The organism is Saccharothrix isguenensis (assembly GCF_052936305.1).
Map to the genome: position 1 here is coordinate 5,042,975 of NZ_CP193626.1, position 115,343 is coordinate 5,158,317.

Consider the following 115,343-nt stretch of genomic DNA (forward strand, 5'->3'; position numbering starts at 1 on the left):
CGATGCGGTGCTGGTAGAAGGCCACGAACCGGTCGCGTAGGGCGTGCTCGACGACTAGGCGGGCGTAGTCTCCGACGACGGTGAAGAATTCGTAGTCGAGCACTCCGTGCAGGTAGAGGGTGCGTACGCGCTCAAACCGCAGTCGGTTGCCCTCTGCGACCTCGTCGACCAGGTCGGTGCCAGCCAGCATCGTGTGCTGGTGAGCCAGAGCCGCCTCAGGCGTGAGCATGTGGGTGATGCCCAGCCCGTAGGGCGTGAAGTACTGGGTAGGTTCGTCGGGCGTGCGCAACTCCTCCAGCGTGCGGGTGATCACGGACCGGCTCCTTCATCGCCAGTTGCCGACCGAGATGGACGGGCTGACCGGGAGGTCAGCTGTGCAGAATGCCATAGGCAGAAGGTGTCCCGCTTGCTTGATCGGACAGGATGGTCCGCAGGTGCCGCGCCTTGGATCTCGGTTGGGCTCGCGCATGGTGCGGGTGAAAATGGCGGGTGACAGCCGCACGGGTGAAGCGCGTTCGAGAATCGGAGTGGGACGGGTGATCAGTGATATCGGCGAGCGTCCGGATGGTCGCGAGACCACGCCAGCAACGCTGCCTTCACACGGTCCGGCTCCGCAACGGCACCTGGCAGGACAACGAACTGAGCCTGGAGATGATCAGCCTGGCACTCGACGTCGCGTGCCTGGGCAGCGCCCACATCATCGGTGTGTCGACCATGATCCTTACCGACATGGCCGAGGACGCGGTCCGGTACCGCCATGACCTTCTGCGTCAGGCAGTGGTGGTGCACGCGTCCGCGCAACGGGTGCACGGCCTCGATTAGCAGCCGAGCATCGGTGTTTGGGTGGAAGCAACGAAGTCTAGGTAGCATCCTCCAAGCCTTCGAGCACGGAGGTTGAGACTAACCGCTTGGAAGGGACAGGTCTCTTCTCTACGGCGGCAACGACGGCTGTCACGGTCGGTGTCGCACCAGGGTGCGGACAAGCCGACGCGCGAGGCGCGCGCTACATCGATGGCGGATGTCCGGTGCGATGATGAGCAATCTGCCGAAGGAGCGAACTTGCCCGAGAGTCGTCACAAGTACCTGTACGAACGCCTGGGGGACCACGACTTCCAGTTGCTGGTCAATGCCCTACTGACTGCCCACTTCCAGGATTACGTGCCACTGCCGCTACGCCAGTCCGATGGCGGCCGGGATGGCCTGCTGCCGTTGCCTCCGAGTGAAACCTCTCCGGCTTCCACGCTTGTCTACCAGGTGAAATGGTCGGCGGAAGGGATGCATAAGGACCCTGTCGCCTGGCTGGATACCGTGGTGACCAGAGAGGAGGACAATCTCCGGCGTCTTGCCCGTGAGGGTGCTCGTCGGTATGTACTTGTGACGAACGTGCCAAGCACCGCGATCCCGAAGCGGGGCACATACGATCGTCTCGATGCGAAACTGCGGCAGCACGCGGAGAACTTCGGGTTCGAGCAGATGAGTTGCCTGTGGCGCGAGTCGCTCGACGGCATGCTCGACGGCACGTCCAACGAGATCAAATGGCAATACGTCGACATGCTCGCGGGACTGGATCTCGTCCGCTACATCGTCGCAGAGGAGGCGATGGGGCGTAGGGACCATGGCCTGAGGGCATTGGTGCGTAAGGTCGCGGCCGCACAGTGGGACGAGGACGAGCGTGTCAAGTTCAGCCAGGTGGACATCGACCGTGAGAAGGTCGCGGACCTGTTCATCGACGTCACCGCCGACGTCATCCATTGCGCAGACCGCAAGAGAAGTAATGGTGTACCGCCGGAACCGGTGGGAGGTGCCGCTGCTTATCTGTTAACTTCGACTTCCGAATGCGTACTGGTCCGTGGCGCACCAGGTCAGGGCAAGTCGACGTTGTCGCAGTTCGTTTCCCAGGTGCACCGGTCGGCATTCGTGCATTCACGGCAGCGGCCAGCGGACCTGCCGTCCGTCGAACTGCCTTTGTTCCCCCTGAGGCTTGGGCTGACCGAATGCGGGATGCGGCCCGGCAACCGACAGCGGCCGCGCGAACGGGCGCGGACGCGTGGCTGAAGATGGCGGCCCAATGCGAAGGCGCCGCAGGCGCCACGCTGGACTTGGACTACCTCGACCTGACGCAGCCGCTGGTGGCCCAGCGCATACTCGATACCGGTCTTCTCCCGTCTTCCGGTAGTGGGTTCGAGGCAGACCTCATCCGTGCCGTAGTCGACGGCCTGTGCCCGGAGGTCAACTCCACACGTTCGCTACCGGCCCAGATCGCGGTCGCGTTCAGCATCCAGGCGTTTCTTACCGACTCCACGGCTGGCTTCTCCAGCGACAATGCAAACGCTGATCGCCGCCGCAGGGAGGCCATCCTGCGGTTACGCAAGACCCATTCACCGTTCGCCGACATCGCTGCACTGCGCCGGTTCAAAGCTGGCGAGAAAGACAGTACGTTTCCTTGGTCGAACACAGCATCAGCGCTGTTCGACCAGGCTGGTCGTTGCTGGCTGGCCTCCCTGATCGCCATCATCGGTGCAGCCTCGCCCCACAAACTCGCATACACCCGTCGTGAGACGACAACACCGTTCGGACCCGACGCACACCCGACAACTCTGCTCGCCCACAGTCGTACCAACCGTGCCAACGGACACTGGTGGCGCGACCAACTTGATCGCATCGACACCACCCGTACCAGCGTGAAGCCGAACGCGGACGAGGACCTGTTCCGCGCCGAATGGGTGCTAACCCTATGGTGCGTCGCAACGGAATCCGTGCTCTCGTCATTGTTCGCGCAGTGGCAATCGGTCTTCACCGAACTCTCCCCGCTCCGACGCTACGTCGTCACCGACGCCGCCCACCGCATCGGAATCCACGGTTGGCTCAAACCACTCACTTCTGTCGAGCGCCCATCGAACAAGATCGTCGCACGCCTACTTGACGTGCGTGAACCGCAGCGCCAGACGCCTCTCGTGAGGAAAACCTCGGTACGCCGACCCACCGTGCAGCCACCGACTCTGCTCGATACCGCGCGCAACGGCAGATGGTTCACCGTCGACAATATCGGCAGCTACCGGTGATGTCCGGGGCGCTACCTTTTGAGAGTCGGGTCGCGCCACCACGCCCACACCAGTGCGAAATTCTGGAGCAGGCAATAGGCGAAGTGGGGAACCCGGCTTGAACGTTGTAGCCGTCGATCAGGCTACCCTCTGTCGACAGGGGCCCGTCAGGGCGATTGCGTAGTCAGACAGCAATGCGCTGAGCTGGGAGTTTGGGATGTGAAGGGCCTTCGTGGAGGCGATGACGGCGGGTGGGATCGCATCGGTGATCATGGAGTTGCGACGCTTCACGACTCCGAGGAAGACCTCACCCGCCGATGGCATCATCTCTCATCACCGCACTGACCGTCACGACACCCTCCTTCGACGGCCCAGCCGCGCCTGTCACCGATGGTGAGCACGGTGGTCTGCTGGACGCCTTGGCGAAGATCCCGGATCCGCGTGACCCGCGTGACCCGCGACCCACTGCCTGCACTGCTCACGGTCGCGGTCTGCGCGGTCCTGGCCAGGGCGTCGTCGTTCGCGGCGATCGGCGACTGCCTGCGGGATCTCGACGGACATGCCCGTGACCGGCTCGGTTTCGATCGCATCCCTTCCGGCACAACGATGTGGCGGCTGTTGACCCGCCTCGACGCCGACCTGTTGGCCACCGTCCTCGGCGGCTGGCTCACCACCCGCGCCCGGCGATCGTCACCGGTCCGTCCACGCCGACACCGCCACGTCATCGCCGTGGACGGCAAGACCCTGCGCGGCACCCGATCAGACGACGGCCGACAGGTCCATCTGCTCTCCGCGCTGGACACCGACACCGGCATCGTCCTGGCCCAGGTCACCGTGGACGCGAAATCGAGCGAGATCCCCGCGTTCACACCGCTTCTCGACTCCGTCCACAAGGTCGTGGGCTCCTTGGCGGGCGTGGTGTTCGTCGCCGACGCCCTGCACACCCAGGCCGGCCACGCCCGGCAGGTCGCCGCCCACTGAACCCATCTGATGACCGCGGTCAAGGGCAACCAGCCAACGTTGCTCGCCCAACTCAATCCCTGCCCTGGCCCGAAATCCCCGTCGGCGACCGCACCCGCGACCGTGGTCACGGACGCCGCGAGACCCGCACCGTCAAAGCCGTCACCCCACACACCCCCGGCGGCATCGCGTTCCCCCACGCCGAGCAGGCCGTCCGAATCACCCGCAGCCGCACCACCAGCGCGAAAACAAGCCGCGAAACGGTCTACCTCACCGTGTCCCTGTCCGCCGGCGACGCCCTGCCGGCCGACCTGCAGGACTGGATCCGCCACGAACGGCTCATCGAGAACCAGGTCCATCACGTCCGCGACGTGACGTTCCGTGAAGACTCCCACCAAGCCCGGACCGGCACCGGCCCCGCCGTCATCGCGACCCTGCGCAACACCGCAATCGGCTGGCACCGCACCAACGGCGACACCAACATCGCCCGCGCCCTCCGACGCGCCAACCGCCGATCACACGACCTGATCACCGCCATGACCAGCAGCTACCCCACAACGCAATGACCCTGAGCTGCCGCCGGGCACGAGCGGCGCGATGACCCGGTCACTCACGGTGACTACCCCACATCGCGGGCTTCGGCTCCGGGAACGACTCGAACCCCCGACCGCAGGCTGCGATCAGGAGTCGGTACTGCGATGCTGTGCGGCGGGAAGAGTCCCACGTTTGAATGTCCGAGGAGCGACTTGTGCACTATCCACCCAGCTGCCTTTGTTCATCCCGTAAGTCAGAGCCCGTCTAGTGCTCGGTCCTGCATCTCAACTGGCGAGTGCAGGACCGAGCACCCTAAAAATGCAATAAACCAAGTCGGTCGTACCAGAGGACCAGCGAAACTATGGCTAGGAGGGAGGTCCGCTGCCAGGCCAAATCATGATCACAACTGCAATTACAAGGGCCGCACCAATTACCATCCCCCATAGTACGTATGTGAGTCGATCCGGGGGTCGTACACGGGTCGCGTTTAAGGCAAGTTCGGATGCTTCGTTCATTGCCGCGATATTCGCGGCCAGTCCGTTCGAGGCGTTCGACAAGCTATCCACTGTAGTGCGAATCTGGGACAACCGGCCCGAGTCGGGTATCGTTGATTTGTCGAATCTGCGCCAAACGCTGAGTAGTTGCTCGAAACTCTCATGCGAATTGGCGATTTTCGTGGCGGATTGATCCAACAATGGAACGTGATCCGGAAGGTAGTTCAATGGCTGCGTAGCTCGATGCAGGGAGTCAATGTAGTCGGGCAGTAGCGCCAAACGATCGGCGGCCTTGTAAAGCATATATATGTAGTCGGGAAGATTACTCAGCCTTTCAGATGACCTATGCAGCATCGGAACACTATCTTGAAGATGTTGCAGACCTCGTGACGAGTCGCGGAGCAGATGGGCCGAATCCGGCAAATGCCGCAGAAGGTCGGCAGATTCCGCAAGCGACGCTATCGAATTCAGGTCCAACTGTGGTTGATCGAAGGTCTGAGAAACCAGAACCTTCAGCATATCGACAGTCTGTCGACCCAGGGATTCCACCCTATCGATGGCCTCCAGCAACTCCATCTTAGTTGCATCGATGACTCCTGTGACTGCCCGCGCAATCGCGCTTTCCAGTTCATCTTCGGTTAAGGCAGCAAGATCCTTCGACAATTCCCCCTCGTGATCAGACTTCCATTTGACTAGCTCCTCCGTGGAAAATTTTTCGCCGGTCGGTTTCCGGTCCACAAGTTTGTGATGAAAGACGCACAGCAGGAGAAGGTTCGAAAAAGCTTTGCGTTGCAGTGGCGTCTTTCGCTCGTCCCATCTCGGGCCGCTTTTCTTCGCTGCGGTAATGTGGGCGATTTCAACCTGCACAATGGGAACATTACCTGCCATCTTAACTGCCCGAACTGAACAGTTGGGCGCATAACAGTAATTGCGCCCCAATGCAAATAGAGCCTTCACGGTGACCGAGCTATAAGAGCGATCACCGCTATTTCCGACAGAGGCACTCAAAGCCATGAGAGATAGACTATCGCAGGCCACCGACAACTCGGGTGTGTCAGTGTAATCGCAGAACTGCGTAGTCCCCTGCAGGCGAGGGTGCCCGCCCGTACCCGATCCGGATGTGAGCCGAGGCGCACATGCACAACGCCGTGCGCCGGTTGCCCGACATGCCCGGCACGGCTGAGCTTCGACGACTACATGGTCAACGAGCAGCAGCAGCTGATGGGCCGGTCGATGACGGAGATCGGAGTGTCGAGCGCCAGCACGCTGGCTCGCCGAGGATGATGGACGTGTGAGCGCACGAAGAACAGCACGGCTGCTGCCTAACTGGACGCAGCGGATGTGGCAGATGCGGATTGGACGATGGTGGTGGACCGTCGTCGTCATCATGGTGCCGGTCGTAGTAATCACAGCTGGGGCGGTGATCTTGCTACTGACTTTCGTCGATATAGTCGACACTAAGGATCGTATCGAGATACTTAAGATGTGGTTCACAATTGGCGCTGGCACAGGCGGAATTGTTGCCTTGATCTTAGCGCGCAGAAGGCAATGGTCAACAGAACAGGCACATCAGCTTGCTGAGAATACAGCTGGTGACGTTAGACACGACGCAACCGAGCGAAGAATAACCGATTTATATACGAAGGCCGTTGAACTACTGGGGGGAGATAGCGCAGCGGTTCGACTCGGAGGGCTTTACGCTTTGGAGCGTCTGGCACAGGACAATCCCCGACATCGGCAAACAATTATAAATGTGGTTTGCGCCTACTTGCGCCTACCTTACAAGGTGACTATAGAAACTCAGGCACCTACAGGTGATTACGATTACAGAACTGCACTTGGTGACGCAGATAGAGAGCAATTGCAGGAGCGCGAAGTACGCCTTGCTGCGCAACGCGTTATCGCCGACCATATGCGGCCAGGTACGAATCAGGAAGCTTTCCTTGAGACTTACTGGGAAGGCATCCGCCTAGACCTGTCAAGGGCTCATCTGATTGATTTCCAGCTGGATCACTGCAAGTTTGGCGCATCGATCTTCAAGCGAGCCGTATTTCATGGACACACCGTGTTTCAGGAAACTCGATTTGGTGACGACGCAAACTTCAAGGAAAGTACCTTCGTTGGCTCGGCCAACTTTGCTAGGGCAACCTTCAATGGAATGCTATTCCTCACGGGGTCCCATTGGTCTGGCGGCGAGGCGGTCTTCCATGGTGCACACTTCCTAAAGGAAGCATACTTTGACCAGGCGACTTTCAATGACGGTTTTACTGAGTTCGACGGCGCAACCTTCGACTCTAATGCAATATTCAGTTCAGCCGACTTTGAAACTGACGCCACATTCCGAGGTGCGACATTTTCTCGACAAGCGACTTTCGCTGGCTCAAACTTCAAGTACCCACTATGTCTGGACGGGGCAACTTTTAGTGGTTCCACCTCGTTCGTTTACGTCAAGTTCCTTTCTGAAGTCTCGTTTACAGGGGCGCAATTTCCTGGTGGGGCTACGCCGCCGGAGCTCGTGGAACAATGTCACAAGCAAAAGCTTGAAGCTTCGGACGGTTCGCTGGACTAAGGGCTGTCCCGCAATCCCACGAGGCTGAGGGTCATGCTGTGTCCGGGTCGGTGCCGATGGCACCGGCCGAACGAAGCGAACGCCCGAGGTCTCCGGTGAGGATGCAGGGGTGTCGCCGCCACCACCACAGGTCGGGGCCGGGCAGCCTGTGGAACTGACCGAGTACTTGGCCGTCGTCGTCGATGGTCACGGCCTTGTACCGGTCGTCCAGAGCTTTGATCCGCGTCGTCCAGAGCTGGACGACGTGTTCGTCCAGCAGGAGCCAAGCCTCGTGCAGCCAGTTTCGGCAGTAGAGGTCGTTGGTGTACTCGTAGATGTCGTCGCCGTAGCCGCGCTCGATAACGCTCACCAGGGCAGCCCACGCGTTCATCCTTTCAGCGACCGTGAATGCCGTCCGCCAGCCGCGTTGGTGCAACAGCTTAATCGTGGGGCGCTAATCTCGCTGTGGATTTAGAGTACAATCGGCAGTATTTATTGATGCGAAAGTGATCACTTGCCTTTAGGTTGATTACCGTGGTCGAGGTCTGGGGTGGGCACCGGTTGTCGCCTGCGGAGCGTGAGGTGCTGCGGTTGCGGGTGGTGGCGGCGTTGGAGTCCGGGAAGGTCGGGGGTTATCGGCAGACGGCGGAGGTGTTCGGGGTCTCGGAACGGTCGGTGGGCACCTGGTGGCGCGCCTACCGGCGGGACGGTCGTGACGGCCTGGCGACCCGCACGGGACGTCCCGGCCCTGCCGAGCTGATCGGTGCGGAGGACCGGGGCACGTTGTTCGCGGCGATGGCCGACTACACGCCCGAGGCGCTGTTGATCGGTGGGCCGCTGTGGACGCGCCGGGCGGTGGTCGAGCTGATCCGGCTGGTCGTCGGGGTCGACATGACAGAACAGGGCGTCGGGTTGTGGCTGCGCCGCCACGGCTTCACCCCACAACGCCCGGCCCGCCGCGCCTACGAGCAGCAGCCCGCCGCGGTGCGGGCCTGGCTCGGTGAGCAGTACCCGGCGATCGAGACCAAGGCGAAGGCCGAGGGTGCCGCGATCGCGTGGGTCGACCAGTGCGGACTGCGCTCGGACGCCGCACCACCCGGCCGGTCCTGGGCGCCGAAGGGGCGCACGCCGATCGTGCGGGTGACCGGGAAACGGCTGCGGGTCAATGTCATGTCTGCGGTCGCTTCGCGTGGCGCGTTGTGGTTCACCGTGTTCACCGAACGCTTCACCGCGCCGGTGTTCACCGCGTTCCTCGACCGCCTCGCCCGCCAGGCGGGCCGGAAGGTGCACGTCATCGCCGACCGGCACCCGGTTCACCGGAGCAAGGCCGTCCGCGCCTGGCTCGAGGACAACGCCGACCGGGTCGAGCTGCATCTGATGCCCGGCTACAGCCCCGAGTTGAACCCCGACGAGCTGCTCAACGCCGACCTGAAACGCAACGTCAACGCCTCACGGGCCCACAACGTCGACCGCCTCGCCCACGAGACCCGCCGGTTCCTGCGCCGCCGCCAGCGACAGCCGCACCTCGTCCGCGGCTACTTCCGGGCCCCGCACGTCCGCTACGCCGACATGTAGGAAACCGAATACTCTCATCTCAATACGTGCGGCAGTGCCAGGAAAACGCAGAGGTCGCGGTGTGGGCGCGTGATGAGGTGCGCTCGATCCGCGAGGAGCAGAGGGAAGGTAGTCATGGCCGTGACGCCGGTTGATGACGGTGACCGGGTGAGGGTGGGGAGCAGCGCTTTTCGAGCGGCACAGGTTTCGACGCGGGCAAGAAGGTCAACGGCCGCAAGCACCACATCGTCGTGTACACCGTCGGGTTCCTCTTGGCGGTGCTGGTCACCCCCGCCTCCACACAGGATCGGGTCGCAGCCTGCTGCGGCGTATGCGTGACACCGCCGGCAGGCGGGTCGCCCTGGTGTGGACAGACGGCGCCTACACCGGCATGCTGCTCGACTGGGCTCGATCCACCCTCCCTCTGGGGTGGAAATCGTAAAACGTCCCGACCTGCCCACTTCACGGTGCTGCCCCGACGTTGGGTGGTGGAAAGAACCCTGGCCTGGATCACCGGACACCGCCGCTGCGCCCGCGACTACGAACGACTACGCCACCATCACGAGGCCATGGCCCGCTGGTCCATGATCCACATCACCAGCTGCCGACTCATCCAAGCCCGGTGACGCCACCGCCCCACCAGCGACGATGACCTTTCGAGCGCACAGGTTAGAACGAACCTCCGGTGTTCAGCCGTATACGATGTTCACATCGGCTGGAAGGTCGTTCATGTTCCGATACTTTTTACGCCTATTCAGGCTGAGCTGCCGGAGGGGGAGGACCGCTAGCGAGGTCAGGTCGCGAACTGGGCAGTCAAGTAGAGACAGCACTTCGAGATTCCGCATCTTCATCAACGGACGCAGGTCCGAAGCCTGGGTCCGGTTCAGCACCAAGTGGGTAAGCTTCGGGGTTACGTGCGCCAGTTGTCCTGTTAGGTGGCTCGCTCCGCAGCCAGAAATGTTCAATATCCTTAACCGCGTCAGGCTGCCTAGCGGACGCAGGTCTTGCAGGTTCACTGCATCCACCAAGGACAAGGCGACGCATCGTTGCAGCCAGCTCAACGGCGTGAAATCGCGAACCTTGTTCAGCCGGTCGAGGTTCAATACGGATAGCGTGGCTAAGTGCGCAGCGAAGTCGATGTCGAACCATCGGCCGGATGGTGCCAGCTCCAAAGTAAGTGTTCGCAGGTCGGGCAGCTGCCTGAGAACATCGAGGTTCTGGTATTGGTGGGCTCCGCGAATCGCCACGGAGTGTGCTCCACGTAGGTTGCGCAGTGGTGCAAGGTCTAGTATGGACGGGAGGACCGAGGCGTTAATCGACCTGGGCGATTTCATTTCGTCCAAGAAGGACAGGCTCGATATGCCCTCTGTGCGGCCAAGGCAGAGATCGATCCTGCCGAGGTGGGGCAATCCTTTCAGGTACGGGACGTGACGCGCACCATAGACGGTGGTTGTTTTCCGAGGAGGTAACACCGTGAGCACTTCGCGGGCGAAGCGCTCGGCATCATAGTATTCCCATACGTTTACGAGCGACTGCCCCGTGCGTTCGTCCGCAGTTCGCGCTAGTCGGCGGAGAAGAATGTCGATCGAGTTGTGGTTGCCGCACAAGGCTGCCGCACGAATAGTAGCGTCGACCTGCTCGGGTGACAAGCCCTTCATTTCCATCGGCAGGTGGTCCAACAGGCCCGGGCCGAGCCGGGCGAGGTTCATCGCCTCACCCCAGTTGTTCGGCGGCACCAGTTTGGTGCGGACCACCAAGTCGAGCTCTCGGTGCATCTCAACAGGAATCTCGCCTGCCGTTTCCAAGAAACCTGTCGCTAGCACGTGGAGGTATCGGTTCCCGGTAGGCGACGTCTGGGCCTGGTCCAGCACTCCACGCAACAACCGTTGCAACTGTGGTCGGTTGGCATGACCCGCAGCCATCATCACGGTCTCCCGCCAGTCCGGCTGGAGCACATGACCCAAGAGGGTGTCGATCTGGTCGTCGTCGACGGCTTCCGCCGCCGCCAAGTACTCCTGGAACGTTCGGTGGATGAAGTCGACCCGCCCTTCAACCGGCTCGCGCAGGACTCCGCTGCGATCCAAGAGGTCGGTCATCGCGTGCGTGGGTTCGACGGTGGTACCCACGACGGACGGCAGCTTCCGTGCGACGTGTCGGACCGCTTGCTCCTTCTCCAAGTCAACGCGACTGCCCAGGGTTAGCCGCCACGCGAGGTCGCGCAATAAGATGAGCCGCTGCCGAGCCGTGATTCTTCCGCGGATGCCCCTCTCCTCATCCCGCAAGCCGAGCAGCATGTCCAACGCGGCCTGGTAGAGGGCCATACGGTCCTGCGGGAGTTGGGCCGCTCGTTCCAGGTTGAGCGCGCAGAGCACGGCGCACAGCAACGGCGTGCCAGCCAGCATCCGCAGGTGTGGTCGCGTCTCGAACTGCGCCACCAGTCGCAGTTCCACCTCGGCTAGGTCGTGAGGCTCGACCCGCCTGCTCTGGCTGGCAGCCTCGTGCCACCGCGCGATGAACGCGGCTATCTCGGCAAGGTTCATCGGTTCGAGCCGGATGTTGCGGAACCCTTCGTCGTCCAGCCAGTCCTCGGCCACACCCGACGGGCGGGAGGTCACCACGACGCGTAGTCGCGGGTACGCAGTCATCAAATCGGTTAGCCAACCGCGCACTGCCGGCCGGTGTTCCGCCGAAACTTCGTCCACACCGTCGATCAGCAGGAGACAACGCCCGTCGAGCAGTTGCCGGCGGATCCAGCCTTCGGGCGGGCGGCCAAGTAAGCTTCCCACTTCGTGGTCAATTAGTGCGTCCACGCCAGGCAAGTTCTGCCCCGTGTAGCGCCGTAGGCGGACCGGAAGCGGCAGACTGCCATTCCACGACGTGAGGTCGTTGACGAAGTGGCCGCGGGCCGCCGTTACTGCCAGCCAGTCCACCAGAGTCGACTTGCCTGAGCCAGCTTCGCCGCGGACGAGTATGCGAGAAGAATCGGCGAGCGCCGTCTCCACGCGCACGCTTGGCGGTTCGTCCGCCGATACCACATCGCGGGTCGCGCTGAGACTAAGGTAGGCCAAGCTGAGTGAGAGCTGGATCCGCTGCCTGCTAGGGATACCCAACAGCTCCAGCCGGTCCAGTTTTCCCGCGAGGACGTTAAGGTAATGGGCCCGGTAGTCGGCGTCCCGGTCCTCGGGCGTGCCGCTGCACAGGACAGTGCGTGGCGTCAGGACGAGTAAATCGGTGAGTTGAGTCGACAATGCGGTCAGCCGGCCAAGGATGTCGGTCAGTGCCCGTTCCGGGTAGATCGCGAGATGCTGCACGACCTGGATAAAGTAACGACACGACTGGTTGAGCGTAAAATCGTAGAGCTTCGTGCCCGCTTCGGACAGACCCGCTGTCCGCGGCTGGTCGGGGATACTGGCACGCACCATGGCCGACAACCGCTCCGGGTCCATGTCGGCGGCCAACAGAGTGGCATCCGACAGATCCATCTCGCTCAGCGCGTCGCACACGGCGTCGAGAGCGGCGTTAACTTCATTGTCGGGTAAGTGGTCGGTCCTAGCCTCGACCAACGGACCGAGTTGTTCGGCGGTTTGCTGGGCGATGTCCTTCAGGACCAGTTCCAGGCGGTTGCGTTGCAAGGGAGTTCTGAGTTCGGCGGCCGCCAGGTCGGCGAGGCTGCTGGTTCGATCATGTGCGCTCCGGCGGTTGCGCAGCCACGCAGTTGCAGCCTGCTTGGCCACCGCTCCGCCGATCTTCAGTGCCACACTCTCCAACCCGAACGCGCTCATGCATTGGTAATCGGCCAGCCCGCCCTAGACGTTTCAGTGCGCGACTCAAGCCGGAGCTTGCTAGCACCGTTCAGCTTCAGGCCGAACGTCGGTTGCGAGACGTTACGGATCACCATCAATATTCGTGAATATCGCTCGTATTCGTTGAGTCAGGTTCCTTCGGCCTCCGGCAGCTTGTGCCGCTCGAAAAGTCATCGTCGCTGGTAGAGCGAGAGCGCCGTCGTCTTTGGGAGCATGGCCGGGTGATCGTGTCCCTGCTGTACAGGACGACCCGGAGGTTATTGTCCGTCCCGGCGGTGCTGCTACGCAGCCAAGCGGCGAAGGACGCCGACCTGCTCGTGCTGCGCCACGAGAACGCCGTACTCCGTCGGCAACTCGCGAGTCCAGTCCGCTACGAGCCCGCGGACCGGCTCTGGTTCGCCGCCCTGTCCGGCTTGGTGGATCGTCGACGTTGGTCAGAGATCTTTCCGGTCACCCCGGGCACCCTGCTCGCCTGGCACCGCAAACTCATGGCCCGCAGGTGGGACCACTCCACGCGCCGACGCACCGGACGCCCACCAACCCGAGCGGCGGTAAGAACGCTCGTGCTGCGGCTCGCCAGGGAGTACCCGCGGTGGGGTCACCGCCGGGTCCAGGGCGAACTGGCCCGACTCGGTCACCGCATCGCCCACTCGACGATCTGGCAGGTCCTGCACGACGCGGGCATCGACCCGGCACCACGCCGTAATGGCCCGACCTGGCGACAGTTCCTCACCGCCCAGGCCCAGGGCATCATCGCGGCCGACTTCCTCCACCTCGACACCATGCTCGGCACACGCCTGTACGCACTCGCGTTCCTCGAACACGGCACCCGACGCCTGCACATCACCGGCGTCACCGCTCACCCGACCCAGGCATGGACCACGCAGCAGGCCAGGAACCTCGCCGCCGACCTCGGACACCGGACGGAATCCCTGCGCTTCCTGATCCGCGACCGCGACGGCAAGTACAGCCAGGCGTTCGACGCCGTCTTCCAGGCCGACGACCTGCACGTGATCAAGAGCGCGCCACAGGCGCCCCGGATGAACGCCCACTGCGAACGGGCCATCGGCACCATCCGACGCGAACTCCTCGACCACATCCCGATCACCGGCGAAGCCCACCCACGACAAGTCCTCAAGACCTACGAAGACCACTACAACCGACACCGACCCCACCAAACCCACAACCAACTACCACCCAAAACCCAGCAACACCCCGCCGCAGCACACGACCCCGCCGCCCACAGACCGCACCGCACCCGCATCCTCGGCGGACTCATCAACGAATACAGACACGCCGCCTGACCAGCAGCGACGACTCTTCGAGCGGCACAGGTCGCGTCCACCGGCGCGAACAGCGACGGCACCAGGTTTCTTCCCCGCGCGAGCGGGGGTGGTCCCGCACGTCGGCGGCCGGTCGGCCAACGCCGACGATCTTCCCCGCGCAAGCGGGGTGGTCCTCGAGCACGTGCTGGCCGCGACGTTCGCCGTGGAGTCTTCCCCGCGCGAGCGGGGGTGGGCCCTCGCGCCACGCCTGGCCGCCGCCGCCACGCACGTTTTCCCCGCGCGAGCGGGGGTGGTCCGGTCAGCGTCCGCCCCGGTCCGAACGGCACGGTGTCTTCCCCGCACGAGAAATGGCCGATCCGGGATCCGCAGAGGGATGGGTTGTCCGGCCGTCACCCGACGGCCGGACAACCACCACGCCCTACAGCTTTCCCGATACTCCGAGCACCGCCCGCAACGGGTGCTCCTCCACCTCCTGGTGCGCCGTGACCGCCAGTGGGTGTCGGATGCCGGTCATGGCCTGCAACGCCGTGGCCACCTCCGTCAGGCTCGCCTTGACGTAGGTGTAGGTCGCGCCGTGCGTGTTGGAGACGGGTCCGACGTGCCCGGCGTAGGCGCGCGCCACGGCGAATCCGAAGTTGCGCTCGACCCACGTCAGTGTGGTGTGCCGCAGCCAGTGGGTGCTGATCATCCGGGTGTGGACCGTGTCCACGTGCTTGCCGATCCTTCCCCACAGCGTCTCGTAGCGCTTGCGGGTCAACGGATCGCCGTCGAGGTAGCGCAGCACCGGGCTGTCCTGCTCCCGCGCCCCGCGTCGATGGGCGTGATGCAGAAGGCTCGCCATCAGCGGTGGGGACACCGGCTGCCACCGGAAGGTCGCTCCCTTCTCCCGCAGCAGCACCAGACACCGCTCCGCGTCGAGATCGCGCAACCGCAGTCCGAGCGCACCGCCGCGGCGGGCCGCGGTCTCGATGTGGAACCGCAACAGCAACGCGTCCAACTCCGGGTCGTTGCCCGTGGTGGAGGCGATCTCCTGGATCTTCGCCACCAGGGCAGGGTCCAGGCTGTGGCGACGCGACCGCACCCGTTTCGGTTTCCCCACCCGCAGCATCACGTTCTGCCGGACGGTCAGGATCTCCTCCTCCACCGCATACCGGTACAGGCACAACAACGCGTTGTAGGTGTGCTCGGCCGCGCCCTGGCCGCCGTTGCCCGACCTGCGCACCACCACCCCGGCCCTGACGGACTCGAACAATCCCTGGACGTCGGAGACGGTGATCTCGTCCAACCGCCGCCCGCCCCACACGGCGACGATCTTGCGCCAATAGGTGCCGTACACCCGCCGCGACGGCGCCGGAACCGCACCCGACACCACCGGCACGAACTCCGCGAACGTCGGCACCCGCCCCACCGGCACCGCGCCGCCACCGCCCGCCTCGGCACGCCCGGCAACCAACGCATCGAGATCCACCAAATCCTCGACGCGCAGATTCATCCGCGCCAACAGCTGCGTGGCCATCGCCACGTCGGCCGGATCGGGAACGGACTCACCCACGACACCCACCTCCCGACCCCGCGGAGCCGGCGGGCCGCGACACCGCTTTTCCACCGTCAACCGACCGAACCGACGGACCAACGTCGGAATCACCGACGTGAGTTTCCGCGGCGCGGGCGGCGTCGATCAGCCGACGCGGATCAGGCAAGGCCATATCCAACTTCTCCTGGCCGAAGATCAGCAGCGCCGACCATTCCGGCACCGCCCGCACCAGCACCAGCTCGCGTTCACCAAAACAACACCAACGGCGGACGGCGACCGGGATGTGCAGGAACCGCCGGGTGCTCAACGCGTACTCGCCGCTACGAATGCCGCGCACCACGATGGTCCCCGCGTGCACGGAGATGTCGATCCGCGTTCCCGCTTCCCAGCCGAGAACGTCGAACACCATGCTGCACGTCAACCGGCCCTTGTGGTCGAGCACCGTCGTGCAATACCGGCGCAAATGCCGCAGCCGGATCGGCGGGAGTTCACCCGGACCGGGCGCGGGAGTACGCCGCAGATCCAATTCCCGAATGCCCATGGGCTCGGCCGGCGGTATGCCCGCGCCGGCCTGGGATGGCCGTGCATTCACCGTCGACGGGCTGCCGTCGGGCGCGGAGCGGGGGTCGCGGCCGGGCACGAGCGGCGCGATGACCCGGTCACTCATCGTGACCACCCCGCACCGGGTGACCCGACCCCGGGAACGACTCGAACCCCTGACCGCAGGCTGCGATCAGGGGTCGGTACTGCGATGCTGTGCGGTGGGAAGAGTCCCACGTTTGAGTGTCCGAGGGGGGACTTGAACCCCCACCCCCTTTCGGGGACTAGCACCTCAAGCTAGCGCGTCTGCCATTCCGCCACCCGGACTCCCCGGCTCACGCCGTGGTGTGTGCATAGGTTACATGATCGTTCTCGGTGGCCAAAATCGGGGGGTCGGAGACGCCTTGACCTGCGGACTAGCTGCTGTTCGGGTCCCCGACCTTCGACTGTGGCCGCACGGTCTGCTGTGGCTGTCCGGTCTTGGACCACTGCTCCGCAGACCGTGACCGGCTGAGAGGAGAACGCGGAGGGCCGGCGCCGGATCGAGGAGCGGGGAGGGTGGTCAGGGCAAGGCCCGTGCGTCGATGGCGAACCGAGCGGTCCGCCACTGCTGGGCAGGGCCGCTCAGGCCACGTCGAGGACGGTTCTCAGCCAGCCTTCTTCGCGCCCGTCGAAGGCCTCGTACACCTCGACGGCGTTGGTGGGCCGTTCGCGCCGCGTGACGAACGCGTTGAGGTCCACCGTGCCGCTGACCACGAGGTCCGTGCCGCAGATCGCGCTGCCCGTGATGCGCACGATCGCGTCGCTCGGCTCCAGGACCTTCGGGTCGGGCACCTCGTCCAAGCGGACGTCGCCGGTGCCGTGCCACACCACACCACAGCCTTCACCGTGTTCGCCTCCTCGTCGTCGCCGTGCCTTCGCCCGTGTCCGGATCCGGCTCAAGCGCCGGAGTCGGCGGTGGTGATGGTGAGCTGGTCGTCGTCCGCGTCGACCCGGACGTGCGTGCCGGCCTTGAGGCTCCCGTCGAGCAGCATGCGGGCGAGCCGGTTGTCCAGCTGTTGCTGGATCGTCCGGCGCAACGGTCGTGCGCCGAACTCCGGCTGGTGGCCTCGTCGGGCGAGCCAGGCCACCGCGTCGGGTGTCACGTCGAGGTCGACGTTCTGGGCGTGGGCACGGCGTTTGGTGTGTTCCAGCATGAGTTCGGTGATGCGGTGGAGCTGCTCGGCCTCCAGCCGCCGGAAGACGATGATCTCGTCGATCCGGTTGAGGAACTCCGGGCGGAACGTTTCGCGCAGCCTGCGCATCAGGCGTTCGCGCAGTGGCTGCTCGGTGTCGTGCTCGTCGACCGGGGTGAAGCCGAGGGCTCCTTGGGTGCTGGAGGTGACCAGTTCGGAGCCGATGTTGCTGGTCATGATGATCACGGTGTTGGTGAAGTCGACCGTGCGCCCGCGGGCGTCGGTGAGCCTGCCGTCGTCCAGCACCTGCAACAGGATGTTGAACACGTCGGTGTGGGCTTTTTCGATCTCGTCCAGCAGCACCACGGAGTAGGGGCGGCGGCGGACGGCCTCGGTGAGCTGGCCGGCTTCCTCGTGGCCCACGTACCCGGGCGGGGCGCCGACCAGCCTGCTGACGGTGTGCCGCTCTCCGTACTCGCTCATGTCGAGGCGGATCATGTGGCTCTCGTGGCCGAACAGCGCTTCGGCCAGGGTGCGCGCCAGTTCCGTCTTCCCGACGCCGGTCGGCCCGAGGAACAGGAAGCTGCCCGAGGGGCGATCCGGCTCCGCCAGTCCGGCCCGTGAACGGCGCACCGCCTCGGCCACCGCCTGGACCGCCTCGTCCTGGCCGACGACCCTGCCGTGCAGGTGTTCTTCCAGGCGCAGCAGCCGCTCGCGCTCCTCCTCGGCGAGCTGGCTGACCGGGATGCCGGTGAGGCGTGCGACGACCCCGGCGATGTCCTCGGCCGTCACCTCCGGGACGTCGTGCGGGTGGCCGTCGGATCGGGCCTGGTCCAGCTCGTGGCGCAGTTCGGCGATGGTGTCGCGCAGCCGGGCGGCCCGCTCGTAGTCCTCCTCGCCGACGGCCTGGTCCCGGTCGCGCATGACCTGCTCCAGCCGGGTCTGGAGGTCGCGCGCCTTGGCCGGACCGCGGCCGGTGCGCAGGCGGATCCGCGCTCCCGCCTGGTCGATCAGGTCGATCGCCTTGTCCGGGAGGAACCGATCCGTGACGTAGCGGTCACTCAGCGTCGCCGCAGCCTCCAGTGCCTGGTCGGTGAACCGGATCTGGTGGTGCGCCTCGTAGCGGTCACGCAGGCCGTGCAGGATCGCGACGGTGTCCTCGACGCCGGGTTCCGGCACCAGGATGGGCTGGAAACGACGTTCCAGCGCCGGGTCGGACTCGATGTCGCGGCGGTACTCGTCCAACGTGGTCGCGCCGACGATGTGCAGTTCGCCTCGGGCCAGCGGGGGTTTGAGCATGTTCCCCGCGCCCATCGCGCCCTCCGCCGCGCCGGCGCCCACGACGGTGTGCAGCTCGTCGATGAACACGACCAGCTCGTCCTGGTGCGCCCGGATCTCGTCCAGCAGCCGGGTCATCCGCTCCTCGAAGTCACCGCGGTAGCGCGTGCCCGCCACCATCGCGGCCAGGTCGAGTTGGACGACGCGGCGGCGGGCCAGGGAGTCGGGCACGTCGCCGGCGGCGATGCGCAGCGCCAGGCCTTCCACGATGGCGGTCTTGCCGACACCGGCCTCGCCGATCAGCACCGGGTTGTTCTTCGTCCGGCGGGACAGCACCTCGATGGTCTGCTCGATCTCCTGGTCGCGCCCGATCACCGGGTCGAGGCTGCCCGAGCGGGCCAGTTCGGTGAGGTCGTTGCCGAACTGCTCCAGCGTCGCGGTGGCCGACGGGCGGTCGCTGCGGGCGCCTCGGTCACGTGGGGGTGCGTCACGGCCCGCCAGCGTCTCCGGGGTCACCCTCGCCTCGCGGAGGATCCGGCCCGCGCCGGACTCCGGGTTGGCCGCCAGCGCCAGCAGCAGGTGCTCCGGGCCGAGGTACGACGACCCGAGGCCCCGTGAGATCTGGTGCGCGTCGAGCAGTGCGCGCTTGGCGGCCGGTGTCAGCCGCACCTGGCCCTGGCGCGGCTCGCCGACCTTGGACTGCTGCTCGATCCGGCCGGCCAGGTCGTCGGGGTCGGCCTCCGCGCGTTCCAGGAGCGCTCTCGTGATGGCGTGGCGGGTGGCGGCCCACAGCAGTTGCTCGGTGTCCACGTCGGTCCGCCCCCACTGCCCGGTCTGCCTGACGGCGTCGGACACCAGCTCCCTGGCCTGGTCGCTCATCAGGCTCGTGATGTCGACCGGGTAGGACCGTCGGCCCATCGACTCGGCGCCGAAGAACTGCGCCAGGAAGTCGTCGAAGGGGCTCCGGCCCGGTCCGGCTGGGGATCCGAAGAAGCCGGTCATCGCTCTCCCTCCGGCGAACGGCTCGTCCACTGGGGGCTTTCCTGCGTCCTGGGGAGGCAAACGTCCTGGCGGTTGCCCGTGTGGGTGCCGCAGCGCGGAGCGGCCGGCGCCGGGTCGGCTCCGACCGGTCCGCTCCGACCCGTCCGCTGTGGACGGATCACGCCGCGGGTCGGCCCATCCACCAGTTGCCCGGGGCGTCCGGGTCGGTGCTGGACCAGAACTCCACGCACGCGCGCGTGAACTCCTCGGCGGTGAGGTACCCGTCGCCGTCCGTGTCGAGGTGTTCGAACGCCTCGGCGGCCTCGGTCTCGGTCAGGCCGGGGAAGTGCCCGCGTTGGAACGCCAGGTACTCGGCGGGGCTCACGCGGCCGTCGGTGTCGGTGTCGGCGACGGCGAGGAACGCCTCGGCCAGCGCGCCGACGCTGGCCCGCGCGGCGTGCGGGTCGTCGGCGAGGGTGCTGGTGGAAGCGAGGAACTGCTCGCGCGAGATGGCCGTGCCGCCGCCGGGGATGTGCGGCAGGTGCAGGTCGTGCCAGATGCGCAGATAGGCGTCGACGATGCGCTGCTCCTGGGGCGAGTCGGGGGCGTGGCCGAGTGCTTCGGCGGCTCTCCTGCCCATCAGGACGTGGTCCTGCTCGGTGAGCAGCCCGTCACCGTCGACGTCCAGGTGGGCGAACCCGTGGTTGATCTTCGCGTTGAGCAGGTCGTTGGCCGGCACGAATCCTCCGTACGTGTTGACTGGGAACGGCCCACAGGATGGGTCCACCGGAAGTGGCCGGACAACATCCGAACGGGTTCCCGGGCGACTCGATCAGGTGGTGTCGGACAGTCATGGTCGAGCCGGTGGGAAAGGTCGAGGTAGTCGCTCGTCGCACAGCAGGTCCCTCCGCCGACCAGTGGGCGACGCTTCGCCACGGTGGTGCTGCCCCGGACCGCCGTCGTGCTCTCGGGTACGCCCACGGGGATCCAGTGCGACGCCCCCGTGCGCGTCGGCGTCCGCACGACCGTCGACGTCACCGGAGCCGACCGACCGGCTCGACGCCCGCGCCCCTGTCGTGGGGTGCAGGCGGCCGCCTTCAGCCGGCTGCACCCCACGACACTCGACGACGGCTGCGGCCACGGCTTCTGGCCGCACCGCCGCGTGAACGGCCGTCCTGGTCCTCGGCGCGCGGTCAGACTCCCACGGTGAGGGCTCCCACGAGCGTCAGGTGGGAAATGCCCGTGGTCGCACAGGACAGCGGATCCGGGTTCAGCGCGGTGAGCTGCATTTTCGCCGGTTCGGTTGCGAACGTGCCGCCGGTGATCGACCCCAGCAGCAGGATGACGACGTTCGCGCCGACCCTGCTGGAGGTCCGGTTGTAGGAGTACGTGCTCGGCGTGACGGTCGGGTCGGTCCACGTGAAGACACGGGTGCCGCTGCCCTGGTAGAAGAGCGAGGTGCAGGTGTAGTTCGGCAGCGTGGCGGTTTCGGTGTAGCTGCCGGTGGCGACGGAGCCGTTGGTGCAGTTGAAGAGTTGGCCTTGGACGGTGACCGTGACGGTCCTCGGCGTGTTGGTCACCGGTTCGCTGAAGGCGACTACTTCGTTGACGAGGCAGGACTGCTCGACGGCCGCGTGCGCCGTCGGCACCAGGCCGGACAGCATCGCTGACGCGACCAGGCAGGCAGTGGCGGCACGCGAGGCGGTGGTGCTCAGGTTCATCCGCGAACCCTTTCCGGGGTCGGACCGGCGTCGGCCGAGTCGGCCGAGCCGGTCCTCGATGGGTGTCACATGGCCCTGTCGCCAGTGTCACGATGAGTTACAACGCGGTCACGTTCGGATACCCGGTACGCGCCTGGGGCCGCCCTTCGCGCAGCGACGTCCGAGGCGGTGGCAGGGACGGGTTCGTGACGTGGAACAGCAACCGCGCTCGGCGCGATTGCACTGATCGGCGGTGCGGGTGCGCCCCACGGCCACATGAGGATGAACATGTGACGCCACCCGTCGATCTGAGCCTGCCCCGAGTGGACGTGGTCATCCCTGTCGCGCCGAAGGACGCGGATGGGGTGGGGCTGTGCCTCGACTCCGTCCTGCGCCACTGCCGCAACCCCATTCGGGCGGTGCACCTCGTGTCGAGGTTCCCGGTGGCGGGAGCCGATGAGCGCGTGCGGTGGGTGGACGAGGCGTTGATCCAGCCGGGCATCGAGGACATCGGGAACGCGTTGAGGGCCGCGGGATCGTGCCACCGCAACGCGTCTTGGTACTTCCAGCAGTTGGTCAAACTGCGGTGCTTCGACCTGATCGGCACCGATGCTCCGGATCACGTGCTGGTCGTCGACGCCGACATCGCCTTCGTCGGCGACGTGACGTTCGTGGATCACGACGGCCGCGCACGACTTCCCATGGGATATCCGCTGCACTGGGTGAACGGCACCCGGGCCGCCGCACCAGGCGGGCTGCGGCACTCGGCGTTGAGCGCCGCAGCCCGCCTGGTGCCGGGGTGGCACGCGGTGGACCACTTCAGCGGTATGCAGCACCACATGGTGTTCGAACGCGCGGTGGCGGCAGAGCTGATCCGCCGCGTGGAACAAGCGCATGGCGTGCCGTTCTGGCGTGCGTTCCTCGCCACCAGCGAGTCGTCGAAGTGGACCGGCGCGTCGGAGTACGTGCTGTACCGCCACTTCGCATGTCGACAGTTTCCCGAGCGGGTCACCATGCGTCACCTCTCGGCCGTCGAGGTCATCCAGTCGACCACCGCCGGGAGCTTCACCCTCGCCGATGTGCTCGCCGCCCCGCGCCCGGCCGAGGTCAGGGTCGTGGGCTGCCACCAGTTCCTCCACTACGCCGAGCGCATCGCCACCATGGACTACATCTCCGACGATCTCCGGCGGGAGCTGCCACCGGATGCCCCGCTGATGCTGTCCCTGTCGCACGGCGAACTGAGCGTCGCGCCGGCCTTCGCGCCGCCGGCGCTGCCGTGACTCCGTTGTGCGTGTGTTCACAGCCCGATGGCCAGCAGCCCCACGGCCGTCAACGTCGAGGCTCCCGTGGTCGAACACGCCGTGAGGTCCGGCTGAGGACCCGTGCCCTGTGACTTCGCCGGGCTCGAGGTGAACGTGCCCGCGCTGATGGAACCGACGGCCACCACCACGATGGTGCCACCGATCCGGGTGGCGCTGCGGTTGTAGGAGAACGTGCTCGGCGCTATGGCGCTGTTGGTCCAGGTGAACACCCGTGTTCCGCTACCGGCGGAGAAGACGCTCGTGCAGGTCGCGTTGTGCACGGTGCCGGATTCCGCGTAGCTGCCCGTCGGGGCTGAGCTGCTGGTGCAGTTGAAGAGCTGCCCGCTCACGGTGAACGTCGTGGTTCGCGGGGTGTCGGTCAACGGCGGGTCGTAGGTGACAACCTCGTTGAGCGCGCAGGACTGGTCGGCCACGGCGTGCGCGGTCGAGGTCGTTCCGGCCATCGCCAACACCGCGGCGGCAGCGCACACCATGAAGTTCTTGCTGTTCTTGCCCATGAAGCACTGGTCTACGCCGACGAACGCCACAAGGGGAGGTCCCTTCGGGTGGATCGCTTCGGCCGATCAGGCGTTGGCGGTCGAGCGGTCGGTCGACGTGAAGATGGTTCACGATTCCGCTACGAGTGCCGGCCCGGCCGCGGGCGCGTGCGGTTGTGGTTCTGCATCCGGCGTCGTACGGTTGGTACATCCAGCCGCCGTGACAGCTGCGCGGAGCGACGATTCGGGTTGAGCAGAAGCTCGGTTGCCGGTTCTCGTACGAACCGAGGAGCGCCCAATGGGCCACACCTGCACCGAAACAACATTCACGGACATCACCGCAGTCCACCATCGCGATGGCACAGCCATCGTCGAGGTCGTCGGTGACGTCGACAGGGACAACGACAAGTCCTTCCGCGAGATGATCACCACGCAGCTCGACCGACGGCCGGCCGTGCTGGTCGTAGACCTCACCCGGACCGGGTTCTTCGGGGCGGCCGGTGTCCAGCTGCTGGTGGAGGCGATCCTGCGCACCCGGCGTGAGGGCGTGCGGTTCGCCGTGGTGGCCAACCGGCGCACCGTCCTGCACCCTCTCCGGATCACGCTGGTGGACCAGGCGGTGGACATCCGACCGACCCTGCAGGACGCCCTGACGACGCTGGCCGCCGACAGCATGCCCGCACCACGGCAGATGGCACACCAGTAGGCACCAGTTCGGCCCTCGCCCACGCCCCGGTGGACCGGTAGTGCGTCGACCACGCCCGAAGTCGCACCGCGCAGCAGCCGTCCGACTTGCCCTGCCCAGCCACTGCCACTGCCCGCGCGACCGCGCCCGGCGAGCGCATCGACGCTGTGGACCCGCTCGGCCGCGTACGAGCGGCCACCGCCCGACCGCCTCGATCTAGGACCGCCCCGGCGACGTCGACGGCGGAGCGAACGCCTCCCTCCCGGCTTGCACCCTGAAAAGCTCGAGGTCGGCACGTCGGCGTGCGGCCCGGTCGACCAGGTGGTCGAAGTCGATGTCGGGCAGCCGCGCTTCGAGGCCGGCGAGGTCGCGCAGCGTCGTCCAGAGCTGCTTCAGCCGGCCGTTGAGCTTGAGTCGCCCGAGGCGTTCGGCGATTACCGCGAGGCCGGTCTTGACGGGGTTGGCGCGCGCCCCGAGCCGCCGCATGATCGACCGGAACGTCTCGACGTCCTCCGCGATGCCCGTCGAGACCCGGGCCAGCGCGTCGGCGAGGTCGGTGCCGCGGTTGTCGCGTTGAGCGCGTCGGGCCACTTCCCGCCACGCCACGCCCAGCGCGAGCTGGTCCCTGAGGTGAGTGCCCAGGAAGTCGTCCACGCCCCCGAGGTACCCACCCCCGCGGAACCACTCCCCCGGCCGCTACCGGCCGGTTCGGGGTCACGTGGTGCGCGGTGCCGGCACGAGCAGCGCGACGGCGTAGGGCGCCAAACGACGAACCAGGTCTTCATGCGACCGCTGGTGCGCGCTGTGCCGCGCCGAGGCGCGTCGGTCACCGTGCAGCAGTCCGCGCACCCACCGGGCGACCGCCTCGGGCGCGGGCAGGAGCTCCGGGCCGAAGTACGCGTAGACGATGAGGTCCTCGCCGCTGTGCGTCTCCACCGCCACGGACCACCCGGCGCCCTCGTCCCACAGCAGCGCCACGTCCCGGTCCGGGAACCCCGGTAGCCGGCCGTCGAGCGCCAGGTACGCCCCGGCAGGCTCGGCCTGCGCGTACGAGCACTCACCGGAGAGCCCGAGTTCGCCGGTCACCAGTCGGACGTACCCGCGAAGCCCTGACACCAGGTCCTCGTCGAAGTCCAGTTCCACCACGCATCGCCCCTTCACCAGCTGCTGGGTGCCGATGCGCCGACTGCTTGACGCAGGGGTCGGATACCCCCGAACGGGGAAGCGAACCCCCCGAACGGTCGCTGCCCGCCTACCGCCGGATATCGAGGCCGTGCAGCACCATCGCCCGGCTGATGTCGGTCGGCGAGACGATGCCCACCAGGCGCCCCTGGTCGAACACCAGTGCGCGGCCGTCCGCCTGGTCGCCCATCACGGACAGCAGGTCGGGCAGCGGGTCGTCCGGCTCGACCTTGGGCACCTCCGGAGGCGGCCACGCGGCGTCGCGCAGCGCGGTGCGGTCGCGTTCCGCGGGTGGGACGGCCTTGAGGCGGTTGAGCGTGATCAGGCCTTGGAGCCCGCCGAGCTCGTCCACGAGCGGGAAGGCCGAGTGGCGGCGCACCAGGGCGGTGTCGCGCAGGAAGGTGCTGACGCTGTCGCCGCCGTCCGCGGTGTCCGGATCGGCGGTCATCACGTCCCGCACGCGCAGCCGCGACAAGGCGGCGCCCAGTTCGGACTGCCGCTGCTCGGCCTGCGCCATGACGACGATGAAGGCTCCGATCATCATCCACCACAGCCCGCCGGTGGTGCCGTCGAACAGCGTCACGGCCCCGAGCAGGATCAGGGTGAACCCGAAACCCCGTCCGACGCGGGTGCTCGCCACGGCGGCGCGGTGGCGGTCACCCCACCGCCGCCACAGCGCGGCGCTGAGGATGCGGCCACCGTCCAGCGGCGCCGCCGGTATCAGGTTGAACGCCGCGAGGACCAGGTTGATGAAGGCGAGGTAGGCCAGCACGCCTCGGACCAGCACGTCGGCGTTCGCCACCGCCACCGGCCAGGCGAGCAGGAAGAAGCCGACGCCGAGGACCACGCTGGTGGCCGGTCCGGCGGCGGCGACCCTGAACTCGGCGCCGGGGCTGCGCGACCGGTCCTTCAGGGTGGCCAGCCCGCCCAGCATCCACAGCGTGACGCCTTCGACCTCCTGCCCCTCCCGCCTGGCGACGAGGGCGTGCGACATCTCGTGCGCCAGCAGCGACACCATGAACAGCGTGGCGGCCACGAGACCCGCGAGGAGGTACGCCCAGCCCTCGTAGCCGGGGTACGCCAGCGGGAACCGGCCCATGCCGATGGCGACCACCAGCAGGACCACGATGAGCAGGACGCTCCAGTGCAGGCCCAGCCGGATGCCCCACAACCGCCCCAGGTGGATCGTCGCGCGCACTGCCCTCACCCCCTCAGCGGGTCTGCGAACCGATCTCGACCTTCAGCTCCTGCCGCTTCCCGTCGCGCACCAGCTCCACGGCCACGGCGCTGCCCGGCTCGGTGCCCCGCAGCGCGCCGAGCAGGTCCTCGACGTCGCGCACGTCCTGGTCGCCCATCCGGACGACGACGTCGCCGTCGCGGACACCGGCCTCGGCGGCGGGACCGCCCTCGTCGACCCCCACCACCAACGCGCCCTGCTCGACGGCGATGTCGAAGCGCTCGCGGAGTTCGGCGCTCAACCTGCCCACCGACACGCCGAGGTAGGGGTGGGCGACCTCGCCGGTGTCCAGCAGCTGCTCGGCCACGTGCACCGCCGTCGCGGACGGGATCGCGAAGCCGAGCGACACCGCTCCCGCGGCCGGCGGGATGTACGCCTCGTTGATGCCGATCACGCGTCCGGACGTGTCGATCAGGGCGCCCCCGGAGTTGCCGGGCGAGATCGGCGCGTCGGTCTGGATGAGGTCCACCAGCGCCCGGCTCTGCGCCGCGGAGCCCGGGATCTCGCGGTGCAGACCCGACACGATGCCGGCGGTGACGCTGTTCTCGAAGCCGAGCGGGCTGCCGATCGCGAGCACGTGGTCACCGGGGCGGGGCAGCTCGCGGCGGAAGTCCGCGACCGGCAGCCCGTCGCGGGCGGTGCGGATGACCGCCAGGTCGGTGATGTCGTCGGTCGCCAGCACCGTGCCGTCCGACTGCTGCCCGTCGGCGTACTCGATGACGACCTCGCGCTGGTTGCCGACCACGTGCTGGTTGGTCAGCACGACATCGGGCTGGAACACCACACCGCTGCCGACGCCGGAGCGGGTCCGGACCGTCACCGTGCTCGGCGACACCTGCTCCACCACGTCCGCGTACGACGGCGTGCTGTTCGTCGTGGCCTGCGCCGTGGTGGTGGACGCCTCCTGCGTCGCCACATCGGCGCCGGTGCAGCCGCCCACGGCGATCAAGACCGCCGCCGCTGCCGCCGCGTGTCGCATGCCCACCTCGCACCTCCAGAAGCCTCCTGCCGGGCGGTGACCCCGCGACCCTGACGGGGACAGGACCCTGGTGTCACTCGGTCCGGTTACCCAGCCGGCAGCCGTCCTGCTCATCGGTCCGCCGGCGCCGGCCGCGCATCACGCACGGTGAACGGGGTGCCCTGCTGGCAGGTGGTGGCCTGGTCCGGTTGCGGCACGCCTTCCACGACGACCTCGGCCCCGGCCCGGACCACCTGGGGATCGGCTCCCAGCAGGACGTACTGGCCGCGGTCGGTCGCCAGCACCAGGCAGCCCGACTCCACCCCGACCTGCACCGTGCCGCTCAACGTCACCTCCGGCCGCGACGGCGGGGTGCCTGCCGACGTCGGAGTCGACGGGACCGACGTCCCGGGGGTCGACGTCCCGGGGGTCGACGTCCCGGGGGTCGAGGTCGACGGGCCGGCGCAGGCGGGCTGCGGGAACTCGTCGCCGTCACCGGTCGCCTCGACCATCGCGTCGACCGTGGTCTCACCTGCGTCCTCGAACACGAAGGTCAGCGGAACGGTCGTGCCCGCGAGCACTTCGCGGGTGAAGTCCACGATCCGCAGCTCGTAGGCGCTGACCGGCTCGTCCGCCGTGCCCTCGGTGGGCACCTCGACGCGGTCCACCGGCTCGGCCACGCCGTCGCAGTCCCGGTCCGCCCGCAGCTCGACCCGCGTCGCGGCACCGGTCCGCACCTCGACCAGCGCGTCCGGCTGGTCGGCGCCGGTGAGCACCGTCAGCCGGACCCTCGCCTCGTCACCGGGCTCCCACGCGTGGCCCGGCGGCGCCTCGACCACGACGTTGCGCAGCACGACGTCGCCCACCTGCCCGTTGGAGCCCATCGTGCCGCTCTCCAGCTGACGCTGGGGTTCTCCGCAAGCCGCCACCGCCACCGCGGCCATGACGACGAACGTTCGCACGACGAGGGTTCGGAGCCCGTTCATACCCGGCGGCTACCCACGGACCGCGCGCCCGAACACCCACGTCGAGCTGTCAGCCGATCGCAAGGTCCGCGGCGTCGGCCGGCCAAGCCCTCCTGCGCGAGGCTTGACGGCGGCACGTCCGCGCTGCGAGGATCTTCACCAGAATGTTTGCGCAAACACGACTGTGCGCGGTCGTCGGCGTCGAGTACGTCCGCGCAGCCGAGCGGCGCCCGGATGCACCAGCGCACGGATTCGCCCACGCCTGGCGCTGGCTGTTCCCCCTGTAGTGGGCCGGACAAAGGAGTCCAGATGTCCCGCTTGTCTGCGAAGCGGTGGCGTGCGGTGTTGACCGCCGCGGCCGTCGGCCTGGCCACCCTGCTGCTGCCCGGCGGCACGGCACACGCCGCGCCCGTGACCGTCGACGTGGGTGTGCAGTTCACCGACACCACCGGCAACCACGTCCAGGCGCACGGTGGCGGCGTGATCAAGGTCGGCAGCCACTACTACTGGTTCGGCGAGAACCGGCACCCGGACAACCTGTTCCGGGCGGTCTCGGTCTACCGGTCGACCGACCTGAAGAACTGGGAGTTCCGCAACAACGTCCTCACCCAGAACAGCCACTCGGAGCTGCGGACCTCCTGGGTGGAACGCCCGAAGGTCATCTACAACGCGTCCACGGGTCAGTACGTCATGTGGATGCACTGGGAGAACGGCCAGCACTACGGCGAGGCCCGAGCGGCCGTGGCCTACTCGTCCACAGTGGACGGAAACTACACGTACCAGGGCAGCTTCCGACCGCTCAACCACATGTCGCGCGACATCACGCTGTACAAGGACGACGACGGCACCGCGTACATGATCTCGGCCGCGCGGGAGAACTACGACCTGCACATCTACCGCCTCAACGCCGACTACCGCGGTGTCGCGCAACTGGTCGGCAACCCGTGGCCGGGCGGGCACCGCGAGGCCCCCGCGGTGTTCAAGCGCAACGGCGTGTACTTCATGCTCACGTCCGGCGCGACGGGCTGGTCGCCGAACCAGGCGAAGTACGCCACCGCCACCAGCATGTCCGGCCCCTGGAGCGCGATGCGCAACGTGGGCGACTCCACCACGTTCCGCTCGCAACCGGCGTACGTGCTGCCGATCCAGGGCACCCAGACCACGTCGTACCTCTACATGGGCGACCGCTGGGCCGGGGCGTGGAGCGCGCCCGTCAGCGACTCCAGCTACGTCTGGCTCCCGATCACGTTCTCGAACAACACCACGATGAACCTGTCGAACGCCGACCAGCTCACCATCGACACGGCGACCGGCACGATCAGCACCGTGACGCTGCCGTACAACCGGATCTCCGTGCGGCACTCCGGCAAGTGCCTCGACATCGCCAACGTCAGCCAGGCCGACGGCGCGGCGCTGATGCAGTACACCTGCGGCAGCGGCGCCAACCAGCAGTTCCGCCTGCAATCGACCGGCGGGTACTACCAGCTGATCGCCCGGCACTCCAACAAGTGCCTGGACGTGAGCGACAACAGCACGGCGGACGGCGCGGCCGTGCAGCAGTGGAGCTGCACTTCCGGGCAGAACCAGCAGTGGTCCGTGGTCGACGTCGGATCGGGTTACTCCAGGCTGGTGGCGCGGCACTCGGGCAAGTGCCTGGACCTGCCCAGCAGCTCCCAGGACAACCTCCAGTTCAAGCAGTACCCGTGCAACGGCGGGCAGAACCAGCAGTTCCAGATCACCCGCGTCTGAACCGACGGGCGACCGCCTCCGACCCGAGTCCCCGCGATCGGGTCGGAGGCGTTCCCGAGCGAGCTGTTCGTCCCGCTGCAGCTCGCCGTGTTCGGCCGCCCACGGTTGCGCGCGGGCATGCCGGCTGGTGGGGTCACCCCGACACCGTGATCGGCGACGACGGCCGCGTCGAAACCGGACGGTCAGGCCGTGGGCAGTGAGACGAACCCCTCGCTCACCAGCCAGTCGCGGGCGACCGCGGCCGGATCCCTGCCGTCCACGTCCACCTCGGCGTTCAGCGCGCGGATGGTGTCGTTGTCGAGCTTCGCCACGACGGGCGCCAGCACCTCTTCGACCTGCGGGTGGGCGGTGTGGAAGTCCTCCCGCAGCACGATCGCGGCGTTGTACCGGGGGAAGAAGTTCTTGTCGTCCTCCAGCACCACCAGGTTCAGCGCGACGATCCGGCCGTCGGTGGTGAACACCTCGCCGAAGTTGCACAGCCCGATGGAGGTCGCGGTGTAGATCGTGCCGGTGCCGAACGTCTTGACCTCCACCGCGCCGGGGTCGAAGCCGTAGGCCCGCGCGACGCCCGGGAACCCGTCGTTGCGGCTCACGAACTCCGTCTCCAGGCAGAACACGCCCTTGTCCGGTGAGGCGGAGATCAGGGCCGCCATGTCGGACGTGGTCCGCAGATTGTTGGCCTGGGCGAACTCCTCGGTGACGGCGAAGGCGTAGGTGTTGTCGATCGCCGAGTAGTCCAGCCAGACGAGGCCGTTGCGGGCCAGGTCGGCATCGCGGACCGCCTCGTACTGCGCCTGCGCGTCGGGGATCGGGTCGGTGTTGCCCAGGTAGCTGATCCACCCGGTGCCGGTGTAGTCCCAGGACAGGTCGACGTCACCGGTGAGCAACGCCTGGCGGGCGCTGTTCGAGCCCTGGATGTTGGTCATGTCGCGCACCTCGGCACCCGCCGCGACCAGGGCGACCTCGGCGATGTAGCCGAGGACCTGGTTCTCGGTGAAGTCCTTGGAGCCCACCGCGATGTCCACACCTGCCAGCTCCGGCACGGGCTGGATGGAGCCCGGCGCCACCTCGAACGGCAGCGCGAACGACGACTCCAGCCCGCAGGCGGACGTCAGCAGCACCGCCGCCGCGGCCGCCAGTCGCGTGATCCGCTTCATCGCAGCCCCTTCGGTCCCAGGTAGGTCTCGACGACCGCGCCGAGCCAGTCCACGAGCAGCGCGAGACCGACCGCCAGCACGGCGCCGGTGACGAGCACCGGGACACGGGCGAGCTTGTAGCCGGTGTCGATCAGCAACCCGAGGCCGCCGCCGTTGACGAACACCGCGAGGGTGGCGACACCGACCGCGTGGACGAGCGCGGTGCGCAGCCCGGCCAGGATGAGCGGCACGGCCAGCGGCAGCTCGATCCGGCGCAGCACGGTCCCGGCCGACATGCCGATGCCGCGACCGGCGTCGACCAGCGCCGGGTCGACGCCCTGGAGCCCGACCATGGTGTTCCGCAGCACCGGCAGCAGCGTGTAGAAGGCGATCGGCAGCACCGCCGCCCACAGCCCTTCCGTGCCCGACACCAGGAAGAACAGCACCAGGATGCCGATCGCCGGTGACGCCTGGCCGATAGTCGCGATGCCCAGGAACACCGGCGCGGCCCGGCGTGCCCACCGGCGGGTGAGCACGATGCCGAGCGGCACCGCCACGACGAGGACGAGCCCGGTCACCACGAGGCTGATCACCAGGTGGTCCCAGGTCGCGGACGCCAGGGCCGGCGCGTTGATGCTCTGCCGCTCGATCGAGTCGAGGTCGCGGGTGAACGCCCAGAGCAGCACGCCGCCGACCAGCGCCACGACGACGGCCGGCTGGACCAGCAGGCGGAGTCGCTCGGCCCGCTGCGGTGAGGCGGTCGTGGTCGGGATCGCGGTCGCGGCCGTCACGCATCCACCTCCGCGTGGTCGTCGCGCAGCTTCTGCACCGTGCCGATCACGGCGTCCATCTCGACCAGGCCGACGTACTCACCGCGCGAGCCCGTGACGACCGCCGCGCCGCCCTCGGTGAGGATGGCTTCCAGGGCGTCCTGGAGCGTCGACTGGAGCGACACCGGCGCGCCGACCGGCTGCGCTCGGCTCAGGTCGCTCCCGTGCACCCAGCTCACCGGCCGGTTGCGGGCGTCCAGCAGCAGCGCGTACTTGTTCTCGGACGCCGCGATCCTGCGGCCGACCTCGTCCGGCTGGTCGGTCACCGACGCGGTCACCGCGTGGCTCAGCTCGACCTCGCGGACGCGGCGCAGCCGGAGCTGCTTGAGCGACGCGCCGGCGCCGACGAACCCGGCGACGGTGTCGTCGGCGGGGTTGGCCAGGATCGCCTCGGGCGTGTCGTACTGCAGCAGCTGCGACCGGGGGCCGAGCACGGCGATCCGGTCGCCGACCTTGACGGCCTCGTCGAAGTCGTGCGTGACGAACACGATCGTCTTGTGCAGCTCGGACTGCAGCCGCATCAGCTCGTCCTGCAGGTTGCCGCGCGTGATCGGGTCGACCGCGCCGAACGGCTCGTCCATCAGCAGCACGGGCGGGTCCGCGGCGAGCGCGCGGGCGACGCCGACGCGTTGCTGCTGGCCGCCGGAGAGCTGCCGGGGGTAGCGGTCGCGGTACTCGGCCGGGTCGAGCCCGACCAGGTCCAGCATCTCGTCCACCCGGTCGGACACCTTGGTGCGGCTCCAGCCGAGCAGGCCCGGGACCGTGCCGACGTTCTGGCCGACGGTCAGGTGCGGGAACAGCCCCGCCTGCTGGATGGCGTACCCGATGCCCCGGCGCAGTTCGTCGGGGTTCAGCGACAGGGTGTCCGCGCCGTCGATGGTGATCCGGCCCGAGGTCGGCTCGATCAACCGGTTGATCATCCGCATGGTGGTGGTCTTGCCGCACCCGGACGGTCCGACCAGCACCACGGTCTCCCCTGCGGGGATGGTCATGCTGACGGACTCCACCGCGGGCGTCGGAACGCCGGCGTAGCGCTTGGTCACGTCGAAGAGCTGGATCTCACTGGCCACGGATCCCCCTGGAGACGGTGTGCCGGCCGATCAACGCGAAGATCCCGTCCAGGACCAGCGCGAGGATGATGATGCCGAGAGTTCCGGCGACCGCCTGGTTGGTGGCGTTCGCGCTGCCGGCCCTGGTCAGGCCGGCGAAGATCTCCACGCCGAGACCGGGGCCGCGGGCGTAGGCGGCGATCGCGGCGATGCCCATCAGCATCTGCGTGGCGATCCGGGTGCCGGTCAGGATCGCGGGCCAGGCGAGCCTCAGCTCGACCCTGGTCAGCACCCCCAGCCGGCTCATCCCGACGCCGCGGGCCGCGTCGCGCACGGCGGGGTCCACCCCGCCGAGGCCGACGATCGTGTTCCGCACGACCGGCAGCAGCCCGTACAGCACGAGTGCGACGACCGTCGGCCTGACGCCGAGGCCCAGCACCGGGATCAGCAGACCGAGCAGCGCGAACGACGGGATGGTGAGGATCGCACTGGTCAACGCCGTCGCGGCGGTCGACCCGAGCGGGCTGCGGTACACCGCGATGCCGATGCCCACGCCGATGACGGCGGCCAGCAGCGCGCACTGCACCACGGCGCTGACGTGCAGCAGCGCTTCGACGAGCAGTCGGTTCCAGCGGTCGACCAGGAACTCCCAGAAGTTCACGACGTCGCCCCCGGTTCCCGGGCCACCGGGCCGAAGCGCACAGCCCGTTCGAGCGCGTGACGGCGACGAGTCGAGGACCTGCCACCAGTCGGAGTCCACACGGGACGGATACCGCACCCCCTTCTACCGGACCGCGTCGTCCCAACAGGACCCGCGGTTGGTCATTGCGGCTGGTGTTTGCGGCACACTGGCTCGCCGTGACGCCGACCGCACGGCCATCCTGCCGTAACACGCCGACGTCCCACCTGCCGATCACCTGACGATCTCGCACCGCGCGTTCCGCCGCACGACGTCCGAAAGGCGTTCACCCTGGACGGTCAACGCGTTTTGTCGCGCGGGCGAGGTCCCGATGAGGTGGAGTCCACAGCGGTTCGGGTTCACGCGTTCGCGTGGCACACCCGTGGCTGTCGGCTCGAACGACATCCGCAGGCCGCCGACGTCCGCGATGAGCGACGCCGAAGACTTCCCCGACCCGTCGTCCGGGGATGGCCGGCCATGCCCCACCCGACCGCGTGGACGCCTGCCGACGAGCACCCTCGCCACCACGCCGGTCAGTCGGTGATCGTGGCCGCCACGATGCAGGTGTCGTCCAGCGGGGTGGCGGGGACCAGGCGTGAGGTCAGCGCCTCCGGCATCTCCGCCGGGTCCAGCTCCGCGATGAAGCCCACGATCTCCTCCATCAGGCGTTCCAGGTCGTCACCGCGCGCGCCGGCGGAGGGGCGGCGCTCGATGAGGCCGTCGGTGAACATCAGGACCGTGTCGCCGGGGGCGAGGAGCGTCCGCGCCGTCGCGTACACCGCTCCCGGCATGGCGCCCAGGATGGTGCCCGCCGGCCGGTCCAGCTTGTGCACCTGGCTCGACCGCAGCAGCAACGGCGTGGGGTGTCCGGCCTGCGCCCAGGAGAGCCTGCGCGTGGTCGGCTCGAACCTGCTCACGATCGACGACGCCAGCGTGATGCCGTCGCCGTTGGTCAACATGCGGTTCAGCACGTCGAGGACACCGGCCGGGTCGGGGTTGGTGAGCGCGGCCCCGGTGAGCGCGTACCGCAGCTTCGCCATCGCCGCCGCCGTCGCCAGGCCGTGGCCCGCGACGTCGCCGATGGCCAGCAGCGTGCTGCCGTCGTCGATCGGGAACGCGTGGTACCAGTCGCCGCCGACCTCCGCCCACCGCTCGGCCGCCAGGTAGCGCACGGCGACCCGCATCCCCGGCAGTTCCAGCGGCCGGCTGGGCAGCGGCAGCACGGCGGAGCGGAGGTGGTTCGCCACCTGGTGCTCCTTCGCGAACTGCTCGCTGAGGTCGAACATCCGCTTCTCCGCGCGCCGCGTCGCGGTCACGTCCTGGAGCACGACGTCCAGCCGGACCGGCCGCCCCTGCACGTCGAGCACGGGTTCGCCGATGAACCGGCAGCACTTGATCTGGTCCCCCGCCCGCAGGCGCAGTTCCGAGTCGGTGCGCTCGCCCTGCTCCAGCATCCGCCGCCCGGCGTTCTGGAGGATCGGCACGTCTTCGGGGACGAAGGACTCCCGGATCTCGTCCAGCGACATCGGCCCGAGTGCCGGGTCGCGCTCGAAGATGACGTAGAGCTGCTCGGACCAGTTGATCTCGTTGGTGACGAGGTTCCACTCACCCCAGCCGATGTCGCCCAGCCGCTGGACGCTGCGCAGCCGTTCCAGCTGCAACGGGTCCTCGTGCTCGTACCAGGCCAGGATCAGGCCGTCGCCGAACTTGCCGATGGTCAGCGTGTACCGGCCGTGCTGCGGCAGACCGGGGGTGTTCTCCCTGTAGTCGAACATGTCCAGCACCTCGCGGACCCCCGTGCGCAGCACGCGGTGGTACGCCTCCCACAGCTCGGTCCCCGCGATCGTCGGATAGCTGGTGAGGATGGTGCGCCCGACCAGCTGCCGGTACCGGCGGCCGGAGAAGTCGACCGCGTCCGGGCTGGCGGCCTCGAACCGGAAGTCGACCACGTCGCCGTCCGGTCCGTGGACGGCGCCGAGCAACGCCACCGAGCCGGGCAGCACGTCCAGCATGTGCTGCACCCAGAGCGTCCAGTTGCGTCCCTGACCAGCACCTTCGGTGCTCAGCAACGCCAGCAGGGTGGAGCCCGCCGCGCACGTCAGCACCTCCAGCTCCCACTGCTCCTCGGCGGAGAACTCCTGGCTGTCGGCCCACAGCAGCCCGATGACACCGGCTGTGCGCGTCCGGTCGCGGAACGGTAGCCAGGCACGTGACCTCCACACCGTCTCCGGGTCGCCGATCAGGACGTACCGGCGACGGGCGTCCGCCAGGTCGGGCAGCCACTGCGGCAGGCCGCCGCGGGCCGCCGCGCGGACGCCCGTCTTCAGCTGCGGCGGCACCCGTTCCCACTCCAGGCGCACCTTGGCGGGCACGTTCGCGGCGGCCTCCAGCCGGATCCCGCCGTCGGGTTCCACCAGGTAGACCAGCACGCCGTCGCAGCCGACGTGCTCCCGGACGAGTTCGGCCAGCTCCTCGGGGTCGGCCGCCGTGCCGATGGCGGCGAGCGCGACCGGCTGCGGCGTGCGTTCACCCAGTGGGGCGGGTGAGGGTTTCGGTATGTCGAGCGCCGGCCCGTCCAGGGACGGCGCGGCGTCTGCGGGCACGGGGCGAGGGCCGGGCGGCAGCGTCGGCGGTGGCACGCCGAGCACGCCCGCCGCGATGACGACCAGGTCGCTGCCCGTCGCCTGGGCCAGCCGCACCATGTCCTCGAACGCTTCGTCGGGCCGGCACGACAGCCGTTCGGCGAGCACCCCTTTGGCCTGCTCGACCACGGCCTGTCGGCGCGCGGCGGCGCGCAGCCGGTCGATCTCGTCGCGCTGCCGGGCGACGAGATCGGCCAGCGCAGAACCGGTGGGATCCCGCTGGACTGACATCGGGTCCAGCATGGACCGACCACCCGGCCACTGCCAGCCGAAATCCGGCGGACGTCCCAGCACGCCGGTCCGGCCGCGCGAGCCGCACGGCGACGCGCTGCCCCTTTGTGGTCAGCCGTCCCCCGTGGTCCACAGTGGAGCTTGATCCACGGCGCCGCCCTTCACCGACTTGTTACCTACCCGATTCGCCCCCTTCCCCTGGACATGCCGAAGGCGACGGGTTAGCGTCGCGACCGATGTTTGCGTAAACATTTTGCGTAAACATTTCCCGGCTGTCGGGTGGTCAGACAGGAGTGACGATGACGTCCATCTCGGTGCCGGTCGAGGCTCCGCCGGGGCTACCGGCACGCCCCGTCCGCCGCCACCGCACCGACCGGAAGGGCTGGCTGTTCGTCGCCCCGTTCCTGGTGGTGTTCGCCCTGGTCTTCCTCGCGCCGATCGCCTACGCGCTGTGGTTGAGCCTGTTCCGCGAGCAGGTGTTCTTCGGCGGCACGGAGTTCGTGGGACTGGACAACTACGCCACGGTCCTCCAGGACGCGAAGTTCTGGGAGTCGTTCCTGCGGGTCCTGGCGTTCCTGGTGGTCCAGGTGCCGATCATGCTGGTGCTGGCCCTGGTGGCGGCACTGGCCATCGACAGCGCACGACTGCACGCGTCCGGCTTCTTCCGGGTCGTGATCTTCCTGCCGTACGCAGTCCCGGGCGTCGTCGCGGCGCTGATGTGGGGCTTCATCTACGGCGACAACTTCGGGCTCGCGGCCGACCTGAACGACCTCCTCGGCAGGCAGGCCGTCACGCCGCTGTCGAGCGACTGGATCCTGCCCTCGATCGCCAACATCGTGACGTGGGAGTTCGCCGGCTACAACATGCTGATCTTCTACTCCGCGTTGAAGGTCATCCCCGGAGACCTGTACGAGGCGGCGGCCATCGACGGCGCGGGGCCGCTGCGGACGATCCTGAGCGTCAAGCTGCCCGCGATCCGCGGCGCGGTGGTCATCGCGACGATCTTCTCGATCATCGGCAGCTTCCAGCTGTTCAACGAGCCCAACATCCTGCGGACCCTGGCGCCCAACGTGATCAGCACCTTCTACACGCCGAACATGTACGCCTACAACCTCTCCTTCGGCGGCCAGCAGTACGACTACTCGGCCACCGTGGCGATCGTCATGGGCGTCATCACCGCGATCATCGCCTACGTCGTGCAGCTGCGCGGCTCGCGGAAGGGTGCGTGAGCCCCGTGCAGATCCCGCAATCGTCCTTCCTGCGGCCACGCAAGTCCGTCGTGCTGACGATCCTGATGTCGCTGTTCCTGGTCTACACGCTGGTGCCGCTGGCCTGGCTGCTGATCAGCGCGACCAAGACGCAGTCGGCGCTGTTCAGCACACCGGGCCTCGCGTTCGGCGGCACGTTCGCGCTGTTCGACAACATCGCCGAGACGTTCACCCACGACGGCGGGATCTTCCTGCGCTGGCTGGGCAACACCCTGCTCTACGTCGTGGTGGGCGCGGGCGGCGCGACCGCGCTGGCCACCGCCGCCGGGTACGGACTGGCCAAGTACCGGTTCCCCGGCCGGCGGGCCGTGTTCGCCGTGCTGCTGGGCGCCATCGCGATCCCCGGCACCGCGTTGGCCGTGCCGACATTCCTCATGTTCAGCGAGCTGGGCCTGACGAACACCCCGTGGGCGATCATCATCCCCTCGCTGGTCAGCCCGTTCGGCCTGTACCTGGTGTGGGTCTACGCCGTCGAGGCGGTGCCGGACGAGGTCATCGAGGCGGCCCGGATCGACGGCGCGGGTGAGGTGCGGATCTTCCTCACCGTGACGTTGCGGCTGCTCCTGCCGGGTGTCGTGACCGTCGCGCTGTTCGCCGTGGTGTCGACCTGGAACAACTACTTCCTGCCGCTGATCATGCTCAGCGAACCGGACTGGTACCCGCTGACCGTGGGGCTCAACCAGTGGAGCGCGCAGGCCGCGGGAGTCGGCGCGCAACCGATCTACCACCTCGTGATCACCGGATCGGTGCTCACCATCATCCCGCTCGTCGCCGCATTCCTCCTGCTCCAGCGCTTCTGGCAGTCGGGGCTGAGCGCGGGAAGCGTCAAGCAGTAGTCCTACACCGTCTCGAGAGGACAGCCACGATGTCACCCATCAAGCACCGCGCGAGAGCGGCCGTCGCAGTGGCGGGCTTGCTCGTCGCCGCGCTCGCGGCCTGCTCGTCGGGGCCCGACAGCGCCACCCCGAGCGGTGCCACCGGTACCCCCGACGCGGTCGACGCCGCGCTGGAGGCGGGCGGCGAGCTCACCTACTGGAGCTGGACGCCGTCGGCCAAGGCTCAGGTCGAGGCGTTCCAGCGGGAATTCCCCAACGTCAAGGTCGACTACGTCAACGCGGGCACCGGCAACGACCACTACACCAAGCTCCAGAACGCCATCAAGGCCGGCTCCGGCGCACCCGACGTCGCCCAGGTCGAGTACCAGGCACTGCCCCAGTTCGCGCTCACCGGCTCACTGGTCGACCTCGGCCAGTACGGCTTCAACGACTTCGAGAAGGACTACACGCCCTCCACCTGGAACTCGGTGAAGGTCGGCGGCGGTCTGTACGGCCTGCCGCAGGACTCGGGCCCCATGGCGCTGTTCTACAACAAGGAGCTGTTCGACCAGCACGGCATCGCGGTGCCCCGGACGTGGGACGAGTACGTCGCCGCGGCCGAGCAGCTGCACGCGGCGGACCCGACCAAGTACATCGCCTCGGACACCGGTGACGCCGGCTTCACCACCAGCATGATCTGGCAGGCCGGCGGCAAGCCGTTCACCACCGACGGCAAGTCCGTGACGATCGACCTCCAGGACGCGGGCACCAAGAAGTTCACCGCGATGTGGAGCCCGCTGGTGGAGAAGAAGCTGCTCTCCTCCATCGCCGGCTGGTCCGACGAGTGGTACAAGGCGCTGGGTGACGGCACCATCGCCACCCTGGTCTCGGGCGCGTGGATGCCGGGCGTGCTGGAGTCCTCGGTGCCCGACGGCGCCGGCAAGTGGGCCGTGGCGCCGATCCCGACGTACGACGGCGAGCCGGTCACCGCGGAGAACGGCGGCGGCGGGCAGTCGGTGCTGAAGCAGAGCGCCAACCCGGCGCTGGCCGCCGGGTTCGTCCGCTGGCTCAACCACGACAACGGCGTCAAGCCGTTCCTGGAGAGCGGCGGCTTCCCCGCCACCACGGCCGACCTCGGTTCGGCCGCGTTCAAGGACAAGGCGTCGGACTACTTCGGCGGGCAGAAGGTCAACCAGGTGCTGACCGCCGCCGCGGACCAGGTGGCGACCGGCTGGAGCTACCTGCCGTACCAGCTGTACGCCAACAGCATCTTCAGCGACACGGTCGGCCAGTCGTACCTGAACGCGACGCACCTCGACCCCGGCCTGACCGCCTGGCAGGAGTCGCTGGTCGACTACGGCAACCAGCAGGGTTTCACCGTCACCACGGGCTGATCGACCCGGAACGGCCGGCTCCCGGGCGGGGCGCCGGCCGTTCCGCTCGTTCGGAACAGACTCGTCCGGAACAGGACAGGAAGCAGCGAGCGGCATGGCCGTCACCATCGACGCCGACATCGGCGACGTGGACGGCCCCGTACCCGGTCGGCTCGTCGGCTCAATCGTCGAGCACATGGACCGCTGTGTCCGCTACCCCGGCGGCACGGCACTCGGCGACCCGCGCAGGGTCAACGGCGCGGAAGACCCGTTCGACATCCGCCTGTGGCACCTGGGTGACGAGGTGGACGGCCCCTGGCAGATCGGCCACAAGACCGCGACCGAGTACGGCCGGCTCGCCGCCGGGACCGCCCGGCTGCCGCGCATGGTCGACCCCACCCTCGGGCTGGGCCTGGACAAGAAGATCGGCATCGCCGTCGACGAGTGGAACACTGGGTACCAGAGGCACTGGAACGAGGTGGAGCAACCATTGCTGCGGTCGGCCGCACCCCGCGCGGGTGGCCGCGTTATCGAGGACGCCCACACCGTCATCGACGCGGTCGTGGTGGGGTCGCTGCTGAACACCCTCCTGCGCAACGTCGACCGCGTGTCATGGCGAACCTCGCCCAGCTGGTCGACGTCATCGCCCCGATCCGCGGTGGACCGGGCGGCCCGGCCTGGCGGCAGACCACGTTCCACCCGTTCCACCTCGGCGCCCGCTCCGCCCTGGAGGTCGAGGACGCCCGCACCGTCACCGTCCCGCCCGGCATGACGCGCCACGCTGCCAACACCGAACACAGCAGACCGGTCGAACCGGCGCCCCCGCACGGGGTCCACCCGGCGGCCTCCCCGAAAGGAACGACCATCTCCGCGACGCTCCCCGACCTGTCCTGGTCCGCGTTCCAGCTGCGCACCGCCGGAGGTCCCCGTGCCTGAGTTCTCCATCGGCGAGCAAGACTTCCTGCTCGACGGCGAGCCGTTCCGCGTCCTGTCCGGCGCCCTGCACTACTTCCGCGTGCACCCGGACCTCTGGGCGGACCGCATCGACAAGGCCAGGCGGATGGGCCTGAACACCATCGAGACCTACGTCCCCTGGAACGCCCACGCACCCACCCCCGACGTGTTCGACCTGTCCGGCGGGCTGGACCTGGACCGCTTCCTGCGGCTGGTCGGCGAGGCCGGGATGAAGGCCGTCGTGCGGCCCGGCCCGTTCATCTGCGCGGAGTGGGACAACGGCGGTCTGCCCGCCTGGCTGTTCCGCGACCCCGACGTGGGCGTCCGGCGGTACGAACCCCGTTACCTCGCTGCGGTCCGCGAGTACCTGGAACGCGTGTACGCCGTCGTGGAGCCCTTGCAGGTGCAGCACGGCGGGCCGGTGATCCTCGTGCAGGTCGAGAACGAGTACGGCGCGTTCGGCAACGACAAGGCGTACCTCGAAGCCCTGGTGGAGTACACCAAGGCGGCGGGGATCACCGTTCCGCTGACCACCGTCGACCAGCCGACCGACGAGATGCTCACGGCGGGCAGCCTCGAAGGGCTGCACATGACGGCGTCGTTCGGCTCCCGCAGCGCCGAGCGCCTGGCCACGCTGCGCAAGCACCAGCCGACCGGGCCGTTGATGTGCTCGGAGTTCTGGAACGGCTGGTTCGACTACTGGGGTTCGCACCACCACACCACGTCCGCCGACGACGCCGCGGCGGAGCTCGACGCCCTGCTGTCGGCGGGCGCGTCGGTGAACCTCTACATGGTCCACGGCGGCACGAACTTCGGGCTCACCAACGGCGCGAACGACAAGGGCGTCTACCGGCCCACGATCACGTCGTACGACTACGACGCGCCGCTGGACGAGGCGGGCAACCCCACCGCGAAGTACCACGCGTTCCGGGAGGTGATCGCCCGCTACCACGACGTGCCGGACGCGCCGCCACCCGCCGCGCGGCCCGCGCCGGAGTTCACCGTCCCGCTGGACCGCCACGTGCCGCTGCTCGACTCGCCGGAGCGGTGGGGCTCCTGGCAGCGCCACTGCGCGCTGCCGACGTTCGACGCACTCATCCCCACGCCGCACTTCGCCCTGCTGCGCACGCGGGTCGACCACCCCGGCCCGGCCGTGCTGTGCTTCGGCGAGGTGCGCGACCGCGCGTCGGTGTTCCTCGACGGCCAGCCGGTCGGGGTTCTGCTGCGTGAACACCACCAACGCGCGCTCGGGCTCCACCAGGCCGCGGGCGAACTGGTGGTGCTGGTGGAGGACCGGGGCCGGGTCAACTACGGCCCGCGCATCGGCGAGCCCAAGGGCGTCATCGGCGGCGCGACCCTGGACGGCGAACCCCTGCGGGACTGGGACGTGCTGCCGCTCGACCTGGGCGCGCTGTCCGGGCCGTGGCACGCCGACAGCGCGCCGCTCACCGGCCAGGTCGGCGGTCCGGTCGTCGTCCGCGGCGAGTTCGCCCTGGACGAGCCGGCCGACCTCCACCTCGACACCGAGGGCTGGGGCAACGGTGTGGTGTGGGTCAACGGGTTCTGCCTCGGCCGGTACTCGTCGCTCGGACCGCAGCGGACGCTGTACGTGCCGGGTCCGGTCGTCCGAGCCGGCGGCAACGAGGTGGTCGTCTTCGAGACCGGTGTGATGACCTCCCCCGTGGCGCGGTTCGTGCCCGGTCCCCTGCTCGGCCACACCGAGTTGTAGAGCGGTCGGCCGGCTCCACCTCCCGGAGAGGTGGAGCCGGCCGGCACCCACGCCGGTCACGGAACAGCCGCACGTCGGCGTTGAGCACCGCCGCGCCGTCGCGCGCGCAGCGCCAGGAGTTGGACGGCGACCGCCGGCACTGCCCCTTGCGGGCAGTTCGCCGACAACGGATGGCGGTCGTGGGCACGATGATCGAACGTCACACGACGTCGACGGCCGCTGGGACCGCATCGAGGTGTGGTCGCGGACCAACGCGCCCACCACGTACGAGCACGTCGGCGCGCCGGCGCGCGAGGCGACATCCCTCCGGTGTCGACGCGGCGGCCGAGCGGTTCCCGTGCGCCTGAGGACGGCCACCCGGCGCGGTCCGGGGTCGGGGTGGATGCCCCGGACTCCTCGACCGCTTCCCGGCGTGATTGGGTGGTGCGCGATGAAGGAGAAACCTGCGGCCGACACGCGCCGGTGGCGGCGGCTCGGGGTGGTCGCCTCCGTGCCGTTGTACTCGTCGACGACCTGGTTGGGTACCTTCGCATGAGCGGTGACGACACGGTGGTCGAGTTCTACTGGCGACCCGGCTGCCCCTTCTGCCTGGCCCTGCGCGGGCCGCTGCGGCGCAGTGGGCTCCCGCTGCGGGAGGTCAACATCTGGGAGGACCCGGAGGCCGCGGCGCGGGTGCGTTCGGTCGCGGACGGCAACGAGACCGTGCCCACCGTGTTCGTCGGCACGCACGCCATGGTCAACCCCGACATGGACCAGGTGCTGGCGGCCGTCCGCGAACACTCCCCCGAGCTGCCGGCCACCGAGCCGAGGACTCCTCGGTGGCAACCGGTGGCGGCGTCGCTCGGGTTCGCGCTGCTGTGGGTGCTGCTCGTGGTCCGGATGCCCACGACCACCTACCACGTCGCACCGGCGCTGGCCGCCGCCGCCGCTCCGGTCACCCGTCGCTGGCTCACCGGTGCACCGGTGCCGTCCCGCCCGGCCGCGGCTCTCGCCGTGACCGGCCTGGTCATCACGTTGGCGACCGGGGCCGTGCTGACCTGGCAAGGGCTGATCGCCGGACCGGACGTCACCGGAGGCGGGGCGCCGATCGCGGAGACCGTGCTGCTGGCCGTGGCCGGCGCGGTGCTCGGCTGGCGGCTCGCCCTGCGGGGCAAGTGACGCCGCCGGCCGGGGATCACGTGTTGCCGGCGACGAGGGGTTCCAGCGCCCCCACGACCTCGGGGTGCAGGCGGCGCAGGACGCCCAGGGTGGTGGAGTCGGTGAACAGGGCGAGGTCGACGCCGTCGGTGCGGGTCAGGACCTCGCTGCGGTTCCCGTCGACCAACGACCGGTGCGCGGGGTCGGTCAGCCGGCGCACCACCGTGTAGGGCAGGGGTTCCAGGCGGACCGGTGACTTGAACTCGGCGACCAGGCGGTGGGCGGCGACCTCGAACTGCATCGGTCCGACCGCGGCGAACACCGGCGCGGCCTCACCGCGGCGCAGGGAGCGCAGGATCTGCACGACGCCCTCGGACTCCAGCTGCTCGATGCCCTTGCGGAACTGCTTGGAACGGCTCAGGTCGGCCGGGCGGGCGACCGCGAAGTGGGCCGGCGCGAAGCTGGGCAGTCCGGGGAACCGCACCGCGGGCTTGTCCGTGTAGAGCGTGTCGCCCACGCGGAGCGCGGTGGCGTTGACGAGGCCGATCACGTCGCCCGGGTAGGCGGTGTCCAGGGTCGAGCGCTGCTGGCCGAAGACCTGCTGGACGTACTTGGTGGCGAACGGCTTCCCGGTGGTGGCGTTGGTGACCACCATGCCGCGCTCGAACACGCCGGAGCAGACGCGGGCGAAGGCGACCTGGTCGCGGTGCGAGGGGTCCATGCCGGTCTGGACCTTGAACACGAACGCCGAGAACGGCGCGTCCAGCTCGCGCGGCCGGTCCTGGACGTCCGGCCGGGGCGTGGGCTTCGGCGCGAGTTCGACCAGCAGGTCCAGCAGGTGCTTCACGCCGAAGTTCAGCACCGCGGAGCCGAACAGCACCGGCGTGGCGGTGGCGTCGAGGAAGCGCGCGAGGTCGAAGTCGCCGCCCGAGGCGGACAGCAACTCGTCCTCCTCCACCGCGCGGACCCAGTCCGCGCCCTCCTCGGCCTCCGCCTGGGCGGCGCTGAGCCGTTCCTGAGCCGCGGCCGTGGCGCCGCCGGCGGTCCGCGCGTAGCGGATGAACTGCCCGTCGCGGCGGTCCAGCACACCGCGGAAGTGGCCGGCGTCGCCGACCGGCCAGGTCAGCGGCATGGGCTGGAGCCCGATCCGCTCGACCAGCTCGTCGCACAGCGCCAGCGCGTCACGGCCCGGTCGGTCCCACTTGTTGATGAAGGTGATCACCGGGATGCCGCGGTGGCGGCACACGTCGAACAGCTTGAGCGTCTGCGGCTCCAGGCCCTTGGCCGCGTCCAGCAGCATCACCGCCGAGTCCACGGCCGCCAGCACCCGGTAGGTGTCCTCGGAGAAGTCGGAGTGACCGGGCGTGTCGAGCAGGTTGACCACCGCGTCCCCGTAGGAGAACTGCAGCGCCGCGGAGGTGATGGAGATCCCACGGGCCTTCTCCATCTCCATCCAGTCCGACACCACGCCGCGCCGCCCGGCCTTGCCGTGCACCGCTCCGGCCTCGGAGATCACCCTGGCGTGCAGCGCCAACGCCTCGGTCAGCGTCGACTTGCCCGCGTCCGGGTGGCTGATCACCGCGAACGTGCGCCGCCGGCCCGCCTCCCGCAGCACATCGGCGGACGAGGCGGTCACCGGATGTGCGGTGGTCATGCGTGTTCTCCCGAGTTCAACTGGTACCCACTGAAGTCTACCCTCACGTTACTGTAGTCTGGACGGAACGTCCGACGTCGGAAGGGGTCTGGTGGGCGGTCACATGCAGATCGGCGAGGTGGCCGAACGAACCGGTCTGTCGCTGCGCACGATCCGCTACTACGAGGAAGTCGGCCTGGTCGTGCCCAGCGCGCGCAGCCAGGGCGGGTTCCGGCTCTACACCCAGCCCGACGTCGACCGCCTCGGCGTGATCAAGCGCATGAAGCCGCTGGGGTTCCAGCTGGAGGAGATGCGCGAGCTCCTGACCATCCTCGACGCCCTCACCACGACCGAGGACGCCGATCGGACCGCGCACCTGGACCGGCTGGCCGGGTTCCACACCGCCGCCGAGCAGCGCTGCGAGGAACTGCGGGCCCAGTTGCGCATCGCGGAGGAGTTCGCCGACACCCTGCGCGCCCACCTGCCAGTGGCGTGAACACTCCACGCGCCCACTTCCCGGCGGCCCTGGACACTCCAGGCGCGCGCCTCCCGGCGACCTGAACACCCCACCCGACAGGGTGCACGATTTCACCCGCCACCCCACCCTCACGTAGCGTGAGGGTGTGACCATGGCTCGAACCTCCGCCCCTCCGCCGCCCCTCGCCGCCGACGCGCTGCGCGTCACCGCCCTGGGAGGGCTCGGTGAAATCGGCCGCAACATGACCGTGTTCGAGCACGACGGCAAACTCCTCGTCGTCGACTGCGGAGTCCTGTTCCCCGAAGAACACCAACCCGGCGTCGACGTCATCCTCCCCGACTGGACCAGCCTGCGCGAACGCCTCCCCGACATCGTCGCCGTCGTCCTCACCCACGGCCACGAGGACCACATCGGCGGCGTCCCCTACCTCCTGCGCGAACGCCCCGACATCCCCGTCATCGGCTCCCGCCTCACCCTCAGCCTGCTCACCGCCAAACTCGTCGAACACCGCATCACCCCCCTCACCGTCGAAGTCGCCGAAGGCCAGGAACTCACCCGCGGCCCCTTCGACCTCGAATTCCTCGCCGTCAACCACTCCATCCCCGACGGCCTCGCCATCGCCATCCGCACCGCCGCCGGCCTCGTCCTGCACACCGGCGACTTCAAAATGGACCAATTCCCCCTCGACGGCCGCATCACCGACCTACGCGGCTTCGCCCGCCTCGGCGAAGAAGGCGTCGACCTCTTCCTCGTCGACTCCACCAACGCCGACGTCCCCGGCTTCACCACCGCCGAACGCGACCTCGCCCCCGCCATCGACGAAGTCTTCCGCACCACCCCCCGCCGCGTCATCGTCTCCAGCTTCGCAAGCCACGTCCACCGCATCCAACAAGTCCTCGACGCCGCCCACACCCACGGCCGCAAAGTCGCCTTCGTCGGCCGCTCCATGGTCCGCAACATGGCCGTCGCCACCGAACTCGGCTACCTCAAAGTCCCACCCGGCCTCGTCGTCGACATCAAACGCATGGACCGACTCCCCCCACGCCAGGTCACCCTCGTCTGCACCGGCTCCCAGGGCGAACCCATGGCCGCCCTGTCCCGCATGGCCGGCGGCGACCACACCATCCAGGTCGAGGAAGGCGACACCGTCCTGCTCGCCTCCTCCCTCATCCCCGGCAACGAGAACGCCATCTACCGCGTCATCAACGGCCTCACCGACCGCGGCGCCAACGTCGTCCACAAAGGCAACGCCAAAGTCCACGTCTCCGGCCACGCCAGCGCCGGCGAACTCGTCTACTGCTACAACATCGTCCAACCCGCCAACGTCCTGCCCGTCCACGGCGAAGCCCGACACCTCCGCGCCAACGCCGAACTCGCCGTCCGCACCGGCGTCGACCGCACCCGCGTCCCCATCGCCGCCAACGGCGACGTCCTCGACCTCCACGACGGCCGCATCACCCTCACCGGCCACATCGACATCCACAACATCTACGTCGACGGACAAACCGTCGGCGGCGTCACCGAAGCCTCCCTCGCCCAACGCCGCACCCTCGGCGAAGAAGGCGTCATCACCATCGTCGCCCTCATCGACACCGACACCGGCCAACTCACCGAACAACCCGACTACATCGCCCACGGCTTCGAACACCACCCCACCACCTTCACCCCCGCCACCACCGCCATCGAAAAATCCCTCGCCACCGCAGCCGAACGCGGCATCAAGGACATCGAACAACTCGAACGCCTCATCACCCGCGAAGTCCAGATGTGGGCACAACGCACCTACCGCCGCCGCCCCGTCGTCATCCCCGTCGTCATCGAGGCATGAGGGTCAGCAGGCAGGCACGCGCGGAGAGCTTGGTCACGGTCGGCCCACCCGCCCTGGGATCTACTGTCACGTCAGGGTAGAGTTCGTCGTGGTCGCGCCGGAGAAGCCGCTGCCCGCATGACTTCCCCGTGCGCGCCACAACGCGTCGGGCACCCTTGCTCACCACGCGAGTCGCACCTGCCTGCTCGCGCACAAGTCCCGAGGTGTTGATTGTCCTCGTTCGAGGCGCCCGCACGTCCTTCCCTGCTGTCGAGGATCCGCGTCAACTGGTTCGCCAACCCGCGCGCCGACCTGCTGTCCGGCCTGGTCGTCGCCCTGGCGCTGATCCCCGAGGCGCTGTCGTTCTCGATCATCGCGGGCGTCGACCCGAAGGTCGGCCTCTACGCCTCGTTCACCATCGCGATCATCATCGCGTTCTCCGGTGGGCGCCCCGGCATGATCTCCGCCGCCACGGGCGCGATGGCCCTGGTCATGGTGCCGCTGGTACGTGACCACGGGGTGGAGTACCTGTTCGCCGCCACCATCCTCACCGGCGCGTTCCAGATCGTGTTCGGGATGATCGGCGTGCACAAGCTGATGCGCTTCGTGCCCCGCACGGTCATGGTCGGCTTCGTCAACGCGCTGGGCATCCTGCTGTTCACCGCGCAGATCCCGCACATCACCGCCGGCGGCCTGCCGGTGATCGGCCTGGTCGTGCTCGGGCTGGCGATCATCTACCTCCTCCCCCGGCTCATCAAGGTCATCCCCGCGCCGCTGGTGGCGATCGTGGTCATCACCTCGTTGACGGTGTTCCTGAACATCGCCGTGCCCACCGTCGGCGACATGGGCGACCTGCCCGACGCCCTGCCGTTCTTCGGCCTGCCGATGGTCCCGTTCACGCTGGAAACGCTGACGATCATCGCGCCCTACGCGCTGACGCTGGCCGTGGTCGGCCTGGTCGAGTCCCTGTTGACCGCGCAGCTGCTCGACGACCTCACCGACACCGGTTCGAAGAAGGGCGTGGAGGTCCGCGGCCAGGGCATCGCCAACATCGCCACCGGCTTCCTCGGCGGCATGGCGGGCTGCGCGATGATCGGCCAGTCCATCATCAACATCAAGTCCGGCGGTCGCACCCGGCTGTCCACGCTGGCCGCCGGCCTGTTCCTGCTGGTCCTGGTCTTCACCCTCGGTCCGGTCGTCTCGCTGATCCCGATGGCCGCCCTCGTCGCGGTGATGGTCTTCGTGTCGGTGAGCACGTTCGACTGGTCCAGCATCAAGCCGAAGTCGCTGCGCCACGCCCCCCGCAGCGAGACCGCGGTCATGGTGGTCACCGTCGGCACGGTCGTGGCGACCCACAACCTGGCCCTCGGCGTCGTCGCCGGCGCGCTGCTCGCCGCCATCTTCTTCGCCCGCCGCGTCGCGCACCTGGTCGACGTCTCCAGCGTGCTGGACCCCGACGGCACGATCCGCGTGTACGCCGTCACGGGTGAGCTGTTCTTCGCCTCCACCAACGAACTGATGCACTCGTTCGACTACACCGACACCGTCACCAAGGTCGTGATCGACCTGTCCGACGCGCACGTCTGGGACAGCTCGGCGGTCGCCACGCTCGACGCCGTCACCGCGAAGTTCGCCTCACGCGGCATCGAGGCCGAGATCATCGGCCTCAACCCGGACAGCGAACAACTCCACAGCAAGCTCACCGGACACCTCGCGGGCTCCCACTAGATCCGCGACCGGCTCGGGTGCCGCGGGTGGCGCCCGGCGAACTCCGCCTCGGCCGGGGTGGTCGTCGTCGCGGTCGTGGCGTGGAAGGCGCTCAGGGCAGCGACACACCGACCACCAGGCCACCGTCCCGGCGAGGTGACGCCTGGACGGAACCGCCGTGGGCGCGGGCGATGGACTGGACGATCGACAGGCCGAGACCCACGCCCTGGTTCGCCGCCACGCGCTCGCGGCGCAACTGCACGAACGGCTCGAACAGCATCGGGATCTTGTCCTTCGGCACGTGCGGGCCGGTGTTGGCCACCTCCAGCGCGGGCGACCCGCCCACCCGGACCCAGATCGCCCCGTGGTTGTTGTACTTGACCGCGTTGTCGACGAGGTTGCGCACCAACTGCTCCAGCAGGACGGGATCACTGCGCACCACCCTCGGCTCCAAGGTCGTGTGCACGCTCACCGCCGCGTCGACGAACGCCTGGCGGCACGCCCCGACCACCCGCGCCACCACCTGGTCCAGCCGGATGTCCTCCGGGTGTTCGAGGCCTTGGTCGCTGCTCGCCAGCACCAGCAGGCCCTCGATCAGGGCTTCGCTGCGGGCGTTCATCACCAGCAGCCGTTCGCCCAGCTCGCGCAACGACGCGCCGTCACCCGGCTTGCCCATCGCCACTTCCACCAGGGTCCGCTGCGTGGCCAGCGGGGTGCGCAGCTCGTGGGAGGCGTTCGCCACGAACCGGCGCTGGCTGTCGAAGGACTTCTCCAGCCGGGACAGCATCTGGTCGAAGGTGTCGGCCAGCTCGGTCAGCTCGTCCTTCGGCCCCGTGAGGCGGATGCGCTGATGCAGGTTGTCCGCGCCGAGCCGGCGTGCGGCGGCGACCACCTGGTGCACCGGCCTCAGCATGCCCGCGGCGGCCAGGCGGCCGAGCAGCAGCGCGACCACCGCCGAACCCACCAACGCGATGCCCGACTGCACGAGCAGCGTCCGCAGCACGTCGGCCCGGTACTGGGCGATGTTCATCTCGCTCACCTGGGCCTGCGAACCGACCGGGTCGTCGGGGATCAGCTGCGGTTCGCTGACCGCCAGCGGTGTCGTCGTCGTGGGCGCGCTGTTGGGCACCGGCAACGCCGAGCGCACCAGCAGGTAGTTCACGCCGAGCAGCAAGGCGCCGCTGACCAGCAGCATGGCGCCGATCAGCAGCGACAGCCTGGTGCGGAACGTCAGCCGCCAGCGGCTCAGTCGGCCAACTGGTACCCCACTCCCGGCACCGTCCGGATCACCGCCGGCTGCCCGAGCTTCTTGCGCAGCGTCATCATCGTCACCCGGACCGCGTTGGTGAACGGGTCGACGTGTTCGTCCCATGCCTGCTCCAGGAGCTCCTCGGCGCTGACGACGGCGCCGTCCGCGCGCATCAGCACTTCCAGGACCGCGAACTCCTTGCGGGACAGGTGGATGAACCTGTCCTCGCGGAGAACTTGGTGCCGCGGCACGTTCATCTCGATGCCGGCCCACCGCAGCACCGGCGGCAGGGCGGGCCGGGCGCGCCGGCCCAGCGCCTGCACCCTGGCCACCAGCTCCGCGAGCGCGAAGGGTTTGGTCAGGTAGTCGTCCGCGCCGATGCCCAGGCCGTGGACGCGCTCCATCACGTTGCGCGCCGCGGTCAGCATGATCACCCTCGTGTCGTTGTGCCCGGCGATGATCGTGCGGCACACCTCGTCGCCGTGGACGCTGGGCAGGTCGCGGTCGAGCACCACCACGTCGTAGCTGGTCAGCGCCACCCGCTCGGTGGCGGCGGCGCCGTCGAAGCACACGTCGACCGCCATCGCCTGCTGTCTCAGGCCCTCGGCGATCGCCTCGGCGAGCATCACCTCGTCCTCTACCACCAGAACTCGCATGCGGCTCATTGTGCTCAAGGAGCCATAAGCAGGCCATAAGGACGACCCTTACGGCCCACAGATAGCCCGATCGGTAGAACTTGGCGGACATCGTTCATTCGCACCGGGAGACGACCCATGAATGCTCGAATGGCCATGTTCCCACTCGTCGCCGCGTTCGCATTGCTGGTCGGGGGTTGCGCCGCGGACGGCGCGCGGCCGGAGGTCGCCTCGATCTCCACGCCGGTCTCCACGAGCCCCGGCCAGGCCCCACCGGGCGACCAGGGGCAGGACGAGTTCACCAAGTGCATGCTGGACAACGGTGTCGACCTCAACGCCGGCGGCACGCCAGACGACGAAGGCGGCGACGGCACCTCGCAGGGCACGTCGTCGCCCGCCGACCAGCAGACGCAGCAGGAGGCGCTGGAGAAGTGCCGCCAATTCCTGCCCGATGGTGGAGCGCCGAAACCGTTGGGCGAGGAAGCGCTGCAACAGGCGCGCGAGTTCGCCAAATGCATGCGCGACAAGGGTGTCGAGTACCCCGACCCGGACCCGAATGCGCTCGGCGGTGAAGGGGTCACCCCGATTCCTCAGGGAATCGACGTGAACGACCCGGCGACGCGCGAGATGATGGCCGACTGCTCGCGGCAGACCGGCGGACCGGTGCCAGGGGGTTCCCGGTGACCGACTCGGTGTCACACGATCGAGGACTTTCCGCGCGGTTGGAGCCACCTGACGGCCTCGACGCCGCCACCGAACGACTCCGCCCTGATCACCGCGGTGCGGTACCCGGCAACGGTGATCGGCAGGCCGAGTCGGCGCACGGCGAGCCGACGCAGGGTGAGCCGGGTGGACCGGAGCCGACGACCGGATCGAGGTCCGGCGTCGACGCGGTGCCTGGTCGGCACTCCCCCGCCGGCCAGGCACCCGCAGACCGAATGCCCGCACGCCACACGACTGCGGACCGGACACCGGCGGACCGAACGCCCGTTGAACAGGCACCCGCACACCACCCACCCGGTGGCCGGCCACCTGTCGAGCCGGAACCGGCGAGCCAGGCGACCTCCGGCCGGGAGCCCATCGAGCGGACAAAAGTTGGCCAGGCGCTTGCCGGCCAGGATGCCGCCGGGCAGGAACTGGCCGTCCAGGGACCAGCCGGGCTGGAACCAGCCGGGTTGGCGCTCGCCGGGCAGGAGGCCGACGAGGAGGCGGGTGGCGAGCGGGCCGTCGCTGAGAGAGGTGCCGAAGGGCGGGGTGCCGAGTCCGGTGCGGGCGCGCCGGGAGGTCCGGGCGTCGCGCGGCGGAGACGGCGGCGGCGGTGGTTGGTCGTGCTTGTCGTGCTTGGTGTCGTTGCCACTGGCGGTGTTGTCGTGGTTACCCGGCTTGCCGCGGAGTCCGCGGCACCGCCACCGGCGGCCGGTCGCCCGCCCGCCACGGCCGAGGTCACCCGGACCGACCTGGTCGACCGCATCCGGGTCGACGGCGAGTCCGGCCACGGCCCGGCAACCGCCCTCGCCGGACGCAAGTCCGGCACGATCACCTGGCTGCCGGCGCCGGGCACGCGGGTCGACCGGGGCCAAACCCTCTACGCCGTGAACGCGACCCCCGTCCCGCTGCTCATCGGCGCGACTCCCCACTACCGCGAGATCAAGCAGGGCGTGCCCGCCGGCCCGGACGTCAAGGAGCTCCAGGAGAACCTGGCCGCCCTCGGCCACACCGACTTCGGCACACCGGACGGCAAGTTCGGCCCGGCCACCACCCGCGCGCTCAAGAAGTGGCAGAAGGCGATCGGGCTCGAAGCCGACGGTGTCCTCGCCGTGGGGGACGTGGTGGTGCTCCCCGCCGCCGTACGGGTGGACAGCCTCACCGCCCAACCCGGCGGTCCCGGTGACGGCGAGCTGATGAAGGTCACCGGCACCGGGCGGCTGATCCTGGTCGAGCTCGCCGAGTCCCGCCGCGCGTACGCGCCGGTCGGGGCGAAGGCCGACGTCGTGCTCCCCGACAAGCGCACGGTGCCCGGCGCGGTGCAGGCGGTCGAGGGGAAGCCGGACGGCGACGGGCTGCGGCTGACCATCGGCCTGGACGACCCGGAAGCCGCACCGGAATCGGGCCGGGTGCGCGTGGTCCTCTACGGAGAACAGCGGCAGCAGGTGTTGGCGGTGCCGGTGCAGGCCTTGGTGGCCCTCGTCGAAGGCGGCTACGCGGTGGAGGTCGTGGAGGGTGACGGGCGCAGGCTGGTCCCCGTCACGCTCGGCATGTTCGCCGACGGCAAGGTCGAGGTCTCCGGTCCCGGGTTGACCGACGGCCAAGAGGTGGTGACGACCTCATGACAGACGACCTCATGGCCCCAGCCGTGTTGGAGCTGGACCGGGTGTCGAAGACCTACCTCGGCGGCGTGAACGCGCTGCGGGACGCGTCGGTCCGCGTCGGCGAGGGCGAGATGGTCGCGATCATCGGGCCGTCCGGTTCGGGCAAGTCGACCATGCTGCACCTGATGGGCACGCTGGACCGCCCGAGCGCGGGCCGGGTGCTGGTCAACGGGCACGACGTCAGCACGGTCCCGGACCGGCGGCTGTCCGCGCTGCGCGCGTGGTGGATCGGCTTCGTGTTCCAGCAGTTCCACCTGGTCGACGGGCTGACCGCACGGGAGAACGTGCTGGCCGCCCAGGTGTACCGGGGCGTCCCGCGCCGGGAGCGCGGCAGGCGGGCCGACGAGTCGCTGGCACGGGTGGGGCTCTCGCACCGCTCGGACCACCTGCCCTCCGAGCTGTCCGGCGGCGAGAAGCAGCGCGTCGCGATCGCGCGGGCGGTGGTGAACCGGCCGCTGATCGTGCTGGCCGACGAGCCGACCGGGAACCTGGACTCGGCGTCGGGCGGCGAGGTGCTGTCCCTGCTGCACGAGCTCAACGGCGAGGGCACCACGATCGTGCTGATCACGCACGACCAGTCGGTGGCGGCAGCGCTGCCGCGGCGGGTCGAGATGCTGGACGGCGCCGTCCGGCTGGACACGGGGTGGCGGTCGTGACCGGACCCGGACTGCCCCGCCCCACCCGGCTCGCCGCGCGCGACGTGGCCGTGCTGAGCCTGGTCGGGCTCCGCGCCCGGATGGCCCGCACGGTCCTCGCCGCGCTGGGCATCGCCATCGGCATCGCCGCGCTGGTCGCCGTGGTCGGCATCCCCGCGTCGAACCAGGAGGCGCTGCGCGCGCAGATCGCGGCACTCGGGCCCAACCTGCTCACGGTCGCGCCGGGCAGCGACCTGTTCGGCTCGGACAAGGCCAAGCTGCCGCCCGAGTCCGTCGCCATGATCAGGCGGATCGGACCCGTGGAGGCGGTCAGCGCCACCGGTGTCACGAAAGCGTCGGTGCGGCGCAGCGACCTGGTGCCGTCCGAGGAGACCGGTGGCATCCGGGTCTCGGCGAGCAGGCTCGACCTCCTCGACGTGGTGCACGCGCGGGTGCGCGAGGGCACGTTCCTCAGCCCTGCCGACGACCGCTACCCGGTTGTGGTGCTGGGCGACCGCGCGGCGCACCTGCTCGGCGTGGCCCTGGGCGACGACCGGCCCGCGCCGGTGGTGTGGATCGACGACCGGCAGTTCGTGGTGGTCGGCGTGCTGGACCCGGTGCCGCTGGCGCCGGAGATCGACAGCTCGGCGCTGGTGGGGTGGTCCGCCGCGGAGACGTTCCTCGGCTTCGACGGGACGCCGGGGCTGATCTACGTGCGGGCCGCGGACCACGCGATCGAGGCCGTGAAGTCGGTGCTCGGCCGCACGGTGAACCCGGCCCGTCCGAACGAGGTGCTGGTCAGCAGGCCATCGGATGCCCTGGCCGCGCAGCGGATCACCGAGAAGGCGTACTCGGCGCTGTTCCTCGGGCTGGGCGGGATCGCGCTGCTGGTGGGCGGCATCGGGGTCGCGAACACGATGGTGATCTCGGTGCTCGAACGGCGGCGGGAGATCGGTCTCCGCCGGGCACTGGGCGCGACCAGGCGTCAGGTGTGCGTTCAGTTCCTCGCCGAGTCGGTGGTGCTCGCGGGCCTCGGCGGCGGGATGGGTGTGCTGCTGGGCACCGCCGTCACGGCCGGGTACGCGGTGACGCAGGGCTGGCCCGCCGTGCTGCCCGTGCCGGTGTTGCTGGGCGGGGTGGGTGCGGCGGCGGTGATCGGCGTGCTCGCCGGCCTGTACCCGGCGGTCCGCGCGGCGCGGTTGGCGCCGACGACGGCGTTGGCGGACGCGTGAAAGGCACGCGGTCCGGTGAACGCTCGCCGGACCGCGTGCCTCGTGATCCCGGGACGGTCAGCCGATGGTCTGGACGCCGGACCCGGTCCTGGAGGTGCCGCTCGGGCAGATCTGCACGATCCGCCACGAACCCCGGCCGACCCAGGCCGAGTAGTACGTGGAGCCGTTGCTGCACGACAGGTACGACCGGAGGTTCCCGGAGTACACGTCGCAGTAGCGCTCGACGGCGTTGGAGTAGAAGTAGTTCGTGCAGGACCACGACGCCGCGATCGACGGCGCGGAGTCCGCCGCGACGGCCTGGATCGCCACGGCGGTGTGCTGGGCGGGTGCGGCGGAGGCGGACTGCGCGACACCGAACGTGGCGCCGAAGAACGCCAGCGCGACGACCAGAGCTTTCAGCCCCTGCTCGAACATCGAGCGCTTCGCAGAAGTGGTAGACATCAGCGGCCTGTCTTTCCGTGAAGTCGGATGAATCCGGACGGGGAGCAGCATGTATGAATGCGGCACCGGTCCCGATGAAACGGAAGAGAAGACTGCCGGCTGACCGGAATGCGGGCCGGGTGTGAAATACGCGCGCATAGCACGGCGGCCCGGACGGGGGAAGCCCCGGAAGCGAACCCTTCCACGGACGCCTCATTCCACTAGCCCGAACGGGGCACCATACACGGGTCTTATGTTTTGCTTACGAGGCGACTGGCACACTGCTAACCGGACGACCGCCGTTCGCGGAGCGCGGTATTTCCGTCGGGGAAGCTCCGCCCAATGGGTGAGATGCACGTCCGAAGGGGGAACTGCGGTGCATGACGCCACTCTTGTCGCAGGGCACCACCGGAGCACACGATCGAGCATCGGTCGACCGGGTGATTTCCAGCTGATGAATGCGGACGGATTCTCCGCCGCAATCGGGCTGACCGCCCGGACGATCCGCTCGTACCACGCGCGCGGCCTGCTGCCACCGCCCGTGCGCATCGGCCGGGCGCCGCACTACACGGTCGACCACCTCAGCCGGATGCGCCAGGTGCTGTACCTCCAGCGCTGCGGGCTGTCGCTGGACGCCGTCGCGGCACTGCTCGAACCGGACATGGTGCTCAGCCAGGTCATGCCGGTGAAGCCCGCCGTCACCGAGGCGCTGCGCGGCCGGCCGGGCCTCCTGGCGGAGACCGTCGAGGGCGGCATCGTGTCGTGCCACGAGGACGGCGCGGTAGAGGTGCACGCCGTTCGGGCGGTGCTCGCGGCGGGTGGTCGCAGCACTTCGGCGGCCGGCGCGCTCACCTTGTTGGCCGAACTGGCGGCGGAGGTCGCGCCACACGCCGACAACGCGCTGGACATCGTCCGCCGGACGGTCGCCCGCTCACCATTGGCGAACTCCGTGAACAACCAGACGCTGATCGAACTGGCGGTCGAGGTGCTGCGCGCGAGAATAAGACGCAGCGGTGTGCGGAGCGCACCCGCACACCACTCCGCAGGCCGATCCCGACGTGAAGCCGGCCCGCCGCCGGCCGTGGCGCATTCCGCGGGCACTTCCACCCGGCACGTCAGCCGGACGGACGTCCCGCCCGCATTCTGCGGGTGATCGCGAACGATTCGACAGGCGCTCTGCAATCCCCCGAGGCGCGAGCCGCCACTCGAACACCACTCCGGCCGGAATTCTTGCCGGTGAAAGCCCACCGAGAGTAGCCGCGGTTACTGCGGGGGCTTCGCGGCGGCCGGTTTCGCGGCACGGTGGTCGGATGTGACGGGAGCGCGGCGCCGTGCGGCCGACCGGATCAACACCACGGCGTCCGCCATAGACCGCGTGGATGGCCGGGGCCCGCACAAGTGATTCCCGTGTCGGGTCCTCGCTGGTGGGACTGGGTCGGCAGTGATGCCGGTGACCGAGGACCGGCAGGCGCACCTCATCGGAGAAGCCCGTGTCGGATCCAGCCACGCATCCCGCGCGAACCGTCGACAGACCGGTCGGCGGATCCGCCGCCAACCCCTTCAAGAGCCCCGTCAACCCCGCCACGGGTCGTCCCGCCGGCCGACCCCAGGCCCGCGTGCTGCTGTTGTCGCGCTGCCTGTCGGTGCTGGCCGACTACTTCCACGGCCCGCGGCGTGAGCGCCACTTTCGGGCTGCGGACCGTGTGCACGACCTTGGCCGCCACGGTGTTCTTCGCCTTGGGCGGTCTCCTGGGCGGACGGGCCGGCGGACGCCGTTCTGGCTCTACGCGGTGAGCCTGCCGCTGGCGCTGCTCGCCGCCCGGCACCTCTGGCATCCCGCTCCCGGCCCGGAGGACGCCGAACGGCCGCGTTGCCGTGGCGGCGACTGGCCGCTCCGGTCGGGGTGACGCTCGTGGGCGGGCTCGTCTTCCACACCTCGTCGTCGAGCTGTCGTACGTGCTCGACGGCATCGGTGCCGGGTCCGCCGCGATCGGCATGATCAGCGCCATCGCGTCGTCGGCCACTGCCACGAGCGACGTCTGATCGCACCGCCACCGGAAACCCCGGCCGTCCGCTCTAGGGACCTCCTTTGATCACCCTGATACGCAGTGCGGTCGGCCGATGTCGAGGAAGATCGGAACGGCCGACCACGCCCAGGGGGGACCATGACCGAGTACCTCGACTTCGCGCCGAGCCGACGATTCCGCTCCAACGTCGCGCTGTCGCCGGACGGCGCGTCCGTGGCGTACGCCGCCAATCCCGACGGACCGAACAACCTGTACGTGTCACCCGTCTCCGGTGGCCCGGCGCGCAGGATCACCGACTACACCGACAACTCCGTGCGGCAGGTGGCGTGGTCGCCGGACGGCCAGAGCCTGCTGTACACGGCCGACCGCCAAGGCGACGAGCAGTTCCAGCTGTACCTCGTCGATGCCGCCGGGGGCGCTCCCCGGCGGCTGACCGACGCCGCCTGCCAGCACGTGCTCGGGTCGACCATCCACGAGTTCCGAGCCGTCACGCCGTTCACGCCGGACGGCCGGAGCGTGGTCTACGCGGGCAACGACCGGGACCCCGCCGTGCAGGACGTGCTGGTCCAGGACCTGGAGACCGGTGCCGTCCGCCGGGTGGAGTCCGTCGCGGCCACCAGGCTGCACGCCGTGTCGGTGTCACCGGACGGCCGTTGGCTGCTCACGTCCGGCATGCACAGCGTCACGGACACCGACCTCGGCCTCGTCGACCTGCACGAGCCGGACGCGCCGCTGCGGGTCGTGACGGCGCACGAGGACCAGCGGTTGCACATCGCCGGGCCGTGGACCGACTCCGGGTTCCTCTTGCTGCACAACGCGGATCGCGAGTTCCTGGCGCTGGGCTCGTACTCGCCGGCTACCGGTGTGACCACCGAGGTGGCTCCGCCCTGGGACGTCGAGCAGGTGGTGGCCTCCGGCGCGGTGCGGGCGTGGACCGTGAACGAGGCCGGCATCTCACGGCTGTTCGTGGTGCGGGACGGTGAGCCGGTGGCGTCGCCAGAGCTGCCCTCGGGCGTGATCGCCTCACTGGCCGTGGCGGGTGACGTGCTGACGTTCCTGCTGACCACCGGCAGCCGTCCGGCCGAGGTGGTCGCGCTCGACCTTTCTGCGAACGAGTTGCGGTACCTGACGTCCAGCGCCCCATCGGTGGCGTGCGCCGAGCCGGAACTGGTGCACTACCCGACGCACGACGGCCGCGAGGTGCCCGCGTGGCTGTACCGGCCTCGCGGTGACGGTGTTCGCGGTGTGGTGCTCTCCATCCACGGCGGGCCGGCGACCCAGGAACGGCCGCAGTACAACTACGTCGGGCTCTACCAGTACCTGGTGTCGCAGGGGATCGCGGTGCTCGCGCCGAACGTGCGCGGCTCTACCGGGTACGGCAAGACCTACCAGCGGCTGATCGCGCACGACTACGGCGGCGACGAGCTGGGCGACTTCGAGCACGCGGTCAAGTACCTGCACGGCCTGGACTGGGTCGACCCGGCCCGGATCGGCGTGTGGGGCGGGTCGTACGGCGGCTTCGCCGCGCTGTCCTGCCTGTCCCGGCTGCCTTCGCTGTGGGCGGCGGGCGTGTCGATCGTGGGCCCTTCGAACCTGCTCACGATGGTCCGGTCGGTGCCCGAGACGTGGCGTGCGTCGATGGCCGAATCGGTGGGCGATCCGGACACCGAGGCCGACTTCCTGCTGGCGCGGTCACCGATCACGTACGCCGACGCGATCACCGCGCCGCTGTTCGTGGTCCAGGGCGCCAACGACCCGCGCGTGGTGAAGGCGGAGAGCGACCAGATCGTCGCCGCCTTGCGGGCGCGCGGGGTCGACGTGCGTTACGACGTGTACGAGGACGAAGGGCACGGTTTCGCCAACCGGGCGAACGAGCTCAAGGTCATGGGCGACACGGCCGAATTCTTGGTGGCGCACTTGAGCGGGACGGGGTGAAGCAGCCCTCGCCGGTACGCGGCCACGGGCCGGCGGGGCGGGAACGCGCGGAATGCTCCGCTACCCGAGGACGTGGCGGTGGGAGGCCCGCGCGGGTTGCGCGGGCCTCCCCCGTGTCACCGGGCCGTCAGCCGGCGCGGCAGGTCAGGCTGGGCCACGTCCAGTTGCCGCCGTGCTGGATCGTGAAGCCGAACGAGTTGCCGCTCCCGTTGGGACGGGCGGTCATCACGTTGCCGCTACTGTCCCAGGTCGCGCTGGTGTTCCACGTGGCGATGATCTTCTGCGGTGGGCTCACCGTCACGGTGACGACCCAGTTGTCGGTGCCCGACACGGTCACTTGACCGTTGAAGCGGTCGTTCCACTTCGACCCCTCCGAGTATGTCGCGGTGCAGCTGCCGCCGGGCGGGTTGGTGGTCGTGGTGGTCGGGTCGGTCGGGGTCGTCGGGGTGGTGGAGGTCGGCTCGACGCCACCGTTGAGGGCGTTGAGGGTGGAGGTGTAGGCGGGCTTCTTGTTGCCCGAGCTGTCGAACAGCAGCGGCGTGCCCGAGGCGCGCCACGAATCGCTGTCCCGGATGCCCCACACCGTGATACCGGTGCAACGCGCCACCGCGAGGCAGGCCTTCACGACACGCTCGTAGTTCTGCGCCTGCGCGCTGCCCGAGCCCTCGATGTCCAACTCGGTGATCTGCACGTCCACACCCAGGTTCGCGAAGTTCTGCAACGTGGTCTGGTAGTTGGCCGGCACCGGGCTCTGGCTGTTGAAGTGCGACTGCAACCCCACGCAGTCGATCGGCACACCACGCTGCTTGAAGTCCTGCACCAACCGGTACACCGCCTGCGTCTTCGCGTGCGTCCAGTCGTCGGTGTTGTAGTCGTTGTAGCAGAGCTTCGCACCCGGATCCGCCGCCCGCGCCGCCCGGAACGCCGCCTCGATCCAGTCGTTGCCGGTGCGCTGGAGGTTCGAGTCACGCCGAGCGCCCGACGAACCGTCCTGGAACGCCTCGTTCACCACGTCCCACGAATGGATCCTGCCCCGGTAGTACGTCGCCACCTGCGTCACGTGGTTCAGCATCGCGTTGCGCAACGCCGTGCCCGACATGTTCTGCATCCAGCCCGGCTGCTGCGAGTGCCACGCCAACGTGTGCCCGCGCACCTGCATCCCCTGCGCACGCGCGTGGTTCACGATCCGATCCGCGTTCGTGTACGTGAACTGACCCTGCGACGGCTCCAACGCGTCGATCTTCATCTCGTTCTCGGCCGTGACCATCTTGAACTCACGGTTGAGGATGCCCACGTAGGTGGAGTCACCCAGCTTGTTCGCCGCGACCGCCGTCCCGAAGTAACGACCGGTCCGGTTCGCGGCGGCGGCCAGGGTGCTGCCGGGGCCGGGTTGCTGCGACGTCGTCGTGGTCGTCGTGGTGGTCCCCGTGGTGCTCGTGGTGGTGGTGGTCGTGGTGGTGGTGGGTCCGTCGGTCAGGGTGGGGGTTTGCCAGGTGCGCCATTGGGCGAGGTTGCCGGAGGCTTTGCTGGAGATGCGCATGGTGCCGGTGGTGGTGCCGGTCTTGTGCAGGAATTTCTGGATGTTCTGTTGGAGGGGGGTGCGCCATTCGGTGCGGTTGGCGCAGTGGCTGCCGTCGGAGACGTCGGACCAGTAGGTGATGTTGGCGCCGGCGCCGAGGGCTTTGTAGACCTCGGCGCCGCCGAGGGCGGCGATGCCGGCGGAGCGGGGGCCGAGGTTGGCGATGTGGGGGTTGTCCATGATGAATAGGCCGCGTGGGGCGACCATGGCGACGAGTTGGTGGGTGTCGATGGGGGTGCTGTTGGGGTTGCCGGTGTAGGGGCTGAAGGCGTCGCCGAACCAGGGTTGTTCGCCGTAGGCGCTGCTGAGGCTTTGGGCGCCTTCGCCGGGGATGCCGCGGTAGACGGGGACGCCGGCGGTGCCGGATTCGATGGGCATGGTGAGGGCGATGCGTTGGTCGAAGACGCCGACGGCGAAGGCTCCCTTGCCGAAGCGGGAGCAGCCGGTGACGCCGACGGCGTCGGCTTTGAGGGTGTTGCCGCCGGAGGTTTCGATGACGTCGATGATGCGGCTGACGCCCCAGGCCCAGGCCATCATGATGCCGGTGCTGCTGGTGGCGCCGTAGATGCTGTAGAAGGCGCCTTGTTTGTTGTTGCGGGGGGTGCCTTCGCGGCCTACGGCGTAGGGGTCGTAGTTGATGACGGCGGCGCCGGCGGCTTTGATGGCGGCGGTGTCTGCGCCGAATCCGCCGAGCACGACGACGGCGGGGAAGGGTCCGGTGCCGCCGGGCAGTTCGACGCGGGCGGAGAAGCTGCTGCTGCGGCCGTTGTGGGAGACGTTCACGGTGATGTTGCTGCTGGACACGGTGCCGGTGACGGCGGAGGGCTTGGCGGGTTTGTCGCCGTAGACGTGGCGTTCGGCCAGTTCGCGGATCTCCGCCCGGCGGCACCGCCAGTCCGCCTTGCTCGTGATCCGCGACCCGTTGACCTTCGTGAACGGGTCGGGCAACTGCGAGTTCGACGGGAACGACCCCGGCAACGACACCGGGCAGTCCGCACCGTCATCCTCGACACCTGCGGCCGCGACGCCCACGTCGGCGGCCTGGGCCGCGCTGGTCCGCGCTACGACCAACACCGCTCCGGCGAGCGTGAGCGCCGCTATCGCCAACATGACGACCGCCGCTCGGGCTCTCGGCCGGCCAGAATTGATGATCACCAGGGCTCTCCTTTGAGACAGGGTGCGTGAGACGGCAACACCGATCGCTGATCATGAACCGATCTCATCTAAAGTTTCGGTCCATTCAGCGAAATATGTCAATGAGCAGGCCGTCAACGACGCCATCTGCCCAGTCTCACTTGGCGATCGACGGAGCCCATGGCACCAACTGGCGCAGCGATGGGCGTAGAGCAGCCCGATACTCCGGCGACTCTCGAAACTTTCGAACGAAGTCAGCCGCCGGGCGCGGCCGCAGTCCCGACGTGACGGCCGGGGAATCGCGGGTTACGACGCCTGCGGCTCGGCGGCGTGCAGGGCCACCAGCACGGCGATGTCGTCGGTGGCGGGCCGGTCGCCGACGAGGGCGGCCATGATCCGGACGCAGGCCGCTTCCGGCGCCGCCGGGACCACCGCCTGCCGCAGCTCTTCCAGCCGGTCGTCCAGGTCCAGCCCGCGCCGCTCCACCAGCCCGTCGGTGTAGAGGGCGACCAGCGCACCGGTCGGCACGTCGACGCCGACGCTGCGCCTCCCGGTGATGCCCAGGTCGTAGCCGACGGGCGGGCCGACCGGTGCGGTGACGAAGGCAGCGGGCTGCCCCGGCACGGCGAGGACGGGCGGCAGGTGACCGGCCAGGGCGAGGTCCATGCGGGACGTCTCCGTGTCGATGACCGCGTAGGCGACCGTGGCCATGGAGTAGTCCTCGAAGTGGCTGGCCTTGCGGTCGAGCTTCCCGAGCACCTCCGCGGGATCGGCGAACTCCAGCGCGTAGGCGCGCAACGCGCTGCGCAGGCGTCCCATGACGATCGCGGCGGGCAGTCCGTGGCCGGCGACGTCGCCGATCACCAGACCCATGCGCCCGCCGGGGAGCGCGAACACGTCGTACCAGTCGCCGCCGACACCGCTGTCGGCGCCGGGGACGTAGCGGGCGGCGAGCCGCCACCCGTCGGTGGCGGGCAGGCGTTCGGGCAGGAGGCTGTCCTGGAGCATGGCGGCTGCCGACCGCTCGGCCCGCGACCGGTGCATGTGCGCCGCCATCGCCAGCCGGTCGGCGACCACCTGGAGCAGCTCGATCTCCTCGTCGGTGAACTTCCGGGGCGTGGTGCTGCCGATGTGCAGCACTCCGGTGAGGTGCCCCTGGGCCACCATCGGCACGCCGAGCAGGGTCCGCAGACCCCGCTTCCGCAACAGCGGGCTGACCACCGTGGACTCGTCCACGCGCTCGATCCACACCGGCTCGCGGCGCTGGGCCACCTGCCCGGCGAAGCCCGTCCCCACCGGTATCCGGACGCCCTGGACGACCTCCGCCTCCAGACCGGTGGTCGCCTTGACCACCAGTTGCCGGCCGCCGGGGTCGATCAGCAGGACGGTCACGGTGTCGACGGCGAACAGCTCGCGCACCTGCCACAGCAGCACGTCGAAGAGCTTGTCCAGGTCGAGGTTCCGAAGCGCGCTGTCGGTGACCATCTCCAACACGCGCAGCCGCATCTCCGAGCTCTGCGCATCGCCCATCCGTCGACCCCGTCCACGTCCCTGTCGTGCACACCGAGTATCAGCACGACCGTGTGACGGATGCCATGAGCCGCTGCCGAGCAACCACGATACCTGCACCGATGCGCCCCGAGCGGGCAGCATCCGCAGGCAGGGAGCGGGCGGCGTGGTGCGCCGCCCGCCCCTTGCGCCGTGGTCAGCCTAGCTTGACGTACTCGGCGGGTGGGCCGTCGCCGGCGCTGTTGTGCGCCATCACCGCCGCTCGGACGGGCATGTCGGTGCTGTCGGCGGCGGACACGATCGTGAAATTCGTGGCCGCGGTCGCCTCCTGGAGCGTGCACGAGTCGTCGGAGTCGGCCGACTTGCACACGACGACGCGGTAGGTGACCGCCTCGTACCCGTTGTCGACCGGCGGCAACCAGCTGAGCACGACGTTCGCACCGTCCCGGCGGAAGGTGAGGTTCCGCGGCGCGCTCGGCGCGACCACTCCGCTGTGGACGTACGCGTGGCCGGTGGCCAAGGAGCAGGTGCCGGTGGCCGCCTTGGTGGCGATCACCTTGTCGTGCGCGGCGCCGGTCGCGGGTGCGGTGTAGAGACCGCCGGCGCTGATACTGCCCAGGGCGTTCGGGCCGAGGGACCAGGTGGTCGGCTGGTTGTTGGCGCAGCCGACCGGCGCGGCGGTCAGTTGCACGGTCGCTCCCGGTTTCACCTTGCTGGTGGTCGGTTCCAGCTTGAGGGTGGTGAGCGTGCCGCTGGACTCCCACACGGTCCAGTCGCGCTTGAAGACGCTCAGGCTCTCGTCCAGGCTGAGCAGCGGCACGTGGAACGCCAGCCCCACGTCGACGCCCAGCACCACCTTGCCCCAGGGTGTTCGGCTGGAGTCGGCGTCGAAGCCCAGTGACGGGGTGACGTACAGGCCGGGGCCGGCGAGGTTGTAGAGCAGGATGCTGAGTTCGATCGGCACTTCCACCTTGACCTGGGCTTTCGCCTCCAAACGCGGCTCGAAGCTCGTGACCGCCGGTGTGGTCAGCGACTGCTGTGTCCACTTGCCGGTGTCGGCGCTGTACGAGATGCTGCCGCCGACGACCTGCTCGTAACTGGCCGCGAACGTGAACTCCAACGAGCCCTCGGCGGTCAGCTTGCCGCTGAGCGTGAACCTCGGGCACAGCACCAGCGGGAACCAGCCGATCCAGATCGTGTAGCACGAGAAGTCGTACACCACCAGCGGTTTCTCGGGCTCCAGCGAGCCGGAGAACATCGCGGCGAAGCGGCCGTCGAGCGACGCCTTGACGGTGGCGGTCGCGCTGACCGAGGCGCTGCTGAGGCTGAACCACGACGTGTCCACGTTCACGGACCAGTCCGGTGTGACCGTGATCTCACCGGTCAGCGCGGCCTCGAAGCCGAGCTCGGCCTCGGCCTGGACCTTGCTGTCGTGGGACGTGGAGACCTGCGGCTTGTAGGCCACGCTCAGGTCGAGCTTGCCGCCGATCGGCTCGGCGTCGACGCGGACGCCGGGCACCAGGGACCGGGCCTGCCCGCCCTGCATCCAGTCGGTCTTGGGCGCGATGTGCAGCGAGGACGTCTCCACGGCCTCGTGGAGCTTGGCCTCCGCGGTCATCAGCACGACCTTCTCACCGGACGTGCGCACCTCGGTGATCTTCCGCAGCAGGCCCTTGCGCGGCCGGGGCTGACGGGCTTCGGCGACGATGATCTGGTCCGCCTTGAGGTTCTTCACCTGCGGGGTGGCCTGGTTGAACACCACGCGGTCGTGGGTGACCCTGCTGATCGCGTTCATGCTGTTCACGGTCAGCTTGACGGTCTTCCCGCCGATCTTGTAGCCGGACTTGGCCTTGGCGGTCCCGGCCGCGTCCAGCCTGCTGCCCACCCCGTTGGCCGCGGTCACCGTGACGGTGTGCAGGGCCTGGGGGTCCAGTCCGGTCAGCGTCACCTGGCGCTGGGCGCCGTCGAGCGTGACCGACTTGCCGCCGGGTGTCGCCGTGACGGTGTAGGAGGTGATCGGCGCGCCGCCGTCGTCGACCGGCGCGTGCCAGGTGACGTCCATCGACCCCTGGACGCCGTTGGCCGCCGGCAACGCCGACACGGACTGCGGTTTGCCCGGGGCGTAGGGCGGTTTCGGCACGGCGTTGCCCTTGGTCGCGGCCTTGCCCGCGCCGATCTTGTTGCTCGCGGCCACCGAGACGGTCTGGGCAGCGCCGTTGGTGAGGCCGGTGAGGGTGGCGGTGCGCACGTTGCCCGCGACGGTGAGCCTCTTGCCCGACGGCGCGGCGGAGATCGTGTAACCGGTGATCGGCGCGCCCCGGTCGGCGCCGGGGTTCCAGTGCACCACCAGGCTCCCGTCGCGGCCGAGCACGGAGTCGATCGTCGGCGGCAGCGGCCTGCGCGCGACCCGGGGCACCACCGGTTCCGACCTCGGCGACGTGGGCGACGCGACCCCGGCGACGGTCTCGACCGCCGTGAACGTGTACTTCGTGCCGTTGACCAGGCCGGTCACCCGGGCTGAGGTCCTGGTCCGGTCGTTGATCACGGCGGTCCTCCCGCCGGGCGTGGCCGTGACGGTGACCGACCACTCCGCGGCCGGGTTCCGGTCCTGGTTGGCGGGCAGGAACACCACGTCGGCGGCCGTGTCGCGGGAGTACACCTCGGTGATGTGCGGTGCGACCAACGCGGGCGCCGCCTGCGCCGGACCACCGGGCACGACGACGAGGGAAAGGATCACCAAGAATGCCGGGACGAGCGAAAATGGGCGTGCGAAACCGCGGCTGGGTATCACGATGACCGACCCCTCGATTGGGCGAAAAATGAATTCCTTTTCGACCGTAACGGCGTCGGCATTGATCGGGGATCACTCGACAGTTTCGTCCGTGGTCACCGTGCGTGCCCGAATAAACCGCAGAACTGCGGAAATAGCGCTATATCATCGCTTTCGGCCTACCCCACCCCCCTGGAAGGGGACTGAGACAGGGGGTGTGACGGGTCGAGCCAGGGCGCGCCGGTGCCGGCCATGCTGCCGTAGAACGGGTGGCCTTCGGTGATCTCGCCCTGCTCGATCGTGCGCCCGGTGAACGCGGAGGCGTAGACGGCGGCCACGAACTCCATGGTCACCCGCGTGTCGGCGGTGGAGACGGGTGGCGTGCGACCGGCGTCCAACGCGTCCAGGACGGCGGCGAACTGGGCGGTGTGACTGCTCGGCGTGTCGACGGGCCCGCTCTCCCACGCCGAGAGGGCGTCGGGCGTGCCGGGTGCGGCGGTCAGGCGCCAGTCTGCGTCCGAGTAGCCGTAGAGGTGCTCCAGCTCCACGGTGGCGTGCTCGAAGTCGAAGCGCAGCCGGCTGGTCTGGCGGGGCGAGATCACCGAGTTGACCACGGTGGCCACCGCGCCCGACTCGAACCGGACGAGCGCGGCGGACACGTCCTCGGTGTCGGTCGGCCGGGCCTGGCGGGCGGCGAGGGCCGTGACGCTCGTCCACTGCCCCAGGATCGACAGCAGCAGGTCGAACTGGTGGATGCCGTGCCCCATCGTCGGCCCGCCGCCCTCCAGCTCCCACTTGCCCCGCCACGGCACCGCGAAGTAGTCGTCGTCGCGGAACCAGAGGGTGTTCGCCGAGGCCAGCAGCGGCCGGCCCAGCGCGCCCTCCGCCACCAGGCGCCGCAACCGGACCGCGCCGGAGCCGAACCGGTGTTGGAACACGGTGGCCACGGGCACCCCGGCCTCGGCTTCGGCGGCACGCAGCCGGTCGAACTCGGCCAGCGACAGCACCGGCGGCTTCTCGACCACGGGCGACGCGCCGGCCGCCAGGCACTCCAGCGCCAGGGCCAGGTGGGAGCCGGGCGGCGTGCAGAGGTGGACCAGGTCGGGGCGCCGGGCGTCGAGCAGTTCGGCCAGGCTCGCGTGGACCGGCACGTCCCACTCCGCGCCGAACGCCGCCGCCCGGTCGGGCTGGACGTCGACGGCGCCGACGAGCCGGGCGCGGCCGGCCGACTGGACGACCGCCTCGGCGTGCGCGGTGGCGATCGCGCCCGTGCCGACGATCGCGCAGGTGTAGGTGGTCACGAAAGGTGCTCCTTGTCGGCTGCCGCGTGGTCGACGGCGTAGGGGCGGAGGCGTCCGCACATGCCGAACGCCCGTTCCGGTGCGGGTCCGGGGGCCTGGAACACGGCCGCCCGGTCGAGGTGTCCCGCGACGCCCACGCTCAGGTCGGACGCCAGGGCCAGGCCGGTCTCGGCCCGGCTGAGCGGGCCGTCGCGCACGATCGCCGGCCACCGTCCCGCCCGGCCCCGGACCAGGGCCGTCGCCGCGGCGTAGAACTCGCGCAGCGGCCCCTGGTCCCCGGCGCGGATCGCGTCACGGATGCGGGTGAAGCCCTCCACCGCGAGGTCACGCCGCGCGCGGGCGTCGGCGGCGCGTTCGGCCTCCGTCGTCCGGTGCGGGAGGGTCGCCGCGGCGCGGTAGCGGTCCGGGTCGGCGACGACGTCGGGTGGGAACGTCATGACCGCGTCACCGGCTTCCGGCAGCCCGGCGTTGTCCATCAGGACGACCACCTGGAGGTCGCCGTGGTTGACGGCCCGGTGGATGGTGCCGGGGGTGAACCAGACGACCGACCCGTGGCCCAGCGCGATCTCACGGCAGCCGTCGAGGTTCACCGTGTGCAGCTCGCCTTCCCCTCCCACGACGACGTAGCACTCGGTCGAGACCAGGTGCAGGTGCGGGCTTCCGCCGACGACACCGTCCGGTGCGGCGTCGTCGTAGACGTCGAGGAACGACAACGAGGTCCCGCCGGGGAAGGTGCTCACCCGGACCCCCGGGCGTCCGCGCGACGCAGCACCTCGGACACGGAGTCGGCCAGGGCCGTCGCGTCCGCCGCACCCGCGTCGGCCACACCGGTTCCGTAGCGGAACCGCACGGTGTCACCGTCGAGGACGACCAGTTCCTCGCTGAAGAACGGCGCCGGGTTCAGGCAGGCGAACTCCTCGGTCCGGGCGAACCAGCGCGGCGGGTGGTTCGGGTTCGCCGAGTGGTCGACCAGGAGCACCAGGGACTCCGCGCCGTCGCCGTCGTGGCGGCCCGCGAAGGCCATCCACTCGGCGCGCCGGCCGCGCAGTTCGTCACCACCGACGCCGTCCGGCGTGACCAGGCTCCCGCCGGTGAACGAGCGGGGGCCGCGCCAGAACAACCCGCCGTACCCGGCGTTCTCCCGGCCGCGCGTGGTCGGTGAGCCGAAGGCGATCTCGTGCCCGGAGGTGTTGGTCATCGCGGTGTCGAAGGTCAGCGCCCACGCCGCGTCCGAGAGCAGGGTGACGCTGACCGTGCGGCGCTCGGTGATCACGGTGTGCCCTGATTGGGTGATCCAGTCCAGCTCGTGGGTGAACCAGGCGGCGTCCCCGTCCGCGCCGACGTCGACCACGCGGCGGTGCTGCTGGGTGCCGTTGTTGTCCAGCTGCACGTAGAACTTCCCGTGGACGTAGGTCGGGCCGCCCCAGAAGTTCTCGTCGCCGACGTGCGGCAGCGACCACGCGATGCCCTTGTGCCACACGTGGTCGTGCGGCCGGAACAGGCTCACCAGCCGCCCGGCCCGGGTGCGGACCGGGTGCAGGAACGGCTTGGGCGACTCCAGCCGCGGGGTGTCGGGCACGTAGGCGTAGCGGACGAGGTCGACCTCGCCGTCGCCGATCGTCAGCGCGGACCCGACGTCGTGCCGAAGCGCGAGGGCGCTCACAGCGACAGTTCCGGTACCTCGACCCAGCGGCGCTGGGCGGACGACTCCAGGCCGAGCTGCGCCAGGTTGATGCCCCGGGCACCGGACATCAGGTCGTGCACGTGCGGGCGGCCGGCCAGCACGTCGCGCAGGTACTCCTCCCACTGGACCTTGAAGCCGTTGTCGAAGTCCGCGTTGTCGGGGATCTCCGACCACCCGGCGCGGAAGTCCTCCGGCACGGCCAGGTCGGGGTTCCACACGGGCTTCGGGGTGCTCGTCCGGTGCTGGGCCACGCAGCGGCGCAGGCCGGCGACGGCGCTGCCCTCCGTGCCGTCGACCTGGAACTCCACCAGCTCGTCCCGGTGGACCCGCACGCACCAGGAGGAGTTGATCTGCGCGACGATCCCGCCGTCGAGCTCGAACGTGGCGTAGGTGGCGTCGTCGGCGGTGGCGTCGTAGGGCGCGCCGGACTCGTCCCAGCGCCGGGGCACGTGGGTGACGGCCTTGGCGGACACGCCCCGGACCGCGCCGAACAGGTTCTCCAGCACGTAGTTCCAGTGGCAGAGCATGTCCACGGCGATGCCGCCGCCGTCCTCGGCGCGGTAGTTCCAGCTCGGCCGCTGCGCGGGCTGGAGGTCGCCCTCGAACACCCAGTAGCCGAACTCGCCGCGCACGGACAGGACCCGGCCGAAGAACCCGCTCTCGACCAGGCGGCGCAGCTTCAGCAGGCCGGGCAGGTAGAGCTTGTCGTGCACCACGCCCGCGACGATGCCGGCTTCGCGCGCGCGGCGCGCGAGGGCGAGCGCACCCTCCACGGTCGTGGCGGTGGGCTTCTCGGTGTAGACGTGCTTGCCCGCGTCGATCGCGGCGGTCAGCGCCTCTTCGCGGGTGGCGGTGATCTGGGCGTCGAAGTAGACCGACACCTCGTCGTCGGCGAGCACCTCGTCCAGGTTCGTGCTCCACCGCTTCACGTCGTGGCGCTCGGCGATGTCGCGCAGCTTGGCCTCGTTGCGGCCCAGCAGGACCGGTTCGACCTGGACGCGCCGCCCGTCCGGCAGCGCGAGCCCGCCCTCGTCCCGGATGGCGAGGACGGACCGGACCAGGTGCTGGCGGTAGCCCATCCGGCCGGTCACACCGTTGAGCGCGATGACGATCTTGTCCACCCGGGACTCCCTTGTGCTTGGAAAGCGCTTTCCAAGCAGTATCGAACGCGGCCGGCACGTCGTCAAGGCCGCCTGCCGACCCCCGGCCGCCGTTGACAAGACGTAGCGGAAAGCGCTTTCCTCATCCGGTGATGAAGCACGTGGTCGTAGCGCTGGACTCGTTCAAGGGCTCGCTGTCCGCCCGACGGGCCACCGCCGCCGTCGCCCGTGGCCTGCGCCGCCACCCGAGCGCGCCGGTCGTGCACGAGCACCCGGTGGCCGATGGCGGTGACGGAACGCTCGACGCCCTGGCCACCGCGGGCTTCACATCCGTGCAGGTCACGTCCACCGACCCGCTGGGGCGACCGGTGGAGGCGCGCTACGCGTCCCGCGACGGCATCGCGGTGGTCGAGCTGGCCGCCGCGTCCGGTCTGGGCCTGGTCGCGGACGTCCCGTCGACGCCGGAACGGGCGGCTGCGGCGTCCACCCGCGGCACCGGCCGGCTCATCGCAGCGGCCTTGGACGCGGGCCACCGCACGGTCGTGGTCGGGCTCGGCGGCAGTGCCACCACCGACGGAGGCTCGGGCCTGCTGGCGGCCCTCGGCGCGCGACTGTTCGACGCCGACGGCGCCGAGCTGGACGTGACGACGTCACCGCTGAACGCCGTCCGCGCGATCGACCTGACCGGTCTGCACCCGAGGTTGACCGGGCCGGACCGGGTGGAGCTGGTGGTGGCGAGCGACGTGGACAACCCCCTGTCGGGCGAGCACGGCGCGGCGGCGGTCTACGGCCCGCAGAAGGGCGCGGACGCCGCCACGGTCGCCGACCTGGACGCCGCGCTCACCCGCTGGGCGGGCCTGGTGCACGCGGCGACCGGGGTGGACGCGGCGCCGCTGCCCGGCGCGGGCGCCGCGGGCGGGACCGGGTTCGCCCTGCTCGCGCTGGGCGCCGGCGCGCGTCCGGGCATCGACCTGGTGCTGGAGCTGACCGGGCTGGAGCACCGGTTGCACGGTGCGGGGCTCGTCATCACCGGCGAGGGCCGCCTGGACCACCAGACGCTGCGCGGCAAGGCGCCCGCCGGTGTGGCCGCGGCGGCCCGGCACGCCGGTGCCGACGTCATCGCCGTGGCGGGGAGCTGCGCGCTCGACGCCGAAGAACTGGCCGCCGCCGGGTTCTCGCACGCCTTCACCCTGACCGACCTCGAACCCGACACCGCCCGCTGCCACGAGCACGCCGAGCCCTTGCTGGAGCGCGTGGGCGAGACCATCGCCGCCACCCTGCTCACCACCGCGCCCGCCACGACTCCACCGGCCGCCCCGCGATGAACGCGCCGCGAGCCGGACACCCTGGTTCCGCGTGGTCCCGGGTGTCCGGCTCGCGCGGGTCATCGGGGGCGCAGCCGGTCGAACCAGGTGGCGGCGGCCCGCAGTGGCACGGGCAGCGGGGCGATGCCGGGGTACCAGGCCCGCTCCCACTCCAGCGACACCCAGCCCGACCAGTCCGCCAGCGACTTCCCGCAGACGTCCAGCGGCACCGCGCCCTCGCCCGGCGGCACCGGTGTGGGATCGCCCGCTGCCACGTCCTTGACCTGGAAGTAGCCCAGGTGCTCCCCCAGCACCCGGCGGGTGCGCTCCGGTGGCTCGCCCGCCCGCCACGGGTGCACCGCGTCCCACAGCACCGCGACCCGCTCCGGCTCGCCGAACGGCGCGACCAGGCGCAACGCCGCCTCGCCGGTCGGGTGGGAGTCGTGCGTCTCGACCAGCAACCGGACGTCGTTCGCCCGCAGGTCCGGCAGGACGGCCGCGATGCGCTCCAGCCCCCGCCCCTCCTCCTCACCACCCGGGAACACCCGGATCGCGGGCGCGCCGAGCGACGCGGCCAGCTCCACCAAGGCGCGCAACTCGTCCAGGACCGGCCCCGGCCCGCACACCTTCGGGTAGCCCGCCAGGCACGCGATCTCCAACCCGGCGTCGGTGACTTCCCGTCGCACCCGCTCCGCCCGTGCCGGCGTCAGCCCGAGGTGGACCTCCTCGTCCGGGTGCACCCGGATCTCCACCCCGTGGCACCCGTGCTCGGCCGCCAGCCGCGCGCTGTCCCCCACCGGTGCGCCGGGCGCCCCCAGCGTGCTCACCGCGAACCGCCAACCGCTCATCGGAACACCCCCGGATTCATCACGTCAGCCGAGCCGGACCAGGCGTCAGGCGATGTACGGCAGCTGCTCACGCTCCACCCGTCCGAGCAGCGGCACGCCCTTCAGGTACCGGCTCACCTCGGCGACGGCGAACTCGCCCAGCGTGCGCACCTCACGGCCCTGCGCTCCCGCCAAGTGCGGGGTGACGAGGACGTTCGGCAGGGTGAGGAGCGGGTGACCGGGCGGCAGGGGCTCGGGATCGGTGACGTCGAGGATCGCGGAGATCCGGCCCGTGGCGCACAGCCTGGTCAGCGCCTCGGTGTCGATCAGCGACCCGCGCGCGGTGTTGAGGACGACCGCGCCGTCGGGCAGCAGGTCCAGCCGGCGGCCGTCGAGCAGGTGGTGGGTCTCGGGCAGCGCGGGCGCGTGCACGGTGACGAGGTCGCTGCGCCGGCACAGGTCGTCCATGCCCACCCGCTCGACCCCGAGGCCGGCGGCTTCGCCCGCGGTCACGTACGGGTCGTACAGCAGGACTTCGACGTCGAACGACCGGAGCCGGCGCAGCACCAGTCGACCGATCCGGGAGGCGCCGACGACCCCGACCGTGCAGTCATGGAGCCCGGTGCCGTCACCGGAGAGCCAGTCGCGCGGCGCGTCCACGGCGGCGGTCGCGTAACGCCGGGCCCGGCTGAACGCCCGCTTCGCCCCCAGGACCAGCATCGCCATGGTGTAGTCGGCGACCGGGACGGCGTTGACCTCGGCGGCGGAGGACACCACGAGACCGCGCTCGAACACGACGGGGTCGAGGCGGGTCTTGACGGTGCCGGCGGCGTGGACGACGATCCGCAGCCTCGGCGCGGCGGCCACCACCCCGGCGTCGATGCGCGGACACCCCCACCCGGTGAGCAGGATGTCCGCTTCCGCCAGGGCCGCCGCAGCGGCCGGACCGTCGAACGACGTGAACGTCGTCGACGGGTCGACGTCGACCAGTTGCCGCAGCCGGGTGACGAGGTCGGGTGGGAAGACGTCGCGGTGCGCCCAGGGGGCGAGGGCGAAGACCGCGACAGGTCGCCGTGACACGGAGTGGGCTCCTATCGGTGGATCAGCGAGCGCCGACCGATGTAAACGTTTCCATACCGACACCACTGTACGCACATCTACTCCCAGTCCACAACGCTCCTCACTGGACCGATTAACCGCGCAGAAGTGCATCTAAGTGCCCAAACTGGCCGGTCGCCGACTGTTGACGTACTCATGTAACCGTTTTATCTTGGTGAACATTCTGTTTCGGCTCTGCACCGCGAGAGAGGCCTCTGACGTGAGCATGACGCGGGTCCGCGGCGGCGCTGGTGGCACCAGCCCTCCGGTCGAGAAGCCACCACCCCGGTCCCGGGGCGACGGCTCGCGCTCCGGTCACCTGCGCCGCATCCGGGCGGACCGGGTGCTGCTGATCGTCGCGGCGCCGGGCCTGGTCTACTTCCTGGTCTTCCACTACGGCTCGCTGTTCGGCAACGTGCTGGCGTTCCAGGACTTCATCCCGTTCCTCGGCGTCTCGGGCAGCGAGTGGGTCGGCCTGGCCCACTTCGAGCGCATGTTCGGCGACCCGCAGTTCTGGAACGCGGTGAAGAACACGCTGGTCATCGCCGCCCTCCAGCTGGTGTTCTTCTTCCCCGCCCCGCTTGCCCTGGCGCTGCTGCTGAACAGCGTCGTGGGCGACACCGTGCGGCGGTTCGTGCAGAGCGTGGTCTACCTGCCGCACTTCCTGTCGTGGGTGATCGTGGTGGCGCTGTTCCAGCAGATGCTGGGCGGCGCGGGCGTGCTCAACGGGTGGCTGTCGGACCTCGGCCTGGGCACCGTCTCGATCGTCGGCAACCCCGACGCGTACGGGCCGCTGGTGATCGCGCAGCTCATCTGGAAGGAGTGCGGCTGGGCCACCATCATCTTCCTGGCCGCGCTGTCCCAAGTGGACGAGCAGCAGTACGAGGCGGCGGCGCTGGACGGCGCGGGCTACTGGCGGCGGCTGTGGCACGTCACGCTGCCCGCGATCCGGCCCGTCATCGCGCTGCTGCTGGTGCTGCGGCTGGGCGAGTTCCTGTCCATCGGGTTCGAGCAGTTCTTCCTCCAGCGCCAGTCGGTCGGTCCGGAGACCGGCGAGGTGCTGGAGACGTTCGTGTACTTCACCGGCTTCGCGGGCGGCGACTTCGGCTACGCCGCGGCGGTCGGGCTGTTCAAGGGCGTGATCGGAGTGGCGCTCATCTACGCCGCCAACAAGGTCGCGCACAGGCTGGGCGAGCAGGGGGTTTACCAGAGATGAGCAGGACAGGCGCAGCTCCGGCGTGGATGGGCCGGCCCACGGTCGCGGTCCGCGCGGCCAAGGCCGTGGCGTTGACCGTGGTGGTCCTGCTGGTGGTCTTCCCGCTGTGGACGGTCCTGGCGACGAGCCTGGCCAGCCCGCAGACCGTCATCGACAACGGCGGGTGGGTGGTGTGGCCCGGCGAGTTCTCGTTCAGCGCGTACACCGAGATCCTCCAGGGCGGGATCATCACCCGCGCGATGCTGGTCAGCGCCGGCATCACCCTGGTCGGCACGGCGCTGAGCCTGGCGTGCACCATCGGCCTGGCCTACACGCTGAGCCGGCCGAAGGTGTACGGCGGCAAGCCGTTGCTGCTGCTGGTGCTGTTCACGTTCCTGTTCCCGCCGGGGATGGTGCCGCTGTTCCTGGTGGTGCAGAGCGCCGGGCTGTTCGACCAGTACGCCGCGCTGATCCTGCCGTTCTTGATCAACGTGTTCAACCTGGTCGTGATGCGCGGCTTCTTCCAGTCGATCCCGCCGGAGCTGATCGACGCCGCCCGGATCGACGGCGCGGGAGAGATGGCGATCCTGCGCCGGATCGTGCTGCCGCTGTCGAAGGCGGTCATCGCGGTGATCGGCCTGTTCTACGCGGTCGCGTACTGGAACCGCTTCTTCGAGGCGATCATCTACTTCAACGACCAGACGAAGTGGCCGATCGGCACGGTGCTGCGCCAGTACGTCACGGGTGGCGCCTCGCTCGCCGAGACCTCCGGCGAGTTGGCCACCTCGTCCCCCCAGTCCGTGCAGATGGCCGTCGTCATGCTCGCGACGCTGCCCATCGTGTGCGTGTACCCGTTCTTGCAGCGCTACTTCGTCAAGGGTGTCGTCACCGGAGCCCTGAAGGCCTGAAACCCGCCCCCACCGCCAACCTCTGGACAGGAATCTCGTCATGGATCACCGCATCGACCGCCGTTCCCTGCTGCGGCTCGTGGGAGTCGGCGCGCTCGGCTTGGCCGCCCCGTCCTTCCTCACGGCGTGCGGAACGGGTGGCTCGTCCGGCGACGTCTCCAACGCGGGCAAGGACCTCGCCCCCTGGCCGTCGTACGTGCCGTTCTCCGGCCCCGCCCCGGACGCGCCCGGCGACGCCACGGGCGTGCAGCCGCTGTACCTGAAGTACCCCGAGAAGCTCGTGCAGTCGGTGAACAACCCCGTGGGGGACGGTTCCGACGTCACGGTCCTGGTCCTGTCCTACGGCGCGCCGCCCAAGCCGGTCGGCGAGAACCAGTACTGGCAGGCGATCAACGAGGCGCTGGGCGTCAACCTGAAGGTCATCGTCGTGCCCGATCCCGAGTACGGGCAGAAGATGGCCACGCTGATGGCCTCGGGCGAAGACCTGCCGGACCTGATCATGTTCTCGAACCTGGCGCTGCCGCACGCGGCCGAGTTCGTCCAGGCCCGCGCCGCCGACCTGTCGGAGTTCGTCGGCGGCGACGCGGTGAAGGAGTTCCCGAACCTGGCCAACATCCCGACCTACGCCTGGAAGGGCATGGGCCGCATCGGCGGCAAGCTCCACGGCATCCCGCTGGAACGCCCGATGCCCGCCAACAGCCTGTTCGTGAACCGCTCCGCGATGGACGCGGCGGGCATCCCCAAGGACTGGTCGACCGAGCAGTACCTGGACGCCATGAAGGAGCTGACCGGCGACAACAAGTGGGGCGTCGGCTGGTTCAAGACGCTGTTCGGCGGGCTGGGCGGCATCACCTACCACGCCGGCTCGCTCGGCGCGCCCAACACCTGGTCGGCGGACGACGGCAAGTTCAGCCACACCATCGCCACGCCGGAGTTCGAGCAGGCCCTGGAGGTCATGCGCAAGCTCGTCGAGGCCGGCACGCACTACCCCGACAGCCTCACCATCAGCTCCACCGACATGCAGAGCCACTTCTACAACGGCACGGTGGCCTCGATGAACGACGGCTTCGGCTCGGTGAACCTGTCCAACCTGAGCAAGATCAACGGCCGGTTCGCACTCGACCTCGGCCGGCCGTACGGGCCGAAGGCCACACCGTGGCAGGGGGCCGGCGTGTTCGGCTACGTCACGTTCAAGAAGGCCGAGCCGGCCCGGATCAAGCTGCTGCTGCGCGTCGTCGACTACCTCAGCGCACCGTTCGGCACCAAGGAGTACGAGCTGGCCAACTACGGCGTGGAGGGCAAGCACTTCACCAAGGACGCCGACGGCATCAAGACCACCGACCTGTACAGCCAGGAGAACAACTCGCTGCTGCCGACGAAGTACATCGGCACCGCCCCGGCGGTCCTCTACCTGCCCGGCCACGGCGACGTGGCGAAGGCCGTCCACGACTGGCAGAAGGCGTCGCTGCCGAAGAGCGTGCGCAACCCCGCCACCGGCCTCCGGTCGAGCACCGAGGCGAGCAAGGGCGCGCAGCTGGGCCAGATCATCGGAGACGGCATCACGGCGGTCACGTTCGGCCGCAAGCCACCGTCGGCGTGGAAGGACGTCGTCGCCCAGTGGCGGCAGGCGGGCGGTGACCAGGTCGCCGACGAACTGGCGAAGGAGCACTCGACGAACCAGTGACGTCGTGGCGGCGCCGGGCAGGTCTCCGGCGCCGCCGTCCCGTTCCGGCACGTGACGCTGCCGCAGGACTTCCTGATCGAAGACGAGGCGCGTCCGCGCCTCGTCAGCGCGGGCCGGCTATCCGGTGACGTCGACCAGGGTTCGCCGTCCGGTCTTCGCCTCCTGGTCGAGGGCGGCGCCCTCGACGTCGAGGGTGGGCAGCCGGCGCAACCACTTGGGCAGCCACCACGCCCGTTCGCCGAGCAGGGCCAACGCCGCCGGGACGAGGACCATCCGGACCACGAAGGCGTCCGCGAGGATGCCGATGGCCAGCGCGAACGCGATGGACTTCATCGCGAGCTGGCCGGCCGGGACGAATCCGGCGAAGACCGAGAACATGATCAGGGCCGCGGCGACGACGACCGGTGCGGCCTGGCGGAAGCCGGTCACGATGGCGTCGCGGGGTGCGGCGCCGCGGTGGTGGGCCTCGTGCATCCGGGAGACCAGGAAGATCTGGTAGTCCATGGCGAGGCCGAACAGGATGCCGATCACCAGGATCGGGGTGAGGCTGATCAGCGGTCCGGTGGTGTCGAGGTTGACCGCGTCGGCCAGCCAACCCCACTGGAACACCGCCACGGTCGCGCCCAGCGACGCGCCGACGGTCAGCAGGAAGCCGAGCACGCCGACCAGAGGGACCAGCAGCGACCGGAAGACCAGCACGAGCAGGATCAGCGCCAGACCCACGACCAGCACGAGGTAGATCGGCAGCGCCTCGTCGAGGGACACCGCCACGTCGACGCTCACGGCGGTGGCGCCGGTGACGGACGCGGTGCCGCTGTCGAGACCGGAGAGCTGCTCGCGCAGCTCGGTGACCAGCCGTTCGGTGGCTTCGCCGGCGGGACCGGACTCGGCGATGACGGTGAGCATCGCCGCGGTGTCGTCGGCGTTGGGGATGGCCCTCGTGACGACGGCGACGTCGTCGAGCTCGCTGATCGCACCCGTGGCGTCGGTCGCGATCCGGGAGGCTTTGTCGCCCTCGAACAGGACGACCAGCGGTCCGTTGAAACCGGGGCCGAAGCCGTCGGTGAGCAACTGCTCGGCCCGAGCCTGGGTGCTGTCCGCCTCAGGGAGCTGGACCAGGGTGGTCCGCATGGCGGCGAACGGCACCGCGACGACGCCCAGGGCGATGATCGACAGCAGCAGCGCTGTCACCCGGCGGCGGGTGATCGTGCCGATCCAGCCCGCGTAGAAGCCCCGGTCCGGTGTGTCGGCAACACCGGTCGGCGCGGCGCTGTCGGTCGGTGCGGCGGTGGCCGTGCGCTGCTTGCGGGGCAGGGCGCGGCGGCCCAGGTAGCCGAGCACCGCGGGGACCAGGGTGATCGCGACGAGGACGGCGACGACGATGGTCCCGGCTGCGGCCAGACCCATCTGGGTCAGGAACGGGATGCCGACCACGACCAGCCCGACCAGGGCGATGATCACGGTGATGCCCGCGGTCACGACTGCCGAGCCGGCGGTGCCGACGGCGATGCCGATGGCAGTCGGCACGTCCGCGCCGCGACGCAGTTCCTGCCGGTAGCGGTTGATGATGAACAGGGCGTAGTCGATGCCGACCGCCAGGCCGAGCATCCCGGCCAGTGCCGTGGTGGTGGACTGGAGGTCCATGAACCCGGTGGCGATGGTGACGCCCAGCACGCCGATGCCGACGCCGACGGACGCGGTGATCAGGTTCATCCCCGCCGTGACCAACGAGCCGTAGGTCAGCGCGAGGATCAACAGGGCGATGACGACCCCGATCGCCTCGGCCAGGCCGCCGATGTGCGGCGGCGTCTGGGTGGCCTCACCGGTCACCTCGGCGGTCAACCCGCCTGCTCTGGCGTCGTCGACGGCGTCGAGCAGCGCGGCCTGCTGATCGGCGGTCACCTCACCCGCGGCGGCGTCGAAGGTCACCGTGCTGAAGGCCGTGTCCTGCGCCGCGTTGATCGTCGGCGCGGCCGGGTCCAACGGGTTGCTCGCCGAGGTGACGCCGGGCAGCGCGCCCAGTTCGGCCACCAGTTCCCCGATGGCCTGCGCGCTCTCCGGCGTGGTCAGCGTCTGCCCTTGGGGTGCCTGCACGACCACGCGGGCGGACGCGCCCCCTGAGCCGAACTCCGCCTTGATCTTTTCCAGTGCGGTGCTGGACTCCTGACCGGGGATGGCGAAGCTGTTCGACGTGGTCCCGGACAGCGTCAGAGCACCGACACCGGAGCCGATCAGGACGACCAGCCACAACAGGACGACCGCCAACCGGCGCCGATGGGCGGCCATGCCGAGCCGGTGCAACAGAACTGCCATCGGGATCAGGCCTCCACCTGGGAAGAACGAGATGTAGCGGCGTCGGGCCGGTGATGGCCGATCGCGTCGGAACAGGTCGCGATGATGTGCGGTCGCCAGGTGGTCTTGCCGCCCGCCTGGTTGGCGGCCAGGACCAGCGCGGCCAGCGCGCTGAGCGCGCCCACGACCCGCACGAGCCGATCCGGTCGGGCGGTGGCCAGGTCGATGGCGAACATCTTCGACACGAACGTGTCGTAGGTGTTGCTCACGGGGGCGTTGTCGGGCGCGGTGATCGAGCGGAACCCGAGTGCCACCAACCCCGGTCGGTCGAGCGCGATGTCGGTCAGCAGCTCCAGCGCGCGCCGGTCCCGGTCCGGACCGGGCGGCAGCGGCTCCAGCTGTTCGAGCACCCGCTCGCCCAAGGCGTGGCCCACGCCCAGCGCGGCCTCGTAGAGGGCGGCCTTGCTCGGGAAGTGGTGCAGCAGGCCCGGCTTGGACAGGCCGACGGCGTCGGCGAGGGACTTCAGCGACGTCTGGGCGAACCCGTGCTGCGCGAAGAGCCCGGCCGCCCGGTCGAGGATCTCGTCGTCGATCTGCTGTCGGAACCGTCCTGCCACGCCCTCGACCGTACGCACGGACCGACCGGATCGGTAGGGAAACCGACCGGATCGGTTTGTGATTCCGCTCGCACGCGCAGGCGACAGCCGGACCTGCGAATGGTGGTGGGGATGACGCATTCACCGCACGAGTAGCCGCGATACTGCTGGACAAGCAGACGGGTGTGCCGGGGGTGCGTCGTGGTCGAGCTCGTGGAACTGGTGCTGGTGGCATTGACCGCGGGTGCGGCAGCGGGCACGGGAGAAGCCGCGTCGACCGCGGTACAGGACGCCTACCAGGAACTGAAGATCACCACCGGCGAGGTCCTGCGCCGTGGGATCTCCGGCGCGGATTCGGCTGGTGGCGTGGTGGAGATGCAGTTGGCCGACCCGCGAGCCCACCGAAAGGAACTCGAAGGCGCCCTTGCGCGAGCCGACGACGACGAGCGGGCGGAGCTGGGCGCCGCAGCGCGCAAGGTACTGGTGCTTGTCGATCCACGAGGTGACGCGGTGGGCAAGTACCGGGTGGAGTCGCGCCGGGACAAGGGCGTCCAGGTTCGAGATCACAACGTGCGGACCCACCATCAGGATCGCATGACGGCAAGGAACTCCGCGAACGCGGAAGCCATCGCGGCAGTGGTCCAAGCAGGCGTCGTCAACGGTGGCATCAGCGTCCACCACGGCTCCGCGCACACACCGGTCCCCCACAACTTGCCGCCCGGCGCGCGTCGCTTCGTCGGGCGCTCCGTCGAACTCGACCGGTTGACCGCGTTCGCGACGGCGGAAGCCGGCAGTCGCGTCTGCGTACTCGACGGGCAGCCGGGAATCGGCAAGACCACGTTGGCGCTGCGATGGGGCGACACCGCACGTGGCCTGTTCCCTGACGGTCAGGTCTACGTCGACCTGCGCGGGTTCGACTCGATCCGCACTGCGGTTACTCCGGAAGCGGCAGCCCGCATGGTCCTCGGCGCCCTGCACGTGCCCATGGGGTCCATCCCACCCGAACCGGACGACCAGTTGGCGTTGCTCCGCAGCACGCTGGACGAACGGCGAGTCCTGCTGATCATTGACAACGTGCGCGACAGCACTCAGGTCCGACCACTGCTCCCCGGCTCGCGCAGCTGTTTCACAGTCGTAACCGCGCGCCACCGGCTCCACGGCTTGGCCGTGCACCACGACGCCGAGCGCATCCACCTCCCGCCGCTCACCGCGGAGGAGGCGGTGCACCTCCTCGAACAGCGCCTGGGCACATACCGCGTGGAGACGGAAAGCGCGGCGGTGGCACGCATCGTGGCCGCGTGCGGCGGACATCCGCTTGCGTTGAGCGTGGTAGCCGCGCGCGCGGCCGACGACCCGACGAACTCCCTGAACGGCATCGTCAAAGCGTTGGAGAACAAGACCGAGGCGCTGGACGCCTTGCACCTGCCGGACGCTGCGGATATGCGAGCGGTGTTCTCCCTGTCGTACGACAATCTGCCCCCCGCCATGGCTGAGGGATTCCGAACACTGGCCCTGTTCCCGGGTTCCCGGATCGATGTGCGTGCTGCCGCCGCGATGATCGGCAGCGACCTGTTCCAGGCACGTGAAACGATCCACGAACTCGTCCGCTGCCACCTGCTGGGGCGGACCTCTTCCGGGCACCATGCCTTCCACGCGCTGGCGCACATCTACGGCCTGGAGAAGACCCTGCGGCACGACCCCCCGGAGCGGCGCGAAGCGATCGTGGTCGCGGTGCTCAACCACTTGCTGCACGCCGCGAGCCGTGCGGATCGGTTGATCAACGACCATCGACGGCCGGTGGCGCTCGACCCGTGCCTGCGTCCGGAACTACTGCCCGTTCTCACCAACCGCACCGACGCCCTGGCGTGGTTCACCTCTGAGTACGACAACGTCCTCGCCGCGATCGCATTCGCCACCGCGGAACAACTGCACCCCTACACATGGCAACTGGCGTGGACGATCTCCAACTTCGCCTACCTGACCGCGCGCCTCCAGGACTGGATCGACACCCACACCGACGCCGTCGCCGCCGCCCGGCGCCTCGGCGACCGGTCGGTGGAGGTCCGGCTCCAACAGTCGCTGGCACGGGCGCACGGCGAGAGCGGCGACTACCGGCGGTCCGTCGACTGGTACTCGACCGCGCTCGACATCCTCGACGAACTCGGTGACGTGCAGGGGCGAGCGAACGCGCTGAACGGCCTCGCCGCGGTGCAGTTGCGCGCCAACGCCCTCCACGACGCGTTCGACTCCGCCTCGAAGGCTCTTGAGCTGTACGAAGGTTCGGGCGATGACGCGGCCACTGCGAGCACGTACAGCCACCTCGGCCGCACCTGCCAGGCCCTGGGTGAACCGACCGACGCGAAGCGCTACCACCGACTCGCGGAGAACCTCTACGCGAAGTCCGACAACCTCTACGGACTGGCACACGTCGCTGATTCGATGGCCGAACTGGAATCGGCGGCCGGCCGGCACCGTGCCGCGATGACCCACCTCCGACGGGCGGTGGAACTGCACTACAAGGTCGGAAACCTCAACTACGCGGCCCAGTCATGCCGGCAGCTGCGCTCCCTCTTGCTCGACTCGGACCCCGCGCATGCGTTGATCGAGTGGCTGTCCCAGGCGATCGGAACCCTGGAGGACAACCGGAAGAGTGAAGCAGCCCCTTTCGTCGAGGCGATCGCGGATCATCGAAGCTGGTCGATGTCGAGCTGATCCTGGTCGGCTTCGAGTAGCGGATCACCGCCGGCCGGCGTCCAATAGCCGTTGACCGGGTCGTGCCGCGTCCGGCCCGGTCGGCTGGTCCCTTCGGTCTGCCGTCCCCGACCGGCAGACCGAAGGGACACCTCAGCCGGTGCGGACGCGGTCGCAGGTCGGGTGCCCGTCATCCAGGCGGACCGTGACGGTCTCGGGCAGGGACAGCACGATCAGGCCGTCTTCGACGCGCACGCCCGGGCTGGGCGGCTCTTCGACCCCGAGCTGCACGACGCTGACGTAGACCGCGGTACCACCGGGGTGAACGTCGGCGATCACGTAGGGCGTGGCCGAGTGCCGGGCGAAGGCGTTCGTTCCCTCCGCGCTCACCACGCCCGCACTGGTGTAGCCGAACAGGGCGCGCACCGCACTGCACAGCCCGTCCGGACGTCGTGCCAGCGCAACGCCGTCCCCCACCTGGGATTCGAGCGGGTCCGGCGCGGCGAGGGCGTGGCCGCCGTCCCGGACCTGGTAGCCGGCGGGGGCGGTGACCCGGTGGATCCTGACCTCCGCCGCGCCGTGGACGACCGACGCCGTGACGACGTGGACGGGGCCGTCGCGGTAGGCCGACGCGGCGAAGCCGTCCGACACGGTCAGCGGCTCGATGCGCCGGCGCGCGGAGGCCGTGCCGTCCGGTGCGATGACGGCGAGGTGGTTGTCCACACCGGACGCCGGTCCGCCGACCTCAGGTCCGGTGTGGCTGGTGTAGGCGAGCTTGAGGTAGTGCGGGTCGGGCGCACCGTCCTCGGGTTGCACGCGGTCGCGGTCGCTGCCGTGGTTGACCAGGCGGACGACGCCGTCCGATCGGGTGGTGTGCAGAAGCCAGCCGGGCGCGGGCATCGGCACCACCTGATCCGCCAGGTCGACGGGCGCCGCTTCCTCGGCGTCCGTCCAGACAGGATGGTCGGGCGGCAGGAGCAGGCCCAGGAAAGCCTTGCTCGCCCAGTACGGTGAGGCTGGGCCTGAATAGTCCTGCGCGGTGGGCAGGAACTCGCCGTACCAGCCCAACGAGAGCAGCCCTCGTTCGTCCGGAACGCCGCGCTCGGTGAAGTGGCGCAGGACGCCACTGGCGATGCGCCGCGTGCGGCCGGGAGGCAGGGGCGACGCACCGGTCAGCGCGCCGAGCCAGAACGGCGTCACCGCGGCGAACCGGTACGTCAGGGACCGTCCCTGGTGCACCGGCCCGCCGTCGGCCGCGAAGAAGTGCTGGTACTGCTCCAGGAAACGGCTCAGCCGCCCCGCGTAGAGCTCCTGCCGGGCCGTGTCGCCCGCCATCCGCGCCCACAGCGACGGGTACTGGTGCATCGCCCAGCCGCAGTAGTAGTCGAAGTTCTTGCCCTTGCCGTCGGAGTACCAGCCGTCGCCGACGTACCACTCCTCGATCCGCTCCAGCCCGTCGGTGATCTCGTCCGGCTCGTGCGGCCCGCCCACCGACGCCAGGAACTGCTCCACGACCACCCGGAACAGCACCCAGTTGTTGTCCGGCGTGCGCTTCCCGACCATGCCGGCCAGCCACGCCACCACCCGCTCCTGCTCGGCCGACGTCAACCGGTCGAACAGCCACGGGCGGGTCTCGTGCAGCGCCAACGCCACCGACGCGGCCTCGACCAGTTGCTGCGACATGTCGGCCAGCGCAGGCCAGGCGTACGGGCGCGCCGGATCGGTGCCGGCCACCAGACCTCGCGCGTAGCGCTCCAGGAGCGCGGGCGGCACGTCGCCGCCCGCGCCCGCGATCCGGAACGCGGCGAGCAGGAACGTCCGGGCGAAGCCCTCCAGCCCGTCGCTCACCTGCCCCGACCGACTCGCCCGGCCGGGCAGCCGGAACTGGGCGAAGTCGTCCGTGGCGTACGGCACCACGGACGTCAGCAGGTGGTCCGCGACGGCCTCCCAGTGCGTCCGGGTCCAGCCGGTGTGCGGGGATGCGGTGGGCATCGGGAGGCCGTGCGGCGAGCGGGTCACTGATCAGCTCCCTGTGGGTGACGGGTGGAGGCGGGGGCCATACCGGTGGATCAGCCGGGAAGCCTGTCCCCCACCAGGGCGAGGCACTGGATGGCGGCCAGGCCGTACTGCGAGGAGGCGTTGGTCGAGGCGAAGGTGGCCTCGTCCACCGGCTTGAGCACCGCCGGCCCCTCCAGCCGCGCGGACCTGAACTCCAGGGTCCGGGGGTAGCCCGCGTGGCCGGTGTCGAACTCCTTCCAGGCCCGTTCGGCCAGGGCGGCGTCGCCGAGCTTGACGGCGGCGTAGGCGGTGAGCCTGGAGTGGGCCTGGCGCAGGTTGAGGCTGCCCCAGGACTTGCCTGTCTCGGCCTGCTGCTCGGCGGCGGTGCCGTTGTAGAGGCGGCAGTACTGCAACCACGCCTTGGTGAACGCCTCGTCACCGGTGAGCGAGATGACCTCGCTGCACAGCTCGACCAGGCCGAACACCGACCCCAGCGAACCGACGCTCACGGTCGGCTGGGCCGGCGCGAACTCGCCGTTGTCGAGGTCGTACAGGCCGCTGCCCTGCGCGAACCCGTTGGGCATCGCGGCGATGGTGCGCATGCCGTTGAGCAGCTTCTCGCGTGCGACCGGGTCGCCGCCGCGCTCCCACTCGGTCAGCCAGGCGAGCGCGAGGCCGCTCCAGTCGGTGCCGAGGCCGACGCTGAGCGCGTGCGGGTCCGGCTCGTACGGCCCCGTGCGGATCTTGCGGATCGGGTCGAGGGCCAGGAACGTCTTGTCGGCGTCCACGAGGTCGCGCATCAGGTCGCCGGTGCGCTCGTCGGCGGTGAGGAAGTAGAGGAAGCGCCGGTACCCGGCGGTGCTGATGCGGAGCTGCTTGGCGCTGTCCGCCCAGTGCTGCACCCCGTGCCGGGTCCCGAGGTCCTGCCACTTGCCCAGGTGGTACACGTCGACCTCCCCGGTGTGCCGGGTCATCGCCTCCGCGAAGCGGAACACGTCGGCCCGGCCGGAGCGCAGGTAGTGGTACCACAGCCACAGGTCCGGGGACAGCTCGGAGTTGGCCCACGCGTAGCCGCCGACGTCGTAGCGCCACACGTGCCGGTCCGGGTCGTAGCTGTGCATGATGTCGCCGTAGTCCCAGAACCCGTACCAGGACCGCTGCTCGACCTGCCCGCTGTGGTAGTCGAACAGGAAGTCCAGCCGGTCCTCGATGCGCGCCTTCGCCGGGGTCGAGCGGTCGACCGGTGACCAGTCGCCGAACACGCCGGCGGCGCGCAGGTGGGCGGGCGGCGCGACGATCAGCGGCGGCGTCCGCACCGCGTCGGCCAGCTCCGCGATCCGCTGGGCGGGCGGGGTGGCGTCGAGCGCCCAGAACATCAGCTCGGTCGTGCGCGCGATCCCGTACGGGCTGCCGAAACCCGGCTCGTAGTCCTCGTAGGTGATCTCCAGGCCTTCCAGCTGCTCCGGGTAGGTGTCCTGGCCCATGCCGTCGTGGTAGAAGCGCAGGTCCATCGCCCCGGCGTCGGGCGACCACAGCCACAGGGTGACCTCGGCCGTCTCGCCCGCCGCACCGCGGATGTCGAGCTGGGTGGGGTGCAGCTGCCAGAAGTTGCGCATGCCGAACGCGAAGCCGCCGCTGGGGCCGCCGACGTAGCCGAGCCCGCCGGCCCGCCCGCCCGAGTCGACCGGGATCCAGCCGTGGCCCGCCTTGGTGCGCTTGCGGATCTGGAAGCCGTCCGCGGTGACCTGGCGCAGCGAGTAGTCGCCGAAGGCGGGGATGAGGTGCAGCCGCGAGCTGACGCGGGTGTCCCACGTCTGCACGGACGGGGTGGCCCGGCCTTCGACCTGCGCCTTGCGCACCGCCGCGCCGGGGTCGCGGCGCAGTCCGGTGATGCCGCGCACCGCCTCGGCCAGCACGCCGTCGTCGGGTCCGGCGAAGCGCACGTGCCGGTTGTGCAGGTCGTCGCGCAGGGGCACGTCGAACCGGATGCCCAGGCCGCGCAGGAAGTCCTTCTTCTCGTCGCCGTCGAACACGAAGCTGTGCACGGCGCGGATGCCGTCGCTGCCGGCGTAGAAGTACAGGCGAACGGTGAACGGCAGCCACGTCCGGTTGCCGTGCCGGTGCCCGCCCTCGATCTTGACCACGGCGCGGACCGGGCCGGACGACTCGACCGTCACCTTCTCGGTGCGGCCGGTGAACTTCTCGGGCTTCGCGGTGCTGTCCTCGTCGCCCGGCTCGTCCTGCCGCAGGCACACCAGCCTGCCGTTGCGGGCGATCTCGCGGTCGCCGCGGAAGAGGGCGCGGACCAGCTGGTCGCCCTTCTTGGCGATCACGCACCGGATGACGCCGGTGTTCACCTCGACCCGGTCGTGGCGGTCCTCGACCGTCACGGCCGTGGTGGGCGCCGCGGGCGTCCCGGAGGTGAGCACGTACTGCTCGGCCGGTGGCACGTCGGCGCCGATGGCGTGCGCGGTCCACTTGAGCGACCCGTCCGGCCAGTACCCGGTGGGCCACGTCTGCACGGGCACCTGCCGGCCGGCGGCGGTGCGCAGCGCGAAGGACTGGTCCTCGGGAACCGTTCCCTTGGGCCACGGCACGCCCCAGGTGGAGCCGGCGGCCAGCTGCCGGGGCGTGCCGCCTTCCAGCCACTTGAGCTGGACGCCGTCGTCGATCAGGCCGCTCGCCGCCCGGGTCGCCGCGGGGTCGGCGTGCGCCTCTCCGGCGGTCCTGGCGAGGTGGCCGGCGGCGCCGACGGCCGCCGCGCTGAGGAGGAGGTTACGACGGGAGATCATCGCCATGAGGGCTCCACTTGGGTGGGCGTTACTCGGGGGAAATGGCGCGCTGTTTAACCGTTTACTGTGGCTTGATCGCAGCATGGCCTGCATGGCGTGTCAAGGGTGTCCAGCAGCGGCGGTATACGGTTACAGTCGAATACGGCAGCAACCGGCCTAATCCGTGCGCGGTTGGTGACATGGCGTACCCCCGGAACGATTTGACAGCAGGGCAGGCAGCCGGAAACATCGCGTGTAAGCGGTTTACCAGCAAGTTTCACGGCAGGGGGCGGGATGGTCCGGCGTTCGGCGTCCGACACCGAGGGACGGCGGCCCGTCACGATCAGGGACGTGGCCGCGCACGCGGGCGTGTCCGTCGCGACCGTGTCCCGGATCCTGTCCGGCACGTACCCCAGCGCCCCCGCCACCCGCACGAAGGTGCTGCGCGCGGTCCGCGAGCTGGACTACGTGGCGAACGCCAACGCGCGCGGGCTGGCCGGCGCGAGCAGCCGCAGCGTCGCCATCATCGTGAACTCCGTGGTCTCGCCCCACTACGCCCACGTCGCGCAGGGCGTGCAGACCCAGGCCGCGATCGAGGGCAAGCTGTGCATCGTCGGCACCACCGGCGGTGACGCGGAGCGCGAGCTCGCGACCGTCCAGCTGATGCGCGAGGAGCACGCCGAGTGCGTGATCCTCGTCGGCAACGTCGTGGCGGACGACGCCTACCGCGAGCGCATGGGCGAGTACGCCCGCGCGCTGTCGCTGGCCGGCTCGCAGCTGGTCCTGTGCGGACGGCCGGCGCTCGGGCCCGACGTGCCCGCGCTCGTGGTGGAGTACGACAACACCGGCGGCGCCTACGCCATCACGAGCCACCTCCTGTCGGCCGGCCACCGGCGCATCCTGTTCCTGGGCCGGCGCGACAGCTACACGACGCCGGAGAGCCGCATCGCGGGCTACCGCAAGGCGTTGGCCGACCACCACGTGCCGCACGACCCCGACCTGGAGGTGGTGGGCAGCATGGAGCGGCGCGAGGGCCACCGGATGATCAACGAACGGCTCGCCGCCGGGCCGCGCGACTTCACCGCCGTGTTCGCCGGCAACGACCTGATCGCGGCCGGCGCCCGGCAGGCGTTGCGCGAGCACGGGTTGCGCATCCCCGAGGACGTCTCCATGGTCGGCTTCGACGACCTGCCGCCGGCCGCCGACATCGACCTCACCACCGTCCACGTGCCGCACGAGGAGCTGGGCCGCACCGCCGTGCGCATGGCCCTGGCCCGTGCGCGGGACAAGTCGGACCCGACCGAGCACGTCATGCTCGGCACCCACATCGTCGTCCGCGACTCGGTCCGCCCGTTGATCCGGCCCGACGCCCGGTAGGGGGCGCGCGGTCATCCGCGCGGCGAACCGGTGCCGGGTGCGCGATCACGGTGACGGGCGCGGACCGGCCCGGAGTTCGGCTCAGACCTCGATCGGCCAGCCGGTGTAGGCCTCGGCCAGGTGGGTGGCGGCGGCCGTGGTGGCGGTGAGGAGTTCGAGTTCGCCGAGTTGGCGCTTGAGGTCGAACGCCGAGCCCGCCGGGTCGGTGTGCAGCATCGAGGTCATCCACCACGAGAAGTGCTGGGCCCGCCACACCCGCCGTGACGCGGTCGGACCGTAGGCGTCGAGCAGGTCGGCGGAGCCGGTGGCGAAGAACGTCTCCAGCGCGCGGGCGAGCACGACGACGTCCGCCACGGCCAGGTTGAGGCCCTTCGCGCCGGTGGGCGGCACGGTGTGCGCGGCGTCCCCGGCCAGGAACAGCCGGCCGTGCCGCATCGGCTCGCAGACGTAGCTGCGCATCGGGATGACGCTGCGGTCGAAGATCCGGCCCTCGGCCAGGGTGAACCCGTCGCCGGCGACGCGGGCGTTCAGCTCGGCCCAGATCCGGTCGTCGCTCCAGTCCTCGACGCGCTCGTCCGGGTCGCACTGGAAGTACATCCGCTGCACCTGCGGCGTCCGCGTGCTGATCAGCGCGAAGCCGCGCTCGGAGTGGGCGTAGACGAGTTCGCCGGACGACGGCGGCGCTTCGGCCAGGATGCCGAACCACCCGAAGGGGTAGGTCCGGAAGTAGTCGGTGCGCGCCCCGTCGGGGATCGTGCGCCTGCTGACGCCGCCGGACCCGTCGCAGCCCGCGATCACGTCGCACCGCAGCTCGACCGGCGTGCCGTCGGCGTCGGTGAACGCGATGACCGGCTCGTCGGAGGCGACGTCCCGCAGCGACACGTCGCCCACCTCGAACCGGAGGTCGGCCCCGGCGTCGAGCCGCGCGGCGATCAGGTCCTTGAGCACCTCGTGCTGCGGGTAGAGCCACACCGCCCGGCCCGCGAGAGCGGCGAAGTCGATCCGGTGGCCCCGGCCGTCGAAGCGCAGCTCGATCCCCTCGTGCCGGGCGCCCTCCGCCAACGCCCGCTTCCCCGCGCCCATGGCCGTCAGCAACTCCACCGTGCCCTGCTCCAGGACGCCGGCGCGGATGGTCTGCTCGATCTCCGCACGGCCGCGCACCTCGACGACCACGGAGTCGATGCCGCGTTCGGCCAGCAGGTGGGACAGCACCAGACCGGCGGGGCCGGCACCGACGATTCCGACTTGGGTTCGCATGGGTCGACTCAAGGGCCACCGGGGCGCGTCCGCTAGTTACGGCTTCCACTGGGTGGAAACGGTGCGGATTCCGGGGTCGGTCCGTCGCTACGTTCACCGGCACGGCGGACGAGGAGTGCGGCATGGCGGACGAGACGTCCAGGGGGTCGGTGACGGGGCGGGCGCTGGCACTGCTCGGCGCGTTCGACGGCGCCCACACGCGGCTGAGGATCACCGAGCTGGCCCGGCGCGCGGACCTGCCGCTGGCCACGGCCCACCGGTTGGCCGCCGAGCTGGTGGCGTGGCGCGCGTTGGACCGGGACGCGACCGGCGGCTACAGCATCGGCCTGCGCTTGTGGGAGGCGGCCACGCTGGCGCCGGTGGCCGGTCGGCTGAGGGAGGTCGCGCTGCCGTTCATGCAGCACCTGTACGAGACCACGCACGAGAACATCCACCTGGCGGTCCACGACGGGTTCGACGCCCTGTACGTGGAGAAGCTGTGCGGCCACCGCTCGGTCCCCGTCATCTCACGGGCCGGCTCCAGGTTGCCGATGCACTCGACGGGCGTCGGCAAGGCGCTGCTGGCCCACGCCGGCGGCGCGTTCGCGCACAGCTACGTCGAACGCCCCCTGGCCCGCTTCACCCCGTACACGATCACCGAACGGGCGCGGCTGCTGCGCGAACTGCGGACCACGGCGGACCGCGGCTACGCGCTGACCAGCGAGGAGATGACGCTGGGCTCCTGCTCGGTGGCCGTGCCCATCCCGGGTGACGGGCCGGAACCCGCCGGCGCGCTGGGCGTCGTGGTGCGGTCGGTGCGCACCGACCTGGCCCGGCTGGTGCCCGACCTGCGGACCGCGGCGGACGGGATCGCCCGCAAGCTGAAGGCGACCGACGCGGCGCTGACCCCGTCGGTCAGGCACGCCGGACGGCGGCGCGCAGGTCCCGGTGGGGTGGGCGGACCGGGGTGAAGCCGGCGTCACCCAGTTCGGCGGTGATGGCGGTGCGCGGGGCGGGCCAGACGGTGAAGTCCTCGTGCTCCTCGCGGATCAGGGTTCCGGCGCGGTGGACGCGGTAGGTGTAGCGGAGCCGCTGCGTCCCGCCTTCCGGCGTCGAGGTGACGTCGGCGCTGTACACGTCGCGGCCCGAGTGGACGGGCGGCAGGTGCCACTGGCCTCGTTCCGGGCGTTCCGGTGGGGGGTCGAACAGGAGGAGGCCGCCGGGGACGAGGGCTTCAGCCAACGCGTGCCAAGTCGCGCGGCGGTGCGCCGGCGGCAGGCACTGGACCACGTTGGCGGCGACCGCCAGGTCGGCGGCCCGGTGCAGGCGGAAGTCCTGGGCGGGGCACGGGTGGACGGTGACGCGGGCCCGGTCGTGCGCGGGCATGGCGGCGAGACGGGCTCGCAGGAACGCGCGCATGGCGTTGGCGGGCTCGATGGCGTGGACGGGCACGGTCGTGGACCTGACCAGGACGTCGGCGACGATGCCGGTGCCGGCCCCGACGTCGATGACGCCCGTGCGGGCCTGACGCGCGGCGGCGGTGAAGCGGTGGCGCGCGCGGGCGTGGTCGCGTTCCTCCTGGAGGAGGTCGTAGAACTCGGCCGAGACGTCGTACGCGGCGGTGAGGTCGGGTTCCATGAGGTGTGTCCGATTCACGTTGCGGGGTGTCGCCCAAGGACCACGGTGGTGGTCCCGGTGTAGCCGCCACGGGCGCGGCGGACCGCGGTGGGCGCCACTTCCACCCCAACGAGTGGCTGTCACCTCACCAAGGAGTGGTCGTGGTGAGTCCGCTACTCCCCCGCTCGGCTCGGGGGTGGGGTACCGGCGGTCCTGGGAGCCCTGGCTGCTCGGTGGCCCGGCGGGCGCGGGGTGGGTGGAGGTCGTGGTGGAGCGGTGCCTCCACCTGCCCGAGGACGACCGCGCGCGGTTGCGGCGGCCGGGTGGAGGCCGCCGACGTGGACGCTGCCGAGGTGGAGGCGGGCGCGGCGTTGGCCGCCGAGTGGGCCGCGCCCTGGTTCAGCGGCCACCTGTACCCCTCACGGCAGGTAGGGCCGTTGCGGGAGTGGGCACGCCGGCAAGGCGGACGGGCGCGGCAGCTCCAGGACCGGCTCGGCGTGCCGTTCCTGGTGGAGGTCGCCGAGTACGACGTGCCGGAGGGAGGTCGTCGGCGCGGTCCTCGACCACTGCGACTGCGGGCTCATCCTCAACCTCGCCGCGCTGTGGCGGGCGCGGGAGCGCGGGGTGGACCCGTCCGGGTACCTCCGCCGGCTGCCGCTGGACCGGGTCGTCGAGGTGCACCTGACCACCGGTGACGCGCGGGCGGGCGCGGTGGAGGAGCACACCGGGCCGGTCGCCGGTCCCGTGCGGGACCTGTTCGCGGAACTGGTCGCGACCGGCCCGGTGCGCGCCTCCGACGAGCAAACGTGAGCGGGCGTCAGCGCGTCACGGGAGTCTCCTCCTCCACGCGCGACAGCTTCTCCGGGTTGCGCACGTAGTAGAGCCCGGTGATCAGGCCGTTCTCGACCCGCATCGCCACGACGCCGTCGATCTCGCCGTCCAGCCGCATGAACAGCGCCGGGTGGCCGTTGACCTCCACCGGCTGGAACGTGATCCGGCCGCTGATCTTGGTGATCCCACCGGCCAGCAGGCGGGCGGCCCGGTCGGCGCCCACGACGGGCTTCGGCATGGCCTGCTTGATCCCGCCACCGTCGCTCAGGACGACGACGTCCGGGGCGAGGATGTCGATCAGGCCCTGGACGTCGCCCGTCTCGACCGCCCGCTGGAAGGCCTCCAGCGCGGCTCGGGTCTCCGCCGGCGAGGCGATGTCGCGCGGTCGGCGTGCGGCGACGTGGACGCGTGCCCGGTGGGCGATCTGGCGGACGGCGGCGGGCGTCTTGTCGACGGCTTCCGCGATCTCGTCGTAGCCGACGTCGAACACCTCCCGCAGCACGAACACCGCCCGCTCGACCGGTGCCAGCGTTTCCAGCACCAGCAGCATCGCCATCGACACGCTGTCGGCCAGCTCGACGTCCTCGGCCACGTCCGGCGCGGTGAGCAGCGGCTCGGGCAGCCACGGGCCGACGTACGACTCCTTGCGCCGGCCGAGCGCGCGCAGCCGGTTGAGCGCCTGGCGGGTGGTGATGCGCACCAGGTACGCACGCTGGTCACGCACCGAGGCGAGGTCGACGCCGGCCCAGCGCAGCCAGGTCTCCTGGAGCACGTCCTCCGCGTCCGCCGCCGAGCCGAGCATCTCGTAGGCGACGGTGAAGAGCAGGTTGCGGTGGGTGACGAACGCCTGGGTGGCGGCGTCCGGACGGTTGTCCTCGCTCATGCCCGGGTGGCTCCTGTCTGGTCGCTTCCGGCTGTGTCCCCCATTGGACACCGGCCCCCGCCGTCCTGTGACAGGCGACCACGTCCCCCTAGGGGCAGGCTGGGGTTGTAGCCGTCACCGGCGATGGGCTTTCGTTGGTGCAGAAGCACAAACACAGTGTGGAGGCGCTATGTGGGACGAACGGTTCGAGGAGCTCCTGCGGGCGCAGTTGCCCTTCCTCTCCCCGACGGAGCCGCTCGCGGTGGACGCCAGCCTGCGTGATCTGGGCCTGGACTCCATGGCGACGGTCGAACTGCTGGCCGCTGTCGAGAGCACGTACGACGTGCGTTTCCTGGACGACGCGCTGAACCTGAGCACGTTCGCCACGCCGGGCACGCTGTGGGCGACCCTGTCGTCCATGCTCGAACGGGTCTGATCCGCCGGTCCACTCCGGACCGGCGACGTGCAACTCCTGGCCGGGATCGTCGAGCTTCGGCGCATCCGGTCAGGAGCTGCACGTGCCCGGTGGGCTCAGGTGGCTTCGGCCAGTTCGCGGGCCTTGGCGCCGAGCGCGAGGCGGTCGACCTTCCGGTTCGCGTTGAGCGGGAAGTGGGGGACGTGTTCGTAGTGGCGCGGCAGCATCCCGCTCGGCAGGACGTCGCGGAGGGCGCGTGCCAGAGCCGCGGGTGTGGTGGCCGAGCCGGTGTAGAAGACGACCAGCTCGGTGGTTCCGGCGACTGTGCGGGCCACTGTCACCGCGTCCTCGACGCCCGCGCAGCCGCGCACGGCGTGGTCCACTTCTGCCAGTTCCACCCGCCAGCCCTGGACCTGCACCTGCGCGTCCAGGCGGCCGACGTAGACCAGGGTGCCGTCCGGGCAGCGGTGGACGCGGTCGCCCGTGCGGTACCAGCGCTTGCCGTCGCGGTCGAAGAACCTGCCCTCGTCGTCACGTCGGTCGAGGTAGCCGGTGGTGAGCTGGGGGCCGGTGATGCACAGCTCACCCTCCACGTCGGACGGTGCGCCGGACTCGTCCAGCAGGACGTGGTCGTGGCCGGGGTTGATCTCCCCGATCGGCATCAGGCCGTTGACGCCCAGCCCGGGGGACGTGCCGGAGTCCCAGCGGTGCGCGGAGATGGTGACCGTCAGCTCGGTCGGGCCGTAGAGGTTCTCCAGGAGCGAGCCCGGAGCCGCGGCGTGCCAGTCGGCGGCGTCGTCGCAGCGCAGCGCCTCCCCCGCGAAGAAGCTCCACCTCAGCGTCGGCAGCGCACCCGGTCGCAGGCCACCCATGCGTCGGATCAGGGTGATGGCGCTGGGTGTGGAGAACCAGACCGTGACCCCGCGCGAGCGGAGGAACACCGGGATCTCGCGGTAGGCGCCGGCCGGGACGGCGGTGACGCACGCGCCCGCGCCCCAGGCGCAGAACATGTCGAACATCGCGCAGTCGAAGTTCAGGTCGAACGTCTGGCTGAACACGTCCTCGGCGGTGAAGTCGTACCGGGAGTCGAGGACGTCGAAGTAGTGGGCGGTGCTGCCGTGGGAGATCGGCACGCCCTTCGGGTTGCCGGTCGACCCCGAGGTGAACAGCAGGTAGGCGACGTCCTGCGGATCGACCTCACGTGGTCGCGGCAGGGCGTCGCGGACCGGGATCGTGCCTTCGCCGCCTAGGCCGGCGATGTCGAGGACCGGGATCCCGCCACCTATGCCGGCCAGGGCCCGCAGTCCGCGCTCGTCGGCGATCAGGGCGTCGACAGCGGCGATGTCGAGCATGCGCCTGGTCCGCGCGGCCGGGAAGTCGGCGTGTAGCGGCACGACCGTGGCGCCCGCGTAGAGGACCGCGAGCACGCCCGCGTAGGACTCGATGCCCTTGGCCGCGAGGACGCCGACCCGGCGCAGCGGCCGGTCCGCGGCGAGCAGGGAACCCGCCCACAGCAGGGCCAGCTCGTGCAGCTCGCGGTAGGTGGCGGTGCGGTCGCCGAGGTCGAGCGCCGGACGGTCGGGCGCCGCCGTGAGGCCGCGCAGGAAGCGTTCGTGCAGAGCCAGCTCGGTCATGTCAGGTCCCTGTGGAGGTGGGGTGGTCGGTCGCTCGTCACACGGTCGCGCGCCTGCGGCGGGGCATCATCGCGGTGCGCGGGTCGACTGGGACCACGGTGAAGTTCGACGTCGTGACACCGACCCGGCCGAACAGCGCGTCCTGCCCGCACACGTGCACGGTGCCCACGCCCGACGCCTTCAGGGTCCCGACGACCGACGGCCAGTCGACCGGCGTGGTGCAGCCGTCGAGCAGCATCGCGCGTACTTGCGCGCCGGTGGTGAGCAACGCGCCGTCCTGGTCCGCGACCACCGGGATCTTCGGGTCCGCGAACGTCAGCCGGGACAGCACTTCGTCCTCGACCTTGCGCGCCAGCCCGGTGAACGCGACGCAGTGCATCGGCGGTCGCATCACGTACAGCGGCAGCCCGCCCGTCGCACGCAGCCTGCCCGCCAGCCACTCGACCCGGCGCTCGGAGAGCGTGAGCATCGCGAAGTCCTCGTCCACCCGGCAGGACAGCTCGTACCACTCCCCCGCCGCGTCGAGTTCGCCGGTGATGTCGGCGATCCGCTCCGGCGGGGTCCGGACGAAGGACTGGGTCACGGCGTCACGGTGTTCGACGGCGAAGTACTCGTCCAGGCAGCGGGCCATCTCGGCGGTCACCCAGACGGCGTCGGAGACGGACAGCGCGCCGGAGAACGCCGCCGCCGCCTTGCCCCCGAAGCTGGGGCCCGCGCAGTAGTCCGGGTGCGCGTCCAGGTGCTGCTCCGCCCAGCGGGCCAAGGCGAGGCAGTTGACCAGGAACGCGATCTGGGCGTGCCGGCTGTAGTCGCCGTCCGCCTCGGCGTAGCGGTCCACGAGGGAGTAGCCGAGGCGTTCGTCGGCGATCGCGACCAACTCCCTGGCCACCGGGTGGGCCACCATGAACTTCCCCACGTCGGCGAAGCGGGTCGGTCCCATGCCGGGGAAGACGAACGCGCCACGGTCGTTGTCCATGTTCCCAGTGTTGGTTCGACGGGTTGTGCCCGACACCCCTAACGCTCCCTAATCGACTCGCGCCACACCCGCCAGGTAGTCCAGCACCACGGCGGTGAACCGCTCGGGCTCCTCCAGGTGCGGCAGGTGGCTGGATTCCTCGAAGACCTCCCACCGGGCGTCGGGGATCAGCTCGGCGTACGGGCGCACGGTGGTCGGCGTCGCCTCGTCGTGCCTGCCCGAGAGGACCAACGTCGGTACGGCGATCTTCGGCAGGCTGTCGACGACGCCCCAGTCCTTCAGCGTGCCGTTGACGAAGAACTCGCTGGGGCCGTTCATGGTGGAGTACACGGTGGGGTCGTTGTAGATCTCGTAGAACGACGCCTGGTAGTCCCTGGGCCAGGGCTTGAGCCGGCACACGTGCCGCTCGTAGAACACCTTCATCGCCTCGTGGTACTGCTCGCTGTCGGTGGTGCCCGCGGCCTCGTGCGCCCGCAGGACCTCGTCCACACCGGGCGGCAGTGCCCTGCGCAGCACCTCCATCTCGGCCAACCACAGCGGGTACGACGCCGGCGCGTTGGCGATGACCAGGCCGCGCAGCCCGGCCGGCCGGGTGGCGGCGTGCTCGGCGACGAGCAACCCGCCCCAGGACTGTCCGAAGAGGACGTATTCGTCGGCGATGCCCAGCTGACGCAGCAGGTTGTCCAGCTCCGCGAGGAACAGGTCGACGGTCCAGAAGTCGGCGCCCCGGTCCGGCAGGTGCGTCGACCCGCCGTTGCCGAGCTGGTCGTAGTGCACGACCGGCCAGCCGTGCTCGGCCAGTTCCGCCAGCCGGAGCAGGTAGTCGTGCGTGCTGCCGGGGCCTCCGTGGACCACGACGACCGGCGGCCTGCCGGCCTTGAGGTCCCCGGTCACCCGGTACCACGTCTTGTGCTCGCCGAAGGCGATCTTGCCCTTGGCGCGGGTGGCGACGGCCATTTGCGACGACCTTTCGTCTGGGGGACGCTGACTCCTGTGGCCACCGGGGTCAGCGCGACCCCAGCCACTCCTCGATCGCCCGGGCGGTCGGCTCGGCGTCCTCCTCCACGATGGTGAAGTGGGTCGCGGGCACGGTGCGCAGGTCGTGCCGGCGGTTCCAGGGCAGGGCGCGCCAGTCCTCCGCACCGCTGGTGTCGTCGGGCACGAAGGAGCGGTCCGCGCCGACGAACAGGACCGGTGCGGCGACCGGTGCGAGGCTGAAGTGGGGCAGCAGGTCGAAGTAGCGGGTCATCGCCGAGAGCCCGGCGCTGTCGAACAGGCCGAACTCCGAGTCACGGGCCACCAGCCCGAGGCTCATCTCGTCGAACACCCGCGAGCTGACGCCACCGCCGTCCACGCGGTACGAGTCGATCAGCACCACGCCCGCCGGTCCGGAGTCCGCGCGTTCCAGGTGGACGGCGGTCGCGTTGGCCATCAGGCCGCCGGAGGAGTAACCGAGCAGGACGAACGGCTCGCCCTCCGCCGCGCGCAGGACCGCGTCGGCGAGGACTCGGACCACCGCGTCCGCGGAGTCGGGCAGCGCGTCTCCGGCGGTGAAGCCGGGGGTGGGCAGCGTGATCACCGGACGCACGCCGCGCAGCGGGGCGGCGAGTCGGGCGTGCTGGTGCACACCGCCGGTGGCCATGGGTGTGCTCAGGCAGATCAGCCGGGGACTGCCCGGACCGTCGGCGAGCCGGACTGGTTCGGGATGCCGGTCGAGCTCGTCGGCCGTGGCGAAGCTGGGCCTCAGGTCCGCCACCGCGCGCAGGAGCGCGAAGCCCCGGGAGGCGTGACCGGCGAGGACGGCGTCCCGGAACATCGTGCTCACGGCCGGTTCCACAGCGGTGGGCCGGTCCTGCGGCTCTTCGACCGCAGCGCCCAGCAGGCGGGTGAGGCCGATCGGCGTCTTGCTGTCGAACACCGCCATGGGCGGCAGGGTGAGGCCGGTCCGGGACGCCAGGGCGGTCCGCAGCTCCATGGCGCTCAGCGAGTCGAACCCGGCTTCGAGGAAGTCCCGCTCGGGGTCGACGTGCTCGGGGCCGGGGTGGCCCAGCACGGCGGCGGCGGTGCGCAGCACCAGATCGAGCAGCTCGCGATCCCGATCGGCCCCGTCCAGACCACTCAGGCGCCGTCGCAACGTCCCCGCGTCCTCACCCGACGAGCGTTCCGGACGCCGGGTCCGTGGACGGACGAGCCGGTGGAACACCTCCGGCACCTGGCCCGCGCGGGCGAGTGCCGCCAGGTCGAGCCGCATCGGCACCACGACCGGGGTGGTCAGGGCGATGGCGGTGTCGAACAGCGCCAAGCCCTCGGACTCGGACAACGCGCCGCCGCCCGACCCGGTCAGCCGCAACCGGTCGGCGTCGGTCAGGTGGTCCGCCATGCCGTCGTCCCACAGGCCCCACGCCAGCGAGTGGGCGGGCAGTCCGCCGGCGCGGCGGTGGGTTGCCAGGGCGTCCAGGAAGGCGTTCGCGGCGGCGTAGTTGGCCTGTCCGGCGTTGCCCAGCACACCGGCGGCCGACGAGAACAGGACGAACGCGGTCAGGTCCGACGCGAGGGTGAGCTCGTGCAGGGCGAGCGCCGCGTCCACCTTGGGGCGCAGCACCCTGTCCAGCCGCTGCGGGGTGAGGGAGGGCAGCGTCCCGTCGTCGAGGACACCGGCCGCGTGGACGACCGCCCGCAGCGGGTGCGCCGGGTCGACACCGGCCAGCACCTCGGCCAGCGCGGACCGGTCGGCCACGTCGCAGGCGGCCACGGTCACCGTCGCGCCGCAGGCGGTCAGCTCGGCGACCAGGCCGTCCATGCCCTCGGCGGACCGGCCGCGCCGGCCGACCAGCAGCAGGTGCCGGACGCCGTGCGCGGTGACCAGGTGCCGGGCGAACAACCTGCCGAGCGTGCCGGTGGCGCCGGTGACCAGCGCCGTGCCGTCCGGGTCGAAGGTCGGGTCGCCCGGGGTGGCGGCCACCCGGATCAGCCGGGGTGCGGAGACCTGGCCTCCGCGCACCACGCCCTGGGGCTCGCCGGAGGCGACGACGAGCCCCGCGTCCGCCGGGTCGTCGCAGTCGGCGAGGACGAACCTGCCCGGGTTCTCGGACTGGGCCGAGCGCACCAGGCCCCAGACCGCGGCTCCGGCGAGGTCGGTGACGTCCTCGCCGGCGAGCGCCACCGCACCGCTCGTCACGACGACGAGCGGGGTCGGGTCGGTGCTCGCCGCGTGAGTTTGGAGTGCGGTCAACACCCGGTGCGCCACCTGGTGCACCTCGCCGGGTTCGACGGTGAGCACGCGGTGCCGGGGTGCGGGTCCGGCGGTGGGAATGCGGTCGAAGACCACCTCGAACAGGGAGTCGACCGGGGACAGGTCGATCTCCCGCAGGGCCAGGCCCGCCACCGTGGCCAGCGGCTTCCCGGTGGTGTCGGCCACGGTCAGGTTCACGACGCCGTCACCGAGCCTGCGGACGCGCACCCGTGCGGCGGTGGCGCCTTCGGCGTGCGCGGTGACGCCCGTCCAGGAGAACGGCACGCGGGGCGAAGGACCGTCGGGGCCGAGTGCGATGGTGTGCAGGCAGGCGTCGAGCAGGGCCGGGTGCAGCACGAAGCCGTCGACGGCGTGACCGGCGGGCAACCGGACCTCGGCGAAGACGTCCGACCCGGTCCGCCAGGCCGCGCCGAGCCCCTGGAACGCGGGACCGTAGTCGAGGCCGCCGGCGGCGAGGTCGTCGTAGAGGCGGGTGAGGTCGACCTCCTCGGCGGCCGGTGGCCAGTCGGCCAGCGGTTCGCCGGTTGCGGCCGGTGGTGCCAGCACACCGGAGGCGTGCCTGGTCCAGGGTGCTCCCGGGGTGGTCCTGGCGTGGATGGCGACTGTCCGTGCTTCCCCGACCTCCGCGCCGATCACCACGCGGATGGTCGCGGTTCCGCGTTCGGGGAGGACCAGCGGCGCGTCGAGGGTCAGTTCGGCCAGGGCGCTGCCACCGCCCGCGGCGAGGGCCAACTCGACCAGCGCGGTGCCGGGCACCACCACGGCGCCGCCCAGGACGTGATCGGCGAGCCACGGGTGGGTGGCGACCGACAGGCTGCCGGTGTGCACGGTCGTGTCGCTGTCCGGCACGTCGACCGAAGCGCCCAGCATCGGGTGCGGCGCCGTGTCGACGCCCAGCGCGGCGATCGCGCCGAGGTCCGCGCCGAGCCACGAGTCGGCCAGGAACTCGACCGGGTCGAGCCAGTACCGCGCGCCCTGGAAGGGGTAGGTGGGCAGGTCGACCAGCCGTGCGCCGGTGGACTGGGCGGACCAGTCGACCGTGACGCCCGAGCCGTGCAGGCGTCCGAGCGCGGTCAACAGGGTCGCGGGTTCGGGACGGTCGCGGCGCTGCGTGGCGATGACGACCGGAGCGTCCACGGTCTGGGCGGTCATCGTGGTGAGCGAGCCGTCCGGGCCCAGCTCCAGGAAGCGGGTCACCCCGGCCTCGTGCAGGGTGCGCACCGCGTCGGCGAAGCGCACGGGGTCGCGGACCTGGCGGACCCAGTGCTCGGGGTCGCGCAGGTCGTCGGACACGCGCTCGCCGTTCAGCGTCGAGACGATCGGCCGGCTGGGCGCGTTCAGCGTCACGCGGGCGAGCACGGCGCGGAAGTCGGCCAGCATGGGGTCCATGAGCGCGGAGTGGAACGCGTGCGAGACGGCCAGGGTGGTGGTCTTGCGTCCTTGGGCGGTGAAACGGGCGACCAGGTCCGCGACAGCGTCGTCGTGGCCGGACACCACGACGGCGTTCGGCCCGTTGACCGCCGCGATGCCGACGCGTTCCCCGCACAGGGGCAGGACCTCGGCTTCAGTGGCCTGCAGGGCAGCCATCGCCCCGCCGGGGAGTGCCTGCATCAGCCGTCCCCGGGCGGCGACCACGGCAGCGGCGTCGGCCAGGCTGAACACACCGGCGACGTGCGCCGCGGCCAGCTCACCGATCGAGTGGCCCACCAGGAAACCCGGCCGCACACCCCACGACTCCACCAACCGGTACAACGCCACCTCGAACGCGAACAACGCCGGCTGCGCGAACTCCGTGCGGTTGAGCCCCTCCTGATCCCCGCCCCACATCACCTCGCGCAACGACACCGCCAAGTGCCGGTCCAACGCCGTCAACACCTCGTCCAACACAGCAGCGAACACCGGGAAGACCTCGTACAACTCCCGACCCATCCCGACCCGCTGCGCACCCTGACCCGTGAACAGGAACGCCGTCGCACCGCTGGAGCGAGCGGGTTCGGAGTCGGCCGACGCGACATCGGCGAGACCTCGGAGCAGGTGGTCGCGGTCAGCACCGACGACGACGGCGCGGTGGTCGAGCTTGGCCCTCCTGGTGAGCGAGTAGGCGACGTCGGCCGGGGCGAGGTCGGGATTGGCCTCCAGGTGCGCCGCCAGCCGGGACGCTTGGGCGCGGAGCGCGGCCGGGTCCTTCGCCGACAACGACAGCGCGACGACGGTCGGTGCTCGGGCCGGTTCCGGTTCGTCCGACTCCGGGGCCTGTTCGACGATGACGTGCGCGTTGGTGCCGCTGATCCCGAACGACGACACACCGGCCCGACGCAGGCGATCCACCCGCGGCCAGTCACGGGTCGACGTCACCAACCGGACCGCGCCCGACGACCACTCGACGTGCGGCGACGGCTCATCGACGTGCAAGGAAGCCGGGACCGCACCCGCCCGCAAGCCCTGCACCACCTTGATCACACCGGCCACGCCCGCAGCGGCCTGCGTGTGGCCGATGTTCGACTTCACCGAACCCAGCCACAACGGCTCGCCGCCCCGGTCCCGGCCGTACGTCGCCAACAACGCCTGAGCCTCGATCGGATCACCGAGAGTCGTGGCCGTCCCGTGCGCCTCGACCACGTCGACGTCCGAACCCGACAGCCCGGCGTCGGCCAACGCGGCGTCGATCACCCGCCGCTGGGCCGCACCGCTCGGCGCGGTCAACCCGTTCGAAGCACCGTCCTGGTTGACCGCGCTCCCCCGCACCACCGCCACCACCGGGTGCCCAAGACGCCGGGCGTCCGACAGTCGTTCCACCAACAACACACCACAGCCCTCGCCCCACCCCGTACCCGAAGCGGAGGCGGCGAACGACCGACACCGACCGTCCGGCGACAACCCGCCCTGCCGCGAGAACTCCACGAACGTCTCGGGGGTGGCCATGACGGTCACGCCGCCGACCAGCGCCAGGTCGCACTCACCGGCGCGCAGCGACCGCATCGCCAGGTGCAGGGCCACCAAGGACGACGAGCACGCCGTGTCGAGGGTGATGGAGGGCCCCGTCAGTCCGTACACATAGGACAGCCGACCGGAGACGACCGCGCCGGTGTTCGCGTTCGCCGGGTAGTCGTGGTACATCGTTCCCGCGAACACACCGGTCGAGCTGCCCCGCAACGAGAGCGGGTCGATGCCCGCGCGCTCGAACGCCTCCCACGACGTCTCCAGCAACAACCGCTGCTGCGGGTCGAGCACTGGCGCCTCCCTCGGCGCGATGCCGAAGAGGGCGGCGTCGAACCGGGCCGCGTCGTGGAGGAAGCCGCCGTGGCGCACGTAAGTGGTGTTCGGTCGCTCGCCGGTCGGGTCGTACAGGCGCTCGACGTCCCAACCGCGATCGACCGGGAACTCCGACACCGCGTCCACACCGTCCACCACCAACCGCCACAAGTCCTCCGGCGACCCCACCCCACCCGGGTAGCGGCACGCCATCGACACGATCGCGATCGGCTCGCGTGCGGCTTCGGTCAGCTCCCGGTTGTGGGCGCGGAGCCGTTCGGCCTCCTTCAACGAGCTGCGGAGTGCTTCGACGAGCTTGGCGTCCGGTCCGTCAGCGCTCATGTCAGCGTCACCCTTCCCGCACACCGTCGAGGTCCAAGCCGAGTTCGTGGTCGATGAACGCCAGCACGTCGGCCTCGGAAGCCGACGCCAGGTCCAGCTCGTCCGACCCGGCGCGCGGATCGGTCGGCGCGGTGAGCGAGTCGGACAGCGCCCGGAGCCTCGCGGCGATGCGATCGCGGTCGCCGGCGGACGGCGGCGAGGCGGCCAGCCGTTCGCGGATCCGGTCCAGGTCGCCGTCGAGGTCGGCCGGGCCGCCGCCGCCGACGAGTTCCGAGTGGAGGTAGGCGGCCAGCGCCGTCGGGGTGGCGTGGTCGAAGACGAGCGTGCCGGGCAGGGTGAGTCCGGTGGCGGCGCCCAGCCGGCCGCGCAGGTCCACCGCGGCGACCGAGTCGAACCCCAGGTCGGTGAACGGCTTGGTCACCGCGAGCGCGCTCGGGTCGTCGTAGCCGAGCAGTGCTCCGACGTGCTCGCGCAGCAGGTCCAGCACCGCCCGCTGCTGTTCGGCGGGCGACATCCGGGCGAGTGTCGTGCGCAGCTCCGGTGCGGCCGAAGTGGTCTCGTCGGCGGCCGCACCGGCTTCGGGCAGGTCGGCGAGCAGCGGACGGGGGCGGGCCATGGTGAAGATCGGCGCGAACGTGGCCCAGTCGAAGTCGGCGACCACGAGGTTCGTCTCGTCGTGGTCGAGGGCTTGGCGCAGTGCGCCGATCGCGAGCGTGGGATCCATCGGCGGCGCGCCGACGCGGCGGGACGCGGCGGCGATGTCCGCGTCGACCATGCCACCGTCCCACGGTCCCCAGGCGATGGCGGTGGCCGCAAGTCCGCGGGCACGACGGGCCGCGGCGAGCGCGTCGAGGCACGCGTTGGCCGCGCCGTAAGCGGCCTGGCCCGCGCTCCCCCACACCGCCGCGCCGGAGGAGAACAGCACGAAGGCCGACAACGGCCGGTCGGCGAGCAACCGGTCGAGGACGAGCGCTCCGCCCACCTTCGCCGCTGCCGCGCGGTCGAACTCGTCGCCGGTCTGCTGGGCCACGGGACCGGCCTGGTTCATCACGCCGGCCGCGTGGAACACCGCCGTGGGCGGCTCCGGCAGTTGGTCCAGCAGGGCGGCGACGGCGTCGTGGTCCGCCACGTCGCAGGCGGCCACGGTGACCTGCGTGCCGGCGGCGGTCAGCTCGGCGGTCAGCTCCGCCATCCCCCCGGCCGCGGCGCCCCTGCGGCTGAGCAGCACCAGGTGCTCCGCGCCGGCGGCGGCGAGGTCACGGGCCAGGTGCACGCCGAGGCCGCCGGTGCCGCCGGTGATCAGGGTGATGCCGTCGGGACGCCAGCTGCGCGGCGGCGGTGCGCCGTCCAGCCGGGCACGCGTCATCCTGCGGACGTGCACGCCGGAGGCCCGGACGGCCACCTGGTCCTCGCCACCGCCCAGGACCGACACCAGCCGACGCGCGCTGTCGTCGTCGGGCTCGGCGGGCAGGTCCACCAGGCCTCCCCACGTGCCCGGCTGGTCGAGGGCGAGGCCGACGCCGAGTCCCCAGACCGCGGCCCTCCTCGGGTCGACGCAGTCGTCGGTCGGCTCGACCGCCACCGCACCCGCCGTGACGCACCACAGGGGCGCGGTGGTTCCGGTGTCGTCCAGCGCCTGGACCAGGGCGACGGTGCTGCGCAGGCCGCGGGTCAGGACGTGGTCCCGGTCGTCGGCGTCGTCCAAGGCGAGCAGCGACAACACCCCGGCGAACGTGCCGGTGGGCAGTGCGGCAGCGATGGTGGCACGGTCGGCGGTCGAGACCTCCGCGGACACGGTGGACAGGTCGCGCAAACCGTCGAGCACCGCCTGGACCGGGGGCGTCCGGTGCGCGGGCGTGACGACCAGCCACGTGCCGTCCGGTGAACCCCCGGCGTCCGGGACCGCCCGCCACGTCACGCGATAGCGCCAGGAGTCCACAGAGGACTCCTCGCGGTGCTTCCGGCGCCAGGACGACAGCGCGGGGAGCACTTCGCGGAACGCCTCGGGCGTGACGGAGAAGCGCTCGGCGAGGGCGTCGGCGTCCGCCTGCTCCACCGCCGTCCAGAACTCCGCCTCCACCGGCGCGGCCGGGCTCGTCTCCCAGAAGTACCAGGAGCGCTGGAACGGGTACGTGGGCAGGTCGACGCGGCGGGCGCCGGGGTTCAGGGCGGCGTGGTCCAGGCGGATGCCGGCGACGTGCACGGTGGCCAGCGCCGTGGCCACCTCGGTCACCTCGTCCCGGTCCCGGCGCAGCAGGGGTGCGACGACGCCGTCCGCGCAGTCGGGCACGGTCGCCGACAGCGCGGCGTCCGGGCCCAGCTCGACGAAAACGTCGACTCCCAGGGCGGCGAGGTGGGCCACCGCGTCCGCGAACCGGACGGCGGCCCGTGCCTGCCGCACCCAGTACCCCGGTGCGGCCAGGTCCGCGGTCCGGTCACCGGTCACCGTGGAGACGATCGGGATGACCGGTGGGGAGTACGTGAGCCCGGACGCGATCCCCTCGAACTCGGCGAGCATCGGCTCGATCCGGGCCGAGTGGAACGCGTGCGAGACGGCGAGCCGGGTGGTCTTGCGGCCCAGCGAGTCGAAGTGGGCCTTCACCGCCAGCACGGCGTCCACGTCACCGGAGACCACGGTGGACACGGGCCCGTTCACCCCGGCGACGGTGACGCCTTCCCCGAGCACGGCCGCCACCTCGGACTCGGCCGCTTGCAGGGCGGCCATCGCCCCACCCTCGGGGAGCGCCTGCATGAGCCGCCCGCGTGCAGCGACCAGAGCGGCGGCGTCGGCCAGGTCGAGCACCCCGGCGACGTGCGCGGCGGCCAGTTCGCCGACCGAGTGCCCGACGAGGTAGGCGGGCCGCACGCCCCACGACTCCAGCAGCCGGAACAGGGCCACTTCGACGGCGAACAGGGCGCACTGGGCGTTCAGGGTCCGGTTCAGCGCGTCCGGGTCCTCCCCCCAGACGACGGCCCGCAGCGGCTGGTCGAGGTGGCGGTCCAGTTCGACCAGCGCGGCGTCGAAGGCGGCGGCGAACACCGGGTGCGCGCTGTGCAGCCGCCGGCCCATGCCGAGCCGCTGGGCGCCCTGCCCGGTGAACAGGAACGCGGCGAGCCGGTCCGGGTCCGCGACGCCGCGCAGCAGGCCGGGGGCCTGGTCACCGGCGGCGAGCCCGGTCAGCCGGCGGACGAGCTGGTCGCGATCCCCGGCGACCACGACGGCGCGGTGGTCCATCTCGGCGCGGGTGGTCGCCAGCGAGCAGGCGATGTCGCGGTCCGGGACGTCGGGGTGCACGGCGAGGTGGACCAGCAGCCGGTCCGCCTGGGCGCGCAACGCTGCGTCGTTCTTGGCGTAGAGAGGGAACAGCAGCACGTCCGGGCACTCGGCCGTGCGTTCGCCGACCGGCTCCGGCGGCGGCGCCTGCTCCAGGATGACGTGCGCGTTGGTGCCGCTGAGCCCGAACGACGACACGGCCGCACGACGTGGCCGGCCGTGCTCGGGCCACGGGACCGGCTCGGTGAGCAGCCGCACGTTGCCGGCGGCCCAGTCCACGCGTGGTGTCGGCTCGTCCACGTGCAGGGTCCGCGGCAGCACGCCGTGGTTCATCGCCTCGACCATCTTGATGATCCCGGACACGCCCGCGGCGGCCTGTGCGTGGCCGATGTTCGACTTGACCGACCCCAGCCACAGCGGTTCGGTCCGGTCCTTGCCGTAGGTGGCCAGCAGCGCCTGGGCCTCGATCGGGTCACCGAGCACGGTGCCGGTGCCGTGGCCCTCGACGGCGTCGACCTGGTCGGGGGTGAGTTGGGCGTCGGCGAGCGCCTGCTCGATCACGCGGCGCTGGGAGGGTCCGTTGGGCGCGGAGATCCCGTTGGAGGCGCCGTCCTGGTTGATTGCGGTGCCGCGGACCAGCGCCAACACCCGGTGCCCGTGGCGCACGGCGTCGGACAAGCGCTCGACCAGGAGCAGCCCGACGCCCTCGCCCCAGCCGGTGCCGTCTGCTGCGCCGGCGAACGACTTGCACCGGCCGTCCGGCGCCAGCCCCCGGTCTTGGCTGAACCCGACGAAGGCGTCCGGGGTGGTCATGACCGTGACGCCGCCCGCCAGCGCCAGGTCGCAGTCGCCGGCCCGCAGCGCCCGCGCGGCGAGGTGCAGGGCGACCAGGGACGACGAGCACGCGGTGTCGACGGTGATCGCCGGCCCTTCGAGCCCGAGGGCGTAGGCGACCCGGCCGGACACGACGCTGCCGAGCGTGCCGATGCCCCGTTCGCCGTACCCGGCGCGTCCGGCGTAGTCGTGGTAGGCGACCCCGGCGAACACTCCCGTGCGGCTGCCCCGGAGCGAGTGGGGGTCGATGCCGGCGCGTTCCAGCGTCTCCCAGGCGACTTCGAGCAGCAGGCGCTGCTGGGGGTCGGTCTCCCGCGCCTCCCTCGGGCTCATCCGGAAGAAGTCCGCGTCGAAGTCGCCGGCCCGGTGCAGGAAACCGCCGTCGACCGAGTACGTGCGGCCGGGGGTGGCGGGGTCCGGGTGGAACAGGGCGGTGGTGTTCCAGCCGCGGTTGTCCGGGAACGGCGTGATGCCGTCCCCGCCGGAGTCGACCAGCGACCACAGGTCCGCCGGCGTCTCCACACCGCCGGGGTAGCGGCAGCCCATGGCCACGACGGCGATCGGCTCGTGCGCGCCGGCTTCCAGGTCGCGCACGCGTTGCCTCGCCTGCCGCAGGTCGGCCGTGGCGCGCCGCAGGTAGTCCCTCAGCTTGTCGTCGGTCGACACGGGGTCTTGTGCCACGGGGTCGTTTGCCATCGCCAGGTCACCGTTCCTCGCGGGGGTCCACTCAGGACATCCCGAGTTCGCGATCGAGTACGTCGAACAGTTCCTCGTCGGTCGCGGCGGTGAGGTCGGCCGCGTTCCGGTCGTCGTTCCCGCCGTGCCCCTCCTGCCACCGGCGGAGCAGGGCTTCCAGGCGGGCCGAGACCCGGCCGTGGTCGCCGTTGACCGCGGTCAGGTCGTCCAGCAGCGCGTCGAGCCGGTCCAGTTCGGTCAGCACGGGCCGCAGCGGGTCGGTCGGTCCGGCGGCGAGCCCTTCCGCGATCACGGCTGCCACGGCGCGTGCGGTCGGGTGGTCGAAGACCAGGGTGGCCGGGAGTTCGAGCGCCGTGGCCGTGACGAGCTTCGTCCGCAGTTCCACCGCGGCCAGCGAGTCGAACCCGAGTTCCTGGAACGCCTGGTCGGGACCGACGGTGTCGATGCCCCGGTGACCGAGGACCGCGGCGACGTGCGTGCGCACCACTTCGAGGAGGGCGCGGTCGCGCTCGTCGCCGGTCAGCTCGGCGATGCGGGCGCGGAGGCCGCGTGCGGTGTCGGCACGGGAGGGTTTCGCGTCGGGCCGGTCGGCGTGTGCGGCCACCTGGTCGAGCACGATCGGCATCAGCACGGGGTCGGGCCGGCCGACCGCGTCGTCGAACAGGGCGAAGGCGTGTGCGGTGCTCAACCCGGGTGAACCGGCCGCGCTCCACGGTCCGAGGGCGATGGACAGGGCAGGCAGGCCCTGGGCGACGCGGTGGCGGGCCAGCGCGTCGTGGAAGACGTTCGCCGCGGCGCACACGGACTGCGCTGGGCCTGGCAGCAACCCGCCCGCGCTGTAGAGCAGCACGAACGCCGTCAGGTCCGCGTCGCGGGTCAGCTCGTGCAGGCGCCAGGCGCTTCCGATCCGGGAGCGGACCACGGTGTCGACCAGGTCGACGGAGGCCGGCCCGTCCGGCGCGGGGTCGTCCGCCGCTTCGGCGTGGACGACGCCGGTGAGCGGGTGCTCGGCCGGGACTGCCGCGAGGACCGCCGCCACGTCGTCCCCCACGGTCACGCGGGCGCCCTCGGCGGTCAGGTCGGCCACCAGGTCGGGGTCGTCCGGACCGGTCAGGACCAGGCTGCGGACGCCGTGGGCGGTCACCAGGCGCCGGGCCAGGAGCGCGCCCGGCCCGGTGGTGCCGCCGGTGACGAGGACGGTGCCGTCCGGCCGCCACGGCGGGGGTGGGGCCGCGCCGGACACGGGCAGCAGGCGGGGCGTCAGCACTCGGCCGCCGCGCAGGCCGGCCACGGGTAGGCCGGACCGGGCGACGGCGGGCAGCAGGGCAGCGGACTCCGGGGTGTCGTCGGTGTCCACCAGGAGGAACCGGCCGGGGTTGGCGTCCCCGGCCGACCAGCACAGGCCCCAGATCGGCCCCTGGGCCAGGGTGATCGGGCTGTCCTCGATCACCACACCGCGGTCGGTCGCCACGACCAGGGTCGAGTCGGCGTACCGCTCGTCGGAGAGCCACTCCTCGATCACGGCCTGGACGTCGCGGGTCACCGACCACGCCGCCTCCGGGGCCGCGCCGGACGGGTTCGGGCACGCGTAGAGGACGAAGTCCGGGACCTCGCCGACGCGGGCTTCGTCCAGGGTGACCAGCGGTGCGGGGTCGAGGGCGGGCTGGTGGTCGGCCACGTCCCACCGCAGTCCGAACAGCGACGGCGTGCCGGTCTCGGGCACCGCGACCTCATCGCGTTCCACCGGGGTCGACACCACGGAGTCGGCGGTGAGGACCGGAGCGCCGTCGAAGTCGTGGGCGGTGACGCGGACGCCGTCGGCGAGCGGGCTGACCCGGACCTTGATCGCCGACGCGCCGGCGGCGTGCAGGGTGACCGCGCCCCAGCGGCGGGCCAGGACCGGTTCGCCGGTCTCCACCAGACGCACCGCGGCGTCGAGGAGGGCGGGGTGCAGGCCGTAGCGGTCGGGTTCGAGGTCCGCCGGGACGTCCACCTCGGCGAAGAGGTCTTCGTCGTGCCGCCACACGCCCGGCCCGACCTGGCTCGCCCCGGCGGGCGGCCATGGGGTGATCGGCTCCGGCATCGACGGCTGAGCGGTGAGCACACCGGCGGCGTGGCGGACCCACTCGCCGCCTTCACGTCGGGAGTGGACGGTCACGGGTCGCCCGCCGTCGACAGCCGCGCCCACGGCCACCTGGACCGACACCGGGTGCGCGAGCGCCAAGGGCCGTTCGACGGTCAGTTCGGCCAGGACCGGGCTGCCGACCAGCGCACCCGCGTGCAGGGCGAAGTCCACCAGGCCCGACGCCGGGAACACCGGCACGCCGAACAGCGCGTGATCAGCGAGCCAGGGCGCCGCCACCGTCGACAGCCGCCCGGTGAGCACCGCGCCACCCGTCTCGGGCAGGTCGACCACCGCGCTGAGGAGCGGGTGCTCGGTGGACGCCTGGCCCATGGACGTCGCACCGCCACCGGTGCCGACCGCGTCCGACCAGAACTCGCGGTGCCGGAAGGCGTACGTGGGCAGGTCGACCCGGCGCGCACCGCGCTCGGCGAAGAACGAGGACCAGTCCACCGGATGGCCGCGGGTGTGCGCGGTGGCCAGGGCGGTGACCAGTTCCCGCTCCTCGTCGCGGTCCCGGCGCAGCGCGGGCACGAAGGCACCCGACACCGTGCCCGCGGCCATCGCGGTGAGCACGGCGTCCGGTCCCAGCTCCAGGTACGTGCCGACACCGGCGCGGTCCAGCGCGGCCACCGCGTCCGCGAACCTGACCGGCTCGCGCACCTGGCGCACCCAGTAGTCGGGATCACCCCACTCCCGGAGCACTTCCCCGGTGACCGTCGACACCACCGGGATCGACGGCTCGGCGGCCACGGCCCGCGCCACGACCGCGCGGAAATCGGCCAGCATCGGGTCCATCAGCGGCGAGTGGAACGCGTGGGACACCGCCAGCCGCTTCACCTTGCGCCCTTCGGCGGTGAACCGGGCGGCGATCTCGGTGATCGCGTCCTGCGCGCCCGACAACACGACCGCGTTCAGCCCGTTGACCGCCGCCAAGCCGACCCGGTCCGTGCACAGCGGCAGCACGTCGGCCTCGGTGGCGGCTACCGCGATCATGGCTCCCCCTCCGGGGAGCGCCTGCATCAACCGGCCGCGTGCGGCGACGAGTTCGGCGGCTTCGGCCAGCGACCACACCCCCGCCACGTGCGCCGCCGCGAACTCGCCGACGGAGTGGCCCGCGACGAAGTCCGGTCGCAGCCCCCACGACTCCACCAGCCGGAACAACGCCACTTCGAGCGCGAACAGCGCGGGCTGGGCGAACCGCGTGCGGTTCAGCAGTTCTGCGTCCGCACCCCACACGACCTCGCGCAGCGGACCATCCACATGGCGGTCCACTTCGGACAGCGCCGCGTCGAACGCCTCGGCGAACGCCGGGAACACCCCGTGCAGCTCGCGGCCCATCCCGAGGCGCTGCGCCCCTTGCCCGGTGAACAGGAACGCGAGCGCGCCCTCCCGCACGGGGTCGGTGGCCGCCACCGCGTCGAGGCCGCGCAGCAGGTCGTCCCGATCCGCACCGACGACGACCGCGCGGTGCCGCATCGCCACCCTGGTCGTCGCCGCCGAGAACGCCACGTCGAGCGGCCGGTGGTCGGCGACCGCGGCTCGCAGCCCGCGCGCCTGGTCGGCCAGCCCTTCGGCGGACCGTGCCGACACCAGCAGCGGGAACCACCGGCCCACCGGCCTGGCCGGCACTCGCAGCACGTCCCGGGCGGTGTCGAGCGCGTCCGGGTCACGACGGTCCACGGCCGCCGCGAACGCGCCGTGGCCCACGGTTTCCGGCCCCACCGCCGCGAGTGCCGCGTCCGGTCCCAGCTCCACGAAGCGGGAGACCCCTTCGGCGGCCAGGGTCCGCAGGGCGTCGGCGAACCGGACGGTGTCGCGCGCTTGGCGCACCCAGTACGCGGGGTCGCGCAGGTCTTCGGCGAGCCGACCGGTCACGGTCGAGACGACGGGTATCCGGGGCTGGTGGTACGACACCGACTGCGCCACCGCGGTGAACTCGGCGAGCGCCGGTTCCACGAGCGGCGAGTGGAAGGCGTGCGACACGGGCAGCCGCTTGGTCTTGCGGTCGGCGAGCCGGGCCTCTGCCTCCACGACCGCCTCCGCCGTGCCCGCGAGGACGACGGACTCCGGCCCGTTCACGGCCGCCAGTGCCAGATCGGGGCCGCAGAGGTCGACCACGTCCGCTTCCGCCGCGCGCACGGCGAGCATCGCGCCACCGACCGGCAGCGCACCCATGAGCCGACCGCGAGCGGCGACCAGCCTGGCCGCGTCGGGCAGGGTCAGCACGCCCGCGGCGTGGGCGGCGGCGAACTCGCCGATGGAGTGGCCCGCCAGGTAGTCCGGAGCGGCGCCCCACGACTCGACCAGCCGGAACAGCGCCACCTCCACCGCGAACAGCGCGGGCTGGGCGAACTGCGTCAGGTCCAGGACGGCCTGGTCGGTCCCCCACACCACCTCCCGCAGCGGGCGGTCCAGGTGGGCGTCCAGCTCGGCTGCCGCGGAGTCGAACGCCTCCGCGAACACGGGATGCCGTTCGTGCAGGTCCCGGCCCATGCCGACGCGCTGCGACCCCTGCCCGGTGAACAGCAGCGCGAGCCGGTCGCCCACCGGCGGCTCCTCCACGATCACGTGCGCGTTGGTCCCGCTGATCCCGAACGACGACACCGCGCCGCGCCGCGGCCGGTCCGTTCCGGGCCACGGCCGGGCTTCGGTGAGCGGGACCACCGCGCCCGCGGACCAGTCGACCTGTGGTGACGGCCGGGTCAGGTGCAGCGTCGCGGGCATGGTGCGGTGCCGGATGGCCTCCACCACCTTGATCACGCCCGCGACGCCGGCGGCGGCCTGGGTGTGGCCGATGTTGGACTTGACCGAGCCGAGCCACAGCGGCTCCGGCCGGTCCTGCCCGTAGGTCGCGAGCAGCGCCTGGACCTCGATCGGGTCGCCCAGCGTGGTGGCCGTGCCGTGCGCCTCCACCAGGTCCACGTCGGACGTCGTCAGCCCGGCGTCGGCCAGCGACGCGCGGATCACGCGCTGCTGGGCCGGACCGTTGGGCGCGGTGAGGCCGTTGGACGCGCCGTCCTGGTTGACCGCGCTGCCGCGCACGACGGCCAGCACCGGGTGCCCGAGGCGCCGCGCGTCCGACAGCCGTTCGACCAGCAGCAGCCCTGCGCCCTCGCCCCACCCGGTGCCGTCGGCGTCGGCGTCGAACGAACGGCACCGCCCGTCCGGGGACAGCCCCCGCTGACGGCTGAACTCCACGAACGTGTCCATCGTGGCCATCACGGTGGCGCCGCCGACCAGGGCGAGCCCGCACTCCCCCGAACGCAGCGACCGGATCGCCAGGTGCAGCGCGACCAGCGACGACGAGCACGCCGTGTCCAGCGAGATCGCCGGGCCTTCCAGTCCGTAGGTGTAGGCCAGCCGGCCGGAGACGATCGAGCCGACGGCGCTCGCCAACGGGTAGTCGTGGTACATCAGACCCGTGAACACACCGGTGTCGCTGCCCCGGAGCGTCACCGGGTCGATGCCCGCGCGTTCGAACAGCTCCCAGGACAGCTCCAGCAGCAGCCGCTGCTGCGGGTCCGTGCCCGCCGCCTCGGCCGGCGAGATGCCGAAGAAGTCCGGGTCGAACGCCCCCGCGTCGTGCAGGAACGCGCCTCGCCGGGTGTAGGTGCGGCCGGGGACGCCCGGTTCCGGGTCGTAGCGCCCGTCGACGTCCCACCCCCGGTTGACGGGGAACTCCGTGGTCGCGTCGACGCCTTCGGCGACCAGCCGCCACAGGTCCTCGGGCGAGCGCACGCCGCCGGGGTAGCGGCACGCCATGGCCACGATCGCGATGGGCTCGTCCGAGACGCCGACGGCTCTCGGCGCCTCCGGCACCGGTGCCGTGGTGGTGCGGGAGCGCAGGTGCTCGGCGACCGCCCGTGCGGTCGGGTGGTCGAAGACGAGCGTCGCGGACAGGCGTTCGCCGGTGTCGGCGTGCAGGAGGTTGCGCAGTTCGACGGCCGCCAGGGAGTCGAACCCCAGCTCGGAGAACGCGCGGTCGGGGTCGATCGCGTCGGGGGCGGGGTGGCCCAGGACCGTGGCCACGTGCGCCCGCACGAGGTCGAGCAGGGCGCGGTCGCGGTCGGCGTCACCCAGGCCGGTGAGGCGGCGGGCGAGAGCCGTGCCGTGAGCGGTTCGAGCCGGTCGGACGTGCACGAGTTCGCGCAACGCCGGTTGGCTCACGCCGGCGGCGGCCTGGGCGCGCAGCGCCGGCAGGTCCAG

83 protein-coding genes, 1 tRNA gene and 3 pseudogenes (2 of these 87 running past the window's edge) are annotated in these 115,343 nt (G+C 70.4%); 36 read left to right on the plus strand and 51 right to left on the minus strand.

Annotation, left to right across the window (positions count from 1 at the left end):
• Positions 1-313, minus strand: partial view of a hypothetical protein gene (locus ACRAKI_RS22605; protein ID WP_447002502.1) — the 5' portion only. The gene continues 68 nt to the left of window position 1, outside the view; the window shows 313 of its 381 coding nt (coding positions 1-313); the start codon lies at positions 311-313; its stop codon lies off the left edge, out of view.
• Positions 314-564: 251 nt separating this feature from the next.
• Here ACRAKI_RS22605 and ACRAKI_RS22610 point away from each other — a divergent pair, with 251 nt between their 5' ends.
• The 5 genes from ACRAKI_RS22610 (at position 565) to ACRAKI_RS22630 (ending at position 4,567) form a co-directional block, all read left to right on the plus strand.
• Positions 565-822 carry a hypothetical protein gene (locus ACRAKI_RS22610; RefSeq protein WP_447002503.1) on the plus strand — a complete coding sequence of 86 codons (258 nt, stop codon included), beginning with the start codon at positions 565-567 and terminating at the stop codon, positions 820-822.
• Between the two features lie 237 nt (positions 823-1,059).
• Positions 1,060-2,055: a hypothetical protein gene (locus ACRAKI_RS22615; RefSeq protein WP_447002504.1), complete on the plus strand. Its 996-nt coding sequence runs from the start codon at positions 1,060-1,062 to the stop codon at positions 2,053-2,055.
• Between the two features lie 44 nt (positions 2,056-2,099).
• Positions 2,100-3,062, plus strand: a complete 963-nt coding sequence (locus ACRAKI_RS22620) for a hypothetical protein (RefSeq protein WP_447002505.1) — start codon at positions 2,100-2,102, stop codon at positions 3,060-3,062.
• Between the two features lie 429 nt (positions 3,063-3,491).
• Positions 3,492-4,022 (plus strand): ISAs1 family transposase, encoded by a 531-nt coding sequence (locus tag ACRAKI_RS22625; RefSeq protein ID WP_447002506.1) that lies wholly within the window; start codon positions 3,492-3,494, stop codon positions 4,020-4,022.
• Positions 4,023-4,276: 254 nt separating this feature from the next.
• Positions 4,277-4,567, plus strand: a complete 291-nt coding sequence (locus tag ACRAKI_RS22630; RefSeq protein WP_447002507.1) for a hypothetical protein — start codon at positions 4,277-4,279, stop codon at positions 4,565-4,567.
• Between the two features lie 333 nt (positions 4,568-4,900).
• Here the strand turns inward: ACRAKI_RS22630 and ACRAKI_RS22635 are convergent, their stop codons facing one another.
• The gene (locus ACRAKI_RS22635; RefSeq protein WP_447002508.1) at positions 4,901-6,043 is read right to left on the minus strand and encodes a hypothetical protein; all 1,143 of its coding nucleotides are present in this window, start codon (positions 6,041-6,043) and stop codon (positions 4,901-4,903) included.
• A gap of 277 nt (positions 6,044-6,320) precedes the next feature.
• Here ACRAKI_RS22635 and ACRAKI_RS22640 point away from each other — a divergent pair, with 277 nt between their 5' ends.
• The gene (locus ACRAKI_RS22640; protein ID WP_447002509.1) at positions 6,321-7,598 is read left to right on the plus strand and encodes a pentapeptide repeat-containing protein; all 1,278 of its coding nucleotides are present in this window, start codon (positions 6,321-6,323) and stop codon (positions 7,596-7,598) included.
• A 31-nt stretch (positions 7,599-7,629) separates the two neighbouring features.
• On the opposite strand, the gene ACRAKI_RS22645 is transcribed toward ACRAKI_RS22640, so the two are convergent.
• Positions 7,630-8,013 carry a hypothetical protein gene (locus ACRAKI_RS22645; protein WP_447002510.1) on the minus strand — a complete coding sequence of 128 codons (384 nt, stop codon included), beginning with the start codon at positions 8,011-8,013 and terminating at the stop codon, positions 7,630-7,632.
• 98 nt (positions 8,014-8,111) lie between these two features.
• On the opposite strand from ACRAKI_RS22645, the gene ACRAKI_RS22650 reads away from it, so the two are divergent.
• Complete coding sequence (locus ACRAKI_RS22650) at positions 8,112-9,152, plus strand: IS630 family transposase (RefSeq protein ID WP_447002511.1); 1,041 nt, start codon at positions 8,112-8,114, stop codon at positions 9,150-9,152.
• 182 nt (positions 9,153-9,334) lie between these two features.
• Positions 9,335-9,442 (plus strand): annotated as a pseudogene (locus ACRAKI_RS22655) (transposase); the annotation flags it as partial.
• 378 nt (positions 9,443-9,820) lie between these two features.
• On the opposite strand, the gene ACRAKI_RS22660 reads toward ACRAKI_RS22655, so the two are convergent.
• Positions 9,821-12,889 (minus strand): NACHT domain-containing protein, encoded by a 3,069-nt coding sequence (locus ACRAKI_RS22660; protein ID WP_447002512.1) that lies wholly within the window; start codon positions 12,887-12,889, stop codon positions 9,821-9,823.
• A 266-nt stretch (positions 12,890-13,155) separates the two neighbouring features.
• On the opposite strand from ACRAKI_RS22660, the gene ACRAKI_RS22665 reads away from it, so the two are divergent.
• Complete coding sequence (locus ACRAKI_RS22665; RefSeq protein WP_447002513.1) at positions 13,156-14,238, plus strand: integrase core domain-containing protein; 1,083 nt, start codon at positions 13,156-13,158, stop codon at positions 14,236-14,238.
• Positions 14,239-14,638: 400 nt separating this feature from the next.
• Here the strand turns inward: ACRAKI_RS22665 and ACRAKI_RS22670 are convergent, their stop codons facing one another.
• The 7 genes from ACRAKI_RS22670 to ACRAKI_RS22700 form a co-directional block, all read right to left on the minus strand.
• Positions 14,639-15,772: a tyrosine-type recombinase/integrase gene (locus tag ACRAKI_RS22670; RefSeq protein WP_447002514.1), complete on the minus strand. Its 1,134-nt coding sequence runs from the start codon at positions 15,770-15,772 to the stop codon at positions 14,639-14,641.
• Entirely contained in the window at positions 15,765-16,394 is a 630-nt protein-coding gene (locus ACRAKI_RS22675) for a hypothetical protein (protein ID WP_447002515.1), read from the minus strand. Before ACRAKI_RS22675 ends, ACRAKI_RS22670 begins: the two co-directional genes overlap by 8 nt.
• A 144-nt stretch (positions 16,395-16,538) precedes the next feature.
• Positions 16,539-16,621: transfer RNA gene (locus tag ACRAKI_RS22680), tRNA-Leu, on the minus strand.
• Between the two features lie 297 nt (positions 16,622-16,918).
• Complete coding sequence (locus ACRAKI_RS22685; RefSeq protein ID WP_447002516.1) at positions 16,919-17,164, minus strand: hypothetical protein; 246 nt, start codon at positions 17,162-17,164, stop codon at positions 16,919-16,921.
• Positions 17,165-17,232: 68 nt separating this feature from the next.
• The gene (locus tag ACRAKI_RS22690; protein WP_447002517.1) at positions 17,233-19,749 is read right to left on the minus strand and encodes an ATP-dependent Clp protease ATP-binding subunit; all 2,517 of its coding nucleotides are present in this window, start codon (positions 19,747-19,749) and stop codon (positions 17,233-17,235) included.
• Positions 19,750-19,906: 157 nt separating this feature from the next.
• On the minus strand, positions 19,907-20,467 hold the full coding sequence (locus ACRAKI_RS22695; RefSeq protein ID WP_447002518.1) for an EF-hand domain-containing protein: 561 nt from the start codon (positions 20,465-20,467) through the stop codon (positions 19,907-19,909).
• Positions 20,468-20,921: 454 nt separating this feature from the next.
• Positions 20,922-21,449 carry a hypothetical protein gene (locus tag ACRAKI_RS22700; protein ID WP_447002519.1) on the minus strand — a complete coding sequence of 176 codons (528 nt, stop codon included), beginning with the start codon at positions 21,447-21,449 and terminating at the stop codon, positions 20,922-20,924.
• A 269-nt stretch (positions 21,450-21,718) separates the two neighbouring features.
• Here ACRAKI_RS22700 and ACRAKI_RS22705 point away from each other — a divergent pair, with 269 nt between their 5' ends.
• Positions 21,719-22,708: a DUF6492 family protein gene (locus tag ACRAKI_RS22705; RefSeq protein ID WP_447002520.1), complete on the plus strand. Its 990-nt coding sequence runs from the start codon at positions 21,719-21,721 to the stop codon at positions 22,706-22,708.
• 17 nt (positions 22,709-22,725) lie between these two features.
• On the opposite strand, the gene ACRAKI_RS22710 is transcribed toward ACRAKI_RS22705, so the two are convergent.
• On the minus strand, positions 22,726-23,277 hold the full coding sequence (locus ACRAKI_RS22710; RefSeq protein ID WP_447002521.1) for a hypothetical protein: 552 nt from the start codon (positions 23,275-23,277) through the stop codon (positions 22,726-22,728).
• A gap of 247 nt (positions 23,278-23,524) precedes the next feature.
• On the opposite strand from ACRAKI_RS22710, the gene ACRAKI_RS22715 reads away from it, so the two are divergent.
• On the plus strand, positions 23,525-23,932 hold the full coding sequence (locus ACRAKI_RS22715) for an STAS domain-containing protein (RefSeq protein WP_447002522.1): 408 nt from the start codon (positions 23,525-23,527) through the stop codon (positions 23,930-23,932).
• A gap of 195 nt (positions 23,933-24,127) precedes the next feature.
• On the opposite strand, the gene ACRAKI_RS22720 is transcribed toward ACRAKI_RS22715, so the two are convergent.
• The 5 genes from ACRAKI_RS22720 to ACRAKI_RS22740 all read right to left on the minus strand — a co-directional run bounded on the left by ACRAKI_RS22720 (position 24,128) and on the right by ACRAKI_RS22740 (position 28,250).
• Positions 24,128-24,565 carry a hypothetical protein gene (locus ACRAKI_RS22720; protein ID WP_447002523.1) on the minus strand — a complete coding sequence of 146 codons (438 nt, stop codon included), beginning with the start codon at positions 24,563-24,565 and terminating at the stop codon, positions 24,128-24,130.
• 60 nt (positions 24,566-24,625) lie between these two features.
• Positions 24,626-25,057, minus strand: coding sequence for a DUF6292 family protein (locus ACRAKI_RS22725; RefSeq protein WP_447002524.1), 432 nt, complete (start codon positions 25,055-25,057; stop codon positions 24,626-24,628).
• 106 nt (positions 25,058-25,163) lie between these two features.
• Positions 25,164-26,291: a site-2 protease family protein gene (locus ACRAKI_RS22730; RefSeq protein WP_447002525.1), complete on the minus strand. Its 1,128-nt coding sequence runs from the start codon at positions 26,289-26,291 to the stop codon at positions 25,164-25,166.
• Between the two features lie 13 nt (positions 26,292-26,304).
• The gene (locus ACRAKI_RS22735) at positions 26,305-27,309 is read right to left on the minus strand and encodes a S1C family serine protease (RefSeq protein WP_447002526.1); all 1,005 of its coding nucleotides are present in this window, start codon (positions 27,307-27,309) and stop codon (positions 26,305-26,307) included.
• A gap of 110 nt (positions 27,310-27,419) precedes the next feature.
• Entirely contained in the window at positions 27,420-28,250 is an 831-nt protein-coding gene (locus ACRAKI_RS22740; protein ID WP_447002527.1) for a copper chaperone PCu(A)C, read from the minus strand.
• A 312-nt stretch (positions 28,251-28,562) separates the two neighbouring features.
• Here ACRAKI_RS22740 and ACRAKI_RS22745 point away from each other — a divergent pair, with 312 nt between their 5' ends.
• Positions 28,563-30,002, plus strand: a complete 1,440-nt coding sequence (locus ACRAKI_RS22745; RefSeq protein ID WP_447002528.1) for an RICIN domain-containing protein — start codon at positions 28,563-28,565, stop codon at positions 30,000-30,002.
• 182 nt (positions 30,003-30,184) lie between these two features.
• Here ACRAKI_RS22745 and ACRAKI_RS22750 read toward each other — a convergent pair whose 3' ends face one another.
• The 5 genes from ACRAKI_RS22750 to ACRAKI_RS22770 all read right to left on the minus strand — a co-directional run bounded on the left by ACRAKI_RS22750 (position 30,185) and on the right by ACRAKI_RS22770 (position 36,569).
• Complete coding sequence (locus tag ACRAKI_RS22750) at positions 30,185-31,159, minus strand: glycine betaine ABC transporter substrate-binding protein (protein WP_447002529.1); 975 nt, start codon at positions 31,157-31,159, stop codon at positions 30,185-30,187.
• Entirely contained in the window at positions 31,156-31,929 is a 774-nt protein-coding gene (locus ACRAKI_RS22755) for an ABC transporter permease (protein ID WP_447002530.1), read from the minus strand. Before ACRAKI_RS22755 ends, ACRAKI_RS22750 begins: the two co-directional genes overlap by 4 nt.
• Positions 31,926-33,038 (minus strand): ABC transporter ATP-binding protein, encoded by a 1,113-nt coding sequence (locus ACRAKI_RS22760; RefSeq protein ID WP_447002531.1) that lies wholly within the window; start codon positions 33,036-33,038, stop codon positions 31,926-31,928. The genes ACRAKI_RS22755 and ACRAKI_RS22760 overlap by 4 nt, the downstream gene beginning before the upstream one ends.
• Positions 33,028-33,678 carry an ABC transporter permease gene (locus ACRAKI_RS22765; RefSeq protein ID WP_447002532.1) on the minus strand — a complete coding sequence of 217 codons (651 nt, stop codon included), beginning with the start codon at positions 33,676-33,678 and terminating at the stop codon, positions 33,028-33,030. The genes ACRAKI_RS22760 and ACRAKI_RS22765 overlap by 11 nt, the downstream gene beginning before the upstream one ends.
• 551 nt (positions 33,679-34,229) lie before the next feature.
• The gene (locus tag ACRAKI_RS22770; RefSeq protein ID WP_447002533.1) at positions 34,230-36,569 is read right to left on the minus strand and encodes a SpoIIE family protein phosphatase; all 2,340 of its coding nucleotides are present in this window, start codon (positions 36,567-36,569) and stop codon (positions 34,230-34,232) included.
• 299 nt (positions 36,570-36,868) lie between these two features.
• On the opposite strand from ACRAKI_RS22770, the gene ACRAKI_RS22775 reads away from it, so the two are divergent.
• From ACRAKI_RS22775 to ACRAKI_RS22800, 6 genes and pseudogenes are all read left to right on the plus strand, one after another.
• The gene (locus tag ACRAKI_RS22775) at positions 36,869-37,798 is read left to right on the plus strand and encodes a carbohydrate ABC transporter permease (protein ID WP_447002534.1); all 930 of its coding nucleotides are present in this window, start codon (positions 36,869-36,871) and stop codon (positions 37,796-37,798) included.
• Between the two features lie 65 nt (positions 37,799-37,863).
• Positions 37,864-38,673 (plus strand): carbohydrate ABC transporter permease, encoded by an 810-nt coding sequence (locus ACRAKI_RS22780; protein WP_447008485.1) that lies wholly within the window; start codon positions 37,864-37,866, stop codon positions 38,671-38,673.
• Positions 38,674-38,702: 29 nt separating this feature from the next.
• On the plus strand, positions 38,703-40,046 hold the full coding sequence (locus tag ACRAKI_RS22785) for an ABC transporter substrate-binding protein (RefSeq protein ID WP_447002535.1): 1,344 nt from the start codon (positions 38,703-38,705) through the stop codon (positions 40,044-40,046).
• 591 nt (positions 40,047-40,637) lie between these two features.
• Positions 40,638-40,961 carry an alpha-L-arabinofuranosidase C-terminal domain-containing protein gene (locus tag ACRAKI_RS22790; RefSeq protein ID WP_447002536.1) on the plus strand — a complete coding sequence of 108 codons (324 nt, stop codon included), beginning with the start codon at positions 40,638-40,640 and terminating at the stop codon, positions 40,959-40,961.
• On the plus strand, positions 40,954-42,708 hold the full coding sequence (locus ACRAKI_RS22795) for a beta-galactosidase (protein ID WP_447002537.1): 1,755 nt from the start codon (positions 40,954-40,956) through the stop codon (positions 42,706-42,708). The genes ACRAKI_RS22790 and ACRAKI_RS22795 overlap by 8 nt, the downstream gene beginning before the upstream one ends.
• Before the next feature lie 531 nt (positions 42,709-43,239).
• A pseudogene (locus ACRAKI_RS22800) lies at positions 43,240-43,500 on the plus strand (glutaredoxin domain-containing protein); the annotation flags it as partial.
• Between the two features lie 382 nt (positions 43,501-43,882).
• On the opposite strand, the gene ACRAKI_RS22805 reads toward ACRAKI_RS22800, so the two are convergent.
• Positions 43,883-45,499 (minus strand): peptide chain release factor 3, encoded by a 1,617-nt coding sequence (locus ACRAKI_RS22805; RefSeq protein ID WP_447002538.1) that lies wholly within the window; start codon positions 45,497-45,499, stop codon positions 43,883-43,885.
• A 103-nt stretch (positions 45,500-45,602) separates the two neighbouring features.
• Here ACRAKI_RS22805 and ACRAKI_RS22810 point away from each other — a divergent pair, with 103 nt between their 5' ends.
• The 3 genes from ACRAKI_RS22810 to ACRAKI_RS22820 all read left to right on the plus strand — a co-directional run bounded on the left by ACRAKI_RS22810 (position 45,603) and on the right by ACRAKI_RS22820 (position 49,491).
• Positions 45,603-45,974: a MerR family transcriptional regulator gene (locus ACRAKI_RS22810; RefSeq protein ID WP_447002539.1), complete on the plus strand. Its 372-nt coding sequence runs from the start codon at positions 45,603-45,605 to the stop codon at positions 45,972-45,974.
• 133 nt (positions 45,975-46,107) lie between these two features.
• Positions 46,108-47,784 carry a ribonuclease J gene (locus tag ACRAKI_RS22815; protein ID WP_447002540.1) on the plus strand — a complete coding sequence of 559 codons (1,677 nt, stop codon included), beginning with the start codon at positions 46,108-46,110 and terminating at the stop codon, positions 47,782-47,784.
• A 210-nt stretch (positions 47,785-47,994) separates the two neighbouring features.
• Positions 47,995-49,491, plus strand: a complete 1,497-nt coding sequence (locus ACRAKI_RS22820; protein WP_447002541.1) for a SulP family inorganic anion transporter — start codon at positions 47,995-47,997, stop codon at positions 49,489-49,491.
• A gap of 91 nt (positions 49,492-49,582) precedes the next feature.
• Here the strand turns inward: ACRAKI_RS22820 and ACRAKI_RS22825 are convergent, their stop codons facing one another.
• Positions 49,583-50,665 (minus strand): sensor histidine kinase, encoded by a 1,083-nt coding sequence (locus tag ACRAKI_RS22825; protein ID WP_447002542.1) that lies wholly within the window; start codon positions 50,663-50,665, stop codon positions 49,583-49,585.
• Between the two features lie 50 nt (positions 50,666-50,715).
• On the minus strand, positions 50,716-51,375 hold the full coding sequence (locus ACRAKI_RS22830; protein ID WP_447002543.1) for a response regulator transcription factor: 660 nt from the start codon (positions 51,373-51,375) through the stop codon (positions 50,716-50,718).
• Positions 51,376-51,504: 129 nt separating this feature from the next.
• Between ACRAKI_RS22830 and ACRAKI_RS22835 the strand changes: the two genes are divergently transcribed.
• The gene (locus ACRAKI_RS22835) at positions 51,505-52,038 is read left to right on the plus strand and encodes a hypothetical protein (protein WP_447002544.1); all 534 of its coding nucleotides are present in this window, start codon (positions 51,505-51,507) and stop codon (positions 52,036-52,038) included.
• An 11-nt stretch (positions 52,039-52,049) separates the two neighbouring features.
• Here the strand turns inward: ACRAKI_RS22835 and ACRAKI_RS22840 are convergent, their stop codons facing one another.
• Complete coding sequence (locus tag ACRAKI_RS22840) at positions 52,050-52,850, minus strand: hypothetical protein (RefSeq protein WP_447002545.1); 801 nt, start codon at positions 52,848-52,850, stop codon at positions 52,050-52,052.
• Between the two features lie 96 nt (positions 52,851-52,946).
• Here ACRAKI_RS22840 and ACRAKI_RS22845 point away from each other — a divergent pair, with 96 nt between their 5' ends.
• The 3 genes from ACRAKI_RS22845 to ACRAKI_RS22855 are packed head-to-tail and all read left to right on the plus strand — an operon-like array spanning position 52,947 to position 55,590.
• Positions 52,947-53,684, plus strand: coding sequence for a peptidoglycan-binding protein (locus tag ACRAKI_RS22845; RefSeq protein ID WP_447002546.1), 738 nt, complete (start codon positions 52,947-52,949; stop codon positions 53,682-53,684).
• An 11-nt stretch (positions 53,685-53,695) separates the two neighbouring features.
• Positions 53,696-54,379: an ABC transporter ATP-binding protein gene (locus ACRAKI_RS22850; protein WP_447008486.1), complete on the plus strand. Its 684-nt coding sequence runs from the start codon at positions 53,696-53,698 to the stop codon at positions 54,377-54,379.
• Positions 54,376-55,590, plus strand: coding sequence for an ABC transporter permease (locus ACRAKI_RS22855; RefSeq protein ID WP_447002547.1), 1,215 nt, complete (start codon positions 54,376-54,378; stop codon positions 55,588-55,590). Before ACRAKI_RS22850 ends, ACRAKI_RS22855 begins: the two co-directional genes overlap by 4 nt.
• Positions 55,591-55,647: 57 nt before the next feature.
• Here the strand turns inward: ACRAKI_RS22855 and ACRAKI_RS22860 are convergent, their stop codons facing one another.
• Positions 55,648-56,031, minus strand: a complete 384-nt coding sequence (locus ACRAKI_RS22860) for a hypothetical protein (protein WP_447002548.1) — start codon at positions 56,029-56,031, stop codon at positions 55,648-55,650.
• A 433-nt stretch (positions 56,032-56,464) separates the two neighbouring features.
• Between ACRAKI_RS22860 and ACRAKI_RS22865 the strand changes: the two genes are divergently transcribed.
• Both ACRAKI_RS22865 and ACRAKI_RS22870 read left to right on the plus strand, forming a co-directional pair.
• Complete coding sequence (locus ACRAKI_RS22865; protein WP_447002549.1) at positions 56,465-57,163, plus strand: MerR family transcriptional regulator; 699 nt, start codon at positions 56,465-56,467, stop codon at positions 57,161-57,163.
• 1,012 nt (positions 57,164-58,175) lie between these two features.
• On the plus strand, positions 58,176-59,972 hold the full coding sequence (locus tag ACRAKI_RS22870; RefSeq protein ID WP_447002550.1) for a S9 family peptidase: 1,797 nt from the start codon (positions 58,176-58,178) through the stop codon (positions 59,970-59,972).
• 127 nt (positions 59,973-60,099) lie between these two features.
• Here ACRAKI_RS22870 and ACRAKI_RS22875 read toward each other — a convergent pair whose 3' ends face one another.
• From ACRAKI_RS22875 to ACRAKI_RS22905, 7 genes are all read right to left on the minus strand, one after another.
• Positions 60,100-62,706, minus strand: coding sequence for an endo-1,4-beta-xylanase (locus ACRAKI_RS22875; protein WP_447002551.1), 2,607 nt, complete (start codon positions 62,704-62,706; stop codon positions 60,100-60,102).
• A gap of 285 nt (positions 62,707-62,991) precedes the next feature.
• Positions 62,992-64,215, minus strand: coding sequence for a PP2C family protein-serine/threonine phosphatase (locus tag ACRAKI_RS22880; RefSeq protein ID WP_447002552.1), 1,224 nt, complete (start codon positions 64,213-64,215; stop codon positions 62,992-62,994).
• A gap of 175 nt (positions 64,216-64,390) precedes the next feature.
• Entirely contained in the window at positions 64,391-66,931 is a 2,541-nt protein-coding gene (locus ACRAKI_RS22885; RefSeq protein ID WP_447002553.1) for a fibronectin type III domain-containing protein, read from the minus strand.
• A gap of 212 nt (positions 66,932-67,143) precedes the next feature.
• Complete coding sequence (locus tag ACRAKI_RS22890; protein ID WP_447002554.1) at positions 67,144-68,265, minus strand: Gfo/Idh/MocA family protein; 1,122 nt, start codon at positions 68,263-68,265, stop codon at positions 67,144-67,146.
• Positions 68,262-69,005, minus strand: coding sequence for a cupin domain-containing protein (locus tag ACRAKI_RS22895; protein ID WP_447002555.1), 744 nt, complete (start codon positions 69,003-69,005; stop codon positions 68,262-68,264). Before ACRAKI_RS22895 ends, ACRAKI_RS22890 begins: the two co-directional genes overlap by 4 nt.
• A complete protein-coding gene (locus ACRAKI_RS22900; RefSeq protein ID WP_447002556.1) occupies positions 69,002-69,928 on the minus strand; it encodes a DUF6807 domain-containing protein in 927 nt (308 codons plus the stop codon). The genes ACRAKI_RS22895 and ACRAKI_RS22900 overlap by 4 nt, the downstream gene beginning before the upstream one ends.
• Positions 69,925-71,028: a Gfo/Idh/MocA family protein gene (locus ACRAKI_RS22905; protein WP_447008487.1), complete on the minus strand. Its 1,104-nt coding sequence runs from the start codon at positions 71,026-71,028 to the stop codon at positions 69,925-69,927. The genes ACRAKI_RS22900 and ACRAKI_RS22905 overlap by 4 nt, the downstream gene beginning before the upstream one ends.
• Before the next feature lie 173 nt (positions 71,029-71,201).
• Here ACRAKI_RS22905 and ACRAKI_RS22910 point away from each other — a divergent pair, with 173 nt between their 5' ends.
• A complete protein-coding gene (locus ACRAKI_RS22910; protein ID WP_447008488.1) occupies positions 71,202-72,374 on the plus strand; it encodes a glycerate kinase in 1,173 nt (390 codons plus the stop codon).
• A 59-nt stretch (positions 72,375-72,433) separates the two neighbouring features.
• On the opposite strand, the gene ACRAKI_RS22915 is transcribed toward ACRAKI_RS22910, so the two are convergent.
• Positions 72,434-73,201, minus strand: a complete 768-nt coding sequence (locus ACRAKI_RS22915; protein WP_447002557.1) for a sugar phosphate isomerase/epimerase family protein — start codon at positions 73,199-73,201, stop codon at positions 72,434-72,436.
• Between the two features lie 45 nt (positions 73,202-73,246).
• The gene (locus tag ACRAKI_RS22920) at positions 73,247-74,260 is read right to left on the minus strand and encodes a hydroxyacid dehydrogenase (protein ID WP_447002558.1); all 1,014 of its coding nucleotides are present in this window, start codon (positions 74,258-74,260) and stop codon (positions 73,247-73,249) included.
• Positions 74,261-74,504: 244 nt separating this feature from the next.
• On the opposite strand from ACRAKI_RS22920, the gene ACRAKI_RS22925 reads away from it, so the two are divergent.
• Genes ACRAKI_RS22925 through ACRAKI_RS22935 form a run of 3 tightly spaced genes read left to right on the plus strand, consistent with a single transcriptional unit; the run spans position 74,505 to position 78,065 of the window.
• On the plus strand, positions 74,505-75,494 hold the full coding sequence (locus ACRAKI_RS22925) for an ABC transporter permease (protein WP_447008489.1): 990 nt from the start codon (positions 74,505-74,507) through the stop codon (positions 75,492-75,494).
• Positions 75,491-76,381, plus strand: a complete 891-nt coding sequence (locus tag ACRAKI_RS22930) for a carbohydrate ABC transporter permease (RefSeq protein WP_447002559.1) — start codon at positions 75,491-75,493, stop codon at positions 76,379-76,381. The genes ACRAKI_RS22925 and ACRAKI_RS22930 overlap by 4 nt, the downstream gene beginning before the upstream one ends.
• A gap of 40 nt (positions 76,382-76,421) precedes the next feature.
• Positions 76,422-78,065: an extracellular solute-binding protein gene (locus ACRAKI_RS22935; protein ID WP_447002560.1), complete on the plus strand. Its 1,644-nt coding sequence runs from the start codon at positions 76,422-76,424 to the stop codon at positions 78,063-78,065.
• Positions 78,066-78,182: 117 nt separating this feature from the next.
• Here the strand turns inward: ACRAKI_RS22935 and ACRAKI_RS22940 are convergent, their stop codons facing one another.
• Positions 78,183-80,378 (minus strand): MMPL family transporter, encoded by a 2,196-nt coding sequence (locus tag ACRAKI_RS22940; RefSeq protein ID WP_447002561.1) that lies wholly within the window; start codon positions 80,376-80,378, stop codon positions 78,183-78,185.
• A gap of 5 nt (positions 80,379-80,383) precedes the next feature.
• Positions 80,384-80,974, minus strand: a complete 591-nt coding sequence (locus ACRAKI_RS22945; RefSeq protein ID WP_447002562.1) for a TetR/AcrR family transcriptional regulator — start codon at positions 80,972-80,974, stop codon at positions 80,384-80,386.
• A gap of 180 nt (positions 80,975-81,154) precedes the next feature.
• Here ACRAKI_RS22945 and ACRAKI_RS22950 point away from each other — a divergent pair, with 180 nt between their 5' ends.
• Complete coding sequence (locus ACRAKI_RS22950; protein ID WP_447002563.1) at positions 81,155-83,665, plus strand: ATP-binding protein; 2,511 nt, start codon at positions 81,155-81,157, stop codon at positions 83,663-83,665.
• A gap of 132 nt (positions 83,666-83,797) precedes the next feature.
• Here ACRAKI_RS22950 and ACRAKI_RS22955 read toward each other — a convergent pair whose 3' ends face one another.
• Positions 83,798-85,636 (minus strand): DUF2264 domain-containing protein, encoded by a 1,839-nt coding sequence (locus ACRAKI_RS22955; RefSeq protein WP_447002564.1) that lies wholly within the window; start codon positions 85,634-85,636, stop codon positions 83,798-83,800.
• Positions 85,637-85,713: 77 nt separating this feature from the next.
• On the minus strand, positions 85,714-88,440 hold the full coding sequence (locus ACRAKI_RS22960; protein WP_447002565.1) for an exo-rhamnogalacturonan lyase family protein: 2,727 nt from the start codon (positions 88,438-88,440) through the stop codon (positions 85,714-85,716).
• Between the two features lie 324 nt (positions 88,441-88,764).
• On the opposite strand from ACRAKI_RS22960, the gene ACRAKI_RS22965 reads away from it, so the two are divergent.
• Positions 88,765-89,790 carry a LacI family DNA-binding transcriptional regulator gene (locus ACRAKI_RS22965; protein ID WP_447002566.1) on the plus strand — a complete coding sequence of 342 codons (1,026 nt, stop codon included), beginning with the start codon at positions 88,765-88,767 and terminating at the stop codon, positions 89,788-89,790.
• Between the two features lie 81 nt (positions 89,791-89,871).
• On the opposite strand, the gene ACRAKI_RS22970 is transcribed toward ACRAKI_RS22965, so the two are convergent.
• A complete protein-coding gene (locus tag ACRAKI_RS22970; RefSeq protein WP_447002567.1) occupies positions 89,872-91,047 on the minus strand; it encodes a 4-hydroxybenzoate 3-monooxygenase in 1,176 nt (391 codons plus the stop codon).
• 122 nt (positions 91,048-91,169) lie between these two features.
• On the opposite strand from ACRAKI_RS22970, the gene ACRAKI_RS22975 reads away from it, so the two are divergent.
• The gene (locus ACRAKI_RS22975; protein ID WP_447002568.1) at positions 91,170-91,997 is read left to right on the plus strand and encodes an IclR family transcriptional regulator; all 828 of its coding nucleotides are present in this window, start codon (positions 91,170-91,172) and stop codon (positions 91,995-91,997) included.
• Here ACRAKI_RS22975 and ACRAKI_RS22980 read toward each other — a convergent pair.
• Both ACRAKI_RS22980 and ACRAKI_RS22985 read right to left on the minus strand, forming a co-directional pair.
• Positions 91,942-92,664 carry a class I SAM-dependent methyltransferase gene (locus ACRAKI_RS22980; RefSeq protein WP_447002569.1) on the minus strand — a complete coding sequence of 241 codons (723 nt, stop codon included), beginning with the start codon at positions 92,662-92,664 and terminating at the stop codon, positions 91,942-91,944. The genes ACRAKI_RS22975 and ACRAKI_RS22980 overlap by 56 nt on opposite strands.
• Before the next feature lie 398 nt (positions 92,665-93,062).
• The gene (locus ACRAKI_RS22985) at positions 93,063-93,227 is read right to left on the minus strand and encodes a hypothetical protein (protein WP_447002570.1); all 165 of its coding nucleotides are present in this window, start codon (positions 93,225-93,227) and stop codon (positions 93,063-93,065) included.
• A 16-nt stretch (positions 93,228-93,243) separates the two neighbouring features.
• Between ACRAKI_RS22985 and ACRAKI_RS22990 the strand changes: the two genes are divergently transcribed.
• Positions 93,244-93,453 carry a multinuclear nonheme iron-dependent oxidase gene (locus ACRAKI_RS22990; RefSeq protein WP_447008490.1) on the plus strand — a complete coding sequence of 70 codons (210 nt, stop codon included), beginning with the start codon at positions 93,244-93,246 and terminating at the stop codon, positions 93,451-93,453.
• Positions 93,454-93,460: 7 nt separating this feature from the next.
• Here the strand turns inward: ACRAKI_RS22990 and ACRAKI_RS22995 are convergent, their stop codons facing one another.
• Positions 93,461-94,357, minus strand: a complete 897-nt coding sequence (locus ACRAKI_RS22995; RefSeq protein ID WP_447002571.1) for an RNA polymerase sigma-70 factor — start codon at positions 94,355-94,357, stop codon at positions 93,461-93,463.
• Positions 94,358-94,526: 169 nt separating this feature from the next.
• Here ACRAKI_RS22995 and ACRAKI_RS23000 point away from each other — a divergent pair, with 169 nt between their 5' ends.
• Positions 94,527-94,772 carry a phosphopantetheine-binding protein gene (locus ACRAKI_RS23000; protein WP_447002572.1) on the plus strand — a complete coding sequence of 82 codons (246 nt, stop codon included), beginning with the start codon at positions 94,527-94,529 and terminating at the stop codon, positions 94,770-94,772.
• Between the two features lie 95 nt (positions 94,773-94,867).
• On the opposite strand, the gene ACRAKI_RS23005 is transcribed toward ACRAKI_RS23000, so the two are convergent.
• From ACRAKI_RS23005 to ACRAKI_RS23035, 7 genes and pseudogenes are all read right to left on the minus strand, one after another.
• Positions 94,868-96,385 carry an AMP-binding protein gene (locus ACRAKI_RS23005; RefSeq protein WP_447002573.1) on the minus strand — a complete coding sequence of 506 codons (1,518 nt, stop codon included), beginning with the start codon at positions 96,383-96,385 and terminating at the stop codon, positions 94,868-94,870.
• A 37-nt stretch (positions 96,386-96,422) separates the two neighbouring features.
• A complete protein-coding gene (locus ACRAKI_RS23010; RefSeq protein WP_447002574.1) occupies positions 96,423-97,361 on the minus strand; it encodes an ACP S-malonyltransferase in 939 nt (312 codons plus the stop codon).
• 48 nt (positions 97,362-97,409) lie between these two features.
• A complete protein-coding gene (locus ACRAKI_RS23015; protein ID WP_447002575.1) occupies positions 97,410-98,318 on the minus strand; it encodes a proline iminopeptidase-family hydrolase in 909 nt (302 codons plus the stop codon).
• Between the two features lie 49 nt (positions 98,319-98,367).
• The gene (locus ACRAKI_RS23020; RefSeq protein WP_447008491.1) at positions 98,368-99,612 is read right to left on the minus strand and encodes an alpha/beta fold hydrolase; all 1,245 of its coding nucleotides are present in this window, start codon (positions 99,610-99,612) and stop codon (positions 98,368-98,370) included.
• Positions 99,613-99,648: 36 nt separating this feature from the next.
• A pseudogene (locus ACRAKI_RS23025) lies at positions 99,649-104,232 on the minus strand (SDR family NAD(P)-dependent oxidoreductase); the annotation flags it as partial.
• Positions 104,216-108,982, minus strand: coding sequence for a type I polyketide synthase (locus tag ACRAKI_RS23030; RefSeq protein ID WP_447008492.1), 4,767 nt, complete (start codon positions 108,980-108,982; stop codon positions 104,216-104,218). The pseudogene ACRAKI_RS23025 and the gene ACRAKI_RS23030, both read right to left, overlap by 17 nt.
• Positions 108,983-109,043: 61 nt before the next feature.
• A protein-coding gene (locus tag ACRAKI_RS23035) for an SDR family NAD(P)-dependent oxidoreductase (RefSeq protein ID WP_447002576.1) crosses the window boundary here: on the minus strand, positions 109,044-115,343 show its 3' portion. Its footprint extends 3,102 nt past the window's final position; only the last 6,300 of its 9,402 coding nucleotides appear in the window; its start codon lies off the right edge, out of view — the gene reads right to left on this strand; it ends in the stop codon at positions 109,044-109,046.

Coding starts and splice junctions, on each gene's coding strand:
- ACRAKI_RS22610 (WP_447002503.1), top strand. CDS start 565: ATGGTCGCGAGACCACGCCAGCAACGCTGCCTTCACACGGTCCGGCTC.
- ACRAKI_RS22635 (WP_447002508.1), bottom strand. CDS start 6,043: ATGGCTTTGAGTGCCTCTGTCGGAAATAGCGGTGATCGCTCTTATAGC.
- ACRAKI_RS22690 (WP_447002517.1), bottom strand. CDS start 19,749: ATGACCGGCTTCTTCGGATCCCCAGCCGGACCGGGCCGGAGCCCCTTC.
- ACRAKI_RS22700 (WP_447002519.1), bottom strand. CDS start 21,449: ATGAACCTGAGCACCACCGCCTCGCGTGCCGCCACTGCCTGCCTGGTC.
- ACRAKI_RS22715 (WP_447002522.1), top strand. CDS start 23,525: ATGGGCCACACCTGCACCGAAACAACATTCACGGACATCACCGCAGTC.
- ACRAKI_RS22735 (WP_447002526.1), bottom strand. CDS start 27,309: ATGCGACACGCGGCGGCAGCGGCGGCGGTCTTGATCGCCGTGGGCGGC.
- ACRAKI_RS22745 (WP_447002528.1), top strand. CDS start 28,563: ATGTCCCGCTTGTCTGCGAAGCGGTGGCGTGCGGTGTTGACCGCCGCG.
- ACRAKI_RS22750 (WP_447002529.1), bottom strand. CDS start 31,159: ATGAAGCGGATCACGCGACTGGCGGCCGCGGCGGCGGTGCTGCTGACG.
- ACRAKI_RS22770 (WP_447002533.1), bottom strand. CDS start 36,569: ATGTCAGTCCAGCGGGATCCCACCGGTTCTGCGCTGGCCGATCTCGTC.
- ACRAKI_RS22775 (WP_447002534.1), top strand. CDS start 36,869: ATGACGTCCATCTCGGTGCCGGTCGAGGCTCCGCCGGGGCTACCGGCA.
- ACRAKI_RS22780 (WP_447008485.1), top strand. CDS start 37,864: ATGTCGCTGTTCCTGGTCTACACGCTGGTGCCGCTGGCCTGGCTGCTG.
- ACRAKI_RS22785 (WP_447002535.1), top strand. CDS start 38,703: ATGTCACCCATCAAGCACCGCGCGAGAGCGGCCGTCGCAGTGGCGGGC.
- ACRAKI_RS22790 (WP_447002536.1), top strand. CDS start 40,638: ATGGCGAACCTCGCCCAGCTGGTCGACGTCATCGCCCCGATCCGCGGT.
- ACRAKI_RS22805 (WP_447002538.1), bottom strand. CDS start 45,499: ATGACCACCGCACATCCGGTGACCGCCTCGTCCGCCGATGTGCTGCGG.
- ACRAKI_RS22810 (WP_447002539.1), top strand. CDS start 45,603: ATGCAGATCGGCGAGGTGGCCGAACGAACCGGTCTGTCGCTGCGCACG.
- ACRAKI_RS22815 (WP_447002540.1), top strand. CDS start 46,108: ATGGCTCGAACCTCCGCCCCTCCGCCGCCCCTCGCCGCCGACGCGCTG.
- ACRAKI_RS22825 (WP_447002542.1), bottom strand. CDS start 50,665: ATGCTGCTGGTCAGCGGCGCCTTGCTGCTCGGCGTGAACTACCTGCTG.
- ACRAKI_RS22830 (WP_447002543.1), bottom strand. CDS start 51,375: ATGCGAGTTCTGGTGGTAGAGGACGAGGTGATGCTCGCCGAGGCGATC.
- ACRAKI_RS22835 (WP_447002544.1), top strand. CDS start 51,505: ATGGCCATGTTCCCACTCGTCGCCGCGTTCGCATTGCTGGTCGGGGGT.
- ACRAKI_RS22850 (WP_447008486.1), top strand. CDS start 53,696: ATGGCCCCAGCCGTGTTGGAGCTGGACCGGGTGTCGAAGACCTACCTC.
- ACRAKI_RS22860 (WP_447002548.1), bottom strand. CDS start 56,031: ATGTCTACCACTTCTGCGAAGCGCTCGATGTTCGAGCAGGGGCTGAAA.
- ACRAKI_RS22865 (WP_447002549.1), top strand. CDS start 56,465: ATGAATGCGGACGGATTCTCCGCCGCAATCGGGCTGACCGCCCGGACG.
- ACRAKI_RS22870 (WP_447002550.1), top strand. CDS start 58,176: ATGACCGAGTACCTCGACTTCGCGCCGAGCCGACGATTCCGCTCCAAC.
- ACRAKI_RS22880 (WP_447002552.1), bottom strand. CDS start 64,215: ATGGGCGATGCGCAGAGCTCGGAGATGCGGCTGCGCGTGTTGGAGATG.
- ACRAKI_RS22905 (WP_447008487.1), bottom strand. CDS start 71,028: ATGGGCTACCGCCAGCACCTGGTCCGGTCCGTCCTCGCCATCCGGGAC.
- ACRAKI_RS22910 (WP_447008488.1), top strand. CDS start 71,202: ATGAAGCACGTGGTCGTAGCGCTGGACTCGTTCAAGGGCTCGCTGTCC.
- ACRAKI_RS22915 (WP_447002557.1), bottom strand. CDS start 73,201: ATGAGCGGTTGGCGGTTCGCGGTGAGCACGCTGGGGGCGCCCGGCGCA.
- ACRAKI_RS22925 (WP_447008489.1), top strand. CDS start 74,505: ATGACGCGGGTCCGCGGCGGCGCTGGTGGCACCAGCCCTCCGGTCGAG.
- ACRAKI_RS22930 (WP_447002559.1), top strand. CDS start 75,491: ATGAGCAGGACAGGCGCAGCTCCGGCGTGGATGGGCCGGCCCACGGTC.
- ACRAKI_RS22935 (WP_447002560.1), top strand. CDS start 76,422: ATGGATCACCGCATCGACCGCCGTTCCCTGCTGCGGCTCGTGGGAGTC.
- ACRAKI_RS22940 (WP_447002561.1), bottom strand. CDS start 80,378: ATGGCAGTTCTGTTGCACCGGCTCGGCATGGCCGCCCATCGGCGCCGG.
- ACRAKI_RS22955 (WP_447002564.1), bottom strand. CDS start 85,636: ATGCCCACCGCATCCCCGCACACCGGCTGGACCCGGACGCACTGGGAG.
- ACRAKI_RS22960 (WP_447002565.1), bottom strand. CDS start 88,440: ATGGCGATGATCTCCCGTCGTAACCTCCTCCTCAGCGCGGCGGCCGTC.
- ACRAKI_RS22970 (WP_447002567.1), bottom strand. CDS start 91,047: ATGCGAACCCAAGTCGGAATCGTCGGTGCCGGCCCCGCCGGTCTGGTG.
- ACRAKI_RS22975 (WP_447002568.1), top strand. CDS start 91,170: ATGGCGGACGAGACGTCCAGGGGGTCGGTGACGGGGCGGGCGCTGGCA.
- ACRAKI_RS22980 (WP_447002569.1), bottom strand. CDS start 92,664: ATGGAACCCGACCTCACCGCCGCGTACGACGTCTCGGCCGAGTTCTAC.
- ACRAKI_RS22985 (WP_447002570.1), bottom strand. CDS start 93,227: ATGAGCCCGCAGTCGCAGTGGTCGAGGACCGCGCCGACGACCTCCCTC.
- ACRAKI_RS22995 (WP_447002571.1), bottom strand. CDS start 94,357: ATGAGCGAGGACAACCGTCCGGACGCCGCCACCCAGGCGTTCGTCACC.
- ACRAKI_RS23000 (WP_447002572.1), top strand. CDS start 94,527: ATGTGGGACGAACGGTTCGAGGAGCTCCTGCGGGCGCAGTTGCCCTTC.
- ACRAKI_RS23005 (WP_447002573.1), bottom strand. CDS start 96,385: ATGACCGAGCTGGCTCTGCACGAACGCTTCCTGCGCGGCCTCACGGCG.
- ACRAKI_RS23010 (WP_447002574.1), bottom strand. CDS start 97,361: ATGGACAACGACCGTGGCGCGTTCGTCTTCCCCGGCATGGGACCGACC.
- ACRAKI_RS23015 (WP_447002575.1), bottom strand. CDS start 98,318: ATGGCCGTCGCCACCCGCGCCAAGGGCAAGATCGCCTTCGGCGAGCAC.
- ACRAKI_RS23020 (WP_447008491.1), bottom strand. CDS start 99,612: ATGCGGCTCGACCTGGCGGCACTCGCCCGCGCGGGCCAGGTGCCGGAG.